The sequence below is a fragment of the Flavobacterium sp. Root935 genome, from assembly GCF_001429295.1.
In the GTDB taxonomy this organism is placed as follows: domain Bacteria; phylum Bacteroidota; class Bacteroidia; order Flavobacteriales; family Flavobacteriaceae; genus Flavobacterium.
The window spans coordinates 108,845-205,466 of the sequence record NZ_LMJL01000008.1 but is presented as its reverse complement, the minus strand read 5'-3'; the positions used below and the strand labels follow the sequence as shown (position 1 = coordinate 205,466).

Below are 96,622 nucleotides of genomic sequence, written 5' to 3'. Positions count from 1 at the left end.
GAACGTTTGATTTTCTATTATAATATTTCCAAATTTTATGTAGATCAAGAATTTTTAAATGTTTCGTTAGGAACATCTCATTGGTAGAAAAATAAATGAATGTATCGATTTTACGTTCCGTAGGAACGTTTGATTGTTGAAATGACAATATTTTAAATAATCAAATTCATGACCCAAACGTGCCTACGGGATGATATCTAGAAAAATATTTGTTTTCTACCAATGAAATGTTCCATGGGACATTTTAAAATTACTTACTGTAAAGCGAACCATTCTTTATAGACATTTTACCTAACTTTCCTCTTGCATGCAATTCTTCTAATATAATTTTTGCTTCGTTAACAGAAATGTCATGAATTACGGCATATTCTTTTGGTGCTAGCGAAGGATATATTCCAAAAATCGATAAAGGATTTTCTTTAACAATACTTTTCTTTTTTGCTTCTGGAAATAAAGCTAATAAAGCATTCTCGTAAGAAGCATAAGGTTTAGAACCGTAAACAGTTAATTTATTATTATTTTCATCAGCAAAAAAAAGCGTTGGAAAACCTCTTACTCCAAGAGTTTTGGCATAATTTAAATCTTCTTGAAAAAGCTTTTTTGCATCACCATCATAATCCGATTTCAGTTTTTCGATATTAAGATTTGCGATTTTTGCAGCTTCTACAATATTTTCCCATTGTGCTATGTTTTTCTTTTCGAGATATAATTTCTCACGTAGGATTCTCATAAAGTTTACTGCTTTTTCTTTCCCCTGTATCTGCGCAGCTTTCATAGCAATGCATGACGGATAAGAAGAATCTAACGGATCTTCAAGCCAAACATCTCCATCAATTGGCATTTCGTAATGTAAACTTGCTTCATCCCAATGATGTGCAACATCTGAAGGTTTGCTTATACCGCCGCTATTATAACTCCAATCTGGTAGTAAACCGCCCATCCTGTACTCAATATCAAAATAATCGCCGTATTCCAGTTTTAATTTTCTAAGTTGAGGTTCTATTCCCCAGCACGACGAGCAAATAGGATCTGTGTAATAAATGATTTTTATAGGTTTATTTTCAATTTGAATATTAGCGGTTTTATTAGAATTTTCGCTTATTGCCATTTCACATGTTCCGCTTATTGGGTCGCATAATAGCGGATTTGTTTTATTTTCATTCATTTTTGAATTTGTTTGAGATTGACAGCTTAAACTGCAAATCAAGATTAATAACAGCGAAAGTATTTTCATAACAACTGTTTTTTATTTTCGACAAAGTTCGTTTGTAAATAATCATAAGTCAATTAGTCAATAAAATGTGACTATCAAAATTCAATGCACAAAGCTTATATGAGTTTCTGTATAAATTAAAACCTATTAAACTTTTATTAACAAAAAGTAAGATTTCATTGCTTTATATTTGTAAGGCACAATTTAATCCTAAAGCATTGTATTCTTATGAAAATCAAGTCTTTTTACTATATCTTTCTAATTAGTATTTTTTCAGTTTCGGCTTATAGCCAGAACGTAAAGCTCTTGAATATAAATCAGCTTAACGAGAGAATTATAAACGGAAAAGACAGTACGTATGTTGTGAATTTTTGGGCAACTTGGTGTGCACCCTGCATCAAAGAATTACCTCATTTCGAGAAATTAAAAGCAGAACATAAGTCAGACAAACTGGCTGTTTTATTGGTAAGTTTAGATTTTAAGTCTAAACTAGAATCGAACGTAATTCCGTTTGTAAAAAGAAAAAATCTTAAAAACGAAGTTTTTCTTTTAAACGAAAGCAGTCCGCAGGAATTTATTGACCGAATCGATCCAAGCTGGTCGGGAAGTATTCCAGCAACATTATTCATTAAAAATGATAAACGAAAATTTGTCGAGACGGAATTTACATACGAACAATTATTAACTGAATATAAAAAACTATAAGTCCATAAACCATGAAAAAAATAATTTTATTACTAGCATTGGCATTTTCTGCCTTTCTTTCTCAGGCACAAACTAAAACTCTTAAAGCTGGAGATACTGCACCAGATTTTAAACTGAAAAATGTTGACAACAAAGAAGTTTCTTTTGGAACTTTTAAAGATGCAAAAGGTTATATCGTAGTTTTTACTTGCAACACTTGTCCGTATGCGATAGGTTATGAGCAAAGAATTATCGATTTAGATAAAAAATTCAGACCACAAGGATATCCTGTAATTGCAATCAATCCAAATGACCCAGAAGCTTCTACAGCAGATACTTTTTCTAAAATGCAAGACTTGGCAAAAAGTAAAAAATATCCTTTCCCATATTTATTTGATCCAGGACAAAAAATTACTGACGAGTACGGTGCAAAACGTACACCGCATATTTTCATCGTTTCTAAAACCTCAAAAGGAAATATTGTAGAATATGTTGGAGCAATCGACAATGATCCAGAAGGAAATAAAGCAGATAAAGTAAAATATGCCGAAGATGTTATCGCATCTTTAAAAAGCGGTCAAAAACCAGCAATTACTCAAACTAAAGAAATTGGCTGTACAGTAAAAAGAAAAGCTAAAGCTTAATTAATTCTTTATTTTATAAAATACGAAACGCCCCAATTATGGGGCGTTTTTGGCTAATATAAATGAACAAGTTTAGTTTACTTCTGTTTTTTATCAATTTTGTAAAGTCTTCCTTGATCAGTAACGGCGTATAATGCTTCATCTTTTCCTTGTGTGATATCTCTAAATCTTTGTCCCTCACCAGCCAATAATCTTTCTTCTCCAGCTACTTTATTATCCTTAAAAGCTAAGCGAACAATATGCATGCCACTTAATGCTCCTATGAAAAGATTATTTTGCCACTCAGGTACACGGTTTCCTGCGTAAAAAGTCATTCCACTTGGTGAAACAACAGGATCCCAGTAGTATACAGGCTGTTCCATTCCAGTTTGCTGCTGAATACCTTCGCCAACTTTGGCACCGCTGTATTCAATTCCGTATGTAATAGTTGGCCAGCCGTAGTTTGCTCCGGCTGTGATTCGGTTAATTTCATCTCCGCCTCTTGGTCCGTGTTCGCTCTGCCATAATTCTCCAGTTGTTGGGTGAAGAGCCAGTCCTTGTGGGTTTCTATGTCCGATAGTATATAACTCTGGTAAAGCGCCAGTTTGCGAGAAAACTGGATTTCCAGGTGCAGCTTGTCCATTCGTAGTAATGCGTACAATTTTACCTAAACTGCTGTTTGCTGCCTGTGCGAGCGGACGAGTTTCTAATACAGATCTTTCGCCAATGCTCACAAATAAATTTCCAGTTTTGTCAAATAATACACGGCCTCCGTAATGTAATGTGCTGTTATTTGGTGTATTAGAACGATAAATTACAGTTGCATTTTCAATTGCTGTATCATTATCTGAGATTCTTCCTTTTGCAACAGCTGTAATATTTCCGCCTGCTACTACTTCAGAAAAAGCCCAATAAATCATGCGGTTTGTTGCAAATGCAGGATCAAGACATATACCTAGTAATCCACCTTGATCTGCTGGATTTACGGCAGGAACTCCTGTTAAGGCATTACTTATAACTCCAGCTTGTGTAACAATTTTTATTTTACCTGCTTTTTCGGTTACCAAAAGACGTCCATCCGGAAGGTAAGCCACTCCCCAAGGAGCGCTTAAACCGTTGGTGATAACTTTAGATTCAATTTCTGTTGTGGTTTGAATACTTCCTGCACGCGTTTGTCCAGAAAATGCAGGTTTGTAGGTTGTATTTGCCGTACCTGTTTCTACCGGCGGTCCAGTCGGACCTATATTGGTACTATCATCATTATCATTGTTGGAGCAGCTGCTTAAAGCTAAGACCCCAGCAAGAAGAAAAATACTTTTTTTAATTATCATAATGCTTTCATTTTAATGGTTAAAAAATAAAATTTGCATTATCCAACAATCGAAAAAGAATGTTTTTTTTAGAGATTCATTAAATATGAAAAGGTCAGTTTCAAATGAAATTCTCCGTTTTATCTTCAATTTAGATTTGCCTAAATACTTATGCCATTTTATATGAAGCAAAAGAATTTCAAATAGAAATTAAACTTCTTTTGGAAAAGCATCTAGTGGGACATGCATTATTTTTAACGGAAAATCCCTTCAAATTATTGCCGAGAAGAATTAGATAATCTTTATTTCTATTGAAATTTAACACTATAATTTAAAAGCATAAGGAGTCTAAAGTCTTAATTTTAAAGGAGTTTTTAAAGACTTTTTAGTTTTTTCATAAAAACAGGAAAAACTTCATTTAATTCGTCAAAAAGAGGATTTTTGCGATTTTTTAGTTTAATCTCACTGAATAATTTTAATCCCAAAGCAAATTGAACAGCTTCTGACTGATCGGCAAAAATGTTTTTTTCTTTGATTTTTTCAATGATTCCGAAAATTTCATCGTGATTGTCAAACTCGATTCCAAGCTCTTTTGCTGGTTCTGTTTCACCATTTGCATATTCTTTAAGACTTAAAGTCAGGTAATATTTATTTGATCTTTTTTCCATAATTTTTATAATTCTAATTTATTTAAGCCATTTATCGACTACTATTTTAAAAGCTTCTTTGTACTGTTCACCAACCGTAATTTCTATTTTATCAATAAAAATCGAGTTTTTGCTGATAGCACTAATTTTGTCCAGAGATACAATAAAAGAACGATGAACACGCATAAATTTTGATGAAGGAAGTTTTTCTTCTAAAGCCTTAAGTGATATAAGTGACAGTAAAGCTTTCTGAGAATCTTCAAGATGAACTTTTACATAATCTTTTAAACTTTCTATATAGCAAATATCTTTTAACGAGATTCTAACCCATTGATATTCTACTTTTAAAAAGATAAATTCATCGTCTGCTGCAATATTTTGAAACTGATTGTTTGCTTCTTCAGATAATTGTAAAACCTTCGTAGAAGCGCGAAGAAATTCTTCGTAACTAAAAGGTTTTAAAAGATAATCTACAGCATTTACTTTATATCCTTCTATTGCATAATGATTGTAAGCAGTAGTAAAAATAATCTTTGGCAGAGGTCCAGGCTGATCTTGTATAAGTCTTGCCAGTTCCATTCCGGTCAAGTTTGGCATATTAATATCTAAGAAAACAACATCAGGTTTTGTTTCCCTAATTAATCCCATAGCCTCAACAGCATTGTCGCAGGTTGAAATTAATTCTAAAAATGGAGTCTGCTGTATAAACGTTTCTACGAGTTTTAAAGCTAAAGGTTCATCATCTACTGCTATGCATTTTAATACGGTCATTGCTCTAAAGTTATTTTCAATTTAATTTTATATGTTCCGTGGTCGGTAACTCCAAAAGTGATGAAATGATGATTTGGGTAAATCAAGTGTAATCTTCTTTTGGTATTTGTTAAACCAATTCCGCCTTCATTAGTAACTGTTGTTTTTTCGAAGAAAGTATTTTCTACTTCAAATTCTAAATCAGTACCATTTTGTGAAAGTTTAATGTGTATTTCGCTTTTATCTGTGGCATGAATACCATGTTTAAAAGCATTTTCTACTAAAGGTAATAATAACATGGGAACAATTGGGTAATCATGAAGTTTTTCGGGAATTTCTGTAGTGATAGTTAATTTTCGGTTCGCACGAAGTTTCATTAAAGCAATAAAATCCTTTAGAAATTCTACTTCTTTTAATAATGTTGTTCGTTCTCCTTCGGTGCTGTAAAGCAAATAACGCATCATACGGCTTAAAGTATGAAGTGCATTTCTCGAATCTTCAATATCAGTATAAGTAAGTGAATAGATGCTGTTTAATGAATTAAAGAAAAAATGCGGATTAATCTGTGCTTTCAGCATTGCTAATTCTGCGGCTGTTTTATCCTGTTCTAATTTCTGTTTGTGCTGTGCGGCTTTTTGCCAATATTGCAGCATTGCCCAGCTGGTACTTATTCCTAAAACCAGAAGCGTAAGCGTAAAAACGTAATTATCGAAATAAGGATTTTTATACTTTGTAAAACCAATAGCTTTACTGATTTGATTATGAAGATCTGTCTGAGAGGTATAAAAATAAGCAATTAGCTGCATGCTGAAAATAGAGAGAAATGCCCAAAGTAAAAAAAGAGAGGTATTGTCTTTAATAATTGTTTTTGGCACAATAATTTTTGCTGTCGAATAAAAAACAACTATCAATAAAAAAAGCACAATACTCTGCCAAAGCCAAAATGCTGACGGAAGCACAACATTCCAAGTTAATGGGATGTAAAACAGCATAATATATCCTAACAAACACCATCCAAGAATGTGTAATCCGGTGAATAAGTAGGGTCTGAAAAAGTTAGGTGTCATTATAATTTATCGTTTTAAGGACAATATTACATTTTATTTAAACATAAATTTTGGGCAATCGTCCAAGACTGATTTAGAGTCTCTAAAAAGCATTTTAGAGTCGATAAGATAAAATTAAACGCTTGTTTAATATTTTAAAAAATTCCATCGGTCGTCAGCTTACCTTTATCGATTCTCTCTCGCTCTTCGTCTATTTGAAAATTTTCGTTTGTTATATTTTAGTTATTTTGTCTACATATAATCGATAATTACACATTTTTCACAATGAATAAGCAATCATTTTTAAGTATTCTCGCAGCATCAATTGTTATCGCTTCTTGCGGTAAAAATGATAAATCGGCTCAGGCTGGGGGCGCACCGCAGATAAAAGAGTATAAAACTGTGACATTACAGCCGGAATCTGCTACATTAAACAGCGATTTTCCTGCTAGTATTCAAGGACAGCAAAATATAGAAATTCGACCAAGAGTTGAAGGATACATTGATAAGATCTTTGTTGATGAAGGAGCAGTTGTAAAAGCTGGACAGCCTTTGTTCAAAATCAGTGCACCAGAATATGAGCAGCAAGTTCGTACTGCAACTGCAAGTATTAAAAGTGCTCAGGCAGATTTAAGTGCAGCTAAATTGGCTGTAAATAAAGTAAAGCCATTGGTAGAAAAAGGTATTATCAGTAAATATGATTTAGAATCAGCACAATATACTTACGAGTCAGCTTTAGCGGCTTTGGCTCAAGCAAATGCGGCTTTAGTAAATGCAAAAACAAATTTAGGATATACAACAGTTACAAGCCCGGTAAATGGAGTTGTAGGTTCAATTCCGTTTCGTTTAGGAAGTTTGGTAAGCTCAAATACTACAGAACCTTTAACAACAGTTTCAAGCATTGGTAACGTTTATGCATACTTCGCTATGAACGAAAAAATGCTTTTAAATTTCACTCAAAACAATAATACTGGAGCTTCTTTAACTCAAAAAATCAAAAGTATGCCGGCAGTTTCTTTACTGCTTTCAGATGGTTCTGTTTATGAAGAAAAAGGACATATTGAAACGGTTAACGGATTGATTAATACAGAAACAGGTTCGGTAAATATCAGAGCTCGTTTTCCTAATCCAAAAGGAATTATTAGAAGCGGTAGCAGCACAACAGTAAGAATTCCTACTGATGTAAAAGATGCTATAATTGTGCCGCAAAGTGCCACTTTTGAACTTCAAGATAAAATTTTCGCGGTAGTTTTAGGAAAAGACGGAAAAACGAAAAATGCTAATATCACGATACTAGATAATTCAGCAGGAAATTATTATGTGGTAACAAGCGGTTTAAAACCAGGAGACGAAATTGTATTAGAAGGAGTAGCTTCTTTAAAAGAAGGAACTGAAATTAAAGCTCAAAACCAAAAACCAGAAATGGTTTATGCTGACTTAAAATAAAAAAGAATGTTTAAAAAATTTATACAAAGACCCGTACTCTCGACGGTAATATCTGTTATTATCGTCATCTTAGGTGTTTTAGGCCTAATTGAGTTACCGATTTCCCAATATCCGGATATCGCACCGCCAACAGTTAACGTGGCAGCAAGTTATACCGGAGCCAACGCCGACGTTGTACTTAAAAGTATCGTTATTCCGTTGGAAGAGCAGATTAATGGTGTAGAGAACATGACTTACATGACTTCTACAGCAACTAACGATGGTAATGCTTCTATTAAAATCTTCTTTAAAGTTGGAACAAATCCTGATTTAGCAGCGGTAAACGTTCAAAACAGGGTTTCAAGAGCAACAAGTTTACTGCCTGTAGAGGTAACTCAGGCTGGGGTTACGGTAACTAAAAGCCAGAGTAGTAACTTATTGATTTTTTCTTTATATAGTGATGACAAAGCTTACGATCAAACGTTTCTTCAAAATTATGCGAAGATCAACCTTGTACCGCAGATTCAGCGTGTTGTTGGGGTAGGAGATGTAACCGTTTTTGGTGCAAAAGATTACTCAATGAGAATCTGGCTGAAACCAGATGTAATGCAGCAATATAAATTGATTCCGAGTGATATTTCAGCAGCTTTGGCAGAGCAGAATATCGAAGCAGCACCAGGTAAATTTGGTGAAAACGGAAATCAGGCATTTCAATATGTAATTAAATACAAAGGACGTTTAACAAGTGCTCAGGAATTTGAGGATATTATTATAAAATCTGTCGGAAACGGCCAAATGCTGAGACTTAAAGATGTGGCTAAAGTAGAGTTAGGATCTTTAAGTTATTCGTCAACAATTAAAACAAACGGTGTAGAATCTGCAGCAATGGCAATCAGCCAGACTCCAGGATCAAACGCTCGTGATGTAATTATTAATTCTAAAAAATTAATTGAAGAAGCTGCAAAGAGTTTTCCAAAAGGAATGAAATATACCATTATGGTTGACGTCAATGAAAACCTAGATGCTTCTATTGAGAAAGTTATTCATACTTTGATCGAAGCTTTTATCTTAGTTTTCATCGTAGTATTTATTTTTCTTCAAGATTTTAGATCAACTTTAATTCCAGCAATCGCAGTTCCGGTTGCAATTGTGGGAACGTTCTTCTTCCTGAATCTATTCGGATTTACGATTAACTTATTAACGCTTTTCGCGATGGTTCTGGCCATTGGTATTGTCGTCGATGATGCGATTGTGGTTGTTGAGGCCGTTCACGCCAAACTTGACCACGGGTATAAATCGGCTAAAAAAGCGACCATCCATGCAATGGATGAAATTTCCGGAGCGATTATTTCGATTACTTTGGTAATGGCGGCGGTATTTATTCCGGTAACATTTATTACAGGATCTACAGGGGTTTTCTATAAGCAATTTGGTATTACACTGGCTGTAGCGATTATTCTTTCAGCTGTAAACGCCTTGACATTAAGTCCTGCATTGTGTGCGCTTTTATTAAAACCACATGCTGACGATCATAAACATAAAAGTTATTTACAGCGTTTTTATACTTCATTTAACGTTGCATTTGATAATGTAACTCAAAGATATAAGCGTTCGGTAAGTTTTCTTTCTGTAAAAAAATGGATTGTTTTAGCTTCGATTTTGATAGCAGGTTTGGGATTATTTTATATGATGAAAACTACGCCTTCTGCTTTCGTTCCTTCAGAAGATCAAGGGACAGTTTTTGCTAATATCAGTTTACCCCCATCAGCTTCTATGGAACGTTCTGATATAATGGCTAAAAAAGTAGACAGTATTGCTAAAACTATTCCAGGAGTTAAAAATACACTTCGTATTGTGGGGCAGAACTTTACTGCAGGAGCGGGTAGTGCATACAGTATGGTTATTGTAAAGTTATATCCTTGGGATCAGCGAGATCTAAGTGTAGATGATGTAATTGGACAGCTTTTTGCTAAAACAAGCGGAATTCGCGAAGCGAGTATATTCTTTATTTCGCCGCCAACAATTCAAGGTTTTGGTCAAAGTGGTGGATTCGAATTCCAGCTGCAGGATAAAGGTGGTCACACGACTTCTGAATTCTATAAAGTGAATAATGAATTCCTTGCAAAATTAGCTGAGCGTCCAGAAATACAGTATGCGACAACTCCATTTAATCCTGGTTTCCCTCAATATATGATGGATATTAATTTAGCGAAAGCGAAAGATGCGGGAGTTTCTGTAAATACAATCTTGTCAACGATGCAGGGTTATTATGGTGGATTATACGCTTCGAACTTTAATAAATTCGGAAAACAATACCGTGTAATGGTTCAGGCTTCTCCAGAGTTTAGAGCTAATACACAGGGATTGAATAAAATATTTGTACGTAATAGTGCAGGAACAATGGCGCCAATTACAGAGTTTGTAAAAATGACGAGGGTTTTTGGACCAGAATCTATTTCAAGATTTAATTTGTTTACATCTATTTCGATTACGGGAGCACCAAAACCAGGTTACAGTTCTGGAGATGCTATTAAAGCAATTCAGGAAGTAGCGGCAGAAAATCTTCCGGCTGGTTATGGTTATGAATTCTCTGGCTTAACACGTGAGGAATTAGCTTCAGGAAGTGAAACGATTTTCATCTTTATTTTATGTTTGGTTTTCGTTTATTTCTTGTTGAGTGCACAGTACGAAAGTTATATTCTTCCGTTTGCGGTATTATTCTCCATTCCGTTTGGATTGGCTGGAGCTTACTTATTCTCGATTATTTTCAAATTGAATAGTAACATTTACCTGCAGATTTCCTTAATCATGTTGATTGGACTTCTGGCGAAGAATGGTATTTTGATTGTCGAATTTGCCTTAGACAGAAGACGTAAAGGTCTGCCAATTGTACAAGCTGCAATTGAAGGAGCTGTAGCACGTTTAAGACCAATTTTGATGACTTCTTTCGCCTTTATTTTAGGACTTGTTCCATTGATGTTTGCATCTGGTGCAGGAGCTGTTGGTAACAAATCGATTGGTACAGGAGCTGTTGGAGGTATGTTAATCGGAACAATTTTAGGAGTATTTGTTATTCCAGTTCTATTTATCATTTTCCAGACATTGCAGGAGAGAATAAGCGGTCCAGCAAAAGATGGTTATGATGACGATGACGATGATGAGGAAATTCATTTATTAGAAGCTCACAAAGAGTAAAATTTAATTAAAAAAAGAGATGATTAAGAGTTCAAATAAATATATTCTTATGGTAATTGCAGCCGCACTTTTAAGTGCGTGCTCGATTACCAAAAAGTACGAACGACCAACAACGCTGTCGACAGATAAGCTGTATCGTGATCAGGCTTCTGCCGATACAACTACAATTGCTGATATGCCATGGCAGAGTATTTTTAAAGATGAAAAACTAAATGCATTAATTCAAAAAGGATTAGAAAATAACCTTAATTTGAAAAATGCAATTGAGAATATCATACAAGCGCAGGCTTCATTACGCCAAAGCAAACTGGCTTACTATCCTACGTTAAATTTTGATGCCAACGTAACTAGAAATAAACAATCTCAGGCGGGACTAAACTTTCCAGCTGGAATTAATATTAATACGTTGACAACAACTTACAAACTAGGTTTAAGCACTTCTTGGGAAGCTGATATATGGGGAAAATTAAGCAGTTCTAAAAGGGCAGCTTTAGCTTCATACTTAGCGACAGATGCTGCAAAACAGGCAGTTCAAACGCAGTTAATTGCAGATATTGCCAACAACTACTTTTTATTGTTGTCTTACGATAAATCATTAAAAATCACAGAGGAAACATTAGCAAGTCGTATCAAAAATGTTGAAACAATCAAAGCATTAAAAGAAGGTGCAATTGTAACAGGCGCAGCAGTGGTGCAGAGTGAAGCAAACCAGCATGCAGCCGAAGTTTTAATTCCAGATTTGAAGCAAAGTATTCGTGAAACAGAAAATGCTTTGAACATCTTATTAGGACAAGCACCTGGACCAATTGATAGAGGAGAATTGGGAACGCAGATTATTCCAGAGAATATTGCTATTGGGGTACCTTCTCAATTGTTGGAAAATCGTCCAGATGTCCGTCAAGCAGAATTTAATTTCAGAGTTGCATTTGAGTCAACAAATCTAGCTAAAACGTATTTTTACCCAAGTTTAACGCTTACAGCAAGCGGTGGATTTTCGAATTTAGAATTGAAAGACTTTTTTAGTAACTCTATTTTCTATTCAATAATTGGAGGTTTGACACAACCAATTTTTAATCAAGGATTGAATAAGATGAGATTAACTACGGCTCAATCTCAACAATTACAAGCTTACAATAATTTTCAGCAAAGTCTTTTAACAGCAGGTCAGGAAGTTTCAAATGCTTTGTATTCGTATGAAATGGCTGTTGCTAAAGAAGATTCAAGGAAAAAACAAATTGAAGCTTTAGAAAAAGCTGTAGATTACACACAACAGCTTTTAGAATATAGTTCTGCAACCAATTATACAGACGTATTAACTTCAGAACAAAATTTGTTAGCTGCGCAGTTAAGCGGTATAAACGACAACCTCCAAAAACTGCAGGCTGTTGTTAATTTGTACAGAGCTTTAGGTGGAGGTTGGAAATAAAAATGCTTCTGATTGAGAAAAAATAACCGTTTGTCGGAATAATTAAGCCTTTCGTCTAATTAATAATTAGTATTAAAAAATTGGACATACCTTTGAACTGGTTAAAAAAAATAAAACTTATATAAGTTCCACTGAGATCATAATTCGTAGATCACTTATTTAATAAAAACATGACTCCAAACGCCTCAGAAATGAGGCGTTTTTTTGAATTGTATATCGGCTGAAAAGTTTTATTCTTCAATTAGTTTTACACTTCTGTATATCAATGTGAGAACCTTAGTTTATTAGGAGGCATTTTTGATTTATACAAAAAAACAGCACCATTATTTTAGTCATGTATAGCCCATAGTTTCAACCACGGGAACATATTGTTACAATATTTATGTCGCTCCGCTGAAGATTTGGTTTTCCATAAAAAAGGGCTTTCTCATTTTTTTGAGAAAGCCTTTTCAATTATATAATTGATTTTTTTATTCAGAAACCGTTTTTACTTTATGACCAAAAATCCCGAAAGAAAGAATAATCAAAAAGCAAACTAACGGAATAATATATCCTGATTGAATATCATCATGATTCATATCGATTAAAGTTCCCATTCCGTACGGAATAATCGCTCCGCCAACAATTGACATTACTAACCAAGAAGAACCTGTTTCTGTATTCGATTTTAATCCTTTAATTCCTAATGAGAAAATAGTAGGAAACATAATTGACATGAAAAATCCGATTCCTCCAAGGGCGTAAATAACTACAATTCCCGAGCCATAAATAGCAACTAGACATAATAAAACACTCATTACGCAGTAGATTGACAATAAAACATAATCTTTCACAAAACGTAAAAAGAATGTCCCAATAAAACGTCCTGCCATAAAAAGGAAACCGTAGATTCCTAGATAATATCCTGCCGTTTTTTCGTCTAATCCAGCACCTTGCTGTGCAATTCTGATAAAGAAACTTGTAATACAAACTTGTGCACCAACATAGAAAAATTGGGCAGCAACTCCCCAGCTTAAATGTCTAAATTTTAAAACAGAGAAAAATCCCGGTTTAATTTCAGCTTCGGTGTGTGTTGCTTTCATTGACGGCAATTGTACAAAGTAGAAAATAATGGCAACCAAAACCAAAATACTTCCTAATACTATATATGGCATTTTTACAGAAGCAGCTTCTCCTAATAAATAGGCAGCTTTTTCGGCTTCTGGCATCGCAGCCATTTGTTCTGGCGTATGATTCGTTCCAGAAAGAATAAATAATGACCCTACAATTGGAGCAACCATCGCTGCCAAACCGTTGAAAGAAGCGGCTAAATTCAATCGTTTAGAAGAAGATTCAGCAGGTCCTAATATCGCAGCATACGGATTTGCACTTGTTTCTAAAATCGTCAAACCACATCCGATTACAAATAAGGCGAATAGAAATAATTCGTAAGTTCTTGTATTAGCGGCAGGAACAAATAAAAATGCTCCAACAGCAAAAACCAGCAATCCTGTTATAATACTGTTTTTATAACCAAATCTTTTAATCAGCATTCCGGCAGGAATTGCCATAATAAAATAAGCAAAGAAAACAGAAGTATCAATTAAAGTAGATTGGCGGTTATTTAATTCACAAGCCTTTTTTAGGTGCGGAATCAAAACAGAATCTAAATTATGGGCCATTCCCCAAAGAAAAAATAGGCATGTAACTAAAATAAAAGGAAGAAGATATTGTTTTTGATTTCCGCCTTCCGTCGGCACTTCATGTAGATCGCCAGCTTGGTTTGTAATTTGCATTTTTTAGATAGTTTTTTAGTTGTTTTTTATAGTTTCTAAGGTTCTGAGGTGCTGAGATTCTAAGTTTTTTTCTTTGCGAGAATAAAAAAAATGTTTTGCAAATAATCTCGCAGAGTCCCTAAAAGGCAAAGTTTTTAAAATCTTAGAACCTTAGTATCTTAGGATCTTTTCTTCACAAGCAATAGATGATCACATACCAAAACGACTTCACCTCGCTGGTTGATAATTTCTACATGTTCGGTTACGGTTCCCATTTCTGGATTTTTAGCTTCACCTTTTTCAGAAATTGTAATTTCAGAGTGAATGGTGTCGCCAATATGAACAGGTTTTACAAAGCGCATTTTGTCATAACCTCTAGAAAAAGCTTCTGGATTAATTTCAGATGCCGTTAAGCCGATTCCAATGCTGAAAACCATAGTTCCGTGTGCAATTCTTTGTCCGAAGGGTTGTGTTTTACACCATTCTTCATCCATATGGTGCGGGAAGAAATCTCCCGTATGTCCGGCATGAACTACAAAGTCAGTTTCTGTGATGGTTCTGCCTAAGGTTACTCGTTTGTCGTCGATTTGATAATCTTCGAAAAAAGTGGATTTAAAATACATAATCTAATTACTTTTTATTCGTCATACTCTTTCAAAGAAATGTCAAAATTACGTTTGTTTGTAAGAGGACTTAAATTTTGTTTTTTGGTTTTGAAATATAGTGTTTTAATTACACTTCATCAAAAGAAATACCGCCATTTTTACTGCTGATATAACAGGCTTCTACCACTTTCATTGTGCCTAAAACATCTTGAACACTGGCAGATAATATTTTATCAGAACCTTCCTTGTAGCGCATCAGATTAGACATTGCGCCAATAAATGCTTCCGGAAACCAAGATCCTTCCAGTTTAACTTCGGTCCATTCGTATTCTTTTTCATTATCTTTTTTAGCTAAAGCGTACTCAAAAACGTCTGGAAGACCGTCAGGATAATTCATCAATAAGCCCATTTTTGCTCTAATAGCACCTTTTGTTCCTTCCCATTTGATGTAACTTTCTTCATGTTTTGGACCAAAGTGATGATCATGATTCGTATTAATGACCACATGCATATCTTCGGCATAATCTAAAATAATTGTCGATCTGCTTGAAGATAATTTCTTACGCGGATGTTTAGCCGTTTTAGCCATAACTCCTTTCGGATTTCCCAAGAAAGATCGAATACAATCAATATAGTGCACGCTGTGAAAAAGAATTTCCAATCTCGGATGTTCTTTAATTAAAGGAAATAATTCCCAAGGCGTATTTACTGTAACTTTAAACTCTAAATCGTATAATTGGCCAATAATTCCTTCATTAATTAAATAACGGGCAGCGCTGACAAACGAGGCAAATCGAAGCTGGAAGTTGATTGCAGCAACCAGATTTTTTCTTTCGCAAACCGCCACAATTTCGCGTGCTTGAGCCAGATCATTTCCCATAGGTTTCTGAATCAAAACTGCAGCTCCATCTGGAAGCTGTTCTAAAATTTCAATGTATTGATCCGGTAAAACGGTAATATCGTAAACAGCATTTGACGGAGCATTTTTAACTGCATCGGCCACATTTTCAAAAACATGATCAATTTTGAATTGTTTCTGTAAATCGTATGCTTTAGAAATTGTTCTGTTCGTAATACCAAAAACTTTAAAACCAGCCATTTCGTAAGCAGGAAGATGTGCATCTTTTACGATTCCGCTCGCCCCAATAATGATAATTGACTGTTCTGTTTCTGGCAGTAAAGGTTTATAGGGAATATTCATTTGTTCTATATTTTGAATTTGAGCCTGCCAAGTTTAATTTTTGACAGAGCTGTGTAATGTTGTTCCTTGACTTAATTGGCTAATTTTTTTCTGAGTTTCCTCTAACAATATTTCAGACGAAATATCGGTTTCAATGGCTTTCAAAACAGTGCTGTCAATCAGTTCTGCTACCTTTGGCCAGATTGGCGTTTGAGGCAGTGTTAACGCATTTTCATGAAGCATTTCCAGTTTATGATAAAATGGAATTAAAGTATTAATTTCTTCATCTTTCCAAGTTGATTTCCTGCATCCGATACCGCCTTCGGTAGTTAACAATTTGTCGCTTTCTGGCATTGTGGCAAAACGTAAAAAATCGTATGCCAGTTTTTTGTGTTTGCTTCCAGATCCAATGGTATACAGCCAATATACATTCAAAGAAGCTGTTTGATGACCCGGATCGGATGGAAGGGAAGTGATATCGATTTTTCCTTTTACTTTCGAATCTTCAATTACTTCTGCCATAGAAGCGAATCCAAACCAGTTGATTGCCATTGCAGCTTGTCCTTCGGCGAATGCCAAACCTGCTTCAACCGAACCAAATTCTCTAGATTTTGGATGAACAGCATTTTTATCGGTGACCATTTTTCGATAGAAATCCAATGCTTTTATTGCGGCTTCATTATGAATGTCAATCTGATTTTTTTTGTTTAATAACGAACCGCCACGAGTCCATAATTGCAGACAAAAGTCAAAAACCATATTATGTCCGTCTGGATAATTGGCAAAAACAGATCCGTATAAATTTTGTTCGGGACGATTAAAGAATGTTGCAATTTCTGCAAATTGCTGCCACGTTTTTGGTGTAGAAAGTTCGTAGCCAAACTGTTTTTTAAAATTCTGTTTTTCTGTTTTGTTTTCGAATAAATCTTTTCGGTAGATCAGACATTCTGGTCCATCGTGAAAGGGAAGTCCGAAAATGCCATTACTTAGTTTTTGTAAATGCAAAAGCGATTTATGCCATCCAAAAGGATAATTTTCAGGCGGATTTTCTCCAATTAAGGAAAATAAATTAAGAACCGCATTTTCGTTTACAGCATCAAAAATCCAATCGGTATTGATATGGGCGATATCCCAATTTCCTTCTTTTAAACCTTTTTCTGAAATTGTGGTTTCATACAAGTCATGAAGTTCTAAGGCAATCATTTCTGCTTCCATTTTTATATTGTTTTGAAGGCAGAAAGCATCCCATAATTTTTGAAGTGTACTTTCGAACGGATCGAATTTTCGAACGGCGATTCTAATTTTTTCCATCAGCAGTCTATAAATTCTTTAATAATTTTCTCGTTGTCCTGACCCAGTTTAGGTGAACCTTTTCCTGAAGTCAGATATTCGCCGTCAATTTTTATTGGGCAGCGTGTTGTTTTATAAGTGTAGCCGTCAAGCATTTCGACTTGTTGGGTAAAATTCAACACCTTAAAACCATCTTCAGCAAATAGCTGCTGATAATTTAAAACTCCTGCACACCAAATATCTGCGGGTTCTAAAATGTCCAGCCAGAACTGTGTTTCCTGTGTTTGCAAATGATCCGCAAGAATATTTTTGATTTCGTCTCTTAATGTGAATTTATTTTCAGGAAATTGCAATAAAGCATCGCATTGCAGCAGAGAAGCCAAAACAGGAATTGATCCCATTGCTAGTGCTAAATAACCGTTTTTGGTTTTGTAAATTCCATATGGCGCGCCCAAATAAGCGTGTGCATTATTGGTTTTAGTTCGAACAGGCAATTCGCCTCCGTCATTAAAATAAGTCGTAATGGTCTCAAATTGAAAATCAAATGCAGATTCGAGCATGCTTACTTGAACCTGCGCTCCAATATTATGCGTTGCTTTTCTGTATAAGGCAGCCAAAATTCCCTGCGCCAAATGTGCTCCTGCAAGCATATCAACAATCGATAATCCCATTGGGACTGGACCGTCTTCCTGATTACCGCTCAACCAAGTCAAAGCCGTTAAAGATTGCAAAAGCAAATCTTGTCCTGGCAAATCTTTTAAATCAGGATGTTCTCCAAAACCTGAAATAGAAGCATAAATCACATTTGGATTAATGTTTTTTACTTCATCATAACTTAAACCAATACGTTCCATAACTCCAGGTCTGAAATTATGCATGACAACATCAGCTTTCGCTAATAATTTTTTTAATTTTTGAAGTTCCTCAGGCTGTTTAAAATCAATTGCAAATGATTCTTTGTTTCTGTTGATAGTATGAAAAACAGACGATTCGCCGTTCATAATCAAATCAGAAGTATATAAAGTACGGCAGATATCTCCCGTTCCCGGCTTTTCTATTTTGATCACACGCGCTCCCAAGTCTGCCAGACGTAAACTCGCCGACGGACCCGAAAGGAACTGACTGAAATCTACAATTAAATAATCTTCTAATGGCTTCATTTCAAATCGTTTAAAAATTGTTCGTGTATCCTTAAATTATCCTGACCTACTTTTGGCGCTGCTTTTTCGCTTAGCAGAATTTCTCCATCCAATTGAATCGGACTTCTGGTTGTAACCAAAGTTTCGCCTTCAGCATTTTTTACGGTTTGTTTCAGCTGTAATTCATTTACAAAAGGTTGATTATCCAATTCTTCGTAATTGAAAACTTTACCGCACCAGATTCCTTCTTTTTGAAGGATTTCAATCCAATAATCAGAAGTTTGCGTTTGAATTCTTTCGCTTAAAATCGTTCTGATTTCATCTCGTTTTTCAAACCAAAGATGTTTATCTCTAAATTCACTTAAATCTAAACCTAATGCTTTTCCAATGAAAAGTAAATCGCCCATCGCAAGCGATAAATAACCGTCTTGCGTTTGGTAAACACCGTATGGGGCACTTAAAAAAGCATGTGCACTTCCTTTGATATCTCCTCTTTCAGGCAATTGACCACCGTCATTTAAGAAAGAAGTAATGGCTTCAAATTGTACATCGAGTATAGATTCTAATAAACTGACTTCAACCAAAACACCTTTTTTAGTTTTGGCTCTTTTTAAAAGTGCTGCCAAAATTCCTTGTACAAAATGATTCCCGCACATTAAATCGGCAACCGCCAAACCGAAAGGAACTGGGCCTTGACTTTTGCGTCCGCTCAGCCAGCTTAATCCAGAAAGCGATTGTAATAATAAATCCTGCCCTGGTTTTTTTGCCCACGGACCTTCATTTCCGTAACCTGTAATGGTTCCGTAAATAATCTGTGGATTTATAGAAAGTGTATTTTCAAAATCTAAACCGATTTTCTCCATCACACCAGGTCTGAAATTATGTGTCATTATATCAGCCTTTTCAATCAGTTTTTTGATTAAAACTAAATCGTCAGGATTTTTTAAATCGGCTGCAAAAGATTCTTTATTTCGGTTTATGGTATGAAAAAGCAAACTGCTGTCGTCTACAAATAAATCTTTGATACTCAATTGTCTGCAGGCTTCACCTTTTACAGGACGTTCGATTTTGATGACGCGTGCGCCCAAATCGGCTAGTTTTAAACCAGCAGAAGGTCCTGCCAGAAACTGACAGAATTCTAAAACAATTAATCCTTCTAAAGGCTTCATATTGTCTGAATTTTTAGAGATTCCGCGTAAAGCGAATTCATTTCTTCCAATACTTTTAGTTCGTCTGCGCCTTTCATCAGATAATTGCGAACTACATCGCCTGCGTGATCTTGGAAATACATATGTCCGTAATATCTCGGACGAAGGAATGCGCGTTCTAAAGCAGGTAAAGTATTTTTGAAATAATCATGTGTCACACCATTAATTCGCTCACTTTTCCAAGCCTGCAAATGACCCGGCTGACCGCCATTATCCGTATAAATATTTTGCTGTACTTGAGATGAACCTGTAAATTCGGCATATTTAACCGCTTCATCAATATGCTGGCTGAAAGATGAAACCGCTAATCCTGTTCCGCCTAAAGACGAAATCATCGGATTATCATTCAATTTTACTAAATCGTAAAAATGTAAAAGTTTACGGCTGTAGCCAATTCGCGAATAATTAGAATAACCATAAGCAAACGGGCAGTAAGCAATTTCATCTGAATTAACCATTGCTTCATAAACCTGAATTGGGTTTCTGTTAAAGTTAGCCGGATCAATTAATTGTGCCAATTCCCTAAACATTTGAAGTGCTTTGATTCCCGTTGTTTCAGAAATTACTTTTTCTTCAGAAAGAAAAGGAGCCTCGCCTAAACTGCAGCAAAACATATAAAAACTCATTAAAACATCTACCGGAATTCCAGCAAAAGCCACTAAGCCTTTTTTAGCCAATGCCAATAAATCGTCGTACGTTTTAGGAACTTCTAAGTTATTTTTTTCTAAAAGATCCAAGCGGGCAGAGGCAACCGGAGTTGCAGCATCTATAGGAAGCGCCCATAATTTATCATGAAAAACATAACTTCCGTATGATTTTCCGACAGTGTTAATTTCTTGATCTTTAATATATTCGTTTGATAAATAATCTGATAACGGAAGAATTGCTTTGGTCTGCGCTCCAAAACCAGTCCAAGGATGATCGATTACTAATAAATCAAATCTTTTGGCTAAGTCTTCAATAGAAGCATCTGCGAATTCTTGTAAACTTCTCTTTTCCCATGAAATTTCAACTTCTGGATGTAGTTCAGTAAAACGCTGCGATGTGGCAACCATAGGAAGCAGACCTCTTGTATGGTTCCAAGTTATGCCTTTTAATTTTATCATTTTGTATAGGAATTTTGGGTAGTGAAATCGTTTGAAATAATAAATGTAAAAAATACAATTACAAAAGTAGAAATAAGATTTAAATGAACAAGAAATCCTATGTTTATTGCAGATCTTTTTTGTGTTAATCCTTATTTAGTGATATAATTTTTACAAACCATCTAAAAAATGTTATAAAAATTTAAACTTTAGTCATTTTAAGTAATGGAAAATAAAATATATCTAGAATATTAATTTTTAAAAATTACTTTTGTAATTGTAAAATTTACATTTATTATTTTTGCTAGGCCTTTTTTATCAAAATTGAGTTGGTAAATAGAAGACTTACCCATAAAACAGAAATGTTTGATGAAGTTCATTCATCAGAAAAAAATAAACTAACAATTAAAAATATACGATTATGAAATTAATACGTTTTGGAGAAATCGGAAAAGAGAAACCAGGAGTTTTAATTGGAGAAAAGAGATATGATGTTTCTTCGATTGTAACCGATTTTAACGAAAGTTTCTTTGAAGAAAATGGATTAGAAAAACTGCAAAAAGCATTAGAAAGCAATCCGACTTTGCCAGAAGTGGATGCTTCGGTACGTTTGGGATCGCCAGTTGCACGACCTTCTAAAATTATTTGTATTGGTTTGAATTATATCGATCACTGCAAAGAAACAAACGCTCCGATTCCGACTGAACCTATTATTTTCTTCAAATCGACCACTTCTTTATGCGGACCAGATGATGATTTGATTATTCCAAAAAACAGTGAAAAAACTGATTGGGAAGTAGAATTGGCATTTGTTGTAGGCAAAAAAGCAAGTTATGTAGAAGAAGCGGAAGCTTTGGATTACGTTGCGGGTTATGCTTTGTTGAATGATTACAGCGAAAGAGCTTTTCAATTAGAGCGTGGCGGACAATGGGCGAAAGGAAAAGGAAGTGACACTTTTGCGCCTCTTGGACCATTTTTGGCAACCAAAGACGAAATCGCAGATGTTGACAATTTAAAGATGTGGCTGACGGTAAATGGTAAAAAGTACCAAGACAGCAATACCTTGAATTTAGTTTTCAAAATTCCTTATTTGGTACATTATTTAAGTCAGTTTATGACTTTGCTTCCTGGCGATATTATCAGTACAGGAACGCCTCCGGGAGTTGGTTTAGGAATCAAACCAGATCCAATTTATCTTAAAGCAGGAGATGTTGTAGAATTGGGAATTGAAGGTTTAGGAACTAGTAAGCAAAAGGCTGTAGCTTATAAAAAGTAATATAACTATCTGTTATTGTACTAACGAATGATGACGCTGATAAAACGGATTTACTTTGTAAAAACACTGATTTAAACCGATTTTATATTTAAGAAATTAATCAAAAATCCGTTTAAATCCGTGTCTTCGCGATAGCGAATCTGTATCATCCGCGTATAATTAGAAATTTAAACGAATTAAAAAATGAAATATATTGTTTGCGAAAAGCCGCAGGAATTTCTTTTAAAAGAAACCAGTATTCCAGAACCAAAAGAAGGCGAAGTTTTATTGAAAATAAAAAGAATTGGTATCTGCGGAACTGATATTCATGCTTTTGGAGGAACTCAGCCTTATTTTGAATATCCAAGAATTTTGGGACACGAATTGGCGGCGGAATATGTAAAAGGAAATGCAGCAGGTTTTAAACCTGGGGATAAAGTTACTTTTATTCCGTATTTCAACTGCGGAAAATGTGTGGCGTGCCGAAACGGTTTAACAAACTGCTGCGTAAATATTAAAGTTTTTGGTGTTCATATTGATGGCGGAATGGCCGAATATGTTTCAATTCCTGAACAATATTTACTGCACGGTCAAGGTTTGGATTACGATGAATTGGCTTTGGTTGAACCTTTGGCAATTGCAGCACACGGAGTAAGAAGAGCGGCTGTTAAGTCAACAGACACGGTTTTGGTTATGGGCGCAGGACCTATCGGAATTGGTTTGATTCAGTTTGCTAAAATCGCAGGAGCAAAAGTAATTGTGATGGATATCAACGATTACAGATTGAATTTCTGTAAAACAGAACTAAATGCAGATGAAACTATAAATCCGTTGAACGATGATGTTGCGCAAAAATTAGCGGAATTGACAAACGGCGACATGGCAAATGTAGTAATTGATGCAACTGGAAATCAGAAAGTAATGAACAGCGCTTTCAACTATATTTCGCATGGCGGAAGATTTGTTTTGGTTGGACTTCAAAAAGGAGAATTGAGTTTCAGTCATCCTGATTTCCACAAAAGAGAATCGACTTTGATGAGCAGCAGAAATGCGACGATCGAAGATTTTGAATATGTGATGAAATGCTTGAAAGAAGGTAAAATCGATCCGAAAAAATACATTACACACAGGACAAGTTTTTCTGAAATGATTAATGATTTTGGAAACTTGATTGATCCGAAGAATAATGTGATTAAGGCGTTAATTGAAATAGACTAAAAGTATATTATAAACTACTGTTTGTCATTTCGACGAAGGAGAAATCTTCGCAAGAAACTCAACAAAGATTGGCGAATTTCTTTATGGAGCTACTCGTGAAGATTTCTCCTTCGTCGAAATGACAAAAATGAGGAAAAATATAACTTTAAATAACCACAAAAATGGATTTAAACTTAAAAAATAAAATAGTTGTTGTTTCTGGTTCGGCTGGAAAGGAAGGCAGTATTGGAGAAACGATCGTTAACAGACTGGCAGATGAAGGCGCAATTCCGGTTTTGGTTGACAGAAATGCAAGAGGTTTTGAATACGTGGAAAGACTTCAAAAAAGAGGCGTTAATTCTTTATTTGTTCAGACAGATGTAACTGATCCTGTGGCAATAGAAAATGCTGTAAAAGTAATCGCAGCAAAATATGGCAGAATCGATGCTATTATTAATAATGTGGGTGTAAATGACGGTGCAGGATTAGATTCAAGTTACGAAGATTTTATGAATTCATTGAAATTGAATGTAGTAAGTTACTTTCTACTGGCTAAATATGCGCTTCCATATTTGAAAGAATCAAAAGGAAACATCTTAAATATTGGTTCAAAAGTAGCTTTAACAGGGCAGGGCGGAACTTCAGGTTACGCTGCTGCGAAAGGCGGAGTTTTGGGCTTAACAAGAGAATGGGCAGTAGATTTGATTCAGTTTGGAATCCGTTCGAATGCGATTATTATTGCCGAAAGTTATACGCCAGCTTACGAAGATTGGATTAAAACATTGCCAGACGGCGAAACAGTTTTGAATAAAATCAATAAAAGTATTCCGTTAGAAAGCCGAATGACCAAAACAGAAGAAATCGCAGATACGGCACTTTTTATCATTTCCGAAAAATCATCGCATACTACAGGACAATTTGTTTTTGTGGATGGAGGTTACGTACATTTAGACCGCGCTTTAATCAGCGATGTTAATTAAAAAGATATGAGTAAAAGAATAGATTCCCATCAGCATTTTTGGAAGTTTGATCCCGTTCGAGACAGCTGGATTGACGAAACAATGCAGAATATTCAGAGAGATTTTCTTCCAGAAGATTTACAGCCACTATTAAAAGAAAATCAGTTTGAAGGCTGTGTAGCAGTTCAAGCCAGTCAGTCTGAAGAAGAAACTCATTTTTTATTGGATTTAGCTTCAAAAAATGATTTTATAAAAGGCGTAGTTGGCTGGATAGATTTACGAAATGAAAATATCGAAGAACGTTTAAACTTCTTTTCAGATCAAAAAAAGCTGAAAGGTTTTAGACATGTCGTACAGGGCGAACCAGATGATTTTATGTATGGAGAATCTTTTAGAAGAGGAATCGCAGCTTTAAAACCATTCAATTATACTTACGATATATTGATTTTCGAACGCCAATTGCCGGCAGCTATAAGTTTGGTGAAAGATTTTCCAAACCAAAAGTTTGTAATCGATCATATAGCAAAGCCAAACATCAAATCAGAAACTATTTATTCTTGGAAAAGCGGCATTGAAGAAATAGCAAAGTTCGACAATGTTTGGTGTAAAATCTCAGGGATGGTTACAGAAGCCGACTGGAAAAATTGGAAACCAGAAGATCTAAAACCGTATTTGGATGTTATTTTTGAAAACTTTTCAATCGATAAATTGATGTACGGATCAGATTGGCCGGTTTTAAAAGTAGCTTCAGATTATAATGAAGTGGTGAAAACTTTAGAAGATTATGTTTCGAAGTTTTCAATTGAAGATCAGAATAAAGTTTGGTTTGAGAATGCGAATGGTTTTTATTATCTTAATCAATAGAGAATAACATAAAAAAAGCGTGAATCGAATGATTCACGCTTTTTTATTCACAATGTATAAACATAGCCCGTGGTTTCAACCACGGGAACACAATGAGAACAAGACAAAACCAGATAATATCGTCTTCCCAGAGTTAAAATCACGGACTATGTTTGTAAATAGGAAATTCTAGTAGTTGAAAACTATATGAGACGAGACAATATTGCGTCCCCGTGGTTGAAACCACGGGCTATGTTTGAAATTGATATTTAAAACTTAACCGCTTTCTTAGGAACATCCTTTCCAATAGTAGTAGTTTTCGATAAATTAGAACCACTCAAATCAATATTTTTACTCGCTTGACCGTTGATTGTAATCGTATTAGAAGAACCAGAATTAAACTCGATGTTTTTCAAGGAAAGGTTTTGCGTATTGTAAATTTCAAAAGCATTTTTCGCCTCGATATCCAATTGAGCGTTAGTGATTTTAATTCCGTTTGCATCAATAATAGAAAATCCTTTTTGAGCTTTGGCAATTAAGTTTGAAATTTCAATATTTTCTAAATTCATTTCAGGAAGACCTTGTAGAAATACTGCCTGTTGAGCACCTTTAATCGTAATATTTTTAATTACAATATTTTTAAATTGAGGCGTTTCTTCATTTACTGGAATCGCTTTTGTGCTAACGGTGTTTCCACCTTCAGCCAAAGTTTCAGCAATCGATTTTCCTCCGTAATACAAATCAAAAGAAATCGCCTGAGACGGAATATCAGTCATAAAAACATCTGAGATATAAATGTTTTCAACTATACCACCGCGTCCGCGCGTACTTTTAAAACGAAGTCCAACATCAGTTCCCATAAAAGTGCAATTTGAAACATGCAGATTTTTTACACCGCCAGACATTTCACTTCCAACCGTAACACCGCCGTGGCCGTGATATACAATATTGTTTTTTACAATGATATTTTCGCAAGGAACACCTCTGTCACGTCCGTCTTTATCTTTTCCAGATTTGATACAGATGGCATCGTCACCGACATCAAAACTAGAGTTTTCGATGATTACATTTTTACATGATTCTACATCCAATCCGTCACCATTTTGTGAAAACCATGGATTTCTAACGGTTATATTTCGAACAATTAAATCTTCAATTAATAAAGGATGAATATTCCATGCAGGAGAATTTTGGAAGACTGGCCCGTCAAACAAAACTCTTTTGCTGTTTTGAATACTTACCAAAACCGGACGCAGGAAATCATGAATCGCTTCAAAATCTTCTTTCGTTTTTAAATCAGGCCGAACGTTCTGATCTGCACCTTTAGCACCTTTTAAATATTGCTCAGATGGATACCAGCTGTCTTTCTTTTCATTTAGGACTCCGCCAGAAGCAACAAATTTCTTCCATTGATCCTCTGTCAGTTTGCTCTTTTTCACTTGTCTCCAAGCTTCGCCAGAACCATCCCAGACTCCATTTCCGGTAAAAGCAATATTCTCTAGATTTTTACCATAAATAGGAGAGATACAACGCCAAGTATTTAAGCCTTCAAAGCTAGTTTCGATAATTGGATATAAAGATTTGTCTGTAGAGAATTTAATTAAAGCTCCAGTTTGAGCATGCAATTCAATATTGCTTTTTAAAATGATTGGTCCCGTCAGCCAGATTCCAGGCGGAATAACTAATTTTCCTCCGCCTTTTTTAGAAAGCGCATCAATAGCATCAGCGAAAGCTTTTGTATTTAAAACATAACCGCCATTTACTGCTCCAAAGTCTTTTAAATTCACACTATAATTCGGAATTATGGGCTCTTGGACTTCTGCCATTTTAAATTCAATATTTTTATACGTATCAGAAGATTTTTGCGCAGAAACTGTATTGAAACTCAAAAAACAGGCGAGAGCAACACAAAAAAGGTTAATTCGGTTAGTTTTCATTTTTATTGTATTATAGTTAAAAGTCTTTTTCGGAAACCGATACACTATCAATTCAATTTTTTATTCGTCGAATTTTTATTCAATAAATAAAATTATAGTTTTTTAATTTGAAATATTTAATGTAATCGATTACACAAATCTATTAAAAAAATAATATGAAATGACAGTTTTATAGACTTTATCACACATTTTTTGTGAATTTAACTTTTTTTGTTGCCTAATCAGAAAATAATAAAAAGCCAATTTTTAAATCATTCCGTCTTAAACGCAATATTACAGGAGGGTACAGGATACATATAACTTTATGTTCAAGTAAATTGGACGAATTATTTGGTAAAAGTGTTAAAAATACATTTATTTGTAAAATTATTAGTGCTTTAAATTAATGCCTGATAATTTTATCCTAAGAAAAAAATCAATACTATAAATAATGCGCTTACTTCCTTTCAACAAATTATTGATCGTTTTTTTAATGGTATTCACAATTTCGGCGAATGCTGCTGAAATCTGGGTGTCGCCATTGGGAAATGATTCCAACATCGGAACAAAATCAAATCCGCTGGCAACGGTTCACATGGCAATGCGAAAAGCAAGAGAACTGCGCCGATTAAAAGATCCATCTATAAAGGACGGAATCCGAATTATAGTAATGAACGGAACGTATTATTTAAACGAACCTTTGTTTGTAAGACCAGAAGATTCGGGAACTCCAGAAAGTCCAACAACAATTGAAGCCGATGCAAATGCAAAGCCAATTATTAGCGGTGGAATCGAAATTAAAAACTGGAAAAAAACTACTGTTTTAAATGGTAAAAAAGGAACATTTTGGGTAGCCGATGCGCCTCAAAAAGCAGGTTCAATTATCAATTACCGACAATTATGGGTAAATGGAAAAAAAGCAGTGAGAGCCAAAAGCACTGCTGGAAATGCAATGGACCGAATTTTATCTTGGGGTCACCAATCGCAAACCTGCTGGATTCCGTTTAAAGACAAATCGATAAAGTTTGAGCCGGGAATGGAAATGTTTATCGTACAATGGTGGTCGATTGCCAATCTCCGAATCAAAAATATTGAAGTACAAAAAGACAGCGCCAAACTTTCGTTTGAAGAGCCAGAAAGCCGTATTCAAAGCGAACACCCGTGGCCTGCGCCGTGGATTTCTAAAAACAACGGGAACTCGGCTTACTTTTTAAACAATGCTTTTTCACTTTTAAATGAGCCTGGAGAATGGTATTTGGACAAGAAAAATGCTAAAATCTATTATATTCCGCGTCAGGGCGAAGAGATAAATTCGGCAAAAGTTACCGTTCCGGTTTTAGAAAATCTGGTTGAAGTAAAAGGAACGATTGATTCGCCTGTAAGTCATTTTAGATTTAAGGGAATTTCATTTCAATACAGCAATTGGCTGCGTCCTTCAGAAAAAGGTCATGTGCCTTTGCAATCGGGTTTGTATTTGTTGGATGCTTATAAATTGAAACAGCCGGGAACGCCAAATCAGGCGAATTTAGAAAATCAGGCGTGGGTGGGAAGACCTCGTGCGGCTGTTGAAGTTAATTATGCCAATAATATTCAATTTGAATCCTGCCGTTTTGAGCATTTGTCTTCGACTGGTTTAGATTTAAATAAAGGAACAAATCACAATACCGTAAAAGGAAATTTATTTAAAGATATTGGTGGAAGTGCAATCAATGTTGGCATTTTTTCTGAAGAAGCTTTTGAAGCGCATTTGCCTTTAATTATAAAAGACGAAAGAGAAATGTGCTCTGATGAAGTGATTGCCGATAATTTAATCACCAATGTAACCAATGAAGATTGGGGAACTTTGGGAATCAGTGCTGGTTTTGTGCGTAATATAACCATTGAACATAACGAAATTTCAGACGTATCGTATTCCGGAATGGCAATGGGCTGGGGATGGACGCATACGCCAAACGTAATGCAGAACAACAAAATTCTGGCGAATAAAATTCATCATTACGCCAAACATTTGCATGATGTAGCAGGAATTTATACGCTTTCGGCGCAACCCAACAGCCGAATTGAAGAAAATTATATCGACAAAGTTTACAATAGTCCGTATGCTCACGATCCATTTTTATGGCTGTATTTGTATACCGATGAAGGTTCTGAAGGATTTACGATTAAAAACAACTGGATTGCCGAGAAGAAAATCCTAAAAAACCATAACGGTCCAAAAGGAAACATATGGGAACATAACGATCCGTATGTGAGTACAAAAATTAAAGAGGCAGCCGGAATTAGATCGCCTTATAAAGATTTAGAAAAAGAAGTTGTAATCGATGAAAATTGGGGACTGCAGGAAATGCCAAAACCGTACGCAATCGAATTGATAGGAAACGATTTTGACATCGAAAAAATCAAATCGACCTTAGTTGGTTTTAGAATTGTTGGTCAGGAATTGTACCAATGGAAAAATCATTTGGTGATTTACGGAAAAATGAATCAGCCGGAAAGGACAAAGAGAAAATTGGCCGGTGCTTTTCCTTCTTTAGAAATTAAAATCTATGAAGATTTAGTTTATGATTTCCAAAACTTCGAAAGATGTAAAGATTCGAAACCAGCATCAGATCGGGAAAATATTGTTTTAACAGCGAATCTTCCTGCCGATGAAAAACTGCAGAAAGAATATGTAGAGTATCATAAAACACAATTCGAAAAATGGCCGGAAGTAGCAAAAGGTTTCTGCAACGCCGATTTCCAACAGTTACAGGTTTTCAAAAAAGACAGACAATTGATCTTGGTAATCAGTATTCCGAAGGGCGAAAATCTGGACAAACTAAATCCGAAAACAACCCAAAATAATCCACGTGTAGACGACTGGAATGCTTTAATGAAGAAATACCAATCGGGAATTGAAGGCGCAAAACCAGACGAAACCTGGATTTTCTTAAGCAAAGTAGAAACGAAATAATTACAGACTAATTATCCTAACAGGTTTCCAAAACCTGTTAGGTATGTGTAAGTTCAAAGTAATACAAACCAAAGATTAAATAATTAAAATAATTTTTTCTAATCTGTGAAAATCCTTTAATCTGTGGCAATAATACCTAACAGGTTTTAGAAACCTGTTAGGATACGTAACAAAAAAATCTAACATCAACAATCTAAAATAACCACACCCATGTTAAAAATAGCCATTCTGGGACTTGGAGAAGGACGAAGCACCATGTCGGCCGCTATAGAAAGTTCAAAATTAGAGCTTGTAAAAATATGCGACAGAAACGACGACTTGTGCAAACAGCGCGCAAAAGAATTCGATTTTCATTCATACACCACCAATTACGAAGATTTATTAAACGATGCTTCAATTGATATAATTGCGATTTACACGCCCGATCATTTGCATGCACAGCACGTAAAACAAGCTTTGTTACACGGAAAACATGTGGTTTGTACTAAACCTTTTATCGATGATCTTTCGGATGCTAAAGAGTTATTAGAATTAAGCAAATCGACTGGAAAGAAAGTCTTTATCGGACAAAGTTCCCGTTTCTTTGAACCAGCCAAAAGACAAAGAGCTGATTACGAAGCGGGTTTAATAGGAGATTTAATTACAATTGAAGCGCAATACCACGCCGATCACAGATGGTTTTTAAAGAAAGAATGGTCGCTTTTGCAATCTTTTAAATGGCTGTACGGAGGTTTGAGCCATCCTGTAGATTTCATCAGATGGTATCTGCCAAACATTCAGGAAGTAATGGGTTACGGAATGATCAGCAGTAACGGACAATCAGCAGGATTGAAAAATGAAGATACGATGCATTTTATCTTCAAAGCAACTGATGGAAGAATTGCCCGTGTAAGTGGTGTGTATACGTCACCAACTCAGCCAGCGCAACGCGACAGTGGCATGAGTACGATTCTAAGAGCAACAGAAGGAGCAAGTCAGGCCGATTATCACGAATTGCGTTATGCAGTTACAGACAAAACTGGAGAAGAAAAAGTAATTACCTGGGGCGACAGCACCATAAAATATTATTTCCGTTTTGAAGGACAAAGTCATCACGGCGGTGAATATCAGAATTATTTAGAATATTTTGTGGACAGCATTGAGCAAGGTTTTGAAGCCTATCCAAACATGGAAGAAGGCATTGGAACGGTGGCTTTATTGCAGGCAATGGACAAATCACTGCAAACTGGAATGCCGGTTAAAATTGCCGATATTCTTAACGAATACGGACTATGAACAGCATCTACGATAAATTAACGACGCTCGATTTTATAATTGTAGCCGTTTATTTGGTGACTTTATTAGTCATTGGTTATGTGGTGAGCGTGAAGCAGAGCAAGAAAAACGAAACACTTTTTCTGGCATCCAATTCATTAAACTGGTATAGCATTGGGTTTAATATGTGGGGAACCAATGTTGGACCTTCATCCTTATTGGCTTTTGCAAGTATTGGTTACGCTACGGGAATTGTTGCCGGAAATTTCGAATGGTACGCCTTTGTATTTTTACTGCTTTTGGCGATGGTTTTTGCACCGAGATATATTGCGAGTAAAGTCAGCACCATGCCCGAATATATGGGTAAACGCTACGGCGACAGTACGCAGAATATTTTAGCGTGGTATGCTTTGGTGAAAATATTAGTAAGCTGGCTCTCTTTAGGATTGTTCAGCGGAGGCGTTTTAGTACGTCAGATTTTAGGAATTCCGATGTGGCAGAGCGTTACGGTTTTAGTAATTTTCTCTGGAATATTTACGTTTGCCGGAGGATTAAAAGCGATTGCTAAAGTGAATGTTTTTCAGATGATTTTGCTGATTGTAGTTTCGCTGACGCTTTCGTATTTAGGTTTGCAAAAACTAGGCGGAATAGATGTTTTAATTGCAAAAACACCTTCAAACTTCTGGAATTTAGTCCGTCCTTCGGATGATGCCCATTATCCTTGGCCAGCTATTTTGTTGGGATATCCTGTAGCTGCAGTTGCTTTTTTCTGTACCGATCAATCGATGGTGCAGAGTGTTTTGGGAGCTAAAAATCTAGAACAGGGGCAATTGGGCGTAAACTTCATTGGTTGGTTAAAAGTCATGGCTTTGCCGTTGTTTATTCTTCCCGGAATTTTGTGTTATGCTTTATATCCTGAATTAGGGAGTAATTCGGATTTGGCTTATATGACAATGGTTACAAATCTTTTCCCAAGCGGAATGAACGGTTTGGTAATCTGTGTGATGATTGCGGTTTTGGTGGGAACAATTGGTTCTTCTCTAAACGCTTTGAGCACCGTTTTTACCAATGATATTTACGTAAAAAAAATCAATCCGACGGCGACTATCAAAGATCAAATTAAAATTGGACGTTTAACGATTGCGGCTGGATGCGTTTTTGCGATTCTGATTGCCGTTGCAATTGACAATATCAAAGGACAAAATTTATTCAACATTTTTCAGGCGGTTTTAGGTTTCCTGGCGCCATCTTTATCGGTTGTCTTTTTGCTGAGTGTTTTCTGGAAACGTACGACCAAAAAAGCGGTAAATGCTACATTATCTTGGGGATCTGCTTTTAGTTTATTTGTTGGGGTTTTATACTTATGGATTTTCCCTGCCGATAAATATCCAGCTTGGCCTCACTTTTTATTGATTTCGTTTTACATTTTTGCTGTGATTTTAGTTGCTGCAGTAATCATTTCTTTAACCGATAAAAATCCCGAAGTTAATTTTTCAGATGAAACGGATATTCCTAAAACAAGTAAAAAGGTGAAACTTTTGTTTGGTTTGCTGGGTTTGACAATTTTGGTTTTGTATTTGGTTTTTAATTTTAATTAATCGAAAAAAAAATAAATAATAAAAAGATTACTTTAGTTTTAATGTTTTGTAGTTTTTGTATTACATTTGCATCGCTTTTACGAAATGTTTAATGATAAAAATGTAATTATGTCAAAAAGTATATTAGCAGTTTTAATTTTTTCTTTTATTAGTATTAATAAGATGGCCTCGCAAAATCAAAAGATTTTTATCACGAGCGTCAAAAAAGGTGATAACAGTGTAGAATACAATTATACTAAAGCGGTACCAGGAAATTATTTTATAGAGTTTGATTTAGAAAGTGCTGCAAATGTTGAAAATATCTCTGCATTTAGAAAAACATATAATTTAAATTTAACCGAAGATTCCGGAACACTTTTTAAATTAGAACCTGCTGACAAAGAAAAGCCGATTTATTGTTCTTATACCTATAGCTATAGAAAAGGTTCTATAAAGCCTCAGCTGGATAACTCGATTGTTTATTTTCTACCATTTAAACAGAATAAAGAGGTAAGAATATATGAAACCTTTAGATTTAATGTTAAACCTGAAATATGGAAAAATTATACGGTGTTTTCTAAGACTAAAGATACCATATGTTCAATGAGAAAAGGTTTAGTTACCGAGATAAGAAAATTTGCTGTCTCAGATAAAGGAAACACTATTTTCAGAACAGAAATCATAGTTGACCATGCTGATGGAACAAATGCATCATATAGCGGTGTGGATGAAAATTTATTAGCGGTTAAACTTAATGATCAAGTTTATCCAGGTTCTATGCTTGGTGTAATGGATAACGTTGTGGATAACGATAAAAATCATGTCTTTAAATTTAATGTTTATTATTTGTCTGATGAAGAAGTAGATGGTTTAGATGGTAAAAAAAATAAAGTAATTGAAAGATCTGTAATGCCAATTTTTTATACTGCTGAAGGTTATCAAAACTTATACAGCGATAAAAAGTATACAGTAAAATATAATGATGAAGTCCTTTTTAGAGAAATGACTCCTCAGGAAAAGGAANTTTTTTTTTAGTATATATTAGTTTTTAATTTTCTTCTCAAGATTTGGTAAAAATCCAGTGATAATACCAATTAAAGGCAGAAATGCACAAATCTTAAATACATATTCAATACTTGTAGCATCGGCAATTTTTCCTAAAATAGCAGAACCTAAACCGCCCATTCCGAAAGCAAATCCGAAGAAAAGACCAGCAACAAGTCCGACTTTTCCAGGCATTAATTCAGTTGCATAAACCAAAATTGCAGAGAATGCCGAAGAAAGAATTAATCCGATGATTACAGATAAAGTTCCAACCCAAAATAAAGAAACGTAAGGCAGTAACATTGTAAAAGGAGCAACGCCCAAAATAGAAACCCAGATTACATATTTTCTGCCGTATCGGTCTCCAATTGGTCCTCCAATCAAAGTTCCAGCAGCAACAGCACCTGAGAATAAGAATAAATATACTTGTGACTGCTGAATCGTAATGTGAAATTTATCTATCAAGAAGAAAGTATAGTAACTTGTAATACTACTCATGTAGAAGTATTTAGAGAAAATCAATACCAATAAAATAATTAGCGAAGCAATTACTCTGTTTTTAGATAAATGATGCGTTTCGATTTGGTGTGCCGATTTATTAGCCATTCTTTCAGATAAATGTGCCGTATACCAAATCGCAATTTTATACAAAGCAAAAATTCCAACTAAAGCAATAATACAAAACCAAGCGATATAAGATTGTCCGTGTGGAATAACGATAAAAGCGGCTAATAAAGGTCCGATAGCACTTCCTGCATTTCCTCCCAATTGAAAAATAGACTGCGCCAAACCTCTTTTGCCACCCGAAGCCAAATGCGCCACACGTGAAGACTCAGGATGGAAAATTGAAGATCCAATTCCGATTAAACTTACTGATAATAATAAGTTGATAAAACTCGAAGCGATCGAAACAAAGAAAAGTCCAACCATGGTAAAACACATTCCAACAATCAGCGAATAAGGTTTTGAGTTTTTATCGGTATACATTCCCACAAATGGTTGTAAAATAGACGCTACCATTTGGTAAGTCAAAGTAATAATACCAATTTGCGTAAAACTTAAACTGAAATTGTCTTTTAAAAGTGGATAAATTGAAGGCACTACAGCCTGTAAAAGATCATTGATCAGATGCGAAAAACTTATAATAAATAAGATCGAGTAGGTGGTTTTTTTAACTATGTCGGGGTTTGCTTTAATAGTGTCCATTTGGTAATTTTTGATTCTTAAATTAGGTTTAAAAACAACAGCTGTATTATTTTTTACAAAGATCAAAAGAATAGTAATGTCAGAATTGCTATATTTGGACAATGAATAATCAGATTCGGACATATCGAATGGCGCAGGAGCATGGATACAGAATTGATCCATTAATTCCTGTTATTGGCTATACCGAAATGGTAACCAACGAAATGTGTATTTCGCACTCGCACCCAAGAGGTCAGTTGATCTATGCAACTCGAGGAGTAATGAACGTTGTAGTGGGCAATCATATTTGGGTGGTGAATCCGTTGCAGGGCTTGTGGCTTCCGGGCGGAGTAGAGCATCAGGTTACTTTTCAGAAAGACGTTAATTATTATAGTGTTTTTATCGATCCATCTGCCATGGAAGGATTGCCAACAAACAGTTTTTCCTTTGATATTCCGATGTTTTTAAAGCAACTGGTTTTTAAAATCATTTCTTTTGGAATAGAAGGAAATCTCACTCCGCCACAAAAAAGAATCATTTCTGTTTTCTTAGACGAATTGGCTTTAATTGAGCCAAGTGCAACCTTTCTGCCAACAACGAATCACGAAAGACTTCAAAAAGTAGTAGAACTTTTAATGGACGATATAGCAAGTAAAAATACGATAGAGCATTACGCCGAACTTTCTTTTATGAGCACCAGAACTTTATCCCGCTTATTTATTAAAGAATTGGGAATGAATTTTAGCGATTGGCGCACGCGTTTAAAATTGCTGGAAGCCATAAAACGTTTGGGCGAAAAACAATCCATAAAAGAAATTGCCTTCAATTTGGGTTACGAAACTACTAGCGCTTTTATCTATATGTTTAAGAAGCATTTGGGTAAGACGCCTTCTAATTATATTTTAGAAGATGAAAATGAGTCTGATAGGATGATTGCTTAGATTGTCACCCTAAATTTAAACGCAGGTAAAACGGATTCGCTATCGCGAAGACGCGGATTGATGCGGATTTTTTCTTTTGTTTCTCTTCAATAGCTTTGTCAAAGTTCAAAACTTTGACAAAGCTTGATACTTATATACATTTAAAATCTGTGTAAATCCGCGTTTTTACGAAGTAAATCCGTTTCATCAGTGTCCCATAAAATTCTAACATCATTTTTTTTAGTACTAAAAAAGTGATAAGCCGTAATTTTTCCCTTAAAAAATTATCAAAAAGTGCTATTTTTTATGAATTAGCAGGATAGTGCAGGTTGTGAAATGTAAAGATAACACTTATCTTTAGTCCCAAAATAAACTTACTATGCTAAACCGCTTTTCCATTTTTAAGACTTTACTTCTTTTTGTTGCCCTTTTTTGTTGTTCGCTATCATCAGCCCAAGAAAAATCAAAAGAAGCGACATGGATCTGGTATCCAGGCGATTTCGAAGTTTGGTTAAGCAATAAAATGCAGGTAAGACGTACAGAACGTGAAGCCGTATTTCCACCGCTTTGGCAATATTACAGTCCGTATGCCTTGGTAACTTTTCAAACAGAAGTGGATATTCCTGAACCAGACGAGGCAAAAATCTTTTCGGAAGGACCTTTTCAATTACTTTTAGATGGTGTCCAAATCTACGGACAGCCAAAATCAATAAAAATTCCTGCCGGAAAACACAAAATTTCCTTTAAAGTTTACAATCAGGAAGTGTTGCCAGCTATTTATATTAATGGTAAATATGTTAAATCCGACGCTTCTTGGAAAGTAACCAATGAAGATAAACTTTGGATAGACGAAACTGGAAAAGCACAGCAGTCTGGAACACCTTGGGTACCTGTTGGGTCTTGGAATTTTAATTCGCCAGAAAACAAACCTTCTGAGTTTAAACTAACGACTAAACCTTTAAGTGCAAAGAAAACAGAAAAAATAGGAGCTGGACAGTTGGTAGATTTTGGTAAAGAAACTTTTGGTTACATTAAAATTCATGGCTTAAAAGGAAAAGGTAAAGTAGAATTGTATTACGGAGAATCTCGCGAAGAAGCTTTGGATTCTGCCAAGTGTGAAACTTTAGATCATTTGTCTTTTGATGGAAAACAGCCTGAAACCTATACACATAACGGATCGAAAGCATTCCGATATGTTCAGGTTCAAGCAGATGCAGGTGTAAAATACGATTCGATTTCGATGCTTTATGAATATTTGCCATTAGACTATCGTGGCGCATTCAAATCATCGGATGAACAACTGAATAAAATTTGGGATGTGTCGGCTTATACGATGCATTTAACCTCTCGTGAATTTTTTATCGACGGAATTAAACGTGACCGCTGGGTTTGGTCTGGCGATGCCTATCAAAGTTATTTAATGAATTATTATTTATTCTTTGATTCGGCATCTGTAGAACGTACGCTGTTAGCACTTCGAGGAAAAGATCCTGTTACGGCTCACGTAAATATCATAATGGATTATTCGCTGTATTGGTTTGTGGGTGTTTACGATTATTATTTACACACGGGCGATACGAAATTTATCAAAACTTTTTATCCAAGAATGAAATCGCTTATGGATTTCTGTTTAGAAAGAAGAAACAAAAACGGATTTCTGGAACCTTTAGAAGGTGATTGGGTTTTTATTGATTGGGCTGACGGATTGGCAAAAACGGGCGAGGTTAGTTTTGAGCAAATGCTTTTAGCCAGAAGCCTTGAAGCCATGGCGGTGAGTGCTGAAATTGCTGGTAAAAGTGAAGACCAAAAAGAATATCAAAAATTAGGAGATGATTTGAAAACCAAATTATTTGATGTGTTTTGGGATAAAAAAGAAAACGTAATGAAGCACCAGCGTATCGACGGTAAAATCCAAAATATTGTAACCAGATACGCTAATATGTTCGGTATTTTTTTTAATTATTTTAATGAAGAACAAAAACAGAGCGTAAAAAATAAGGTATTGCTCAATAAAGATGTTCTTCAAATCACAACTCCATACATGCGTTTTTACGAGTTGGAAGCGTTGTGTGCGATGGGTGAACAGGATTACGTTTTAAAAGAAATGAAAGATTATTGGGGCGGAATGCTAAATGAGGGCGCGACATCTTTCTGGGAAGAATACAATCCAAACAAAAAAGGCACAGAGCATTTAACGATGTATGGTCGTCCCTATGGAAAAAGCCTTTGCCATGCTTGGGGAGCAAGTCCGATTTACTTATTAGGGAAATATTATTTGGGTGTAAAACCTTTAAAACCGGGTTATGCTGAATATGAAATCAAGCCAAATCTTGGCGGTTTAAAATGGATGGAGGGAAAAGTGCCAACACCAAATGGAGAAGTTGCCATCTATTGCAGTACCAAAGAAATTAAAGTAAAAGCAGGCGAAGGAGAAGGAAAATTGATTATTGAAAGTTCAATCAAACCCAAAACAAATTCAGGAACGATTACAGCATTAGCAAAAAATAAATATCAGTTGATTGTTAAACCGAATGTGGAGTATAAAGTGAGTTATAGGGCAATTTGAGTGATTAGTTCTTAGTGATTAGTCCTTAGTCCTTAGCTTGTAAACGCAACCAGAAAGATTGTCACGCCAGTTTTGTCATTTCGACGGAGGAGAAATCTTCGCAAGTAACTCCACAAAGATTGATCTGCTATGTGTGCTCAGCAAACGAAGATTTCTCCTCCGTCGAAATGACAAGATTAAGGTGATTCTGGAATCAATAAAAAATAAAAAACCAATGTTTTCAAAAAATAAAAAATACAATTTCAAATTAAAAACAGCTTTCCTAATGCTGTTAACTGTCTGCATTCAAGTTTCAGCACAAAACACCGCATGGAAACCTGCTTCATTTGAAGTTGTAAAATCAAACTACAAAACTTTCAAAACCGCACAATACGCTCATGTTTTTTCAGGAAGCAAACACAATATTGTTCGTTTAGCGCCGGAATTACAAGGATTAACAGGTGTTGAACTTCCTTTAGGCAAATATAAAAACGGAACCAATTCTCCATTACAATTAAAATTCAAAGAACCAGTAACTGTTTTGGTTGGTGTTTTTCAAGATAAAAATGCGGAATATCTGCAAGTAAATCAAATCGGGAATAATAATGAGATCCTTTCAAACGGAGTTACCATTACAGGTTTACCGCCTGTTGATGTCTATGCAATTCCTTACGGAAAAGGAACTCACACTATTTTACCAAATCAAAAAGGATTGTTTGCTGTCTTGGGAGTTTTAAAAATCGATCAGCAGTTGAATTCGAGAGATGCAAAATTACCCGACGGAAAATTGTGGAACCCAACTTTCATTGTCGAAGGATTTTCAGATGAAAAACCGCTGTTCGAAATTATCGGCGGAGAAAACAAACCCGTCATTGATGAAGGAATGTCTGGAACAGAAGGAATTCAGGGTGGATTTGAAGGCGGACGTGTGGTGAAGGTCGGCGATACCTATCATATGTTTCCAACCGAAAGAGCAGGAGAAAAAGGTGTAGATTATTATTACGATCGTGTAAAAACCAGAATCGGACATTGGACAAGTAAAGATGCAATCACCTGGAAAAGAGAATCCACAATCTACCAAGCCAGCGGAACTTATGCCGTAACCGAAGATGATAACCCGATGAATGATCGTCGTGCTGCTATTTGGTCGTATATGCCTGTTTTTAATGAAAAAGCTAATAAATGGTACGGCTATTATTTGGCTTATACGGTTAGTAAAGAAATAGAGCCCAATCATTCATTTGGAAGAATTTGGAGATGCGAATCAACTGTTGAAGGAATCAACGGAATTGGCGGGCCTTATAAAGATATGGGAATTATTATGGAACCCGGATTGGATTCTCAGCCATGGGAAGGCCGTCAGGGAGTTGCTTCGTTTTTTCCTTATCAAGTTGGTGATAAATATTTCGGATTTTACAGCGGTGCGTATCCATTTAACTCTTGGGCCGATTATCCAAAAAAATCAGGAAAAGGCTGGTTTGTGGCTTTAGCCGAATCTAAAAGTTTAGAAGGGCCTTGGACGAGAATGAACAAAGGTTTGGAGCCTATTAAAACGATGCATCCACAATTTGTTGAAAATCCAATTGTAAGTCAGCTACCAAACGGTCTGTACATCGCTATTTTCGACGGAGGCCCAGACGGCTGGGGACATCATTTACCTAATATGATTGCGTATTCATTATCAGTTGACGGCGTTAATTGGGCAGAAGCACATTATCTTCCAATAGAAACTAAAGTCGATAAATGGTGGGATATTATGAGAACGCCTTTATGTTTAATCCCAGAAGGAAATGATGTTTACACAGTAGTGTACAATGCAATCGATTTAAAAAGAAGATTTCATCCAACAGGAATGGTCAAAGTAAAACTGAACAAAGATGTGATGGAGTCTAAATTAAAAGAACTGAAGAAATAGAAGAGAGTGGGAAGAAGCAAGAAGCAAGAAGCAAGATTTTAGAATATAGAAAAGAGAGTATAGAAAATAGAACTTTGCGACTCTGCGACTTTGCGAGATTAAATTGTCCACAGTATAAATATAAAACTTAGTCCCGATAGCTATCGGGATAGCGCCTTCGTGGCAAAAAAACATAACCAAAAATGAAACTTAAATACTTAATTCTAACTATTTCGGCACTTGCTATAACCAGCTGTGCAACCAAATACAAGAAAAGAGAAATTACAGAAACCGTAATGCAGGAGATTTACGAAGAAATCAAAACGCCTTATAAATACGGTTTGGTGATGGTTCCGACAGACAACTCCTATAAAATGGATTGCCCAAGTGTGTTCAGAAAAGATGGAAAATGGTATATGACGTATTTAATTTACGATGGAAGAGGTTATGAAACCTGGTTAGCAGAAAGTGACAACCTTTTAGATTGGAGATATCTAGGAAAAGTAATGTCCTTCTCAGAAAATGAAAAACATTGGGATGTCAACCAAAAAGCAGGATATATTTCGTTGCAGGACCCAACTTGGGGCGGAAGTTACGAATGGGAAAAATACGATGACAAGTACTGGATGAGTTATTTTGGCGGAGACAGCAAAGGTTACGAAGCTGGTGTTTTATCAATCGGAATGGCGTATACCAAAGAAGCGCCGACAAAACCACACGAATTTCAAAGATTAGAAAACCCGGTTTTAACGCCAAAAGACAAAGACGCAAAATGGTGGGATAATAGTACTATGTACAAAAACAGTGTGATTCGTGATAAAGATAAACTGACAGGACACAATTTTATCATGTATTATAATGCCCGAGGTGATAGTATAAATCCTGCTAAAGGCGCAGAACGTATTGCAATGGCGGTATCAAACGACATGAAACATTGGGAACGTTATGGCGATAAACCATTAATCAATCATCATAAAGGAATTTCAGGAGATGCTTATATTCAGCGTATAAATGATACTTGGGTGATGTTTTATTTTGGAGCTTTTTGGACGGGTTGGAACCAAGGTGCATTTAACCGTTTTGCAGTTTCAAATGATTTAGTAAACTGGACCGACTGGAAAGGCGACGATTTGGTTAAATCTTCTGAGCCTTATGACGATTTGTTTGCGCATAAATCGTTCGTAGTAAAACATGATGGTGTTGTTTATCATTTCTATTGCGCGGTTAACAAAGCAGAACAAAGAGGAATTGCAATAGCAACTTCTAAAGATTTAGGAAAAAGCAAATTGAATTTTGTGGCACCGCCAGTGAAGGTTAAAAAGTAGTTATGAGTTATGAGTTATGAGTTATGAGTTATGAGTTATGAGTTATGAGTTATGAAGTGCACTAATACTCTTAACAAAAAATAAACGATGAAAAAGACTCCGTTAGGAGGCACTGGTCGGTAGAAAAAATAAATAATACGCATTTATGTCCCGTAGGGACATCTGAAGCAATAACAATGAAACAAAATATAAAACCAATGTTTACGTCAAAATCAAAATATAGAATTCCATTTTTCAACTTTCGACTTTCGACTTTCGACTTTTTGACTGTAATCTTACTTTTAACATCTTACACAACTCAAGCCCAATCCGTTACAGGAGAGCCGGCAGGAGTTCCAGAATTGCATAAAAAATACCAATTTGCACCTTGGGAAGATCCAACGGTTACAAGCATCAACAGACAGCCTTCGAGAGCAACTGCTTATTCGTATACCTCTGTTGAAGACGCATTAAAAGGCGACAGAACCAAAAGCCGAATCCAGATGCTGAACGGCGATTGGGATTTTAAATATGCCGTAAACCTGAAAGAAGCTTCAAAAGATTTCTATAAAAGTACCGTTTCGGGCTGGGATAAAATCGAAGTGCCATCCAATTGGGAAATGAAAGGCTATGACAATCCAATTTACAAAAGTGCCGTTTATCCGTTTCGACCAATAAATCCGCCTTATATTCCTAAAGATTATAACGGAATTGGTTCTTACCAACGCAGTTTTACCGTTCCGGCAAACTGGAAAGACATGACGATTACACTGCATTTTGGAGCCGTAAGTTCAGGTTTTCAGGTTTGGTTAAACGGAGAATTTTTAGGCTATGGAGAAGACAGTTTTCTGCCATCAGAATTTGATATTACGCCTTATTTAAAAGAAGGAGAAAATGTCGTTTCGGTTCAGGTAATTCGCTGGGCTGATGGTTCTTATTTAGAAGATCAGGATCACTGGCGCATGAGCGGAATCCAGCGTGAAGTTTTCATTATGGCAGAGCCAAAATTACGCATTCAGGATTTCTTTGTTCAAACCAAATTAGACAAACAATATACCGATGCGATTTTCAAACTGCGTCCAAAAGTGGAGAATCTTACAGGAGAAAAAGTCAAAGATTACACGATGAATGTTCAATTGTACGATGCTAATAATCAGCCCATTTTCAAAGAACCGCTTCAAAGACCCGTAATCGATTTAATCAACGAAAGTTATCCTCGTCTGGATAATGTCCGTTTTGGATTCTTTCAGGAAACCATCAAAAATCCGAAAAAATGGAGTTCGGAAGAACCGAATTTATACACCATGGTAATTTCCATAAAAGATAAAAACGGAACTATTACCGAAGCCAAAAGTTGTAAAGTTGGTTTCCGTTCGATTGAATTTTCAAAAGAGAACGGTAAAATGCTCATCAACGGAAAAGAAACCTATGTGTATGGCGTAAACCGTCACGATCATCATCCAACAAGAGGAAAAGCCGTTACGAGAGAAGATATCAAACAGGATATTACTACGATTAAAAAGTTTAATTTCAACTTTATACGTACAAGCCATTATCCAAACGATCCTTATTTCTACGAATTATGCGATCAATACGGAATCATGGTTATGGACGAAGCCAATCAGGAAACACACGGAATTGGCGGTAAATTAAGCAACGATCCGCTTTGGACAAATGCCTATATGGAGCGAATGATCAGAATGGTGGAACGCGATAAAAATCATCCGTCAGTCGTGATGTGGAGTTTAGGTAACGAAGGCGGAAAAGGGCCAAATCACGCGGCTATGTCGGGCTGGGTTCACGATTTCGACATTACGCGTCCCGTACATTACGAACCAGCGCAGGGAAATGCAAAATTAGACGGTTACATAGATCCGCTAGATCCAGGCTATCCTAAAACAATCGATCACGCTTACCGATTCGAAAATCCACAGGATGATTCGTATGTGGATATGGTCAGCCGTTTTTATCCGGGCGTTTTCACTCCGAAATTTTTAGTTGATCAAAAGAAAGATACTCGACCAATTATTTTCGTTGAATATTCTCATGCAATGGGAAATTCAGTTGGAAATTTAAAAGAATTATGGGATGAATTCCGTTCGCTTCCAAGAGTTATCGGAGGTTGCATCTGGGAATTTAAAGATCAGGGATTGGTGAAATTTGATTCAAGATCTGGTCAGAATTATTTTGCCCACGGAGGAGATTTTGGTGAAAAATACCATGACGGAAATTTCAATACAAAAGGAATTGTAGACTCTAACGGAAAACCAAAAGGATCGATTTTTGAAAACAAATGGGTGTATCAGCCAGTGGTTTCCACTTTAAACGGAAATCAATTGGAAATCAAAAATCGTCAGGCCGTTAAATCTTTAGAAGATTATATTCCGGTTCTAAAAGTTTTGGAAAATGGTAATGTAATCAAAACCCAAATATTAAAACCATTCAAAGTAGAAGCAGGGCAATCCACAACTTTAAATGTAAGTCAGTATCTGCCAAAAATGAAAAGCGATGCCGAGTATATTTTAAATATAGAATTCCAGCTTTCAAAAGAGGAACTTTGGGCTTCAAAAGGTTACGCTGTTGCGGAAGATCAGTTTGTGTTGCAAAAGAAAGAAGCGGTTTCGCCTGAATCTAAAAAAGAAGCTTTAAACGTTTCAGAATCCGATTCTGATTTTAAAATCAAGGGAAAAAATTTCGACATTAACATCAACAAAGGAAACGGAGCTTTGAGTTCGTATATTTTTAATGGTGAAGAACAGGTTTTTGCCCCATTGCTTCCGAACTTCGTAAGACCGCTTACAGATAACGATAAAAGAGGTTGGAAATCGCAAAAGCTGTTGAAACAATGGTACAAAGCAAAACCAAAATTGGTAAAAATTACAATCGACAAATTGGCTTCTGAAATTAAAATTACAAGCGATTACGAAATTATAAAAGACAGTGCAAGCGTAAATGTGGTCTACAATATTTTACCAAACGGATTGATAAAAGTAGATTACAGTTTAAAAGCGTCAAACAAACTGCCAAACATTCCAAAAATCGGAATGCAGATGGGAGTGCAAAGAAAATTCGATCAGATTTCGTGGTATGGAAAAGGAGAGTTGGAAAATTACAGCGACAGAAGTTTCGGTTCATTTGTTGGGAAATATTCACTGCCAATAAATGATTTTATCGAACATTACCCAAAACCGCAGGAAAATGGAAACAGATGCGATGTAAGATGGATGGCACTGACAACTCCACAGAAAAACAACGGATTTTTAGTGGTAAACGATACCAAAGTTTTAAGCATGAGCGCATGGCCGTATACGCAGGAAAATGTTAGTTCTGCAGGTCATACGTACGATTTGAAAGATCCAGGATTTTTAACACTAAATATCGATTTAATGCAGATGGGAGTTGGAGGAAATGACAGCTGGACAATTGTAGCACAGCCAATAGAACAATACCAAATTAAATCTGGAGATTATCAGTATAGTTTTTATTTAACACCTTTCAGTGGTTCAAAAAATGAATTAGAAAATAGTTTAAAGAAGTTTAAGTATTAGTAATTATAATTGATAATTGATAATTGATAATCTTAAAATTAAGAACTAAATATTAAATGATACAGTTTGTCATTTCGAGGAACGAGAAATCTCCACGAGAAACTCGACAAAGATTGGATTCTCGTAGTGGAGTTGCTTACGAAGATTTCTCCTCCGTCGAAATGACAAAAAAGATAAAAAATCAAAAAAAATCTGCTAAATCAGCCAAATCTGCGAGAGTAAATTTTTCCCGCAGATTTAGCAGATTAGGCAGATTGTAATAAAACAACAAAAATGTTTCAAAAAAAACACCTCTTTTTTATCCTCCTTTTGGCGAGCTTCGTTTCCGCACAGGAAGTCCATAAAAAAGAAAACAACTTTTTTCAGCCAACATTAGAATCTTCCAAACCTTGGGTGTATTGGTATTGGATGAAATCGGCTTATTCTAAAGCAGGAATCACAGCCGATTTAGAAGCGATGAAACAAGCAGGAATTGCGGGGGCTTATTTAATGACTATTAAAGGACCAGCAAATCCGCCATTAATAGATCCGCCGGTTTTACAGCTGAGTCCTGAATTTTGGGATATGATTCATTGGGCTTTTAAAGAAGCAGATCGTTTAGGTTTGAAATTGGCTTTTCACGGAGCTGACGGATTTGCCGTTGCAGGTGGGCCGTGGATTACACCTGAAATGTCGATGCAGAAAGTAGTCTGGTCAACTTCAGAAATCTTAGGAGGTAAAAAGGTGACTTCAAAACTCCCAGTTCCAGAACATTACAAAGACTATTATAAAGACATTGCAGTTTTTGCCCTTCCGATTAAAGAATATAAAATTACTTCGCAGATAAACCTGCCAAAAGTAACAACATCAAACAGTTCCGATGCTTCGTTTTTGGCTGATCCTAAAAAAGATGAAAATTTCAAGTTTGCAGAAAAAGGATGGATTCAATACGAATTTGCACAGCCTTTTAGCTGTAAATCTATTGTCATAGAAACCAAAGGAAGAGATTTTCAGGCACAGCGCTTGATTGTAGAAGTGAGTGATGATGGCATTAATTTTAGATTTCACGAAAGAATGATCGCACCGCGTCACGGCTGGCAGGATATGGATTTCCCAAATACTCATTCTATTGCGCCTGTTACGGCGAAATATTTCAGATTTGTTTATGATCCAACTGGAACAGAACCGGGAGCAGAAGATTTGGATTTTGCTAAATGGAAACAAAATCTGAAAGTGAGTAAAATAACGCTTTCGAATCAGTCATTAATAAATAATTACGAAGGAAAATCAGGCGCAATCTGGCGTTTGACTCCGCAGACTACAGACAAACAGATTCCCAATTCGGAATCATTTAAAAAATCAGAAATCATTAATATTTCCAAATTTGTTGATGCTGATGGAAATATGAACTGGAAAGCGCCAAAGGGAAAATGGAAAATTATCCGAATGGGACACACTTCTACAGGGCATGAAAATGCAACTGGCGGAGCAGGAAAAGGGTTGGAAGTAGACAAATTTAATCCCGAATTAATTCGTTTTCAGCTAGATCATTGGTTTGGTGAAGCGGTTCGTTCGGCTGGTCCTGAACTGACTTCAAAAGTTCTGGAAATCCTTCATTTTGACAGCTGGGAATGCGGAAGCCAAAACTGGTCTTCTGTTTTTCAGACTGAGTTTAAAAAGAGACGTGGTTACGATCTTGTAGAATATCTTCCAGTTATGGCGGGAATTCCGATAGAAAGTACCGATTTCTCAGAGAAAGTTCTATACGATGTTAGAAAAACCATTGCCGATTTAGTAGCCGATAATTTCTATGGAACTGTTGCTCAGATTGCAAAAGAATATAACGTTAAATTAAGTTCAGAAAACGTTGCGCCAACCATGATGAGTGATGCTTTGCTGCATTATAAATATGTCGATTATCCAGGTGGTGAATTTTGGCTGAAAAGCCCAACACATGATAAACCTTTTGATATGGTAGATGCCATTTCGGGCGGACATATTTACGGAAAAGATATTATTCAGGCAGAATCTTTTACAGCTTTGCGAATGGATTGGGACGAACATCCCGGAAATCTGAAAACCACAGCAGACCGCAATTATGCTTTGGGAATCAACCGTTTGTTTTACCACGTTTTTGTTCATAATCCGTGGACAGACAGAAAACCGGGAATGACATTAGACGATATTGGAACTTTTTTTCAAAGGGACCAAACTTGGTGGAAACCTGGAAAAGCATGGTTTGAGTATTGCCAAAGAGTACAGTTTCAGCTGCAAAAAGGAAAACCTGTCATTGATCTCGCAGTTTTTATTGGGGAAGATTTCCCTTCACGTTCTTTTGTACCAGATCGATTAGTGCCTTTTATTCCAAATGTATTCGGTAAAGTAAGATTAGAAAGCGAGAAAATCCGTTTAGAAAATGAGGGTCAGCCAACGGCAAAAATGCCAAAAGAAGTTACCTATTCTAAAAATATGACCGATTTATCACAATGGATTAATCCGTTAAATGGCTATCAATATGATTCTTTCAACGCCGATGTTTTAATTAATCGTGCGAAGGTGGTAAAAGGCAAAATTTCGTTTGATGGTGGAATTGAATACGGAGCTTTATTCTTTCCGGGAAGTCACAAAATGGCACCGAATAAAATTTTGTCTTTGGCTTCCGCAGAAAAAATATTGCAGTTGGTAAAAGATGGAGCTACAATTTTTGTGGATGAAAAACCAATGATTCAGCCTGGAATTCAATCCGAAGAGAATCAAAAGAAATGGCAGAATGTAATTGATGAAATCTGGAATAATGCTAGTTCATCAACATGGAAAATTGGAGAAGGAACGATTATCAAATTACCGTATTTAGGAAATGATTTTTCTTCCATTGGAATTGCACATGACGTTTATTTCCTAAATTTAAACAGAGCTGATTCAGAAACATTAGCGTGGACACATCGCAAATCAGATAGTGAAGACGTTTATTTCATTTCTAATCAAAAAGGAGAAAAAAGAGCATTTGATGCGTCGTTTAGAATAGCTGGAAAAGTTCCGCAATGGTACAATCCTGTTACCGATAAAATTTCGGAATTAACCAATTGGAAAATCGAAAATGGAAGAACAATTGTTTCAATAATTTTAGAGGCTAACGAATCTGGTTTTGTAATTTTTAAAGAAGAAACGAAAGAAGTTTTAGCTCAAACAAAATTTTCTGAATTTGAAAAAGTCCAGACTTTAGATCAGAATTGGAATCTGCAATTTGATCCAGCATTTAAAGGGCCAAAAGAAATAATCAAAATCAATAAACTTTTTGATTGGAGTACTTCTGAAAATGATCAGATTAAGTATTATTCAGGAACTGTAATCTATAGAAAAGATTTTGTTTGGAAAGGAAAAAGCACAGATAAAATCTGGTTGGATTTAGGTGAAATTTCTAATATCGCCGAGATTTCAATCAACGGAAAAGATTGTGGAACATTATGGACTTTCCCTTTCAAAACTGATATTTCAAAAGCTTTAGAAAAAGGAAAAAATACTATCGAAATTAAAATCACAAATACTTGGGCAAATAGATTAATTGGCGATCAAAAATTGCCAAAAGAAGAGAGATTGACATGGACAACAGCGCCATTTCGTTTAGAAGGAGAACCGTTGTTGAAAGCAGGATTATTGGGTCCAGTAAGTATTGTAAAAGAAAAATAAATTTTAGCCACAGATTGAAAGATTAAAAAGGATTTTTTTTTGACGAAAAAAAAGTCAATTGCCTCCAGCTTTAGCTGGAGGTTAAGAATAATACATAACAGGGCTTTAGCCAAAAAGTTAGTTTGGCTAAAGCCTATTGAGAATAAACATTTGATGATTCCTCCAGCTAAAAGCTGGAGGCAATTGAAGAAAAATATCGCTCCGCAGGAGCTTTTGTATATTGTTATTGTTTGTCTATAAATATTTCGTCCCTCTGGGACTTGCATTAAAGCTCTGGAAGAGCGAAATATTTATAGAAAATAATATATAGGAATAGTTTAGCTCCAGAGGAGCGACACAAATTTTTAGAATTAAAAGCATAAAGTAAAATGAAAAATTTAAAGAACATTTTTGTTGTTGTAATTGCATTTGTGGCAACCTTCCAAATGAATGCCAAAATCAAACTGCCGGCTTTGTTTACTGATAACATGATGTTGCAACAAAAATCTAACGCACCAATTTGGGGCTGGGCAGAAAAGAACGCTAATGTTACAGTAAAAACTTCGTGGGATTCTAAAACCTACAAGGTAAAAGCAGACAACTCTGGTAAATGGAATACAGCTTTGCAAACACCGTCCTTTGGTGGTCCGTTTACAATTGAAGTTTCGGAAGGAAGCGAAAAGGTGATCATAAAAAATGTGTTAATCGGAGAAGTTTGGTTGTGTTCCGGACAATCCAATATGGAAATGCCTTTGAAAGGTTTTCAGGGACAGCCCGTAAAAAACGGAAACGAAATCATTGTAAGATCAACCAATAAAAATATTCGGTTAATCACCATTCCGCGTGCGACTGTTTTAGAACCTTTGCAGGATTTTGAAGGAAAATGGGAAGAAGCTTCGCCAAAATCAACTTCTAATTTTAGCGCTACGGCTTGGTATTTTGGTTCGCTTTTACAAGAAGTTTTAGACGTTCCAGTGGGATTGATTCATGTTTCTTACGGAGGTTCAAGCATGGAAGCGTGGATGAATCAGGAAATGCTGAAAGATTTTGCCAGCGCTAAAATTCCGACTACAAAAGAAGAGTTGGCAAAAGATCCAAACCGTGTTCCAACGACTTTGTTTAATGGAATGCTTTCGCCTGTAATAGGTTACGGAATAAAAGGCTGTATCTGGTATCAGGGAGAATCGAATTACGAAAGAGTATCTGAATACACTGCTTTAATGAAAAAAATGGTTTCAAGCTGGCGAGCTTTGTGGAAACAAGGAGATTTCCCTTTTTATTACGCTCAGATTGCGCCGTTTAATTATGCTTCATTTCATCCAAAAGATTATTTGGAGAAATACAATTCGGCTTATTTGAGAGAGGCGCAGTTTAAAGCTTCAAAAGAAATTCCGAATTCAGGAATGGCAGTTTTAATGGATGTCGGAGAAGAAAATAACATTCACCCAATGGACAAAGAAAAAGGAGGAAACAGACTGGCGTTCCAGGCTTTGGCAAAAACCTACGGAATCGAAGGTTTCGAATTCGAAAGTCCGAAATACAAATCGATGGAAATAAAAGACGGTTCGGTTACGGTTTCTTTTGATGATGTAGCCAACGGAATTACTTCTTATGACAAAGAAGTAACAGGTTTTGAAATAGCGGGAGAAGACAAAGTTTTCTATCCGGCTAAAACGGTAGTTAGAAGAAAATCAGTGGTTTTGACTTCGGATAAAGTAAAGAAACCGGTTGCTATTCGTTATTTATGGAAAGATTTCGCAAAAGCGGAATTGTTTAGTGCAGGCGGTTTGCCGGTTTCTTCTTTTAGAACAGATGAATGGTGATTAATAATTATGAATTGTTAATTGTTAATTGTGAATGATCAATTATTAGTTTAAAGTTTAGTTTGTCATTTCGACGAAGGAGAAATCTTCATTGCAAGATCGACAAAGATTGCGGAGCGACTTGTGAAGATTTCTCCTTCGTCGAAATGACAAAAAGAAAGGATAATTAAAAATCAAAAAAAATAATTTGAAATACATTAAATACATACTTCTCTTCACAACGCTTTGCCTTAAAGCGCAAGTTCCTGTGCTCGAAAATTACAATCAGGTTTGGACAACGCAGAGCAATAATTCATCAGAATCAATGCCCTTGGGAGGCGGTGATATTGGCGTGAATGTATGGGTAGAAAAAGGCGATTTGTATTTTTATTTTTCACGAAGCGGCACTTTTGACGAACACAATACTTTATTGAAATTAGGAAGAGTAAAAGTAACATTAACGCCGAATCCTTTTGCTAAAATAGAAGGTTTTCATCAGGAATTGAAACTCAAAGACGGATATGTTTTAGTTGGGCAGAGTGACACTAAAATCAAACTTTGGGTCGATGTTTTTAAACCGATAATCCATTTGGATTTAGAAAGTAAAAATGCATTAAAAATGAAAGCTTCTTATGAAAGCTGGCGTTATAAAAACCGCGATTCAAAAGGAAAAGCCAATAATGCCAATTCTTATAAATGGGCGCCTCAGGGAGAAATTGTTACTTATAAAGATTCGATTGCATTTGAAAATAACGGCATAAAATTCTATCACAGAAACAGGGGAAATACTGTTTTTGATGTAGCGGTTAAACAGCAGAAAATGGAATCGGTTAAAGACCAAATGCTGAATCCACTTAAGAATTTAACTTTCGGAGGATTTATGACGGGCGATAATCTAAAACCTGACGGAACGTACTTAGGAAAATACCAATCGACAGATTTTAAAGGTTTTAATTTAACAAGCGTAAAACCATCCAAAAAACATTCATTAGAAATTTATTTAAATACCAATCAATCAGATTTTTCGACTTGGGAGAATGGATTGAAAAGTTTGATTTATGTAAACAAGAAAACAGCAAAACAAGCAGAAAAAAACACGATAAAATGGTGGAATAATTTCTGGAACCGCAGTTTTATTTTTACTCAGAAAAATCAATCGACTGCCAAAGATTCGGTTTATCAAATCGGACAAAATTATCAGTTGTTTCGATATATGCTCGGCTGTAATGCTTACGGAAAATATCCAACAAAATTCAACGGCGGATTGTTTGCCGTTGATCCCGTTTTTACAAATCCCGATTTAGATTTTACGCCTGATTTCAGGAATTGGGGAGGAGGAACCATGACGGCTCAAAATCAGCGTTTAGTTTATTTTCCGATGGTAAAAAGCGGTGATTTTGATATGATGAAATCACAGCTGGATTATTATTTGAGTTTACAGAAAAATGCCGAATTAAGAAGCAAAGTTTATTGGAATCATAACGGTGCATCATTTACAGAACAATTGGAAAATTTCGGGTTGCCAAATCCCGCAGAATACGAATGGAAACGTCCCACAGATTACGATCCGGGAATGGAATATAATGCGTGGCTGGAATATGAATGGGACACGGTTTTTGAATTCTGTCAAATGATGTTGCAGCAAAAAGAATATGCTGGAGAAGATATTAAGAAATACAATCAATTCATAATCAGTTGTCTTCGTTTTTTTGATGAACATTATCAATATTTAGCGAAACAAAGAGGGAGAAAGGCTTTGGACGGAAACGGCAAACTGGTTCTTTTTCCAGGTTCGGGAGCAGAAACGTATAAAATGGCAAATAATGCGAATAGTACCATTTCGGCTTTACAAGTTATTACAGCCAATCTTTTAAACCTTTCGGCAAAAGAATTGTCCAAAGAAGATGCCGAATATTTAAAAGGATTTCAAAATAGAATCCCGCCTTTAAATTTCGGGCAGATTGAAAATCATAAAGTTTTACTTCCTGCCAAAACGTGGGAACGAGTGAATAATTCGGAAGTACCACAATTGTATCCTGTTTATCCGTGGGGAATTTACGGAGTTGGAAAACCTGATTTGGAAACGGCTTTAAACACTTGGAAATACGATCCTGATGCTTTAAAATTTAGAAGTCATATTGGATGGAAACAAGATAATATTTTTGCAGCACGTTTGGGATTAACCCATGAAGCTGCGAAATACAATACCTTAAAAATGGCCAATTCAGACCGACGTTTCCCAGCTTTTTGGGGACCAGGATTTGACTGGGTTCCAGATCATAATTGGGGCGGTTCGGGAATGATTGGCATGCAGGAAATGCTTTTGCAGGAAACTGATGGAAAAATCTATCTCTTTCCAGCCTGGCCAAAAGATTGGAACGTACATTTTAAATTACATGCAAAACAAAATACAACAATTGAAGCCGAACTCCTGAATGGCGAATTGAAGGTTTTAAAAGTTATTCCGGAAGAAAGAAAAAAAGACATTATAAATCTGTTAGGAAAATCTGAAGCAGAAAAAACAAAATTAAACTAACTATTACCAAACAAAAATGATAAAGAAATTAATAAGCGCTGCTTTTCTGTCCTTGATTTTGACCACAAACGGACAAGCACAATCAGCGCAGAACACTGATAAACAAATAGTAAAAGTCGATTTTGACTTTTTTCAAAGAAGACTAGAAGAAGTTCATGATCCGAGTTATGATTCTTGGGTTATCAATGAAGGAAAAGAAGCTGAAAAATCATTTAATAATGTGTCATTTAAGTTAAAAGGAAATTTTACTTCTAAGTGGTACAAAGTTGGAATGAGTGCACCGCATTACAACAGATTAGGAAGTGACGGTTTAGTAACTTCTGAAAATTTAGAATTGAAAATCAGCGGATTGAAAGCAGGAAAGCATACTCTTTTAACTTTTCATAACGCTTTTGATGTCATTACAGGAAAAACTTTTTCTCCGATAAAAATATTCGTAAACGGAAAACTGCAGCAAACGGTAAATGCGAGTCAGAGAGCCAATGCTAAAATTGATGCAGCGATGGCGTATATCACTTTTAATGCAGAAAAAGGCAAAGATGTAATTGTTCGTTTTGAAATCGATCCAACTTCCAATCCTGATGTTATAAAACAAATCGTGATCAATGGTTTTGAAATTGACACTCCAAACCTAATGAATCAGGCGCGTACTCCTGAACCAAGAAACCGTGATGAACATGTTGAAGTGGGGAAAACTCTAACTTTAAAATGGGATGCCGTAAAAAATGTGGCCGCTCATAAGTTGTATTTTGGCGAAGATAAAAATGCCGTAGAAAATGCAACAGAATCTTCAAAAGAATTCAAAGGAAAATTGGCAGATAAAAATTTTACGGTTTCAGATTTATATTCAGGTACCACTTATTACTGGAGAGTGGATGAAGTGGATTCAAATGGCGAAGTAACTTTAGGAAATGTGTGGTCGTTCAAGCCTGCACAATTGGCATTTCCGGGAGCAGAAGGCTACGGCCGTTATGCTGTTGGAGGACGCGGCGGAAAAGTAATTGAAGTAACCAATTTAAATGACGACGGACCAGGAAGTTTACGTGATGCCATCAATCAGGAAATCGGGCCGAGAACAATTGTTTTTACTGTTTCGGGAAATATAAAACTGGAATCGAGATTAGTAGCAAATCAGCCTTATATTACAATTGCGGGGCAGACAGCGCCGGGCGAAGGAATTACCATCAGCAGAGCACCAATCGGGTTGACTGGAAATGATGGTGTTGTGCGTTTCTTAAAAGTGAGAATTGGAGGCGGTACTACTTTTGACGGAATGGGATTAACGGGTGCAGATTACAGTATTATTGACCACTGTTCGATCAGTTGGACAATTGACGAATCGTTTAGTTCGCGTGGTGCGCATCATATTACGCTGCAGCGAACTTTAATTTCTGAAGCGTTGAATGTGGCAGGTCATGATAAATACGAAGCAGGAAAAATGCACGGATATGCAGCTACAATTGGCGGCGATATTGGAAGTTTTCATCATAACTTACTGGCTCACAACTACGGCAGAAACTGGAGTATTGGCGGCGGTTTAAACGGTGACGGTTATTATACAGGCCGATTGGATATAACCAATAATGTGGTTTACAACTGGGGACAGAGAACTACAGACGGGGGCGCAAACGAGGTGAATTTTGTAAACAATTATTACAAACCAGGCGCTTCAACTAAAATATTTGTGGCGTTGAATGCACAGCATGAAGGCGTTGGAAAAGGAATGCAGCGTTATTACTTTAACGGAAATATTATGCCGGGTTATTTTGATGAAAAATCTCAGGATAAAGGAAGAAAATCTACTATAAGCCATAATGAAAAAGTAGAATATGAAACTTTCGTAGATAAACCATTTTTCCCTTCGTATGTAGACACGCAGTCAGCGAAAGCGGCTTATAAAAATGTACTTTCAGATGTTGGGGCGAATCAGCCGTTTTTTGATAAACACGATAACCGAATTATTGGCGAAACTTTAAAAGGAACCTTCACTTATAAAGGAAGTAAAAGCGGTCTTGGCGGTATGATAGACAACGAACAAGATGCCGGAGGATGGCCAAATTTTGCTTCAGAAACGCGTCCTTCAGACTGGGATACTGATCATGACGGATTGCCAAACTGGTGGGAAAAAGCTTTTGGTTTAAACGAAAATTCAAAAGCAGGAGATTTTTCAGATGCGAATCAGGATACAGATAAGGATGGTTTTACGCAATTAGACAATTATCTGAATTGGCTGTCAACGCCCCATTATTTTGTGAATTCAGGAGAAAAGAAAGTTTTAAATGCAGGAGATTTCTTCAAAGGTTATGAAAACAAACCTGTCTACACTTTCTCTGATCTTAAAAATGGAAAAGTAGTTTTAAAAGGAAAAGAAATTCAGTTTACAACTGTTGAAAAAGGATTCGCTTCTTTCGTATTAACCGTAAAAGATGCCGATGGAGATTCAATGAGCAGAACAATTAATTTCTTTGTAAAATAAATAGTAAACCATATAAGTGATATAAGAAATTATAAGATAGACTTAATCTTATGCAGTTCAAGTTTAAGAAAGTTTATTTTAAATGAGCTTATATTTCTTATATGGTTAAAAATCATTATAAAATGAAAAATTTTTTAAATGTTTCCCTTAGTTTGTTTTTTGTTAGTTCTGGATTACTGTCGCAGAACAAAGGTTTGGTTGCGAATTCAGAAAGTCCGTATTCAAAACTGCAAAGCATTGGTTTACAAGATGTAAAATGGACAAATGGTTTCTGGAAAGAACAATTTGATGTAGAAACCAAAAATACACTTCCGTATATGTGGGATTTGTATCATAACAATGAGATTTCGCATGCTTACAAAAACTTCGAAATCGCAGCAGGAATAAGCAAAGGAACATTTAAAGGGCCTTCTTTTCATGATGGTGATTTCTACAAGATTTTTGAAGGAATGGCAGCCACTTATGCGGTTACAAAAGACAAAAAGCTCGATCAGGAAATGGACAAAGCTATTGCGCTTTTCGCGAAAGTACAGCGCAAAGACGGTTACATTCATACACCTGTTTTAATCGATGAACGCTGGGGAACTTTAGGGCCGGAAGAAGTAAAAAAACAATTGGGTTTTGAGAAATACAATATGGGACATTTAATGACTGCTGCCTGCATTCATTATCGTGCTACAGGAAAAACCAACTTCTTAAATATCGCAAAAGGCGTTGCCGATTTCTTATATGATTTTTACAAAAAAGCATCACCTGAACTGGCTCGAAATGCAATTTGTCCGTCACATTATATGGGAATTGTCGAAATGTATAGAACTACTAAAAATCCGAAATTTCTGGAACTGGCCAATAATTTAATTGACATTCGCGGAACTACAAATGATGGAACAGATGACAATCAGGATCGAATTCCGTTTAGACAGCAGACCACTGCAATGGGGCACGCCGTAAGGGCAAATTACCTATATGCGGGAGTAGCCGATTTATACGCAGAAACAGGAGAAAAGAAATTGTTAGACAATCTGGAATCGATTTGGGATGATGTAACATATCGTAAAATGTACATTACAGGTGCTTGCGGTTCTTTATATGACGGCGTTTCACCAGATGGAACTTCTTATGATCCAACAGTAGTACAGAAAATCCATCAGGCTTACGGAAGACCTTTTCAATTGCCAAACGCAACGGCTCATACAGAAACCTGCGCCAATATTGGAAATGTGTTGTGGAACTGGAGAATGCTTCAAATTACGGGAGATGCCAAGTATGCTGATATTGTAGAATTGGCATTGTATAATAGTGTACTATCGGGAATGGATTTGGAAGGTGAAAAATTCCTTTACAATAATCCGCTGAATGTGTCTAATGATCTGCCGTTTCAACAAAGATGGGGAAATGAGCGTGAAGGTTATATTGCATTGTCAAACTGTTGTGCACCAAACGTAACGAGAACAGTTGCCGAAGTTGGAAATTATGCTTACAATCTTTCAAAAGAGGGTTTGTATGTAAATTTATACGGAAGTAATTCTTTGAAAACAAAATCGTTAAATGGGGAAGAAATCGAAATCGAACAGCAAACTAATTATCCGTGGGACGGAAAAATAACGTTGAAAATTGTAAAAGCTCCAAAAGATCTGCAGAATTTCTTTATAAGAATTCCGGGCTGGAGTCAGAATGCTTCGGTTTCAGTTAATAATCAAAATATTAATGAAAAAATCGTTTCCGGCACTTATTTAAAATTAAACCAAAAATGGAAAAAAGGAGATGTGATCGAATTAAATCTCCCAATGCCAGTTGAATTGATGGAAGCCAATCCGTTGGTGGAAGAAGTTAAAAATCAAATAGCTGTAAAAAGAGGACCGCTGGTTTATTGTTTAGAATCAGATCAGCTTCCTGCAAAAACGAGTGTAAATGATGTGGCTTTAAATGTGAATTGGAAATTTACGACTAACAATTTTACACTTAATAATAGAAACTTAGTAAGCATTGATGCAGAAGCGGTAATAAAATCTGATAATTCTTGGAATAAAACTTTGTACAAACCGCTTAATTCGAAAGATGCAACTGCTGTACCAGTAAAATTGATTCCGTATTTTGCATGGGGAAATAAAGGCAAAGGCGAAATGACGGTTTGGATGTCGCATTAGAAATTGCAAAATAGATTCCTATTTTTGGTAGAGACGCACTGCTGTGCGTCTTACGCATTTAGATCAATAATTATTAGTGACAATTAAAATCAGCATCGCGTAGACGCACTGCGGTGCGTCTCTACAGATACACTTTATCTAAGACTTTAAAATGAGACTTTATGAAATACATTCTAGCATTATTTTTAATAACAACACTTTCAATTTCAGCCCAAACGCTCGATAACAAATTAGCTTTAACCGTTGCGCAAGATGGTTCAGGAGATTTTAAAACCATTCAGGAAGCGGTTAATAATGTTAAAGACAATTCAGAGAAGCGTGTTGTAATAACTATAAAGCCAGGAGTTTATAAAGAGAAATTGGAAATCCCAGTTTCTAAAACGTTCATCACTTTAAAAGGAACTGATCGAAACAAAACGATTATTTCATTTGATGATTATTCGGGAAAACCGCTTCGAGAAAAAGATCCATCAGGAAAGACCGCTTTTGGAACGGGAACTTCGTATTCTTTTTTAATAAAAGGAAATGATTGTACGCTAGAAAATCTTACTGTAGAAAATACCGCAGGAAGAGTAGGGCAGGCGGTGGCGCTTCATATTAAAAGTGATCGGGTTATAGTAAAGAATTGCAATCTTCTAGGTAATCAGGATACACTGTATTTATCTGAAGAAAAAACGCGTATCTATTTTGAAAACTGTTTCATCAACGGTACAACCGATTTTATTTTTGGTGCTGCAACAGCTTATTTTTATAAATGTACGATCGAAAGTTTAACGAACTCTTATATAACGGCAGCTTCGACTCCGCAAGGTCAGACTTACGGATTTGTTTTCGTTGATTGTAAACTTACAGCCAAAGACAAATTTGTCGATAAAGTATTTTTGGGAAGACCTTGGAGACCTTATGCTCAAACTGTTTTCATCAATACAGATTTAGGTTCGCATATTATTCCAGAAGGCTGGAATGCATGGATTGACACAAGATTTCCAGATAAAGACAAAACAGCTTATTATGCAGAATTTGGAAGTAAAGGTTTAAGTGCTAAAGGGATTTCTCAACGAGTTTCTTGGTCGCATCAATTGAAGAAAGAAGATATTAAAAAGTATGATCGAGATTTAGTCCTAAACGGATGGAATCCGAATAAATGATAAGCATTATAAGAGGTAACGGTTAAACACAACGAAATTTATTTTAACAAACCCGCTGAACATCTATGTTTAGCGGGTTTTTTGACGATTTCTGTTAAATGAACAGATAAAAAATAAGTATTTAAATTTTGTTGGTCAGAATTTACTTTTAAAAAAAAAATTTTTTTATAAAAAACATTTAAACTTTTTATACTGTCCTGTAACTATCCAATGTGTTTTTTTGTAGGTTATGTAGTATAAAATAAATATACTATTAGTATTTATCTCTATCGTTTTCGTAAAAAAAGCGCTTGGTATAAGCTCTTATTTATCAGCCACAATGGTTGTTATTTTGCAGATTATATACTATATGTTTATTTTTGATATTAATCTTGTAGAATTTTAATCAAATTTAGTTTGTAAATTTTGTTTTAAGCAAACATTTGTCTTAAATATTTTGGTTCGTCTATTTTTTCCATTCGTTTTTTATTAATATTGTTTTTTTAGTCGCATTTTTTTTGACATTCCTCGATTAAAACAGGATAGAGCAGGACGGTTCTAATGTATCATCATCATATTTTTGGAATATTAAAATAAATGTGTTTTGGACATTTAATCTTCTTTGTTAAGATTTCTTTAAGTAAAGTTTATTAAAACTAAAACATGTTTAAAACATGACTAACTAACAATTAATAACCTAACCAAAAAAAACATTTATGAAACAAGCACTTATAAAGAGATGTAGTTTTCTTTTGTTTACACTGATGAGTGTACTGAGTTATGCTCAAAACTCTACTCAAGTTACAGTAACAGGAACTGTTACGGATAATTTAGGAGGACTATTGCCTGGAGTTAACGTTACTGAAAAATCAACTAAAAATTCAGTTACAACAGATTACAATGGAAAATACCAGATTAAAGTAAAAAGTGGTTCAACATTAGTTTTTTCTTTCATTGGAATGAAAAAAACAGAAATACCTCTTAACAATCGTTCTATAGTTAATGCAAAAATGGAAGACGATTTTAATCAACTTGAAAACATTGTTGTAGTTGGTTATGGTAGTCAGAAGAAAAAAGAACTTACTGGAGCGATTGCTACAATTAAACCAGATGATGTGATGGATTTGCCTGTGACAAATTTATCTGATGCATTGAAAGGATTAGTTCCAGGAGTTAATGTTACTAGTGGGACAGGTCGTCCGGGTGAATCAGGAACTATTCAAATTCGTCAAACTTTTAGTTTATCTAAAGATGGAGGTTTTAGTATTCCTTTAATAATCATTGACGATATGATTCAAGTTGACCCGAGTAACGGTAAACCTACAATGGAACAATTTAATAGATTAGATCCTTCTGAGATTGAAAGTATTACTGTATTAAAGGATGGTTCTGCTGCAATTTACGGTTCTCGTGCTTCACAAGGTGCAATTGTGGTAAAAACCAAACGTGGTAAAGCTGGTAAAGCGAAATTTTCTTATAACAGTCAATTTGCTGTCAACGATGCAGTTAGCCATAGTAAGGTATTGAATGCTTATGAGTTTGGAGTTTTCAGTAATAGATTTTTTAATTCAAGAGTGGCTGCTCCAGCTGTAATTGATCCTACAACTATATATTCAGCTGCAGAATTAGAGCAAATGAAAGGTTTAAATTATAACTGGTTAGATGAAGCTTGGAAACCAGCTATTCAACAAAAACACTCTTTCAACGTGAGTGGCGGTAATGAAGATATTACGTATTTTGCAGGTGCAACTTATTTAACACAAGATGCTAATTTAGGAAACCAAAAATATGATAAATGGAATTTCCGTACAGGAATAAATGCAAAAATTGCTAAGAATTTAGATTTTTCTGCTTCTGTTTCTGGGAACGTAGGAACAGTTGATAAATCATTTACCAAAGCATCATCAAATATTAGTGACGGAAGTTATGCTTCTGCAGCTGGTGGAGAACAAGCAGATTATGGATTCTTGCTGCATATGCCGCAACATGTGCCTTGGGAAACAACTATAGATGGTAAAAATTATTATGTTTCTCCATTTCCTAATTCAAACAAAAACTTCGGAAGTGCAAATGCTAATAACAATATTGCTGGCTGGAACTATTTTGCAAATTTAAATAATGGTTCACATCAAGTTACTGATGATAATACATTCAATGTAAATGCTTCATTAAATTATAAAGTAGCTGCAGTTAAAGGATTATCTTTTAAGGTAACTTATTCAAGAAATCAAAGTTCATCATATACAGAACAAATTCAATTGCCATATGATTTAGTTAGAATTAGAGATTATCAACTTCAAGACAGACACTTAGCAAGTGCAGCTAATCCTAGTTTTTATAATGGAACAACTAATCCAGCAGGTAGTTATATTCTGGAAACTAATCTAAGAAACTCAAGAGTTTACTATAATAATACAGACGGAAAAAGTACTCAGGGAGATTTCATGATTAACTATGACAGAACTTTTGGAGATCATCAGATTGGCGCAATGGTAGGAGGTGAAGCTTCAGAAGTATATAATACATTTACTCGTTTAGCTTATGAGAACACAGGAAAAGATTACTTAGGTGATTATCGTACTGCGGGAACATTAAGCACTTCTAATAGCCAGGCTACAAAAGTTGAAGGAGGAACTTTATCTTATTTTGGCCGTTTCAATTATAGTTTCAAACAAAAATATTTGTTCCAGTTTATTCTTCGTAGTGATGCATCCACAAAATTTGCACCAGAAAACTATTGGGGGACTTTCCCATCTGTTCAAGTGGGTTGGGTAATGTCTAAAGAAAGCTGGTTCGAAAAAAGTGTACCGTGGGTTGATTTCTTTAAAATTCGCTACTCTATTGGTAAAACAGGTAAAGATAATATTCAACCATGGAGATGGGAGCAGTATTATGACCTAATTGTAGATAAAGGTTTTCAGTTCGGACCTGGTACACCTACTAGCGGGGGTGGATATAATGGAAATGGTTTAACTCCTAGAGTAAATCCAAACAGAGATGTAACATGGGACACTACTATAAAAAACAATATTGGGGTTGATATTAATTTGTTGAAAAACAGATTAAGCTTAACGTATGATTTCTATTACGACAAAAATAAGGATATGTTAACAGATATGAGCAGTGCTGTAGGTGTGCCAATTTCTGTAGGAGGAGCTTATGCTGAACAAAACTATGGTCAAATTGATGCATGGGGACATGAAGTTGCTATTAACTGGAGTGATAAAATAAAAAGTAATTTGAGTTACAATATTGGGATCAACTTTAGTTACAATAACAATGAAATCAAAAAATTCCCTGATCAAGGAAATGTTCTTCCATCTAGTAATACTGCGCGAGTGGGATATTCATCATTTAATCCAGTGTGGGGATTTGCAGTTTGGAAAGGGACATCAACAGGAGACGGTATTTTGCGTACAGACGAAGATATTGCAAATTACTGGGCTTACTTAACTGAACGTGCTACTGCTGCTGGAGGAGTACCAAGATATTTTGATATCAATTCTGCTGCAGGAATGAGAAAAGGATCTTTGGCTTATCAAGATGTTGCAGGTCAGCTTAATCCTGATGGAACTTTAGCACCAGCAGATGGACAGATCATGAAAGAGAATGATTATGTGAAATTAGCAAACAGCAGCAGAACTTATGGTTTTACAACAAACTTAGGATTTAAATATGAGGGATTTTCTTTGAGAGCCCAAATTGCAACATCTTGGGGAGGAGCTAATTTTGTAGATTTAGTAAATCAAGGTACATCATCTGCAAATAATATGTGGTCTCGTGAGAGTTTCTGGAGAGATATGTATGGTGAGGACAATCCAAATGGTAAATATCCGAATGTAGCACAATGGACGTATATGTCTAGTCCATCAGACTTCTGGCAGCTAAATACTTTCCGTTGTTTTGTTAGAAACTTAAGTGTTAATTACGATATACCAAAGAAGGTTTTTGCAGACACGAAAATTGCAGCTATAACATTGGGTATAACAGGTAATAATCTTTGGGATTTATACAATCCTTATCCAGATCATTATAGAAATATGTATGATAATTCTTCAGTAAATTATCCTACACTTAGAACTTGGTCGCTTAATTTTAACGTATCATTCTAATCAAAATTAAAAAGAAACTATGAAAACACCATTTAAATATATAACACTATCATTATTACTTGCTGCAAGTGCGGTTTCTTGTAGTGATGATTTTCTAAAAGATAAGAAAGGTTATGGCTTTTATGATGATACGTTCTACCAAACTCAAGAGCGTGCACAAGCCTATGTAGATAATCAATATTATGATTTTTACAATGCTTATAAATCACCAACTTCTACAATTATTGGTTCTTATACAGATGCCAACTCAAGATTGACAGAGGAACTAGGAGGTACACAAGATTTTATTAATCCTAATAAAACCCTTGTAAACTCCGCTGATGGAAGTGGCTATTACGGAGCAAAATTAACAACAAGCATTAATAACCATCCTTATAATAGAATTAGAGAATGCAACGCTTTTATAGAAGAAGTTGATGTAAAAGGTTCAAATTTGGATAAAACATTTCGTGATCAGGCAAAAGGACAAATGTACTATATGCGTGCGATGCAGTATTTTGATTTAATGCGCGTATATGGTGGTGTACCAATTGTTACGACTGTTCAGGAAGCAGCAGCTGATGATCCATCGATTCAGCTTCCGAGAGCAAAAGTTTCTGAAGTTGTAGCTCAAATCGTAAAAGATTTAGATATGGCAGCAAGTTTATTACCTGGGAATTGGGCATCAGGTGCTTATGGACGCTTTACAAGAGGAGCAGCTATGGCACAAAAAGCAAGAGTATTGTTAACATTTGCGAGTCCTCTGTTTAATAAAAATTGGGATGGTTCAAATGAGCGTTGGGAAGCAGCTTTAAAAGCTGGATTAGAAGCAGAAGCTCAATTGACTGCAGACGGTTACGGATTATACGGAAGTAATGCAAAACAATGGGAACAAATGTTTTTAATTGACAATGCTTTTTGCTCAGAAGCAATTACAGTGCAGCTTTGCGGAACTGGTAATCTTTCTCAAGCCATTAATAATTCATGGGAAAAAGGAATTCGTTTATTGAGTTTAGGCGGTACAGGAGGAGGAGTTGCTGCTCCAAAAGAAATGATAGATTTATTTCCGATGGCAGATGGTAGTAGGCCAACTGCAGCAAACGGTTATAACGATTTTACTTTCTTCCTGAACAGAGATCCAAGATTTTACAGAACTTTTGCTTTCTCTGGTTCAAAATGGGGAAGTAAAGAAACTCCTAACAGCGTTCTTTGGGCTTACCGTTGGGTAGATGGTTCAAATAAAGCAGGTTTTTCAGATGGAAACACTGCAATCTCTAGTCCAGCTTTCGTTAGAAAAATGACTAATATTAATGCTAGTAAAGAAACCAACTTCCAATATTCGGGAACAGATATTTTTGAATATCGTTATGCAGAGCTATTATTGAATATTGCAGAATGTTATGCAGCTTTAGGACAGACTAACAGTACTTTAACTTATTTAGGAAGAATTAGAAATCGTGTTGGTATTCCTTCTGCAAACAATTATGGTATTGGAACATTATCTGATAAGTATCAGGCAATTGAAGCTGTTTTATATGAAAGAAGAGTAGAATTGGCGTACGAAGGAAAACGTTTCTGGGATGTTCAAAGATGGATGTTATATGATAATGAAGCTCTGCCAGGAGTTACAGGAGGTACAGTGAGTAAATTAGGTTTGACTCCAATTAACGGAACTAAACGTACGGGTAACTTTTTGCAGTATAGAGTTGCAACAACTTCTGCAACTACAGATCCTTTAGCTGCTGCTCGTGCAAGTGTAGTAGCAGATCCAGATGCGGCAAATTTTGGAGCACAATTAACAACTTTAGCAGCATTTTACAATGCAAACTTTATCCGCACGCCACTAATTACGCCGATGGATAATTTTAATGGGGCAGCTGTTAATATTAAATTTAATCCAAATTATTATATTAATGGTCTTAATACAACAGCTCTAACTTCAAACCCTTGGTTGTTACAAACGATTGGTTGGAACGATAATTTTGGAGGACAAGGAACATATAATTACCAAGAATAAATTATAATATCAAAAAAGAATTATCATATAAAACTTTTCACCTGTATTCGTCAAAAGATACAGGTGATTTGTTTAAAAAGAATTACCACAACAAGAAATTAACATGAAAAATTCCGCATTATTTATCGCATCATCGCTGCTTTTTTTAGGAAGTGCAAAATGTTTTGCTCAATATCCGAAGATAAGTCCAGAAGTTCAGGCGCAGGAAAAAGCAATTAAAGAAGAAGCTCAAAGACTTTCTGATGAAGCTTGGGAAAAAGCTTTAGTTATTATTGAAGAAGAAGCAAAACATGGTAAACCTTATATTCCGTGGGCAGCAAGACCAACAGATTTACCTCAGGCAGAAATTCCTGCTTTCCCAGGTGCTGAGGGTGGTGGAATGTATACGTTTGGAGGACGTGGCGGAAATGTTTATACGGTAACAAGTTTAGAAGACCGCGGACCAGGAACTTTACGTGAAGCCTGCGAAAAAGGTGGAGCAAGAATAGTGGTATTTAATGTTGCCGGAATTATCAGACTTAAAAGTCCATTAATTATTCGTGCACCATACATTACAATTGCAGGGCAGACAGCTCCAGGAGATGGTATTTGTATCGCTGGAGAATCTACTTGGATTGATACGCATGATGTAATTATCAGACACGTACGTTTCCGTCGTGGAGAAACTTTTGTAGGCCGTCGTGATGATGCTATTGGAGGAAATCCTGTTGGAAACATCATGATTGACCACGTTTCTGCAACTTGGGGATTAGACGAAAATATGTCAATCTACAGACACATGTACAATCCAGGGCCAGGTTACCCAGACATTAAAGTTGGAACTGTAAATATTACGATCCAAAATAGTTTATTCGGAGAAGCATTAGATACTTACAATCATGCTTTCGGAAGTACTTTGGGTGGAGAAAACTGTTCTTTTATGAGAAATATGTGGGCTAACAATGCAGGAAGAAATCCTTCTATCGGTTGGAACGGAATTTTTAATTTTGTGAATAACGTAGTTTTCAACTGGTACAACAGATCTACAGATGGTGGAGATTATACAGCAAATTACAACATCATCAACAACTTCTACAAACCAGGTCCGGTTACCGATTTAACACAGCCAATCAGCTACAGAATCTTAAAACCAGAATCAGGAAGAAGTAAATTGCCTTATATGGTTTTTGGTAGAGCTTATGTTAATGGAAATGTTGTTAACGGAAACGAAAAAGTTACCAAAGACAACTGGGACGGCGGAATTCAGTTGGAGAACAAAAAAGGCGAATTGATGACGTATGAGGAATCAAAAGAATACTTCTCTAAAATGAAAGTTGACAAACCTTTTCCAATGCCTTGGTTCAATAAATTCATGACTGCAGAAGAGTCTTATGAATTCGTTCTTAAAAATGTTGGTGCAACTTTACCAATTAGAGATAAAGTAGACGAAAGAATCGTAAGAACTGTAAAAACTGGAGTTCCAGAATATGCAAAAGGATTAGAGAAAAAAGAATTCTATCAATTCGAACACAGACGTTTACCGATGGATTCTTATAAAAAAGGAATCATTACAGATATTTCTCAAGTGGGAGGTTATCCAGAATACAAAGGAAAACCTTACGTAGATACTGATAAAGATGGTATGCCGGATGCATGGGAGAAAAAATACGGTTTAAATCCGAATGATCCATCTGATGCAAAAGGTGATTTAAACGGAGATGGATATTCTAATATCGAAGATTATATCAACGGAGTGAATCCAGCTATAAAAGTAAACTGGAAAGATTTAGCTAATAATAAAGAAACATTAGTTAGACCTTTATTAGATTTAAAATAAGGAATAATTTTTGAAAACATTCTTGTTTAGTAATGAGCAAGAATGTTTTTAAATAACTAAAAAATAAAATCATGGCACTAAATAAAATAAATGCTGGTTTATTATCGCTTGTTTTTGCCTTTTCAACTTTAAATGCACAACAGCATTTAGATCCTGAATATGTAAAGGTTACTAACGAAAGAGCTGCAAAAATCGTTACCAAATTAGATTTAAAAAACGAAGCGAAAGAAAAATCGGTTTCAAATATTATTGCACAACAATTCAGAGATTTAACTGAAATTCAGGATGGAAGAGATGCTGAAATCAAAAAAGTAAAAGAAGATACAAGCTCAGCCAAAGAAAAACAAAACGAAAAGATTGATAAACTGAAAGTAAAAGCAGATGAATCAATTGCAAAATTGCATAAATCTTACCTTAAAAAATTAGGTAAAGAATTATCAGAAGACAAAATAACTGAAGTTAAAGACGGAATGACATATGGCGTTCTTCCTATAACAGTTGCAGGTTATAACGATATGCTTCCAAATTTAACGGCAGAACAAAAAGACTATATCTACAAAGCTTTAGTTGAAGCCAGAGAACATGCAATGGACGGTGGATCATCTAAAGAAAAACACGGTTGGTTTGGTAAATATAAAGGAAGAATCAACAACTATTTATCAAAACAAGGTTACGATTTAAACAAAGAAAGTGCTGACTGGCACAAACGTATCGAAGAAAGAGAGAAGAGTAAAACAAAAGATTCTACTGCAAAAGAATAATCTCTTAAACTTTACGCCAAAAACTATTAACTACAACCACACACAATTCAATGCATACTATTTTCCCAAACCGTACTTTAAAAAGAACATTTATGGCGTTGTCATTTTGTTCTCTTGTATCATCTGCTTATGCGCAATATCCAGTAATTCCAAAACCAGTTCAGGAAAAAGCAGATGCAGTTTTAGCTGACGAAGAAAAAAGACTGAGCGAAATTTGGAATGCTAATCTTCATATAATCAGAGAAGAAGCAAAGCAAGGAAAACCCTATTTACCTTGGGCTTCATATCCTAAAGATTTTGTACAAGCAGATATTCCTGCTTTTCCAGGTGCCGAAGGTGGTGGAGCATTTACACAAGGTGGACGTGGCGGAAAAATATTTGTAGTTACCAGTTTAGAAGACAGCGGAAAAGGAACTTTTCGTGAAGCTTGTGAAGCAGTTGGAGCAAGAACGATTGTTTTCAATGTTTCGGGAATTATTCAATTGAAAAAAAGAATCAGCATGAGAGCGCCTTACGTTACAATCGCAGGGCAGACTGCACCAGGTGACGGAATTTGTATTGCAGGAGAAACTTTAGAAATTGATACTCATGACGTTATTATCAGACATATGCGCTTTAGACGCGGTGCAACCGAAGTAACAAGAAGAGACGATGCATTGGGTGGAAATCCGATGGGAAATATTATCGTAGATCACTGCTCAGTAAGCTGGGGATTAGACGAAAATATTTCTCTTTACAGACATCAATTCGCAGCTAATGCAAAATCAAAATTGGAGAAATTACCAGCTTGTAATATTACGATTCAAAATACGATTTCTTCGGAAGGTTTAGATACTTATAATCACGCTTTTGGAAGTACAATTGGCGGATTAAACAGTACGTTTATGCGCAATTTATGGGCAGACAACATTTCAAGAAATGCTTCTATCGGAATGTATGGCGACTTCAATTTCGTAAATAACGTAGTCTTCAATTGGTGGAATCGTACCCTTGACGGAGGTGATTATCGCTCGATGCTGAATATCATCAATAATTACTTCAAACCAGGTCCAATAACACCAGCAGATCAGCCAATTGCACATAGGATCGTAAAACCTGAATCTGGATATATTGAACCAAAACAATACGGAAGAGCGTATGTTTCAGGTAACTTTATCGTAGGTTCTCCGGAAGTTACAGCAGATAACTGGAATGGCGGTGTACAATTAGAAGATCTTCCGGAAGCTCAAACAAAAGAGTTTTTGGCAGCTATCAAAGAGCCAAAACCTTTCTCTATGCCAAAGTTTAATATCATGTCGGCAGAGCAAGCGTATGAATTTGTTTTGACCAATGTGGGAGCGACAATTCCGAAAAGAGATGCAGTTGATGAAAGAATCATCAAACAAGTCCGCACCGGAAAAATCGAAGTAAAAGACGGTTTAGAAAACAATATCGGAAAAGAATATATCAAAAGAAGATTGCCTGCAGATTCTTATAAAAAAGGAATTATAACACATCCTGACCAAGTTGGAGGCTATCCAACATACAAAGGAAAAGCATACAAAGATTCTGATAATGACGGAATTCCAGATGCATGGGAGAAAAAATTTGGGTTAAACCCGAATGACGCTTCAGATGCAGTTAAAGATTCAAACGGAGACGGATATACCAACATCGAAAAATATTTCAACGGAATCGATCCAAACAATAAAATTGACTGGACAAAAACTGAAAATAACACGGATACATTGGCTAAATTAAAGGGATTGTTACAATAAAGTTTTATATTTATTATTTCAACGTATCCTAAAAGGTTTCAAAAACCTGTTAGGTATTTCAAGGAATATAAATTAGAATTAATTTCGAAACAAGACCTTACAATATAATACCTAACAGGTTTTTAAAACCTGTTAGGATAAAACACAAAAAATATTTTTAAAGTGAATTTCAATCAACTAAAAAATATAATTCCTCTTCAAAAAGATAAAATAATTTTATCGGCTTTCGTGATGCTTTTCAGCATTAGCATTACAACAGCACAAACCAATTTCCCTGATATTATCAAAACCAAAGAAGGAAAACTTTCTTTCACAAAAGATAATAAAGGAAATCAAATACCTGATTTTTCTTATGCAGGATACATGGCATCAGAAAAAGCAATTCCCAATGTCGAGAATAAAATTTTTGTCCCAAAACAACAAGAAGATGCAACTCAAAGAATTCAGGCTGCGATTGATTATGTAAGTAATTTAAAACCAAATAAATCAGGTTTTCGCGGAGCAGTTCTTTTAGACAAAGGAACTTTTAAAATTAACGGTACTTTATTCATCAGAAAATCAGGCGTTATTTTACGCGGAAGCGGCAATAATGAAAATGGAACTATTCTTTTAGGAACCGGATTAAAAAGAGAAGCTGTAATTAGAGTTTTAGGAATTGATGATAAAAAACTCGGTGAAACCTTTGAATTCAATACCAATTATACGCCGCTTGGAACCAAAACAATCCAATTAAAAAATACCTCAAAATTAAAACCATCAGATGAAATTATCATTACAAAACCTTTAACCGATAATTGGATTAAAGAGTTAAAGATGGATGATTTTGGTGCAGAAACGGGCTGGGTTGGCTGGAAAAAAAATGACTGGGATATTACCTGGAACAGAGTTATAACAAAAATCAACGGGAATGAAGTAACTCTAAATGCTCCATTGACAATGGCTTTAGATGATGTTTACGGAACTGCAAAAGTAAACACATATTCTTGGTCGGGAAGAGTTGAGCAAATCGGAATCGAAAATATTTTGTTGAAATCAGCTTATGATACTTCAAAACCAAAAGACGAAGAGCATAGATGGTTTGGAATCAGCATAGAAAACGCAAGAAATGCTTGGGTAAAACAAGTTAGTTTTAAACATTTTGCCGGCGGAGCGGTTTCGGTATTAAAATCGGCGCAGCAAATTACAGTTGAAGACTGTATTGCTACAGAACCCGTTTCTGAAATTGCAGGTTTTAGACGTCATACTTTTTATACAGAAGGCCAGCAGACCTTATTTCAACGCTGTTATTCAGAATATGGGTACCACGATTTTGCAGTTGGCGGCTTTGGAACAACAGGGCCAAATGTATTTATTCAATGCGAATCATTTTTACCATTTAATAACAGTGGCGCCATTGGAAGCTGGGCTACAGGAGTTTTATTTGAGGTTTCTTATATAGACGGTCACGCTTTAAGTTACAATAACAGAGAACAAAACGGAAGAGGCGCAGGTTGGACCGCAGCAAATAGTGTGATTTGGGAAACATCTGCTTCTAAAATAGAATGCTACAATCCGCCAACAGCAAACAATTGGGCTTTTGGAACTTGGGGTGGCATTATGGCTGGAGATGGGCATTGGAAAGATGTAAACGGACATATTAGCCCGAGAAGTTTATTTTATGCACAATTAGAAACTCGTTTAGGAGCACTTCCTGTGAAACCATTTATTTATGATTTAGGTTCAGAACCTTCATCAAGTCCTGCTGTTGAAGTGGCTCAGGAATTAACCAAAAGTTCAGTCGATCCAAAACAAAGTTTAGTAGAATGGATTGCAGAAGTTTCAAAAGCAAATCCAATCAATACAAACAATTCAGGACTCAAAAACGCGAATGATTTAAAAATAAATGGAGCGCAAAATGCAATTTCAGATAAAAAAGTAATCACAAAAAATGGATGGCTTACTTATGACAATAAACTAATCGCTGGAAACAGATTAAGCGTGCCGTGGTGGAGAGGAAGTCTTAGAGACAGTGATATTTCTAAGTCAGTTCCGGATGTTACCAGATTCGTTCCGGGAAGAACCGGAACGGGATTTACAGATAATATCAATGAAGTATCAGATTATTTGACTACCAATAATATGGTCGCCTTAGAGCACAATTATGGTTTATGGTACGAAAGAAGAATGGACGATCACGAAAGAGTTCGCCGTTTTGATGCTGATGTTTGGCCGCCGTTTTACGAACAGCCATTTTCGAGAAGCGGGCAGGATTTAGCTTGGGATCAATTAAGCAAATACGATTTAACAAAATTCAATGATTGGTACTGGGAGCGTTTGTCGCTTTTTGCGAATGTGGCAGAAGCGAATGGACAATTGTTAGTTAATCAGCAATATTTTCAGCACAATATTATCGAAGCCGGAGCACACTGGTCAAGTTCACCTTGGCGTTCGGCCAACAATATCAACAGCACTGGTTTTCCAGAACCGCCTCCTTATGCGGGAGACAAACGCATTTTCATGGCAGAGCAATTTTACGATGTTACGAATCCTGCAAGAAGAAAATTACACCAAGGTTTTATTAGAAAATCGTTGGATAATTTTGCAGAAAACAGCAACGTAATTCAGTTAACAAGCGCCGAATATACAGGTCCGCTGCACTTTATGGAATTCTGGCTGGACGAAGTTCAAAAATGGAAAGACGAAACGGGCAAAAAAGCAATCATTGGTTTAAGTGCTACAAAAGACGTTCAGGATGCTATTTTAAACGATGACAAAAGAGCCAAAACAGTAGATGCAATTGATATTCGTTATTGGTATTACAAAGAAGACGGATCGGCTTACGCACCAGAAGGCGGTAAAAATTTAGCACCAAGACAACACGCCCGAAAATTAAAAACAGGAAAAGAAACAGATAATCAAGTGTATCGTGCTGTGCGTGAATACCGGGAAAAATATCCTGAAAAGGTAATTTTATATTCAACCGACGGTTCGCTAAGATTTGGATGGCCGGCTTTAATGGCGGGCGCTTCATTGGCAAATATTCCGAAAATCGAACTTCCTGAGTTTTATGCCGCTTTAAGCGAAATGAAATTAGTAGACGGAAACACATTTTCAGACAATCTCTGGAAACTCGAAAACAAAGGAAAAAGCTATCTTTTTTATCTCAAAACCGATCAAGATATTTCAATCGATTTATCAAACGAAAAAGGGACTTTCGAAGTATACACAATAAACGCAGCAACAGGAACTTTCAACAAAAAAGCCAATATCAGTGGAGGAAAACAAGCAACAATTCCACAAGCTGAAATAAAAGAAAAAGTACTTTTTGTAGTGAAGAAATAAAAGAAAAAGGTTTGCCACGAATTACACGAATTAGCACGAATTAATTTTAAATTAAATCTGCTGTATCTGCCACCCGAGCGATAGCGAACTGGCGAAGCAAATCTGCGAGAATAAAATATTTTGCGCAGATCTAAAAAAATCAAAGCAAAGAAAAAATTAGTGAAAATTAGTGTAATTCGTGGCAAATATCAAAAAACATAAATTCAAAATACAACCAAAATGAATCTGAAAATTAAATATTTATACGCCCTAAGTGCAAGCTTTTTATTGACAGCACAAAGCGGATTTTCGCAGGCTGCCAAAACAAAAGATGCCCTGCCTGAAATCAAAATTTCTAAAAATCAGCATTATTTTGTTACCGGAGATGAAAAACCATTTTTCTGGCTGGGCGACACAGGCTGGCTGGCATTCGGAAAATTAGACAGAGTAGGAGTAGACAAATATTTTAAAGACAGAAAAGACAAAGGCTTCAATGTCGTTCAGGTGATGGTGCTGCATAATATTAATGCCGTTAACGTGTATGGCGATCCAGCTTTAATCAATGAAGACGTATCAAAACCATTGCTTACGGCAGGAAATGATTTTAAAGATGCAAAACAATACGATTACTGGGATCACGTAGATTATACATTAGAAGTCGCTCGCAAAAACGGAATTTATTTAGCAATGGTTCCGGTTTGGGGAACCAACGTTTCTAAAGGAAATAAAGTAAGCAAAGAACAGGCAATTGTATATGCTAAATTCTTGGCTGACAGATACAAAAACAAAACCAACGTAATTTGGTTAAATGGCGGCGATACGCACGGAAATGAATTTCAGGATATCTGGAATGCCATAGGGAATACTTTAAAAACAAATAATCCAAACCAATTAGTGACTTTTCACCCGTTTGGAAGAACCGATTCATCCGAGAATTTTCACAATGCAAAATGGCTGGATTTCAATATGTTCCAATCAGGACACAGAAGATATGATCAGGATTCAATAAAAACGAATTTCAAAGAAGACAATTACAAATTTGTGCTTAGAGATTTCGACTTAAAACCGACCAAACCTACTCTTGATGGAGAACCATCTTACGAAGCAATTCCGCATGGTTTGCACGACACTTTACAACCAAAATGGACCGCAAATGATATTCGCCGTTACGGATATTGGTCAGTTCTATCAGGAGCTGCAGGCTATACGTACGGACACAACGCCGTAATGCAGATGTTCAGAAAAGGCGATAAACCAGCATACGGAAACAAAGAATTATGGACATCAGCGATTAATGCACCAGGATCAAAGCAGATGGTTTATATTAAGAAATTAATGGAAGAATTTCCATTTTTAGAAGGAACTCCAGATGTTTCATTAGTAGTTAACCAAGGAGAAAAATACGATTACATTCCGGCAATAAGAGGAGAAAAATATGCTTTGTTTTACACCTACAACGGTAGAATAATTGAAGCCAAATTAGGAAAAATTTCCGGGGATAAATTCGAAGCAACATGGTACAATCCAAGAAATGGCAAGAAAACTAAAATAGGAACATTTGATAATAAAGGGACTCAAAATTTTCAACCAGCAGGAAAAAAAGAAGACGGTAATGACTGGGTTTTGATTTTGAAGTCTAGTAAGTAATTTATCGGGAAACCTAACAGGTTTTAAAAACCTGTTAGGTTTGATTGGAACAAATAATTCGTGAATTCGTGGCGAATAACCACAATCTTGTCATTTCGACGAAGGAGAAATCTTCAAAAGAAACTCTACAAAGTTGCTAAATCATGCGGAGCTACTAACGGAGATTTCTCCTTCGTCGAAATGACAAAAATGAGAAAATAACACAACCATGAAAAACATACTAATAATTCTCTGCTTCATAACTGGTCTTAACACCGCTTTCGCAAACGACGGTTGGTTAAATATTCTAAACGAAGGAGGAAACAACAAAGGAATAAAATGCACCCAAGCCATTCAAAACGCTATTGAAAAAGCATCTAAAAATGGCGGAGGAACAATATTTTTTCCTGCTGGGGAATATCTTACGGGAGCATTAACTCTAAAAAGCAACATCACGATTCATTTAGATTCAGGAGCACTTTTAAAGTTTTCAGAAAATTTTGATGACTATTTGCCTTATGTAGAAATGCGTTACGAAGGAATTGTAATGAAAAGTTTCCAGCCATTATTTTATGCCAAAGATGTAGAAAATATCACCATTACTGGAAGAGGTGTAATCGACGGACAAGGAAAAGCGTGGTGGAATGAAGTTTACCGAATCGAAACAGCCAAAGAACCGCTTCCTCCAACCAAATACCAAACCATGTGGGAAGAGCAAAACAAAGGCCTTTACACAGAGCCGTATTACAAAAGAACGGTTGATAAAAAATTCTTCAGACCTTCTTTTTTTCAGGCTTACAACTGTAAAAATATTTTAATTGAAGGCGTTACGTTTCAAAATTCACCTTTTTGGACGATCAATCCTGAATTCTGTGATAATGTAACGGTAACCGGAATTTCGATTTTTAATCCGCATTCGCCAAATACAGACGGAATCAATCCTTCGTCTTGCACCAATGTTCATATTTCAAATTGTCATATCAGCGTTGGAGACGACTGCATTACGATTAAATCAGGAAGAGACGGCGATGGACGTAAATACGGAAAGGCAACTGAAAATGTTACGATTACCAATTGTACCATGTTAAGTGGTCATGGCGGCGTTGTTATTGGAAGTGAAATGTCGGGCGGAATCAAGAAAATCACGATTTCAAACTGTGTTTTCGACGGAACCGATCGCGGAATCCGTATCAAAGCAGCACGCGGACGAGGCGGTGTTGTAGAAGATATTCGTGTGGATAATATCGTAATGAAAAACATTAAAGAAGAAGCAATTGTACTAAGCCTTTTCTACGATAAAGATACTAAAGTAGAACCTGTAACCGAGAAAACACCGATTTTCAGAAACATTCACATGAGCAATATTACGGCTTCAAATGTGAACAAAGCAGGACAAATTTTAGGAATTACCGAAATGCCAATTCAGAACATCACTTTCTCCAACATCAATATGGACGGAAAAGAAGGTTTTACAGTTAACACGGCTACAGATGTTGAATTTCACGATGTAAAAGTAAATGCAACGATTGGTTCTTCTTTCAAAATATCAGATTCAAAAAATATCATTTTAGACAATGTTGGATCTTCAACAGCAATTAAAAATGTTCCGGTTATCAAATTAGATAATGTTTCTAATGTGTTGATTAATAATAATTTTCCATTCAATGCTACGGATGTTTTCATCGAAGCAAACGGAAAAGAAACAAAGAATGTTTTCTTAAAAAATAATGTTTTTAACAATGTAACAACATCAGTTAAAAAAGGAAAAGATTTAGATAAAAAAGCAATTACAGAATAGAAATTCAAAATAATATAACACAGATTTCACGGATTTACACCAATTTAATTCGTGCTAATTAGTGAAATTGGTGTTTAATTAGACAACATGAAAAAAATAGTCATCATAGTAACCTTTTTCCTTTTTGCGGTTAGTTATTCGCAGAAAAAGAAAGATTTATACCTTTTCACGTCATTTCGTGAACCAGCAACAGAAGGTTTATATCTGGCATACAGCGAAGACGGTTACAACTGGAAAGGTCTGGAAGGATCATTCTTAAAACCTGAAATCGGCGCAAGTAAAATCATGCGTGATCCCTCAATTACAAAAGGAGCAGACGGAACCTATCACATGGTTTGGACAACCGACTGGAAAGGCGGAAACGGTTTTGGATATGCAAGTTCAAAAGACTTGATTCATTGGTCAAAACAAGAATATATTCCGGTAATGAAAAACGAACCTGAAGTGGTAAACGTTTGGGCGCCGGAAATTTTTTACGATGATGTCAAAAAAGAATATATCATTATTTGGGCATCGACAATTCCGTTCCGATTTGAAAAAGGTGTGGAAGAAGAAAAAAACAATCACAGAATGTATTATGTAACGACAAAAGATTTTAAAACTTTTTCGGATACAAAATTGTATTACGAACCTGGTTTCAGTGTAATTGATTGTGTGATTGTAAAGAAAGGCAAAAAAGATTATGTTTTGGTTTTGAAAGACAACACGAGACCCATGCGAAACATAAAAGTAGCTTTCGGAAAATCGCCTTTAGGACCATTCAGCAAAAGTTCTGAGCCTTTGACAGAATATTTATCAGAAGGACCAACGGTAGTGAAGGTCGGTAAAAAATGGCTGTTGTATTATGATAATTACGGTTCAAAAAATTATAAAGCTTTAAGCACTTCAGATTTTGTTCATTTTGAAGATGTTTCGTCAAAAATTAGTCTTCCCGAAGGACACAAACATGGAACTATTACCACAATCTCTGAAGAAGTTTTAAAAGGATTAATTGAAAAGAAATAATTCGCAACGAGACCTAACAGGTTTTTAAAACCTGTTAGGTCTGATCAGAATAAAAAATAAAACACAATGATTGCTTTCCAAAAAATAAAAACCAACCTCTTAACCACAGCCACAATTTTATTGATTGGTACAGCTGTAAATGCGCAGAATGACACCGTTCGTTACGTTGGTAAAACACTTTCAAATGTTGATTATCATCACGGGCAGTTAAGTCCGGCAGTTGGAGTTCACGCTACGCAGATTATGCGTGCGAGCAGAGAACATCCGGAAAAAGCCGATGGTTTTGGCTGGACATACAATCATCAACCTACAATGGCGTACTGGAATGATACTTTTTATCTGCAGTATTTAAGCGATCCTGCGGGCGAGCATATTCCGCCAAGCCAAACGCTGATTATGACTTCAAAAGACGGTGTAAGCTGGAAAATGCCAAAAGTAATTTTCCCAATTTATCATATTCCTGACGGATGGAAAAAAGAGGGTGTAGAAGGCGTTGCTAAAAATCTGGATGCGATTATGCACCAGAGAATGGGTTTTTACACTTCAAAAGACAAACGACTTTTTGCTTTGGCGTATTACGGAATTGCGATGGATGAAAAAGACGACCCAAACGACGGAAAAGGAATTGGACGTGTTATTCGTGAAATCAAAAAAGACGGAAGTTTTGGCGAAATTTATTTCATCCGATACAATAAATCTTGGGATAAATCGAAATCGGCTTTTCCCTTTTATACACAGGCAAAAGACAAAGGTTTGAAAAAAGCCTGCGAAGAAATTTTATCTGATCCGTTGGTTTTACAGCAATGGGTAGAAGAAGCCGATCGTGACGACGAATTGATTCCGCTAAAGAAACCTTACAAAGCTTTAAGTTCGTATCATCTGCCAAATGGTGATGTTGTAGGTTTATGGAAACACGCTTTGACTTCGATCAGTAGAGACGGCGGAAAAACATGGGAATACACTCCCTTTCGTGCTCCCGGTTTTGTAAACAGCAATGCTAAAATCTGGGGACAAAAAACGTCTGATAATCGTTATGCGACCGTTTATAATCCATCAGAATACCGCTGGCCTTTGGCAATTTCAACAAGTGATGACGGATTGAATTATAAAGATTTATTATTAGTTCATGGCGAAATCAGTCCGATGCGTTACGGCGGTAACTACAAATCGGCAGGGCCTCAATATGTTCGTGGTATTTCAGAAGGTGATGGAACTCCGCCTGACGGAAAACTTTGGGTAAGCTACAGCGTAAACAAAGAAGATATTTGGGTAGCATCGATTCCGGTTCCGGTTACTTCGGTTGTGACAGAAAATGCAAATGATATTTTCAGTAATCTTCCTGACGGACAAGAATTAAAGTTATGGAATACCTACGATTTATCTTGGGCTTCAACCAAAATCGAAAAGAAAGACGGCAAAAAATGGCTGACTTTAAGAGATCAAGATTATTTTGATTATGCCCGAGCAGAACGTGTTATTCCGTTTGCGGAAAAAATGGAAGTAACCTTTACGGTTAAACCAGAGCAGAATAATCACGGTTTATTACAAGTTGAATTTCAGAATAAACAAGGATTACCAGCCGTAAGATTAACTTTTGATTCGGATGGGCAGTTGAAAACAAAAACGGGAGCGCGTTTCAATACGATTGCCAAATACGAAACCGGAAAGGAATATAAAGTAAATGTAAAACTGAACGTTAAAACCCGTTCGTACACTGTAAAAGTAAACGACGAAAAAGAATCAACGAGAATTTTTTATGCTCCGGTAGATGGTTTTGAGCGAATTATGTTCCGCACAGGCGAACAAAGATATACGCCAAATCCGGACACAGCACCAGATACAGATGATTACGACGATCTGCCTCAAACAGGAAAATTAATCCCAGAAGCAGTATTTAATATTGAATCGTTGATAACGAAAAAGTTATAAAATTGAACACGGATGAAACGGATTTACTTCGTAAAAACACAGATTAAAACGGATTTTTTATTTTTTAATAGCTAGAATATAAAATCCGCGTCAATCAGCGTCTTCGCGATAGCGAATCCGTTTCATCCGCGTTCAAAATCTCAACAATACGAAATGAAGAATTTCAAAAACATAGTATTAGCAATTTGTCTTTTAGTAACCTTAGTTTCTAAAGGACAAATTTTGCCTGTACATTTAACAACAGAAATGGCTGACAATCCATTAGCAGTTGTTCAAAATCAACCGAAGCTGAGCTGGAAGCTGGTTTCGAAAGAATCTGATGCATCACAAATTGCTTATTTGATTTTGGTTGCTTCTTCGGAAGAAAAATTAAATAATGACGATGGAGATATCTGGAATTCTGGAAGAGTAAATAAAGATAAAAATCTGCATATCGTTTATAATGGAAAGCCATTAAAAAGTGAAACCAAATATTTCTGGAAAGTGAAAGTTTGGAATCAGGTTGGAAAAATTTCTAAATGGAGTAAAACAGCTTCTTTCAGAACGGCTTCATTAGAATCAGAATTGAATCCGATTTGGATTGGGGCGATTACCAAAGCCGACAGTCATCTGCCGGAAGGAAGAAACTACCACACAGCCACTTTCAACAGAGAAAAAAAGAATTCATTTATCAATGCTTCAGATTCGCTGTCACGCAGAAGTATCATGCTTCGTAAACCTTTCGAAGTAAAAAAAGAAATCAAAGAAGCAGTTGTTTATATCTCAGGTTTAGGACATTATGAATTGACTATCAATGGTAAAAAAGTTGGAAACAGTCAATTTACACCTTTATGGACAGATTATGATAAAACGGTTAATTACAATGTTTACGAATTAAGCTCAAAAGAATTTCAAAAAGGCGATAACGTAATTGGTGTTTTGTTAGGAAACGGAATGTACAATACACTTGCTGAAAGATATACCAAATTCTTCGTGAGTTTTGGCCCGCCTACTTTATTCTTCAAAATGAAAATTAGTTATAAAGACGGTTCAGAAGAAATCATAAAGTCAGACAGAAGCTGGAAATACAGTAAAAGTCCGATTACGTACAACAGTATTTTTGGTGGAGAAGATTATAACGCCAATTTAGAGCAAAAAGGCTGGAACAGGAAAGGTTTCAAAGATGCTGATTGGAAAAAAGTTGTAATTCAGGAAGCTCCAAAAGGAGTTTTAAGACCGCAGACTGCACCGCCGGTTACAATTCAGAAGCAATACGAAGTTAAAACCGTAAAAGAGTTAAAACCGAATTTCTATGTTTTTGATATGGGACAGAATCTTTCGGGATTTCCAACTATCAAAGTGAAAGGAAAAAAAGGACAGACGATTCGTGTTTGGGTAGCCGAAGGTTTAAATGAAGAAGGAACAATTGCTCAGGGAAGATCCGGAAAACCATACTATTACGATTATACTTTAAAAGGAAAAGACGTCGAAGAATGGACGCCAAAATTCAGTTTCTATGGCTATCAATACGTTCAAATTGAAAATATTAATTATAAAGAAGATAAGAATAAGGAACTTCCAACTTTAGTTGATTTAAAATCGAATTTCATTTACAATTCTGCAGGAGAAGCAGGAAGTTTTGCCTGTTCGAATGAGATTTTCAATAAAACACACGAGTTGATTAATAATTCGATAAAAAGTAATTTCCAAAGTGTTTTTACGGATTGTCCGCAACGTGAAAAATTAGGCTGGCTGGAAGAGATTCATTTGAACGGACCTGGTTTAATGTTCAATTATAATTTAGAGACTTTCATTCCTGCAACGATGCAGAATATTTCTGATTCACAACGCGATAACGGATTAATTCCGACCATCGTTCCGGAATATGTAATTTTTGGAGGTGACTTTACCGATTCCCCAGAATGGGGTGTAACAGGCGTAATTCTGCCTTGGATGTATTATGAATATTACGGCGACGCTTCTTTACTGGAAAAATATTTTCCTGTAATGAAAAAGTATGTGGATTATTTAGGTACAAAAGCTGAAAATCATATCGTATCGCACGGATTAGGAGACTGGTACGATTACGGAACGCATGCAGCAGGCTATTCAAAAAACAGTCCGATTGCACTTTCTGCTACTTCACATTATTATTACGGTGCTTATTTAGTGGCAAAAGCAGCTAAAATGTTGGGAAAAACGGAAGATATCGAGAAATACGAAAATTTGGCTTCTGAAATTAAAACGGCTTTTAACGCAAAATTTTTCAATCCAGAAACGAAGCAATATGGAACAAACAGTCAATTTAGCAATGCTGTTCCGATTTTTATGAATATCGTTGAGCCTCAATATAAAGAGGCTGTAATGCAGAATTTATTGGCTGACATCAAAGAAAAAGGCGATCGTTTGACAACTGGAGATGTTGGAAATCGTTATTTATTCCAGGCTCTGGCGAGAAACGGCGAGAACGAAACCATGTACAAAATGCACAATCATTACGATGCGCCGGGTTATGGTTTTCAGATTAAATTTGGTTTAACGACTTTAACAGAACAATGGGATCCGAGAAAAGGAAATTCATGGAATCATTTTATGCTAGGGCAGATTGAAGAATGGTTTTATCAAAGTTTAGCCGGAATTATGGCCGATCCAGAAAAACCGGGCTTCAAACATTTTTTTATTCAGCCGGAAGTAGTGGGCGATATGACTTTCGCGAAAGCGGACTATCAATCGGTTTACGGAAAAATTGTTTCGTCTTGGGAAAAGAAAGACGGCAAGTTTATTCTGAATGTTGAAATTCCGGTGAATACTACGGCAACAATAAAATTACCCGTTTCTAAAAATTCGGAAATAAAGATTGATAATAAGAAAGTTAGGGCAGGTTTTGATGGAACGAAACCAACTTTAGAATTAGGTTCAGGAAAATATACAATAGAATGCAAATTATAGAACACGGATGACACGGATTCGCTATCGCGAAGACGCGGATTTACGCGGATTTTTTTTATGAATGGCCTCCAGTTTTAACTGGAGGTTACAAATAAGATAAGTTATAGGGCTTTAGCCAAATTAATAAGTTCGGCTAAAGCCAATGAGGGAATCAAAATATTTTCCTCTAGCTAAAGCAGGAGGAAATTCAAAAAAGGTATTGACATATAAATGAAAAATTTAAAAAACATAATTACAATTGCAGTTTCCATTTTTGCTTTGACATTTGCCAATGCGCAAAGCACTTCTGATACTAATTTTAGAAAACCGGTTTCAGAAACTTTAAAGAAAATCGAAACCGTTTTTAATGTCACGATTAACGACGACCGAGGTTTACTAAAAGGAAAAGAACTCGATTATGCCGACTGGAGAATTGAACCCGGAAATCTGGCTATTTCGTTAACTAACATTCTGGCCCCGTTTGAATTGATGTATTTCAAACAGCCGGATGGAACCTACATTATTCGTAAATATGAAAACCATAAAGTTTCAGTTGATAAAGGAAAAGAACGTTTATTTTATTTAGAAAGCCTTTATTCGACTAAAGAACAATGGGAAAAACGTAAAACGGAGTTAAAAGCTTGTATGATAACCTCATTTGGATTAGAAAAGGCTCCCCCAATGCCAAAATCTAAACCACTTTTAACTCCAAAGAGAATTTATAAAGATTACAGCGTAGAAAATATCGCTTTGGAAATCTTGCCGGGTGTTTATGCAACTGGATCGATTTACAAACCTTATCCGTTTAATAAAAAAGCAGCAGTTATTTTAACTCCTGACGGACATTTCGGCGACGGAAGATATAGAAAAGACGAGCAGTACCGTTGTGCTATAATGGCTAAAATGGGTGCTATTGTTGTATCTTATGATTTATTTGCATGGGGAGAATCATTATTGCAGTTTCCTGAAGAAACGCACAGAAATAGTATTGCATCAACAGTTCAGGTTTTAACCGGAATACGTTTTTTGGATTATTTGGCAACCGTAAAAAATGCTGATATGTCAAGAGTTGGTGTTACAGGCGGCTCTGGCGGAGGTTCGCATACGATGTTTTTAGCAGCGATTGATGACAGGGTAAAAGTTTCAGCTCCGGTTGTAATGGTTTCATCTCATTTTTCAGGCGGTTGTCCTTGCGAAAGCGGGCGTGGCATTCATCTTTGCGGCAACGGAACAAACAATGCAGAAATCTCAGCCATGATGGCGCCAAAACCGCAATTGATTGTTTCAGATGGAAAAGACTGGACCTTGGCAGTTCCGGAACTGGAATTTCCTTTTATCCAGAGAACGTATGAATTGTACGGAAAGAAAGATTTGGTCGAAAATGCTCATTTTGCAAAAGAAGGACATGATTTCGGAGTTTCAAAACGTATGGCTTTGTATCCGTTTATGGCGAAATATTTAAATTTAGATTTGAATAAAGTGAAAAATGATAAAGGCGAAATCGACGAATCGACTTGTGTGATTGAAACTTACGATAAGTTATATGTCTTTGGAAACAAAGCAGAAAATCTGCCTAAAAATGCGTTGAAAGACATCAACAAATTATATGAAATGTTCGGAGAAAAAAATCTGAAAGTTTACGATGTTAAGAAATAATATTTGGGCGTGACCCGATTTGAAAAAGGGGGCAATCTAAAAACCGCTCAATTCGCCCCCTTTTCCAAATCGGGTCGGGCTATCCGCGCTACTTCGGTAGCTAGCTTCTATCCCTCACGCACACTTGTAATTCGAGAACAATTGTCTTTTGATTAAAAATTTAAGAAATAAAAAATATGAATTTAATAATTGATCTGTTGAAATCTAAAGTTATACTCTGATGAGAATAACCAACAACAATCAACGATTAACCATCAACCATATACTATGAAGTTAAAAAGTAAAATTACGGTGATTTGTTTTGGAATTTTTTCGCTTACAACAACAGCACAAAGCGACCTGAAATTATGGTACGACAAACCTGCTGCAATCTGGAACGAAGCTTTGCCATTAGGTAACGGACGTTTGGGTGCAATGGTTTTTGGTGATCCCGCTGTGGAGCGTTTGCAATTGAATGAAGAAACGATTTGGGCAGGTTCTCCAAACAGCAATGCACATTCCAAATCAGTCGAAGCTTTGCCAAAAGTAAGACAGCTTATTTTTGATGGGAAATTTGATGAAGCACAGGATTTGGCAACCAAAGATATTATGTCGCAAACCAATGACGGAATGCCGTATCAGACTTTTGGCAGTGTTTATATTTCCTTCGCGGGACATCAAAAATATACCGATTATTACCGTGATTTAAATATCAGCAACGCAACCGCAAAAGTAAAATACAAAGTAAACGGTATCGAATTTACAAGAGAAATTCTAACCGCATTTTCAGATCAGGTGATTGTAGTCAAACTTTCGGCAAGTCAGCCGGGACAGATTACGTGTAATGTTTTCATGAACAGTCCGATTGATAAAACGGTGGCTTCCACGGAAGGAAACCAAATCATACTTTCGGGTTTAGGAACTAATTTTGAAGGTGTAAAAGGAAAAGTAAAATTTCAGGGGCGATTAACGGCTAAAAATAAAGGTGGCGAAATTAACGCGAGCAACGGAATCTTAAGCATTAACAAAGCCGATGAAGTGACTTTGTATATTTCGATTGCAACTAATTTTAAAAATTATCAGGATATATCTGGCGATGAAATTGCAAAAAGCAAAGACTATTTGGCCAAAGCCGAAGCAAAAGATTTTGAAACCATAAAGAAAGCTCACGTTGATTTTTACCAAAAATTCTTCAACAGAGTTTCTTTAAATTTAGGCTCGAATGATTTAGTGAAGCAACCAACAAACGAAAGAATTCGCGACTTCTCGAAACAATTTGATCCGCAATTGGCGGCATTGTATTTCCAGTTTGGACGTTATCTTTTAATTTCTAGTTCACAGCCGGGCGGACAGCCAGCGAATTTGCAGGGAATTTGGAATGATATGGTGACGCCTCCTTGGGACAGTAAATACACGACAAACATCAATGCCGAGATGAATTACTGGCCTGCGCAGGTAACCAATCTTCAGGAAATGCACGAGCCTTTTGTACAAATGGCAAAAGAATTAAGTGTTACAGGTGCAGAAACTGCGAAAATGATGTACAATGCCAGCGGTTGGGTTTTACACCACAATACTGATATCTGGCGTGTAACGGCTCCTGTAGATTCTGCTGCTTCGGGAATGTGGCCGACAGGCGGTGCATGGGTTTGTCAGGATTTATGGGAAAGATATTTGTACACTGGAGATAAAAAATATCTGGCAGAAATTTATCCAATTATGAAAGGAGCTGCAGATTTTTTCCTTGATTTTATGGTGATCGATCCGAATACGAAATATTTAGTTGTTGTTCCTTCAAGTTCTCCCGAAAACACACATGCGGGCGGAACAGGAAAAGCGACAATTGCTTCTGGAACTACAATGGACAATCAGTTGATTTTTGATTTGTTTACGCATGTTATTGAAGCTTCGGCTTTGGTTTCTCCGGATGCAGCGTATGTGAAAAAAATAAGTGATGCTTTGGCTAAAATGCCTCCAATGAAAATTGGAAAACACAATCAGTTACAGGAATGGCAGGATGATTGGGACAATCCAAAAGACAATCACCGACACGTTTCGCATTTATACGGATTGTATCCGAGTAATCAGATTTCGGCAATTAAAACGCCTGAGTTATTTGAGGCAGCCAAGCAATCTTTGATTTACAGAACAGACGAATCTACAGGCTGGTCGATGGGATGGAAAGTAAATTTATGGGCCAGACTTTTAGACGGAAACCATGCTTATAAATTAATTCAGGATCAATTGCATTTGGTGACGGCCGACCAAAGAAAAGGCGGAGGAACGTATCCGAATATGTTAGATGCACATCAGCCGTTTCAAATTGATGGTAACTTTGGATGCACAGCCGGTTTTGCTGAAATGTTAATGCAGAGTCAGGAAGATGCAATACATTTATTACCGGCGTTGCCAAGCGTTTGGAAAGACGGAAGCATAAAAGGTCTGGTGGCTAGAGGCGGATTTGTAATTGATATGACTTGGAAGAACAATAAAGTTTCGGAGTTGAAAATCTACTCCAAAATAGGAGGAAACTGTAGATTGAAAGTAGAAAATACTTTAAAAGGAAATTCGCTTAAAAAAGCAAAAGGCAAAAATCCAAATCCGCTGTTTTATGATGTTGAAGTAAAGAAACCGATCATTTCTAATCAAGCGAAATTGGAAAAAGTAAAACTGCCAAATTACACTATTTACGATGTAAATATGAAAGCAGGGCAGACGTATACTTTTACGGGGAATTGATACATTATAAGTATAGTTTGTCATTTCGACGAAGGAGAAATCTCCGTTAGAAGCTCGACAAAGATTGTTAACTCACTTTACGGAGTTACTTGTGGAGATTTCTCCTTCGTCGAAATGACAATATTGTGTAAAAAAAGAATTTAGACTGCCCGGAGGGACACGCCCAAATAATGAATTTTATAATTAGATTTTAAATATGTTACATCATTTTAAATACAAAATAATCGCTTTACTAATCTTGGTTTCAACATTAAACATAAGCTGTAAATCGGGTGCTGAGCATTCTCAAAAAGGAAAAGCAGTTATTTTAAAAGAAAAAAACTTCAAACATTATGTTGATTATTTCAACACGATGGAAGATGAAAATTTGAAATTTGCGATTCCGAATGACAGTGCGTGGACTTGGATGGAAAAGAATATTCCGTTGTTTGAATGTCCACAGCAGAATTTTGAGGAGATTTATTATTTCCGTTGGTGGAGTGCGAGAAAACATATTAAAAAAACACCGCAGGGATTTGCGATTACCGAGTTTTTGGTAGACCGTTCGTATGCAGATAAATACAACATGATCAGTTGTGCTTTGGGGCATCATATTAACGAATTCAGATGGGTTCATGATCCGCAGTATATTGAGCAGGATGTGAAAATTTGGTACCGAGGAAATGATGGAAAACCGATGAACAAATTGTATAAATTCAGCAGTTGGACAGCCGATGCTTTGTACAATCGATACTTGGTGAATAAGGATGAAAAATTCTTATTGGATATGTATCCAGACATGGTTACCGATTATGCCGTTTGGGAAAAAGATCGTCAGCGCAAGGATGGTTTGTTTTGGCAGCATGATGTAAAAGATGGAATGGAAGAATCTTTAAGCGGCGGACGTAAAGTGCAAAATGCAAGACCAACGATTAACAGTTATATGTTTGGGAACGCCATGGCGATTTCTAAGATGGCTGCTATGAAAGGCGATAAGGAAACGGAAACAAAATTCAAAGGGAAAGCAGATGCTTTACAGCAATTAGTCGAAACCAAATTATGGAATGCTAAAAGTGAGTTTTTTGAAACTTTAACAGAAAAAGATACATTAGCGCAGGTTAGAGAAGCTATCGGTTTTATTCCGTGGTATTTTAATCTTCCAGAAAAAGGAAAAGGTTTTGAAAAAGCGTGGGAACAAATTAAGGACGAAAAAGGATTTTCGGCGCCGTTTGGTTTGACAACAGCCGAAAGAAGAAGCCCGCGTTTTAGAACACACGGAACTGGAACTTGCGAGTGGGATGGAGCTATATGGCCATTTGCAAGTTCGCAGACTTTAACGGCTTTAGCGAATGTTTTGAATAATTATGATCAAAATTTTGTGGCTAAGACAGATTATTTCAAACAAATGGATTTGTACGTGCAGTCACAATATTACAGAGGAAAGCCTTATCTTGGCGAGTATTTAGACGAAACAACAGGATATTGGTTAATGGGCGACAGAGAAAGAAGCCGTTATTACAATCACTCGACTTTTAACGATTTGATGATTACAGGATTGGTTGGTTTGCGTCCGAGAGCCGATGAAAAGATTGAAGTGAATCCGTTGATTCCGCAGGAAAAATGGGATTGGTTTTGTCTGGATAATGTTTTGTACCACGACAATATTATTACGATTCTTTGGGATAAAACTGGAGAAAAATATAAAAAAGGAAAGGGTTTCAGGATCTTTAAAAACGGAAAAGAAATTGCTTTTTCTGAGAGATTGGAAAAGTTGGTTTCTGAGTAAATATTAGCCACAGATTTCAAGGATTAAACGGATTTACTCAGAGTTTTATTTCTCATTTTTGTCATTTCGACGAAGGAGAAATCTTCGCAAGTAACTCCGCAACAATAATCCAATCTTTGTCGAGCTCCTCGTGGAGATTTCTCCTCCGTCGAAATGACAATACTTTGTCTATAAATAAAAACATAAATACCTAACAGGTTTTAAAAACCTGTTAGGAGAAAAAATAAAATCATGAAAAAGTTTTTTTTACATCTAACCATAATCATCTCACTTTTTACACTTTCGGCGAAAGCCCAAAATAAAATCAGTGTTGTGGATTTAAAATGCGAAATGCTGACCAATCCGGAAGGAATTGACGTTTTACAGCCAAGATTGAGTTGGAAAATAAAAGCAAACGTAAATGATGTCAAACAAACCCATTTTCAAATTTTAGCTGCTTCAACTTTAGAAAAGCTAAACGCAGGAAATGCTGATTTATGGGATAGTGGAAAAGTACAAAGCGACGAATCTGTAAACGTAATTTATAACGGAAAAAAGCTAAAAGACAGACAAGATGTTTACTGGAAAGTAATTGTTTCTACCAATAAAGGTGAAGTAAAATCAGTAGAACCGGCTCATTTCAGTATCGGAATTTTGACTTATGCCGACTGGAAATCGACGCGTTGGATTGGGTATGAAAAAACTTCTCCGGGCGATAGTATTTCGCAGTATTCTCGATTATCAGCCAGATATTTAAGAAAAGAAATTGACTTGAAAAAGAAAGTCAAAAATGCTAAAGTTTATATCATGGGAATGGGCTTGTATGAGCTGTACATTAACGGAAATAAAATTGGCGATCAGGTTTTGGCTCCCGTTCCTACGGATTACACGAAGAATGTAAAATACAATGTTTTTGATGTGACTTCGCAACTGAAAGAAGGCAAAAATGCATTGGGAACGATTTTAGGAAACGGACGTTTTTTTACGATGCGTCAGGATTATAAACCTTATAAAATCAAAACTTTTGGGTATCCGAAAATGGCTTTGCAGTTATTTGTAGAATATACAGATGGAAGCAAAGATGTTATTCGCACAGACGATACCTGGAAAATCACAACTGATGGACCAATCTTGTCAAATAACGAATACGACGGAGAAGAATACGATGCCCGTAAAGAAATGAAAGGCTGGAACTCCATTAATTTTGATGATAAAAAATGGCTTTCGGCAGAATATGTTCAGGAACCAGGCGGATTCTATGAAGGGCAAATGTCGGCGAATATGAAAATTAAGCGCGAAGTAAACCCTATTTCAATCAAACAGACACCAAAAGGAACTTATATCTTAGATATGGGACAGAACATGGTAGGCTGGTTGCAATTGAAAGTGAAAGGAAATGCGGGCGAGAAAATCACGATGAAGTTTGCAGAATCTTTACAGCCAGATGGTTCGTTATATATTGCCAATCTTCGCGATGCTAAAACGACGGATATTTATACTTTAAAAGGCGAAGGAGAAGAAGTTTGGGAACCTCGTTTTATTTTTCACGGTTTTAGATTTGTTGAAATTTCAGGTTTTAAAACCAAACCAAGTATAGAGAATTTTGTTGGAAAAGTGGTTTATGATGATATAGCTACAACAGGAACTTTTGATTCTTCCAGCCCAATAATGAATCAGATTTTTAAGAATGCTTGGTGGGGAATCAGCGGGAATTATAAAGGAATGCCAATCGATTGTCCACAAAGAAATGAGCGTCAGCCTTGGTTGGGAGACAGAACTACTGGAGCTTATGGTGAAAGTTTCTTATTCGATAACCAAACATTATATGCAAAATGGCTTGACGATATTAAAAATGCACAAACTATCGACGGCGGAATTCCAGATGTTGCACCAGCTTTCTGGCGTTATTACGGGGATAATGTAACTTGGCCGGGAACTTATATTACGGTGGCAGATATGCTGTATCAGCAGTTTGGAGACAAAAAAGTAATCGAAAAACAATATCCGTCTATGAAAAAATGGATGGATTATATGGAAGAAAATTATTTGGTTGATGACATTATGACCAAAGATAAATATGGAGATTGGTGTGTTCCGCCAGAATCATTAGAATTAATTCGTTCTAAAGATCCTGCTCGTTTAACAGATGGAGAATTGATCTCGAGTGCCTTTTTCTATCAGCTTTTAAATACGATGAAAAAGTTTGCGGTAATTGCCAATGCTGAAAAAGATATTGCACATTACGATGATCTGGCTTCAAGAATCAAAAAAGCATTCAATGCGAAATATTTTAATGCATCAAAAAACAATTACGCCAACAATACTGTAACAGCCAATTTACTGCCGTTGACTTTCGGAATGGTTCCCGAGGAATTACAACAAAAAGTATTTGAAAATCTGGTGCACGAGGTTGAAGTAACTAAAAACGGTCACGTAAGTACAGGAGTTATCGGAACGCAATTTTTAATGCGAACATTAACTAACTTCAGGCGAGGTGATTTGGCTTTCAAATTGGCATCCAATAAAACCTATCCTAGCTGGGGTTATATGGTTGAAAACGGCGCAACCACCATTTGGGAACTTTGGAACGGCAACACTGCAGATCCTGCTATGAATTCGCAAAATCATGTAATGCTTTTGGGCGATTTATTGATTTGGTATTACGAAAATATGGCGGGAATCAAAAGTAATCCTGAAACTCCAGGTTTCAAACAAATTATTATGAAACCTGATTTTGATGCTGGATTGACTTACGTAAATGCTTCTTACGAATCGATTTACGGAACAATTAAAAGCGACTGGAAAAAAGATAAAAAGGCTTTAGTTTGGAACATTACCATTCCCGAAAATACTTCGGCTGTTGTGTATCTTCCAACAACAGATATTTCGGCTGTTTCCATCAATAAACAGAAGCTGGATAAGAGTTCTCATGCTTTTTCAGTAGAAAAAAATCAAATAATTGTCACACTTTCGTCAGGAAATTTTGCGATAAACGTTAAATAATCTGCATTTTTAATAATTCGGGACAGTACAGGATACATTGTTAATTTTTTGGTGTTATTTTTACACTTATTAAATATTTTTACCTAAAAAAATGTTAGGTATGTATTTATAGTCAAAAAAAATAATTCATAATTTAATTAAGAATGAAGATAACAAAATTAGCATTTGTCTTGTTTGGACTTTTCCTTTTAGGAAGTTGTAAGTCGGCTTTAGAGAAAAAGACTTGGAAAGAAGGAATTTTAGTAGATCAGTTTATTTACGATAAAGCACCTTATCCGTCTTGCCACGCTGTTACAATTGTCGAAGCTACAAATGGTGATTTAGTTGCTTCTTGGTTCGGAGGAACTCACGAAAGACATCCTGATGTTTGTATTTATGTCGCTATTAAACCTAAAGGAAGCGATACTTGGAATGAAGGCGTAAAAGTTGCAGATGGTGTCATGAAAGAAGGACCGAGATTACCAACATGGAATCCGGTTTTATATCAAATTCCAGGTGGCGATTTAATGCTTTTCTACAAAATCGGACCAAAACCATCAGAATGGTGGGGCGTAATCAGAACTTCATCTGACGGCGGAAAAACATGGTCTGAGGCGAAAAAAATGCCTGATGGTTTCTTAGGGCCAATCAAAAATAAACCTGTTTTATTAAGCAACGGAACATTATTATGTCCGTCAAGTATCGAAGGCGACGGCTGGAGATTGCGTATGGAATCTACTCCAGATTTCGGAAAAACTTGGGTAATGGGCGATACGCTTCCAAGAGGAAAACAAAAAATTAATGCGATTCAGCCCAGTATTTTATTTCATAAAGACGGAAGCATTCAGGCCATCGGAAGAACCAGAAACAGAGCAATTTTCAGCACTTTCTCAAAAGACAACGGAAAAACTTGGTCTGATATTGATTTAATCGGACTTCCAAATAACAACTCAGGAACAGATGCCGTAACTCTTAAAAACGGCAAACATTTATTAGTTTACAATCACGTTTTACCTCCTGGTAAAGAAGCAAAAGGCCCAAGAACGCCTTTAAATGTTTCGATTTCGGATGACGGAATCAATTGGAAAGCCGCTTTGGTTTTAGAAGATTCAAAAATCAGCCAGTATTCTTATCCGTCTATGATTCAAAGTTCTGATGGAATGGTGCATATCGTATACACTTGGAGAAGAGAAAAACTGAAATACGTAAAAATAGATCCAACGAAGTTAAAAGCACTTCCTATCAAAAACGGAATCTGGCCGGGCGAAGAAGGAAAAGTGGTAACAGCTGTTAAGGCTGAAGAGGAGTAAAAGAAAGTTCGCCACGAATTTCACCAATTTCCACGAATTTTTTAAAAATAGTAATTCGTGAAAATTAGTGCAATTTGTGGCAAAAAAATATAGACATGAAATTAAAAAAACATTTATTAATTGCCTTCCTTGTTGTTCTGTCAACAACATTCAACAGTTGTGCAACAGCTCAGTCTTCCAATAAAAAACAAAAATACAAAGTAGCAGTTTGCGACTGGATGATTTTAAAAAGACAAAAACTGGGCGCTTTTGGTCTAGCAGCCGAACTAAAAGCAGACGGAATCGAACTAGACATGGGAGGTTTAGGAAACCGACCAACTTTTGACAGTAAATTAGGCGATCCAGTTGAGAGACAAAAATTCCTAGATAAATCCAAAGAAACCGGCGTTGGAATCAGTTCTATTGCGATGTCAGGGTTTTATGCGCAATCTTTTGCCACAAGAGAAATCACGCCAATGATTACGGATTGTATTCAAGCTATGAAAAACATGAAAGTTAAGGTGGCCTATCTTCCGTTAGGAACTCAAACTGATTTGGTTAAGAATCCAGAATTACGTCCAGAAGTGATCAAGAGATTGCAGTGGGCAGGAAAAGAAGTGGGGAAAATTGGTGGAGTTATCGCTATTGAAACTTCTTTGAGTGCTACAGAAGAGAAAAAACTTTTAGACGAAGTCGGTTCAAAATATATTAAAAGCTCTTTTAATTTTGCCAATGCAGTTGACAATGGCAGAGACATTTCATCAGAATTAAAAATCTTAGGAAAGAAATATTTAGCACAGATTCATGCATCAAACACCGATCAGTTTTGGTTAGAAAACGATAAAGCGATCGATATGCCAAAAATCAAACAGACATTAGACGAAATGAAATGGAGCGGATGGCTGATTGTAGAACGTTCTCGTGACGTGACACAAGTGCACAATGTAAAAGCCAATTACGGTGCGAATGTAGCATATTTGAAAAAGATTTTTCAGAATTAATATTTACTTCTATCAGACCTAACAGGTTTTTAAAACCTGTTAGGTCTCGAAACGTATTCCCAAAGAATAAAACACAATACAATGAAATATTTACAATTACTTTTTTTATGTTTTTATGTCTCTTTCGCGACAGCGCAGAACATCACAGTTGTGAGTGATCCGAGTTCGCCGAGAGCAAAATTTGGCGCAGAGAAATTATTTGAAATAATTACAGCAAAAGGTTTCAGCGTAACTTCTTCCGATAAATTCAAAAAATCAAAAGATAAAGTAATTGTTATTGGTGAAAAAGGAACTGATTTCTGGAAAAAAAATGCGAAAAGCGCTAAAATCGATGATAGTAAACTGACTAAAAAAGAAGGTTTTCAGATTCGTACTCAAAATAATATAATTTATGTACAAGGAACAGATGCTTCTGGAGCTTTGTATGGCGCTTTAGAATTAGCAGATCGTATTAAAAGTTCAGGCAAACTTCCGTCAGAAATTAATTTAGATGATAGTCCAGAAATGGTTTTAAGAGGAGCTTGTATCGGAATGCAGAAACCTGTTTATCTTCCTGGGCGTGATGTTTACGAATACCCTTATACACCAGAAACTTTTCCTTGGTTTTACGATAAAGCTTTATGGATAAAGTATTTGGATATGCTGGTTGAAAACCGTATGAACTCTTTGTATTTATGGAACGGACATCCGTTTGCATCTTTAGTAAAACTAAAAGAATATCCGTTTGCTGTAGAAGTAAGCGATGAAGATTTCAAAAAGAACGAAGAAATCTATAAATTCTTAACGGTAGAAGCTAATAAACGCGGAATCTGGGTAATTCAGATGTTCTATAACATTATCGTTTCTAAGCCTTTTGCAGAACATTACAACATTAAAACACAAGATCGTTCGCGTCCAATTACACCATTACTTTCAGATTATACCAGAAAATCGATTGCTGCTTTTATTGAAAAATATCCTAATGTTGGATTAATGGTTTGTTTGGGAGAAGCCATCAATACGGTTGATGATGATGTGGAATGGTTCACTAAAACGATTATTCCAGGCGTTCGCGATGGTTTACAAGCATTAGGAAAAACAGAGGAACCGCCAATTATTTTGCGTTCTCACGATACAGATGGGCCTTTGGTAATGGAAAAATCACTTCCGTTATACAAAAATTTATATACAGAAAGTAAATATACAGGAGAATCTTTAACGACCTATACGCCGGGCGGACCTTGGGGCGAAACGCATAAACAATTGAGCGCTTTAAAATCAATTCATATTGAAAACGTGCATATTTTGGCCAACTTAGAACCTTTCAGATACGGTTCGCCAGACTTTATCCAAAAAACGGTTAAAGCTATGCACAGCGTTCACGGAGCCAATGCATTACATTTGTATCCACAGGCATCGTATTGGGATTGGCCTTACTCGGCAGATAAAACTAAAACAGGTGAACGTTTACTAGAAATGGATCGTGACTGGATTTGGTACAAAGCATGGGCAAGATATGCTTGGGACAGCAAAAGAGACCGAAATGAAGAGGTGAAATTCTGGGATAATGATTTAGCCGCTAAATTTGGAACTAGTCAGGAAGCTGCTAATAACATTTTAAAAGCTTACGAAGAAACAGGAGAAATTGCTCCAAAAACATTAAGACGTTTCGGAATTACCGAAGGAAACCGTCAAACCTTATTATTAGGAATGTTCGAAAGCCAATTGGTAAATCCGTCGAAATGGCGTGTGTATCCTGGATTCCACGAATCGTGCGGTCCTGCGGGAGAATTGCTTTTAGAATATGCTAAAAAAGAGTGGAATAAAGAACCGCATTCGGGCGAACTTCCAACGCAGATTATTGCCGAAATCACAGAACACGGAAGATTAGCAGTTGAAGCCATCGACAAAGCGGAAGTAAGCGTAACCAAAGACAAAGAAGAATTTGCACGTCTTAAAAACGATATGCATGCTTACAAAGCTTTCGCCGATTTCTTCTCAGAAAAAGTAAAAGCAGCTTTGTTGGTTTTAAGATACAGTTATTCAAACGATATCAGCGATTTAGACAATGCGATGCCTCATTTGGAGAAAAGTATCGAGCATTATGAATTATTGGTAAACCTGACAAAAGACACGTACTATTATGCCAACAGTATGCAGACAGCGCAGCGCCGAATTCCGATTGGAGGCGATGACGGAAATAATAAAACATGGGCTGAATTATTGCCTCATTATGAGCGTGAATTGGCTAATTTCAAAAGAAATCTGGAGAAGTTAAAAGCTTCAAAAGATGGAAAAATCGAAACCAAAGAAGGAAAACCTTGGAAAACGGCAGAAGTTACTTTCATCGACGAAAAACCGGGAACGTATTTAGTGAAAACAGGAACAAAAGTTTACGGAACCGATATTTCTGAATTAACCAAAATCGCGCCTGAACTTCAAAACTTAAGAGGATTTTCGTTTGCAGAAAACGACCAGAACGAAAAAGGCACGCATTTGAAGTTTAGAAACACAAAAGCGGTTAAATTAGTGGTTGGTTATTTCAATTCAGATCAAAAGAGATTTTTGTTACCGCCAAGTTTGGAAACCGATGCAGCAGGAAATGCCCACGGTCAGGCGGAAGTTATTTTGGCAAGCGCCATGAATTTAAAAGAGCTTCCGAGAGTAAACATTCATACCTATACTTTCCAGCCTGGCGAAAATAAACTAGATTTAGGAAAAGGAAAAGTATTGATTTTAGGCTTTATAGACGCAGATCAAACCATAACACCACGCGATGTTGGATATATTGATGCAGGAGAGAAAGCAGCTATTGACTGGTTGTTTTATTAATTTGGGCGTGTCCCTCCGGGTCGGGCTGTACGTTCCCGCTTTTTTTGAGGCGAAGAAAAATCGCCTCAAAAAAGAGCTCCACTGCCATCCCTCACGCGAACAAATCGTTGAGTTAGACCTGACAGGTTTTAAAAACCTGTCAGGTCTAAAAATGAAAAACACAATCTTGTCATCCCGATCCCGAGACTTCGGGAGAGAGATTTTCGTAAGTGGCTCTACAAAGATTGGCGACAGTGATCTGTACAGAAATTAAACCTACAAGGTTTTGAAAACCTTGCAGGACGACCAAGGGCAAACTTAAATTACCTTATATTACTTATATGGTTTAAAAATATGAAAAGAATAGTTTTTTTTATTTTTTGTTTTTTTTCAAGTCTTTGCTTTGTTTGGAGTCAGAGCAAAGGTTCAGGGAAGCTTCGTAAAGAAATTTCGCTGAATTCATCTTGGGAAACCGTAATACTGGATAATCTTCCGCTGAAAGAAGAAGATTTTGTAGAAAATCCAAAAACTGATTCCAATTGGCAAAAGGTAAGTGTGCCTCACAATTGGGATCAGTATTATGGTTTCAGAAGAACAAAACACGGAAATTTACACGGTACCGCCTGGTACAAGAAAACTTTAAAACTGGATAAAAAAGACGTTTCAAAACAGCTTTTTCTATATTTTGAAGGCGTAAGTTCGTATGCGACCGTTTGGGTAAACGGCAA

At 36.1% G+C, this 96,622-nt stretch carries 56 protein-coding genes (1 of these 56 only partly in view); 42 read left to right on the top strand and 14 right to left on the bottom strand.

Annotated features, from left to right (window positions below; translation table 11 throughout):
- Window positions 1–250: 250 nt before the first annotated feature.
- Window positions 251–1,165 (bottom strand): DsbA family protein, encoded by a 915-nt coding sequence (locus tag ASE40_RS06340; protein WP_057116125.1) that lies wholly within the window; start codon window positions 1,163–1,165, stop codon window positions 251–253.
- Window positions 1,166–1,441: 276 nt separating this feature from the next.
- Here ASE40_RS06340 and ASE40_RS06335 point away from each other — a divergent pair, with 276 nt between their 5' ends.
- Together ASE40_RS06335 and ASE40_RS06330 are read left to right on the top strand one after the other, a co-directional pair.
- On the top strand, window positions 1,442–1,918 hold the full coding sequence (locus ASE40_RS06335) for a TlpA family protein disulfide reductase (RefSeq protein WP_057116124.1): 477 nt from the start codon (window positions 1,442–1,444) through the stop codon (window positions 1,916–1,918).
- An 11-nt stretch (window positions 1,919–1,929) separates the two neighbouring features.
- Window positions 1,930–2,541, top strand: a complete 612-nt coding sequence (locus ASE40_RS06330) for a thioredoxin family protein (protein ID WP_057116123.1) — start codon at window positions 1,930–1,932, stop codon at window positions 2,539–2,541.
- Between the two features lie 77 nt (window positions 2,542–2,618).
- Here ASE40_RS06330 and ASE40_RS06325 read toward each other — a convergent pair whose 3' ends face one another.
- The 4 genes from ASE40_RS06325 to ASE40_RS06310 all read right to left on the bottom strand — a co-directional run bounded on the left by ASE40_RS06325 (window position 2,619) and on the right by ASE40_RS06310 (window position 6,294).
- Complete coding sequence (locus ASE40_RS06325; RefSeq protein WP_057116122.1) at window positions 2,619–3,851, bottom strand: PQQ-dependent sugar dehydrogenase; 1,233 nt, start codon at window positions 3,849–3,851, stop codon at window positions 2,619–2,621.
- Window positions 3,852–4,204: 353 nt separating this feature from the next.
- The gene (locus tag ASE40_RS06320; RefSeq protein WP_057116121.1) at window positions 4,205–4,498 is read right to left on the bottom strand and encodes a DUF3861 domain-containing protein; all 294 of its coding nucleotides are present in this window, start codon (window positions 4,496–4,498) and stop codon (window positions 4,205–4,207) included.
- An 18-nt stretch (window positions 4,499–4,516) separates the two neighbouring features.
- Window positions 4,517–5,248 carry a LytR/AlgR family response regulator transcription factor gene (locus tag ASE40_RS06315; protein ID WP_057116120.1) on the bottom strand — a complete coding sequence of 244 codons (732 nt, stop codon included), beginning with the start codon at window positions 5,246–5,248 and terminating at the stop codon, window positions 4,517–4,519.
- Window positions 5,245–6,294 carry a sensor histidine kinase gene (locus ASE40_RS06310; protein WP_057116119.1) on the bottom strand — a complete coding sequence of 350 codons (1,050 nt, stop codon included), beginning with the start codon at window positions 6,292–6,294 and terminating at the stop codon, window positions 5,245–5,247. Before ASE40_RS06310 ends, ASE40_RS06315 begins: the two co-directional genes overlap by 4 nt.
- A 264-nt stretch (window positions 6,295–6,558) precedes the next feature.
- On the opposite strand from ASE40_RS06310, the gene ASE40_RS06305 reads away from it, so the two are divergent.
- Genes ASE40_RS06305 through ASE40_RS06295 form a run of 3 tightly spaced genes read left to right on the top strand, consistent with a single transcriptional unit; the run spans window position 6,559 to window position 12,319 of the window.
- Window positions 6,559–7,719 (top strand): efflux RND transporter periplasmic adaptor subunit, encoded by a 1,161-nt coding sequence (locus ASE40_RS06305; protein WP_057116118.1) that lies wholly within the window; start codon window positions 6,559–6,561, stop codon window positions 7,717–7,719.
- A 6-nt stretch (window positions 7,720–7,725) separates the two neighbouring features.
- Window positions 7,726–10,893 (top strand): efflux RND transporter permease subunit, encoded by a 3,168-nt coding sequence (locus ASE40_RS06300; RefSeq protein ID WP_057116117.1) that lies wholly within the window; start codon window positions 7,726–7,728, stop codon window positions 10,891–10,893.
- Between the two features lie 19 nt (window positions 10,894–10,912).
- Window positions 10,913–12,319 carry an efflux transporter outer membrane subunit gene (locus ASE40_RS06295; protein ID WP_057116116.1) on the top strand — a complete coding sequence of 469 codons (1,407 nt, stop codon included), beginning with the start codon at window positions 10,913–10,915 and terminating at the stop codon, window positions 12,317–12,319.
- A gap of 470 nt (window positions 12,320–12,789) precedes the next feature.
- Here the strand turns inward: ASE40_RS06295 and fucP are convergent, their stop codons facing one another.
- The 7 genes from fucP to ASE40_RS06260 form a co-directional block, all read right to left on the bottom strand.
- On the bottom strand, window positions 12,790–14,094 hold the full coding sequence (gene fucP, locus ASE40_RS06290) for an L-fucose:H+ symporter permease (RefSeq protein ID WP_057116115.1): 1,305 nt from the start codon (window positions 14,092–14,094) through the stop codon (window positions 12,790–12,792).
- A 158-nt stretch (window positions 14,095–14,252) separates the two neighbouring features.
- Window positions 14,253–14,696: a MaoC/PaaZ C-terminal domain-containing protein gene (locus tag ASE40_RS06285; RefSeq protein WP_057116114.1), complete on the bottom strand. Its 444-nt coding sequence runs from the start codon at window positions 14,694–14,696 to the stop codon at window positions 14,253–14,255.
- Between the two features lie 109 nt (window positions 14,697–14,805).
- Window positions 14,806–15,879 (bottom strand): Gfo/Idh/MocA family oxidoreductase, encoded by a 1,074-nt coding sequence (locus ASE40_RS06280; RefSeq protein WP_057116113.1) that lies wholly within the window; start codon window positions 15,877–15,879, stop codon window positions 14,806–14,808.
- Between the two features lie 33 nt (window positions 15,880–15,912).
- On the bottom strand, window positions 15,913–17,169 hold the full coding sequence (locus ASE40_RS06275) for an extracellular solute-binding protein (protein WP_057116112.1): 1,257 nt from the start codon (window positions 17,167–17,169) through the stop codon (window positions 15,913–15,915).
- The gene (locus tag ASE40_RS06270) at window positions 17,169–18,308 is read right to left on the bottom strand and encodes a CaiB/BaiF CoA transferase family protein (protein WP_057116111.1); all 1,140 of its coding nucleotides are present in this window, start codon (window positions 18,306–18,308) and stop codon (window positions 17,169–17,171) included. Before ASE40_RS06270 ends, ASE40_RS06275 begins: the two co-directional genes overlap by 1 nt.
- A complete protein-coding gene (locus ASE40_RS06265) occupies window positions 18,305–19,456 on the bottom strand; it encodes a CaiB/BaiF CoA transferase family protein (protein ID WP_057116110.1) in 1,152 nt (383 codons plus the stop codon). The genes ASE40_RS06270 and ASE40_RS06265 overlap by 4 nt, the downstream gene beginning before the upstream one ends.
- Window positions 19,453–20,601, bottom strand: a complete 1,149-nt coding sequence (locus ASE40_RS06260; protein WP_057116109.1) for an ABC transporter substrate-binding protein — start codon at window positions 20,599–20,601, stop codon at window positions 19,453–19,455. Before ASE40_RS06260 ends, ASE40_RS06265 begins: the two co-directional genes overlap by 4 nt.
- A 400-nt stretch (window positions 20,602–21,001) precedes the next feature.
- Between ASE40_RS06260 and ASE40_RS06255 the strand changes: the two genes are divergently transcribed.
- The 4 genes from ASE40_RS06255 (at window position 21,002) to ASE40_RS06240 (ending at window position 24,855) form a co-directional block, all read left to right on the top strand.
- The gene (locus ASE40_RS06255; RefSeq protein WP_057116108.1) at window positions 21,002–21,856 is read left to right on the top strand and encodes a fumarylacetoacetate hydrolase family protein; all 855 of its coding nucleotides are present in this window, start codon (window positions 21,002–21,004) and stop codon (window positions 21,854–21,856) included.
- Between the two features lie 183 nt (window positions 21,857–22,039).
- Entirely contained in the window at window positions 22,040–23,053 is a 1,014-nt protein-coding gene (locus ASE40_RS06250; RefSeq protein WP_057116107.1) for a zinc-binding alcohol dehydrogenase family protein, read from the top strand.
- A 161-nt stretch (window positions 23,054–23,214) separates the two neighbouring features.
- Window positions 23,215–24,012: an SDR family oxidoreductase gene (locus ASE40_RS06245; protein ID WP_057116106.1), complete on the top strand. Its 798-nt coding sequence runs from the start codon at window positions 23,215–23,217 to the stop codon at window positions 24,010–24,012.
- 6 nt (window positions 24,013–24,018) lie between these two features.
- Window positions 24,019–24,855 (top strand): amidohydrolase family protein, encoded by an 837-nt coding sequence (locus tag ASE40_RS06240; protein WP_057116105.1) that lies wholly within the window; start codon window positions 24,019–24,021, stop codon window positions 24,853–24,855.
- 248 nt (window positions 24,856–25,103) lie between these two features.
- Here ASE40_RS06240 and ASE40_RS06235 read toward each other — a convergent pair whose 3' ends face one another.
- Window positions 25,104–26,771, bottom strand: a complete 1,668-nt coding sequence (locus ASE40_RS06235; protein ID WP_057116104.1) for a glycoside hydrolase family 28 protein — start codon at window positions 26,769–26,771, stop codon at window positions 25,104–25,106.
- Window positions 26,772–27,243: 472 nt separating this feature from the next.
- Between ASE40_RS06235 and ASE40_RS06230 the strand changes: the two genes are divergently transcribed.
- The 3 genes from ASE40_RS06230 to ASE40_RS06220 all read left to right on the top strand — a co-directional run bounded on the left by ASE40_RS06230 (window position 27,244) and on the right by ASE40_RS06220 (window position 32,555).
- Entirely contained in the window at window positions 27,244–29,703 is a 2,460-nt protein-coding gene (locus ASE40_RS06230; RefSeq protein ID WP_241774329.1) for an L-rhamnose mutarotase, read from the top strand.
- A 210-nt stretch (window positions 29,704–29,913) separates the two neighbouring features.
- Window positions 29,914–30,978, top strand: coding sequence for a Gfo/Idh/MocA family protein (locus ASE40_RS06225; RefSeq protein WP_057116102.1), 1,065 nt, complete (start codon window positions 29,914–29,916; stop codon window positions 30,976–30,978).
- The gene (locus ASE40_RS06220; RefSeq protein ID WP_057116101.1) at window positions 30,975–32,555 is read left to right on the top strand and encodes a sodium:solute symporter; all 1,581 of its coding nucleotides are present in this window, start codon (window positions 30,975–30,977) and stop codon (window positions 32,553–32,555) included. The genes ASE40_RS06225 and ASE40_RS06220 overlap by 4 nt, the downstream gene beginning before the upstream one ends.
- Before the next feature lie 1,020 nt (window positions 32,556–33,575).
- Here ASE40_RS06220 and ASE40_RS06210 read toward each other — a convergent pair.
- Window positions 33,576–34,784 carry an MFS transporter gene (locus ASE40_RS06210; protein WP_057116977.1) on the bottom strand — a complete coding sequence of 403 codons (1,209 nt, stop codon included), beginning with the start codon at window positions 34,782–34,784 and terminating at the stop codon, window positions 33,576–33,578.
- Window positions 34,785–34,885: 101 nt separating this feature from the next.
- On the opposite strand from ASE40_RS06210, the gene ASE40_RS06205 reads away from it, so the two are divergent.
- The 30 genes from ASE40_RS06205 to ASE40_RS06060 all read left to right on the top strand — a co-directional run.
- Window positions 34,886–35,704 (top strand): AraC family transcriptional regulator, encoded by an 819-nt coding sequence (locus ASE40_RS06205; RefSeq protein ID WP_057116099.1) that lies wholly within the window; start codon window positions 34,886–34,888, stop codon window positions 35,702–35,704.
- A gap of 358 nt (window positions 35,705–36,062) precedes the next feature.
- Window positions 36,063–38,249 carry a family 78 glycoside hydrolase catalytic domain gene (locus ASE40_RS06200; RefSeq protein WP_057116098.1) on the top strand — a complete coding sequence of 729 codons (2,187 nt, stop codon included), beginning with the start codon at window positions 36,063–36,065 and terminating at the stop codon, window positions 38,247–38,249.
- Window positions 38,250–38,463: 214 nt separating this feature from the next.
- A complete protein-coding gene (locus tag ASE40_RS06195) occupies window positions 38,464–40,143 on the top strand; it encodes a hypothetical protein (RefSeq protein ID WP_057116097.1) in 1,680 nt (559 codons plus the stop codon).
- Between the two features lie 182 nt (window positions 40,144–40,325).
- A complete protein-coding gene (locus ASE40_RS06190; RefSeq protein ID WP_057116096.1) occupies window positions 40,326–41,447 on the top strand; it encodes a hypothetical protein in 1,122 nt (373 codons plus the stop codon).
- Window positions 41,448–41,623: 176 nt separating this feature from the next.
- The gene (locus ASE40_RS06185) at window positions 41,624–44,974 is read left to right on the top strand and encodes a glycoside hydrolase family 2 TIM barrel-domain containing protein (RefSeq protein ID WP_241774328.1); all 3,351 of its coding nucleotides are present in this window, start codon (window positions 41,624–41,626) and stop codon (window positions 44,972–44,974) included.
- Between the two features lie 273 nt (window positions 44,975–45,247).
- Window positions 45,248–48,640: a glycosyl hydrolase gene (locus tag ASE40_RS06180; RefSeq protein WP_057116095.1), complete on the top strand. Its 3,393-nt coding sequence runs from the start codon at window positions 45,248–45,250 to the stop codon at window positions 48,638–48,640.
- 368 nt (window positions 48,641–49,008) lie between these two features.
- Complete coding sequence (locus tag ASE40_RS06175; RefSeq protein ID WP_057116094.1) at window positions 49,009–50,442, top strand: sialate O-acetylesterase; 1,434 nt, start codon at window positions 49,009–49,011, stop codon at window positions 50,440–50,442.
- A gap of 187 nt (window positions 50,443–50,629) precedes the next feature.
- Complete coding sequence (locus ASE40_RS06170; protein WP_082586762.1) at window positions 50,630–52,957, top strand: DUF5703 domain-containing protein; 2,328 nt, start codon at window positions 50,630–50,632, stop codon at window positions 52,955–52,957.
- Window positions 52,958–52,973: 16 nt separating this feature from the next.
- Entirely contained in the window at window positions 52,974–55,433 is a 2,460-nt protein-coding gene (locus tag ASE40_RS06165; protein ID WP_057116092.1) for a polysaccharide lyase family 1 protein, read from the top strand.
- Between the two features lie 122 nt (window positions 55,434–55,555).
- Window positions 55,556–57,580 (top strand): glycoside hydrolase family 127 protein, encoded by a 2,025-nt coding sequence (locus ASE40_RS06160; protein ID WP_057116975.1) that lies wholly within the window; start codon window positions 55,556–55,558, stop codon window positions 57,578–57,580.
- Window positions 57,581–57,741: 161 nt separating this feature from the next.
- On the top strand, window positions 57,742–58,728 hold the full coding sequence (locus ASE40_RS06155) for a pectinesterase family protein (protein ID WP_057116091.1): 987 nt from the start codon (window positions 57,742–57,744) through the stop codon (window positions 58,726–58,728).
- A gap of 695 nt (window positions 58,729–59,423) precedes the next feature.
- Entirely contained in the window at window positions 59,424–62,819 is a 3,396-nt protein-coding gene (locus ASE40_RS06150) for a SusC/RagA family TonB-linked outer membrane protein (protein WP_057116090.1), read from the top strand.
- Window positions 62,820–62,838: 19 nt separating this feature from the next.
- Window positions 62,839–64,815 (top strand): RagB/SusD family nutrient uptake outer membrane protein, encoded by a 1,977-nt coding sequence (locus ASE40_RS06145; RefSeq protein ID WP_057116089.1) that lies wholly within the window; start codon window positions 62,839–62,841, stop codon window positions 64,813–64,815.
- Between the two features lie 103 nt (window positions 64,816–64,918).
- Window positions 64,919–66,631, top strand: a complete 1,713-nt coding sequence (locus ASE40_RS06140; RefSeq protein ID WP_057116088.1) for a hypothetical protein — start codon at window positions 64,919–64,921, stop codon at window positions 66,629–66,631.
- A gap of 71 nt (window positions 66,632–66,702) precedes the next feature.
- The gene (locus ASE40_RS06135; RefSeq protein WP_057116087.1) at window positions 66,703–67,392 is read left to right on the top strand and encodes a DUF3826 domain-containing protein; all 690 of its coding nucleotides are present in this window, start codon (window positions 66,703–66,705) and stop codon (window positions 67,390–67,392) included.
- Window positions 67,393–67,442: 50 nt separating this feature from the next.
- The gene (locus ASE40_RS06130) at window positions 67,443–69,149 is read left to right on the top strand and encodes a hypothetical protein (protein WP_057116086.1); all 1,707 of its coding nucleotides are present in this window, start codon (window positions 67,443–67,445) and stop codon (window positions 69,147–69,149) included.
- A 162-nt stretch (window positions 69,150–69,311) separates the two neighbouring features.
- Window positions 69,312–72,470 (top strand): DUF6298 domain-containing protein, encoded by a 3,159-nt coding sequence (locus ASE40_RS06125; RefSeq protein WP_082586761.1) that lies wholly within the window; start codon window positions 69,312–69,314, stop codon window positions 72,468–72,470.
- Window positions 72,471–72,689: 219 nt separating this feature from the next.
- A complete protein-coding gene (locus tag ASE40_RS06120; protein ID WP_057116085.1) occupies window positions 72,690–74,096 on the top strand; it encodes a glycoside hydrolase family 140 protein in 1,407 nt (468 codons plus the stop codon).
- Between the two features lie 208 nt (window positions 74,097–74,304).
- Window positions 74,305–75,873 carry a glycoside hydrolase family 28 protein gene (locus ASE40_RS06115; protein ID WP_057116084.1) on the top strand — a complete coding sequence of 523 codons (1,569 nt, stop codon included), beginning with the start codon at window positions 74,305–74,307 and terminating at the stop codon, window positions 75,871–75,873.
- 87 nt (window positions 75,874–75,960) lie between these two features.
- Window positions 75,961–76,878 (top strand): glycoside hydrolase family 43 protein, encoded by a 918-nt coding sequence (locus ASE40_RS06110; RefSeq protein ID WP_057116083.1) that lies wholly within the window; start codon window positions 75,961–75,963, stop codon window positions 76,876–76,878.
- Between the two features lie 66 nt (window positions 76,879–76,944).
- Window positions 76,945–78,807, top strand: a complete 1,863-nt coding sequence (locus tag ASE40_RS06105) for a six-hairpin glycosidase (RefSeq protein ID WP_057116082.1) — start codon at window positions 76,945–76,947, stop codon at window positions 78,805–78,807.
- A 153-nt stretch (window positions 78,808–78,960) separates the two neighbouring features.
- Window positions 78,961–81,735, top strand: coding sequence for a glycoside hydrolase family 78 protein (locus ASE40_RS06100; RefSeq protein WP_057116081.1), 2,775 nt, complete (start codon window positions 78,961–78,963; stop codon window positions 81,733–81,735).
- Window positions 81,736–81,945: 210 nt separating this feature from the next.
- Entirely contained in the window at window positions 81,946–83,370 is a 1,425-nt protein-coding gene (locus ASE40_RS06095) for an acetylxylan esterase (RefSeq protein WP_057116080.1), read from the top strand.
- Window positions 83,371–83,637: 267 nt separating this feature from the next.
- Window positions 83,638–86,088, top strand: coding sequence for a glycosyl hydrolase family 95 catalytic domain-containing protein (locus ASE40_RS06090; RefSeq protein ID WP_057116079.1), 2,451 nt, complete (start codon window positions 83,638–83,640; stop codon window positions 86,086–86,088).
- 196 nt (window positions 86,089–86,284) lie between these two features.
- Window positions 86,285–87,853, top strand: coding sequence for an MGH1-like glycoside hydrolase domain-containing protein (locus ASE40_RS06085; protein ID WP_057116078.1), 1,569 nt, complete (start codon window positions 86,285–86,287; stop codon window positions 87,851–87,853).
- A gap of 231 nt (window positions 87,854–88,084) precedes the next feature.
- Window positions 88,085–90,835, top strand: a complete 2,751-nt coding sequence (locus tag ASE40_RS06080) for a glycoside hydrolase family 78 protein (protein ID WP_057116077.1) — start codon at window positions 88,085–88,087, stop codon at window positions 90,833–90,835.
- Between the two features lie 143 nt (window positions 90,836–90,978).
- Complete coding sequence (locus ASE40_RS06075) at window positions 90,979–92,124, top strand: sialidase family protein (protein WP_057116076.1); 1,146 nt, start codon at window positions 90,979–90,981, stop codon at window positions 92,122–92,124.
- Between the two features lie 95 nt (window positions 92,125–92,219).
- Window positions 92,220–93,104 (top strand): sugar phosphate isomerase/epimerase family protein, encoded by an 885-nt coding sequence (locus ASE40_RS06070; RefSeq protein ID WP_057116075.1) that lies wholly within the window; start codon window positions 92,220–92,222, stop codon window positions 93,102–93,104.
- 81 nt (window positions 93,105–93,185) lie between these two features.
- Window positions 93,186–95,915, top strand: a complete 2,730-nt coding sequence (locus tag ASE40_RS06065) for a glycoside hydrolase family 20 zincin-like fold domain-containing protein (RefSeq protein WP_057116074.1) — start codon at window positions 93,186–93,188, stop codon at window positions 95,913–95,915.
- A 333-nt stretch (window positions 95,916–96,248) separates the two neighbouring features.
- Window positions 96,249–96,622, top strand: partial view of a malectin domain-containing carbohydrate-binding protein gene (locus ASE40_RS06060; protein WP_057116073.1) — the 5' end (the start) only. 3,154 nt of this gene lie beyond the right edge of the window; the window shows 374 of its 3,528 coding nt (coding positions 1–374); the start codon lies at window positions 96,249–96,251; the stop codon falls past the right edge of the window.

What these genes read in the sequence shown, in the direction of transcription:
- ASE40_RS06340 (WP_057116125.1), bottom strand. Translation starts at nt 1,165, where the DNA reads ATGAATGAAAATAAAACAAATCCGCTATTATGCGACCCAATAAGCGGA.
- ASE40_RS06335 (WP_057116124.1), top strand. Translation starts at nt 1,442, where the DNA reads ATGAAAATCAAGTCTTTTTACTATATCTTTCTAATTAGTATTTTTTCA.
- ASE40_RS06330 (WP_057116123.1), top strand. Translation starts at nt 1,930, where the DNA reads ATGAAAAAAATAATTTTATTACTAGCATTGGCATTTTCTGCCTTTCTT.
- ASE40_RS06325 (WP_057116122.1), bottom strand. Translation starts at nt 3,851, where the DNA reads ATGATAATTAAAAAAAGTATTTTTCTTCTTGCTGGGGTCTTAGCTTTA.
- ASE40_RS06320 (WP_057116121.1), bottom strand. Translation starts at nt 4,498, where the DNA reads ATGGAAAAAAGATCAAATAAATATTACCTGACTTTAAGTCTTAAAGAA.
- ASE40_RS06315 (WP_057116120.1), bottom strand. Translation starts at nt 5,248, where the DNA reads ATGACCGTATTAAAATGCATAGCAGTAGATGATGAACCTTTAGCTTTA.
- ASE40_RS06310 (WP_057116119.1), bottom strand. Translation starts at nt 6,294, where the DNA reads ATGACACCTAACTTTTTCAGACCCTACTTATTCACCGGATTACACATT.
- ASE40_RS06305 (WP_057116118.1), top strand. Translation starts at nt 6,559, where the DNA reads ATGAATAAGCAATCATTTTTAAGTATTCTCGCAGCATCAATTGTTATC.
- ASE40_RS06300 (WP_057116117.1), top strand. Translation starts at nt 7,726, where the DNA reads ATGTTTAAAAAATTTATACAAAGACCCGTACTCTCGACGGTAATATCT.
- ASE40_RS06295 (WP_057116116.1), top strand. Translation starts at nt 10,913, where the DNA reads ATGATTAAGAGTTCAAATAAATATATTCTTATGGTAATTGCAGCCGCA.
- fucP (WP_057116115.1), bottom strand. Translation starts at nt 14,094, where the DNA reads ATGCAAATTACAAACCAAGCTGGCGATCTACATGAAGTGCCGACGGAA.
- ASE40_RS06285 (WP_057116114.1), bottom strand. Translation starts at nt 14,696, where the DNA reads ATGTATTTTAAATCCACTTTTTTCGAAGATTATCAAATCGACGACAAA.
- ASE40_RS06280 (WP_057116113.1), bottom strand. Translation starts at nt 15,879, where the DNA reads ATGAATATTCCCTATAAACCTTTACTGCCAGAAACAGAACAGTCAATT.
- ASE40_RS06275 (WP_057116112.1), bottom strand. Translation starts at nt 17,169, where the DNA reads ATGGAAAAAATTAGAATCGCCGTTCGAAAATTCGATCCGTTCGAAAGT.
- ASE40_RS06270 (WP_057116111.1), bottom strand. Translation starts at nt 18,308, where the DNA reads ATGAAGCCATTAGAAGATTATTTAATTGTAGATTTCAGTCAGTTCCTT.
- ASE40_RS06265 (WP_057116110.1), bottom strand. Translation starts at nt 19,456, where the DNA reads ATGAAGCCTTTAGAAGGATTAATTGTTTTAGAATTCTGTCAGTTTCTG.
- ASE40_RS06260 (WP_057116109.1), bottom strand. Translation starts at nt 20,601, where the DNA reads ATGATAAAATTAAAAGGCATAACTTGGAACCATACAAGAGGTCTGCTT.
- ASE40_RS06255 (WP_057116108.1), top strand. Translation starts at nt 21,002, where the DNA reads ATGAAATTAATACGTTTTGGAGAAATCGGAAAAGAGAAACCAGGAGTT.
- ASE40_RS06250 (WP_057116107.1), top strand. Translation starts at nt 22,040, where the DNA reads ATGAAATATATTGTTTGCGAAAAGCCGCAGGAATTTCTTTTAAAAGAA.
- ASE40_RS06245 (WP_057116106.1), top strand. Translation starts at nt 23,215, where the DNA reads ATGGATTTAAACTTAAAAAATAAAATAGTTGTTGTTTCTGGTTCGGCT.
- ASE40_RS06240 (WP_057116105.1), top strand. Translation starts at nt 24,019, where the DNA reads ATGAGTAAAAGAATAGATTCCCATCAGCATTTTTGGAAGTTTGATCCC.
- ASE40_RS06235 (WP_057116104.1), bottom strand. Translation starts at nt 26,771, where the DNA reads ATGAAAACTAACCGAATTAACCTTTTTTGTGTTGCTCTCGCCTGTTTT.
- ASE40_RS06230 (WP_241774329.1), top strand. Translation starts at nt 27,244, where the DNA reads ATGGTATTCACAATTTCGGCGAATGCTGCTGAAATCTGGGTGTCGCCA.
- ASE40_RS06225 (WP_057116102.1), top strand. Translation starts at nt 29,914, where the DNA reads ATGTTAAAAATAGCCATTCTGGGACTTGGAGAAGGACGAAGCACCATG.
- ASE40_RS06220 (WP_057116101.1), top strand. Translation starts at nt 30,975, where the DNA reads ATGAACAGCATCTACGATAAATTAACGACGCTCGATTTTATAATTGTA.
- ASE40_RS06210 (WP_057116977.1), bottom strand. Translation starts at nt 34,784, where the DNA reads ATGGACACTATTAAAGCAAACCCCGACATAGTTAAAAAAACCACCTAC.
- ASE40_RS06205 (WP_057116099.1), top strand. Translation starts at nt 34,886, where the DNA reads ATGAATAATCAGATTCGGACATATCGAATGGCGCAGGAGCATGGATAC.
- ASE40_RS06200 (WP_057116098.1), top strand. Translation starts at nt 36,063, where the DNA reads ATGCTAAACCGCTTTTCCATTTTTAAGACTTTACTTCTTTTTGTTGCC.
- ASE40_RS06195 (WP_057116097.1), top strand. Translation starts at nt 38,464, where the DNA reads ATGTTTTCAAAAAATAAAAAATACAATTTCAAATTAAAAACAGCTTTC.
- ASE40_RS06190 (WP_057116096.1), top strand. Translation starts at nt 40,326, where the DNA reads ATGAAACTTAAATACTTAATTCTAACTATTTCGGCACTTGCTATAACC.
- ASE40_RS06185 (WP_241774328.1), top strand. Translation starts at nt 41,624, where the DNA reads ATGAAACAAAATATAAAACCAATGTTTACGTCAAAATCAAAATATAGA.
- ASE40_RS06180 (WP_057116095.1), top strand. Translation starts at nt 45,248, where the DNA reads ATGTTTCAAAAAAAACACCTCTTTTTTATCCTCCTTTTGGCGAGCTTC.
- ASE40_RS06175 (WP_057116094.1), top strand. Translation starts at nt 49,009, where the DNA reads ATGAAAAATTTAAAGAACATTTTTGTTGTTGTAATTGCATTTGTGGCA.
- ASE40_RS06165 (WP_057116092.1), top strand. Translation starts at nt 52,974, where the DNA reads ATGATAAAGAAATTAATAAGCGCTGCTTTTCTGTCCTTGATTTTGACC.
- ASE40_RS06160 (WP_057116975.1), top strand. Translation starts at nt 55,556, where the DNA reads ATGAAAAATTTTTTAAATGTTTCCCTTAGTTTGTTTTTTGTTAGTTCT.
- ASE40_RS06155 (WP_057116091.1), top strand. Translation starts at nt 57,742, where the DNA reads ATGAAATACATTCTAGCATTATTTTTAATAACAACACTTTCAATTTCA.
- ASE40_RS06150 (WP_057116090.1), top strand. Translation starts at nt 59,424, where the DNA reads ATGAAACAAGCACTTATAAAGAGATGTAGTTTTCTTTTGTTTACACTG.
- ASE40_RS06145 (WP_057116089.1), top strand. Translation starts at nt 62,839, where the DNA reads ATGAAAACACCATTTAAATATATAACACTATCATTATTACTTGCTGCA.
- ASE40_RS06140 (WP_057116088.1), top strand. Translation starts at nt 64,919, where the DNA reads ATGAAAAATTCCGCATTATTTATCGCATCATCGCTGCTTTTTTTAGGA.
- ASE40_RS06135 (WP_057116087.1), top strand. Translation starts at nt 66,703, where the DNA reads ATGGCACTAAATAAAATAAATGCTGGTTTATTATCGCTTGTTTTTGCC.
- ASE40_RS06130 (WP_057116086.1), top strand. Translation starts at nt 67,443, where the DNA reads ATGCATACTATTTTCCCAAACCGTACTTTAAAAAGAACATTTATGGCG.
- ASE40_RS06120 (WP_057116085.1), top strand. Translation starts at nt 72,690, where the DNA reads ATGAATCTGAAAATTAAATATTTATACGCCCTAAGTGCAAGCTTTTTA.
- ASE40_RS06115 (WP_057116084.1), top strand. Translation starts at nt 74,305, where the DNA reads ATGAAAAACATACTAATAATTCTCTGCTTCATAACTGGTCTTAACACC.
- ASE40_RS06110 (WP_057116083.1), top strand. Translation starts at nt 75,961, where the DNA reads ATGAAAAAAATAGTCATCATAGTAACCTTTTTCCTTTTTGCGGTTAGT.
- ASE40_RS06105 (WP_057116082.1), top strand. Translation starts at nt 76,945, where the DNA reads ATGATTGCTTTCCAAAAAATAAAAACCAACCTCTTAACCACAGCCACA.
- ASE40_RS06100 (WP_057116081.1), top strand. Translation starts at nt 78,961, where the DNA reads ATGAAGAATTTCAAAAACATAGTATTAGCAATTTGTCTTTTAGTAACC.
- ASE40_RS06095 (WP_057116080.1), top strand. Translation starts at nt 81,946, where the DNA reads ATGAAAAATTTAAAAAACATAATTACAATTGCAGTTTCCATTTTTGCT.
- ASE40_RS06090 (WP_057116079.1), top strand. Translation starts at nt 83,638, where the DNA reads ATGAAGTTAAAAAGTAAAATTACGGTGATTTGTTTTGGAATTTTTTCG.
- ASE40_RS06085 (WP_057116078.1), top strand. Translation starts at nt 86,285, where the DNA reads ATGTTACATCATTTTAAATACAAAATAATCGCTTTACTAATCTTGGTT.
- ASE40_RS06080 (WP_057116077.1), top strand. Translation starts at nt 88,085, where the DNA reads ATGAAAAAGTTTTTTTTACATCTAACCATAATCATCTCACTTTTTACA.
- ASE40_RS06075 (WP_057116076.1), top strand. Translation starts at nt 90,979, where the DNA reads ATGAAGATAACAAAATTAGCATTTGTCTTGTTTGGACTTTTCCTTTTA.
- ASE40_RS06070 (WP_057116075.1), top strand. Translation starts at nt 92,220, where the DNA reads ATGAAATTAAAAAAACATTTATTAATTGCCTTCCTTGTTGTTCTGTCA.
- ASE40_RS06065 (WP_057116074.1), top strand. Translation starts at nt 93,186, where the DNA reads ATGAAATATTTACAATTACTTTTTTTATGTTTTTATGTCTCTTTCGCG.